The organism is Cupriavidus sp. UYPR2.512, assembly GCF_000379565.1.
Classification (GTDB): Bacteria; Pseudomonadota; Gammaproteobacteria; order Burkholderiales; family Burkholderiaceae; genus Cupriavidus.
On sequence record NZ_KB902931.1, the window covers coordinates 1 to 103,028 of the forward strand.

98 protein-coding genes, 1 tRNA gene and 3 pseudogenes are annotated in these 103,028 nt (G+C 66.5%); 37 read left to right on the top strand and 65 right to left on the bottom strand.

All coding sequences use genetic code 11. The features are described from left to right. Positions 1-158: DUF5372 family protein (locus A3A5_RS45630; protein WP_369797771.1), on the bottom strand; the 158-nt coding region annotated here is incomplete at its 3' end. A 38-nt stretch (positions 159-196) separates the two neighbouring features. Between A3A5_RS45630 and A3A5_RS0111625 the strand changes: the two genes are divergently transcribed. Next, positions 197-1,021: a reverse transcriptase domain-containing protein gene (locus tag A3A5_RS0111625; RefSeq protein ID WP_018310743.1), complete on the top strand. Its 825-nt coding sequence runs from the start codon at positions 197-199 to the stop codon at positions 1,019-1,021. Between the two features lie 116 nt (positions 1,022-1,137). Here A3A5_RS0111625 and A3A5_RS0111630 read toward each other — a convergent pair whose 3' ends face one another. The 3 genes from A3A5_RS0111630 to A3A5_RS0111640 all read right to left on the bottom strand — a co-directional run bounded on the left by A3A5_RS0111630 (position 1,138) and on the right by A3A5_RS0111640 (position 4,054). Further along, a complete protein-coding gene (locus A3A5_RS0111630) occupies positions 1,138-1,512 on the bottom strand; it encodes a 5-carboxymethyl-2-hydroxymuconate Delta-isomerase (RefSeq protein WP_018310744.1) in 375 nt (124 codons plus the stop codon). A 125-nt stretch (positions 1,513-1,637) separates the two neighbouring features. Continuing rightward, entirely contained in the window at positions 1,638-2,234 is a 597-nt protein-coding gene (locus A3A5_RS0111635; protein WP_026200680.1) for an HAD domain-containing protein, read from the bottom strand. 191 nt (positions 2,235-2,425) lie between these two features. Beyond that, positions 2,426-4,054 carry a methyl-accepting chemotaxis protein gene (locus tag A3A5_RS0111640; RefSeq protein ID WP_018310746.1) on the bottom strand — a complete coding sequence of 543 codons (1,629 nt, stop codon included), beginning with the start codon at positions 4,052-4,054 and terminating at the stop codon, positions 2,426-2,428. A 233-nt stretch (positions 4,055-4,287) separates the two neighbouring features. Here A3A5_RS0111640 and A3A5_RS0111645 point away from each other — a divergent pair, with 233 nt between their 5' ends. Then, on the top strand, positions 4,288-6,138 hold the full coding sequence (locus A3A5_RS0111645; RefSeq protein ID WP_018310747.1) for a phosphodiesterase: 1,851 nt from the start codon (positions 4,288-4,290) through the stop codon (positions 6,136-6,138). Here the strand turns inward: A3A5_RS0111645 and A3A5_RS0111650 are convergent. Then, a complete protein-coding gene (locus A3A5_RS0111650; protein WP_018310748.1) occupies positions 6,135-6,890 on the bottom strand; it encodes a response regulator transcription factor in 756 nt (251 codons plus the stop codon). The two genes, A3A5_RS0111645 and A3A5_RS0111650, sit on opposite strands and share 4 nt — an antisense overlap. 440 nt (positions 6,891-7,330) lie before the next feature. Here A3A5_RS0111650 and cls point away from each other — a divergent pair, with 440 nt between their 5' ends. The 4 genes from cls to A3A5_RS0111670 all read left to right on the top strand — a co-directional run bounded on the left by cls (position 7,331) and on the right by A3A5_RS0111670 (position 10,418). Further along, positions 7,331-8,770: a cardiolipin synthase gene (gene cls, locus A3A5_RS0111655; RefSeq protein ID WP_018310749.1), complete on the top strand. Its 1,440-nt coding sequence runs from the start codon at positions 7,331-7,333 to the stop codon at positions 8,768-8,770. A 128-nt stretch (positions 8,771-8,898) separates the two neighbouring features. Continuing rightward, positions 8,899-9,543, top strand: a complete 645-nt coding sequence (locus A3A5_RS0111660; RefSeq protein WP_018310750.1) for a TetR/AcrR family transcriptional regulator — start codon at positions 8,899-8,901, stop codon at positions 9,541-9,543. A gap of 168 nt (positions 9,544-9,711) precedes the next feature. After that, positions 9,712-10,158 (top strand): hypothetical protein, encoded by a 447-nt coding sequence (locus tag A3A5_RS41290; RefSeq protein WP_232431328.1) that lies wholly within the window; start codon positions 9,712-9,714, stop codon positions 10,156-10,158. 77 nt (positions 10,159-10,235) lie between these two features. After that, positions 10,236-10,418, top strand: a complete 183-nt coding sequence (locus A3A5_RS0111670; protein ID WP_018310752.1) for a hypothetical protein — start codon at positions 10,236-10,238, stop codon at positions 10,416-10,418. 51 nt (positions 10,419-10,469) lie between these two features. Here A3A5_RS0111670 and A3A5_RS0111675 read toward each other — a convergent pair whose 3' ends face one another. Beyond that, positions 10,470-10,895: a hypothetical protein gene (locus A3A5_RS0111675; protein WP_026200681.1), complete on the bottom strand. Its 426-nt coding sequence runs from the start codon at positions 10,893-10,895 to the stop codon at positions 10,470-10,472. A gap of 249 nt (positions 10,896-11,144) precedes the next feature. Beyond that, complete coding sequence (locus A3A5_RS0111680) at positions 11,145-12,272, bottom strand: site-specific integrase (RefSeq protein WP_026200682.1); 1,128 nt, start codon at positions 12,270-12,272, stop codon at positions 11,145-11,147. Between the two features lie 113 nt (positions 12,273-12,385). Between A3A5_RS0111680 and A3A5_RS0111685 the strand changes: the two genes are divergently transcribed. The 3 genes from A3A5_RS0111685 (at position 12,386) to A3A5_RS0111695 (ending at position 14,435) form a co-directional block, all read left to right on the top strand. Further along, positions 12,386-13,351: a DNA-binding protein gene (locus tag A3A5_RS0111685; RefSeq protein WP_018310755.1), complete on the top strand. Its 966-nt coding sequence runs from the start codon at positions 12,386-12,388 to the stop codon at positions 13,349-13,351. Between the two features lie 98 nt (positions 13,352-13,449). Then, positions 13,450-13,965 carry an antitoxin Xre-like helix-turn-helix domain-containing protein gene (locus A3A5_RS0111690; RefSeq protein WP_018310756.1) on the top strand — a complete coding sequence of 172 codons (516 nt, stop codon included), beginning with the start codon at positions 13,450-13,452 and terminating at the stop codon, positions 13,963-13,965. After that, a complete protein-coding gene (locus tag A3A5_RS0111695; RefSeq protein WP_018310757.1) occupies positions 13,962-14,435 on the top strand; it encodes an RES family NAD+ phosphorylase in 474 nt (157 codons plus the stop codon). Before A3A5_RS0111690 ends, A3A5_RS0111695 begins: the two co-directional genes overlap by 4 nt. Before the next feature lie 3 nt (positions 14,436-14,438). Here the strand turns inward: A3A5_RS0111695 and A3A5_RS45390 are convergent, their stop codons facing one another. Next, a complete protein-coding gene (locus A3A5_RS45390) occupies positions 14,439-14,570 on the bottom strand; it encodes a hypothetical protein (RefSeq protein WP_255343514.1) in 132 nt (43 codons plus the stop codon). Between the two features lie 103 nt (positions 14,571-14,673). Between A3A5_RS45390 and A3A5_RS0111705 the strand changes: the two genes are divergently transcribed. Both A3A5_RS0111705 and A3A5_RS0111710 read left to right on the top strand, forming a co-directional pair. After that, positions 14,674-16,983, top strand: coding sequence for an ATP-dependent DNA helicase (locus A3A5_RS0111705; RefSeq protein WP_051108516.1), 2,310 nt, complete (start codon positions 14,674-14,676; stop codon positions 16,981-16,983). A 123-nt stretch (positions 16,984-17,106) separates the two neighbouring features. Continuing rightward, entirely contained in the window at positions 17,107-17,430 is a 324-nt protein-coding gene (locus A3A5_RS0111710) for a thioredoxin family protein (protein ID WP_013952898.1), read from the top strand. Between the two features lie 17 nt (positions 17,431-17,447). Here the strand turns inward: A3A5_RS0111710 and A3A5_RS0111715 are convergent, their stop codons facing one another. Further along, positions 17,448-17,879: a VOC family protein gene (locus A3A5_RS0111715; protein WP_026200683.1), complete on the bottom strand. Its 432-nt coding sequence runs from the start codon at positions 17,877-17,879 to the stop codon at positions 17,448-17,450. 122 nt (positions 17,880-18,001) lie between these two features. Between A3A5_RS0111715 and A3A5_RS0111720 the strand changes: the two genes are divergently transcribed. Then, positions 18,002-18,886 carry a LysR family transcriptional regulator gene (locus tag A3A5_RS0111720; RefSeq protein WP_018310762.1) on the top strand — a complete coding sequence of 295 codons (885 nt, stop codon included), beginning with the start codon at positions 18,002-18,004 and terminating at the stop codon, positions 18,884-18,886. Positions 18,887-18,897: 11 nt separating this feature from the next. On the opposite strand, the gene A3A5_RS0111725 is transcribed toward A3A5_RS0111720, so the two are convergent. The 7 genes from A3A5_RS0111725 to A3A5_RS0111750 form a co-directional block, all read right to left on the bottom strand. Then, positions 18,898-19,233, bottom strand: coding sequence for a cupin domain-containing protein (locus tag A3A5_RS0111725; RefSeq protein ID WP_018310763.1), 336 nt, complete (start codon positions 19,231-19,233; stop codon positions 18,898-18,900). 101 nt (positions 19,234-19,334) lie between these two features. Continuing rightward, a complete protein-coding gene (locus A3A5_RS41295) occupies positions 19,335-19,541 on the bottom strand; it encodes a hypothetical protein (protein WP_081623878.1) in 207 nt (68 codons plus the stop codon). Between the two features lie 92 nt (positions 19,542-19,633). Next, positions 19,634-19,987 carry a hypothetical protein gene (locus A3A5_RS0111730; RefSeq protein ID WP_018310764.1) on the bottom strand — a complete coding sequence of 118 codons (354 nt, stop codon included), beginning with the start codon at positions 19,985-19,987 and terminating at the stop codon, positions 19,634-19,636. 181 nt (positions 19,988-20,168) lie between these two features. After that, on the bottom strand, positions 20,169-21,632 hold the full coding sequence (locus A3A5_RS0111735) for an efflux transporter outer membrane subunit (protein WP_026200684.1): 1,464 nt from the start codon (positions 21,630-21,632) through the stop codon (positions 20,169-20,171). Further along, the gene (locus A3A5_RS0111740) at positions 21,629-22,537 is read right to left on the bottom strand and encodes an HlyD family secretion protein (RefSeq protein WP_018310766.1); all 909 of its coding nucleotides are present in this window, start codon (positions 22,535-22,537) and stop codon (positions 21,629-21,631) included. The genes A3A5_RS0111735 and A3A5_RS0111740 overlap by 4 nt, the downstream gene beginning before the upstream one ends. Next, the gene (locus A3A5_RS0111745) at positions 22,534-22,752 is read right to left on the bottom strand and encodes a DUF1656 domain-containing protein (RefSeq protein ID WP_018310767.1); all 219 of its coding nucleotides are present in this window, start codon (positions 22,750-22,752) and stop codon (positions 22,534-22,536) included. Before A3A5_RS0111745 ends, A3A5_RS0111740 begins: the two co-directional genes overlap by 4 nt. Before the next feature lie 26 nt (positions 22,753-22,778). After that, entirely contained in the window at positions 22,779-24,779 is a 2,001-nt protein-coding gene (locus A3A5_RS0111750; RefSeq protein WP_018310768.1) for an FUSC family protein, read from the bottom strand. 212 nt (positions 24,780-24,991) lie between these two features. On the opposite strand from A3A5_RS0111750, the gene A3A5_RS0111755 reads away from it, so the two are divergent. Continuing rightward, the gene (locus tag A3A5_RS0111755; RefSeq protein ID WP_026200685.1) at positions 24,992-25,897 is read left to right on the top strand and encodes a LysR family transcriptional regulator; all 906 of its coding nucleotides are present in this window, start codon (positions 24,992-24,994) and stop codon (positions 25,895-25,897) included. A gap of 21 nt (positions 25,898-25,918) precedes the next feature. On the opposite strand, the gene A3A5_RS0111760 is transcribed toward A3A5_RS0111755, so the two are convergent. Then, positions 25,919-26,491, bottom strand: a complete 573-nt coding sequence (locus A3A5_RS0111760; protein WP_026200686.1) for a hypothetical protein — start codon at positions 26,489-26,491, stop codon at positions 25,919-25,921. A 183-nt stretch (positions 26,492-26,674) separates the two neighbouring features. On the opposite strand from A3A5_RS0111760, the gene A3A5_RS0111765 reads away from it, so the two are divergent. Continuing rightward, the gene (locus A3A5_RS0111765) at positions 26,675-27,181 is read left to right on the top strand and encodes a GNAT family N-acetyltransferase (RefSeq protein ID WP_018310771.1); all 507 of its coding nucleotides are present in this window, start codon (positions 26,675-26,677) and stop codon (positions 27,179-27,181) included. 11 nt (positions 27,182-27,192) lie between these two features. On the opposite strand, the gene A3A5_RS0111770 is transcribed toward A3A5_RS0111765, so the two are convergent. Next, positions 27,193-29,535, bottom strand: coding sequence for a cytochrome P450/oxidoreductase (locus tag A3A5_RS0111770; protein ID WP_018310772.1), 2,343 nt, complete (start codon positions 29,533-29,535; stop codon positions 27,193-27,195). A 71-nt stretch (positions 29,536-29,606) separates the two neighbouring features. Beyond that, the gene (locus A3A5_RS0111775; protein ID WP_018310773.1) at positions 29,607-30,593 is read right to left on the bottom strand and encodes a tripartite tricarboxylate transporter substrate binding protein; all 987 of its coding nucleotides are present in this window, start codon (positions 30,591-30,593) and stop codon (positions 29,607-29,609) included. Between the two features lie 182 nt (positions 30,594-30,775). Between A3A5_RS0111775 and A3A5_RS0111780 the strand changes: the two genes are divergently transcribed. Beyond that, entirely contained in the window at positions 30,776-31,612 is an 837-nt protein-coding gene (locus tag A3A5_RS0111780; RefSeq protein ID WP_018310774.1) for an IclR family transcriptional regulator, read from the top strand. A 36-nt stretch (positions 31,613-31,648) separates the two neighbouring features. On the opposite strand, the gene A3A5_RS0111785 is transcribed toward A3A5_RS0111780, so the two are convergent. The 7 genes from A3A5_RS0111785 to phnG are packed head-to-tail and all read right to left on the bottom strand — an operon-like array spanning position 31,649 to position 37,534. Beyond that, the gene (locus tag A3A5_RS0111785) at positions 31,649-32,866 is read right to left on the bottom strand and encodes an alpha-D-ribose 1-methylphosphonate 5-triphosphate diphosphatase (protein WP_018310775.1); all 1,218 of its coding nucleotides are present in this window, start codon (positions 32,864-32,866) and stop codon (positions 31,649-31,651) included. Positions 32,867-32,903: 37 nt separating this feature from the next. Next, a complete protein-coding gene (gene phnL / locus A3A5_RS0111790) occupies positions 32,904-33,629 on the bottom strand; it encodes a phosphonate C-P lyase system protein PhnL (RefSeq protein ID WP_018310776.1) in 726 nt (241 codons plus the stop codon). Between the two features lie 5 nt (positions 33,630-33,634). Next, positions 33,635-34,411: a phosphonate C-P lyase system protein PhnK gene (phnK, locus tag A3A5_RS0111795; protein ID WP_018310777.1), complete on the bottom strand. Its 777-nt coding sequence runs from the start codon at positions 34,409-34,411 to the stop codon at positions 33,635-33,637. Next, positions 34,408-35,310, bottom strand: coding sequence for an alpha-D-ribose 1-methylphosphonate 5-phosphate C-P-lyase PhnJ (locus A3A5_RS0111800; RefSeq protein ID WP_018310778.1), 903 nt, complete (start codon positions 35,308-35,310; stop codon positions 34,408-34,410). The genes phnK and A3A5_RS0111800 overlap by 4 nt, the downstream gene beginning before the upstream one ends. Continuing rightward, entirely contained in the window at positions 35,307-36,428 is a 1,122-nt protein-coding gene (locus tag A3A5_RS0111805) for a carbon-phosphorus lyase complex subunit PhnI (RefSeq protein ID WP_018310779.1), read from the bottom strand. Before A3A5_RS0111805 ends, A3A5_RS0111800 begins: the two co-directional genes overlap by 4 nt. 1 nt (position 36,429) lies before the next feature. Next, the gene (gene phnH / locus A3A5_RS0111810; RefSeq protein WP_018310780.1) at positions 36,430-37,047 is read right to left on the bottom strand and encodes a phosphonate C-P lyase system protein PhnH; all 618 of its coding nucleotides are present in this window, start codon (positions 37,045-37,047) and stop codon (positions 36,430-36,432) included. A gap of 1 nt (position 37,048) precedes the next feature. After that, complete coding sequence (gene phnG, locus A3A5_RS0111815; RefSeq protein WP_018310781.1) at positions 37,049-37,534, bottom strand: phosphonate C-P lyase system protein PhnG; 486 nt, start codon at positions 37,532-37,534, stop codon at positions 37,049-37,051. A gap of 178 nt (positions 37,535-37,712) precedes the next feature. Between phnG and phnF the strand changes: the two genes are divergently transcribed. From phnF to phnN, 3 genes are all read left to right on the top strand, one after another. After that, entirely contained in the window at positions 37,713-38,447 is a 735-nt protein-coding gene (gene phnF, locus A3A5_RS0111820; RefSeq protein ID WP_026200687.1) for a phosphonate metabolism transcriptional regulator PhnF, read from the top strand. A gap of 130 nt (positions 38,448-38,577) precedes the next feature. Continuing rightward, positions 38,578-39,303, top strand: a complete 726-nt coding sequence (locus A3A5_RS0111825; RefSeq protein ID WP_018310783.1) for a DUF1045 domain-containing protein — start codon at positions 38,578-38,580, stop codon at positions 39,301-39,303. Beyond that, a complete protein-coding gene (gene phnN, locus A3A5_RS0111830) occupies positions 39,300-39,890 on the top strand; it encodes a phosphonate metabolism protein/1,5-bisphosphokinase (PRPP-forming) PhnN (RefSeq protein WP_018310784.1) in 591 nt (196 codons plus the stop codon). Before A3A5_RS0111825 ends, phnN begins: the two co-directional genes overlap by 4 nt. A gap of 41 nt (positions 39,891-39,931) precedes the next feature. Here the strand turns inward: phnN and A3A5_RS0111835 are convergent, their stop codons facing one another. The 6 genes from A3A5_RS0111835 to A3A5_RS0111860 all read right to left on the bottom strand — a co-directional run bounded on the left by A3A5_RS0111835 (position 39,932) and on the right by A3A5_RS0111860 (position 44,623). Then, on the bottom strand, positions 39,932-40,396 hold the full coding sequence (locus tag A3A5_RS0111835) for a GNAT family N-acetyltransferase (protein WP_026200688.1): 465 nt from the start codon (positions 40,394-40,396) through the stop codon (positions 39,932-39,934). Further along, entirely contained in the window at positions 40,393-40,929 is a 537-nt protein-coding gene (locus tag A3A5_RS0111840) for a phosphonate degradation HD-domain oxygenase (RefSeq protein WP_018310786.1), read from the bottom strand. Before A3A5_RS0111840 ends, A3A5_RS0111835 begins: the two co-directional genes overlap by 4 nt. Before the next feature lie 4 nt (positions 40,930-40,933). Further along, positions 40,934-41,746, bottom strand: coding sequence for a phosphonate ABC transporter, permease protein PhnE (gene phnE, locus A3A5_RS0111845; protein WP_018310787.1), 813 nt, complete (start codon positions 41,744-41,746; stop codon positions 40,934-40,936). Positions 41,747-41,827: 81 nt separating this feature from the next. Next, on the bottom strand, positions 41,828-42,820 hold the full coding sequence (gene phnD, locus A3A5_RS0111850; protein ID WP_018310788.1) for a phosphonate ABC transporter substrate-binding protein: 993 nt from the start codon (positions 42,818-42,820) through the stop codon (positions 41,828-41,830). Between the two features lie 55 nt (positions 42,821-42,875). Continuing rightward, a complete protein-coding gene (gene phnC / locus A3A5_RS0111855) occupies positions 42,876-43,730 on the bottom strand; it encodes a phosphonate ABC transporter ATP-binding protein (RefSeq protein WP_010809359.1) in 855 nt (284 codons plus the stop codon). A gap of 128 nt (positions 43,731-43,858) precedes the next feature. After that, the gene (locus tag A3A5_RS0111860) at positions 43,859-44,623 is read right to left on the bottom strand and encodes an SDR family oxidoreductase (protein WP_018310789.1); all 765 of its coding nucleotides are present in this window, start codon (positions 44,621-44,623) and stop codon (positions 43,859-43,861) included. A gap of 166 nt (positions 44,624-44,789) precedes the next feature. On the opposite strand from A3A5_RS0111860, the gene A3A5_RS0111865 reads away from it, so the two are divergent. Beyond that, positions 44,790-45,722 (top strand): LysR family transcriptional regulator, encoded by a 933-nt coding sequence (locus A3A5_RS0111865; RefSeq protein ID WP_018310790.1) that lies wholly within the window; start codon positions 44,790-44,792, stop codon positions 45,720-45,722. A gap of 171 nt (positions 45,723-45,893) precedes the next feature. Here the strand turns inward: A3A5_RS0111865 and A3A5_RS0111870 are convergent, their stop codons facing one another. Continuing rightward, positions 45,894-46,823, bottom strand: coding sequence for a LysR family transcriptional regulator (locus A3A5_RS0111870; protein WP_018310791.1), 930 nt, complete (start codon positions 46,821-46,823; stop codon positions 45,894-45,896). Between the two features lie 108 nt (positions 46,824-46,931). Here A3A5_RS0111870 and A3A5_RS0111875 point away from each other — a divergent pair, with 108 nt between their 5' ends. The 5 genes from A3A5_RS0111875 (at position 46,932) to A3A5_RS0111900 (ending at position 51,931) form a co-directional block, all read left to right on the top strand. Continuing rightward, on the top strand, positions 46,932-47,687 hold the full coding sequence (locus A3A5_RS0111875; RefSeq protein ID WP_018310792.1) for an SDR family NAD(P)-dependent oxidoreductase: 756 nt from the start codon (positions 46,932-46,934) through the stop codon (positions 47,685-47,687). 29 nt (positions 47,688-47,716) lie between these two features. After that, positions 47,717-48,325 carry an NADPH-dependent F420 reductase gene (locus tag A3A5_RS0111880; RefSeq protein ID WP_018310793.1) on the top strand — a complete coding sequence of 203 codons (609 nt, stop codon included), beginning with the start codon at positions 47,717-47,719 and terminating at the stop codon, positions 48,323-48,325. Positions 48,326-48,720: 395 nt separating this feature from the next. After that, positions 48,721-49,911 carry a class C beta-lactamase gene (ampC, locus tag A3A5_RS0111890; protein WP_018310795.1) on the top strand — a complete coding sequence of 397 codons (1,191 nt, stop codon included), beginning with the start codon at positions 48,721-48,723 and terminating at the stop codon, positions 49,909-49,911. 157 nt (positions 49,912-50,068) lie between these two features. Continuing rightward, positions 50,069-50,515, top strand: a complete 447-nt coding sequence (locus A3A5_RS0111895; RefSeq protein WP_018310796.1) for a DUF305 domain-containing protein — start codon at positions 50,069-50,071, stop codon at positions 50,513-50,515. 36 nt (positions 50,516-50,551) lie between these two features. After that, positions 50,552-51,931 (top strand): YncE family protein, encoded by a 1,380-nt coding sequence (locus A3A5_RS0111900; protein ID WP_026200689.1) that lies wholly within the window; start codon positions 50,552-50,554, stop codon positions 51,929-51,931. Positions 51,932-51,965: 34 nt separating this feature from the next. Here A3A5_RS0111900 and chrA read toward each other — a convergent pair whose 3' ends face one another. The 14 genes and pseudogenes from chrA to A3A5_RS0111965 form a co-directional block, all read right to left on the bottom strand. After that, positions 51,966-53,195, bottom strand: coding sequence for a chromate efflux transporter (gene chrA / locus A3A5_RS0111905; RefSeq protein ID WP_018310798.1), 1,230 nt, complete (start codon positions 53,193-53,195; stop codon positions 51,966-51,968). 284 nt (positions 53,196-53,479) lie between these two features. Further along, positions 53,480-55,396 (bottom strand): potassium transporter Kup, encoded by a 1,917-nt coding sequence (locus A3A5_RS0111910; protein WP_018310799.1) that lies wholly within the window; start codon positions 55,394-55,396, stop codon positions 53,480-53,482. Between the two features lie 124 nt (positions 55,397-55,520). Next, positions 55,521-56,222: a response regulator gene (locus A3A5_RS0111915; protein WP_018310800.1), complete on the bottom strand. Its 702-nt coding sequence runs from the start codon at positions 56,220-56,222 to the stop codon at positions 55,521-55,523. Positions 56,223-56,252: 30 nt separating this feature from the next. Continuing rightward, positions 56,253-58,934: a DUF4118 domain-containing protein gene (locus tag A3A5_RS0111920; RefSeq protein ID WP_018310801.1), complete on the bottom strand. Its 2,682-nt coding sequence runs from the start codon at positions 58,932-58,934 to the stop codon at positions 56,253-56,255. Between the two features lie 75 nt (positions 58,935-59,009). Beyond that, positions 59,010-59,579 (bottom strand): potassium-transporting ATPase subunit KdpC, encoded by a 570-nt coding sequence (gene kdpC / locus A3A5_RS0111925; protein WP_018310802.1) that lies wholly within the window; start codon positions 59,577-59,579, stop codon positions 59,010-59,012. 50 nt (positions 59,580-59,629) lie between these two features. Then, positions 59,630-61,669, bottom strand: a complete 2,040-nt coding sequence (gene kdpB, locus A3A5_RS0111930) for a potassium-transporting ATPase subunit KdpB (protein ID WP_018310803.1) — start codon at positions 61,667-61,669, stop codon at positions 59,630-59,632. Positions 61,670-61,757: 88 nt separating this feature from the next. Further along, a complete protein-coding gene (gene kdpA, locus A3A5_RS0111935) occupies positions 61,758-63,545 on the bottom strand; it encodes a potassium-transporting ATPase subunit KdpA (protein ID WP_018310804.1) in 1,788 nt (595 codons plus the stop codon). Then, positions 63,542-63,643: a K(+)-transporting ATPase subunit F gene (gene kdpF / locus A3A5_RS40530; RefSeq protein ID WP_018310805.1), complete on the bottom strand. Its 102-nt coding sequence runs from the start codon at positions 63,641-63,643 to the stop codon at positions 63,542-63,544. The genes kdpA and kdpF overlap by 4 nt, the downstream gene beginning before the upstream one ends. A gap of 334 nt (positions 63,644-63,977) precedes the next feature. Continuing rightward, positions 63,978-64,166 (bottom strand): annotated as a pseudogene (locus A3A5_RS41300) (Tn3 family transposase); the annotation flags it as partial. 257 nt (positions 64,167-64,423) lie between these two features. Continuing rightward, a tRNA-Met gene (locus A3A5_RS0111950) sits at positions 64,424-64,499 on the bottom strand. A gap of 123 nt (positions 64,500-64,622) precedes the next feature. Next, a pseudogene (locus A3A5_RS45635) lies at positions 64,623-64,838 on the bottom strand (FAD-dependent monooxygenase); the annotation flags it as partial. Positions 64,839-64,974: 136 nt separating this feature from the next. Then, positions 64,975-66,687: a CocE/NonD family hydrolase gene (locus tag A3A5_RS0111955; protein ID WP_018310807.1), complete on the bottom strand. Its 1,713-nt coding sequence runs from the start codon at positions 66,685-66,687 to the stop codon at positions 64,975-64,977. Between the two features lie 193 nt (positions 66,688-66,880). After that, positions 66,881-68,194, bottom strand: coding sequence for a fumarylacetoacetase (fahA, locus tag A3A5_RS0111960; RefSeq protein ID WP_026200690.1), 1,314 nt, complete (start codon positions 68,192-68,194; stop codon positions 66,881-66,883). A 7-nt stretch (positions 68,195-68,201) separates the two neighbouring features. Beyond that, positions 68,202-69,005, bottom strand: a complete 804-nt coding sequence (locus A3A5_RS0111965; RefSeq protein ID WP_018310809.1) for a cyclase family protein — start codon at positions 69,003-69,005, stop codon at positions 68,202-68,204. A 364-nt stretch (positions 69,006-69,369) separates the two neighbouring features. Between A3A5_RS0111965 and A3A5_RS0111970 the strand changes: the two genes are divergently transcribed. From A3A5_RS0111970 to A3A5_RS0111990, 6 genes are all read left to right on the top strand, one after another. After that, positions 69,370-70,095, top strand: a complete 726-nt coding sequence (locus tag A3A5_RS0111970) for a TetR/AcrR family transcriptional regulator (RefSeq protein ID WP_035812387.1) — start codon at positions 69,370-69,372, stop codon at positions 70,093-70,095. A 630-nt stretch (positions 70,096-70,725) separates the two neighbouring features. Further along, a complete protein-coding gene (locus A3A5_RS0111975; protein ID WP_026200692.1) occupies positions 70,726-71,166 on the top strand; it encodes an Hsp20/alpha crystallin family protein in 441 nt (146 codons plus the stop codon). Between the two features lie 15 nt (positions 71,167-71,181). Then, the gene (locus tag A3A5_RS0111980; protein ID WP_018310812.1) at positions 71,182-71,589 is read left to right on the top strand and encodes an Hsp20/alpha crystallin family protein; all 408 of its coding nucleotides are present in this window, start codon (positions 71,182-71,184) and stop codon (positions 71,587-71,589) included. Positions 71,590-71,757: 168 nt separating this feature from the next. Continuing rightward, on the top strand, positions 71,758-71,904 hold the full coding sequence (locus tag A3A5_RS44675; RefSeq protein ID WP_018310813.1) for an Hsp20 family protein: 147 nt from the start codon (positions 71,758-71,760) through the stop codon (positions 71,902-71,904). Between the two features lie 46 nt (positions 71,905-71,950). After that, entirely contained in the window at positions 71,951-72,142 is a 192-nt protein-coding gene (locus tag A3A5_RS43225) for a hypothetical protein (protein ID WP_157637202.1), read from the top strand. After that, positions 72,132-72,512, top strand: a complete 381-nt coding sequence (locus A3A5_RS0111990) for a hypothetical protein (RefSeq protein WP_018310814.1) — start codon at positions 72,132-72,134, stop codon at positions 72,510-72,512. Before A3A5_RS43225 ends, A3A5_RS0111990 begins: the two co-directional genes overlap by 11 nt. Before the next feature lie 369 nt (positions 72,513-72,881). On the opposite strand, the gene A3A5_RS0111995 is transcribed toward A3A5_RS0111990, so the two are convergent. The 6 genes and pseudogenes from A3A5_RS0111995 to A3A5_RS41320 all read right to left on the bottom strand — a co-directional run. Then, complete coding sequence (locus A3A5_RS0111995; RefSeq protein ID WP_018310815.1) at positions 72,882-74,546, bottom strand: cation acetate symporter; 1,665 nt, start codon at positions 74,544-74,546, stop codon at positions 72,882-72,884. After that, on the bottom strand, positions 74,543-74,851 hold the full coding sequence (locus A3A5_RS0112000) for a DUF485 domain-containing protein (protein WP_018310816.1): 309 nt from the start codon (positions 74,849-74,851) through the stop codon (positions 74,543-74,545). The genes A3A5_RS0111995 and A3A5_RS0112000 overlap by 4 nt, the downstream gene beginning before the upstream one ends. A gap of 157 nt (positions 74,852-75,008) precedes the next feature. After that, positions 75,009-76,358 (bottom strand): phenylacetate--CoA ligase PaaK, encoded by a 1,350-nt coding sequence (gene paaK / locus A3A5_RS0112005; RefSeq protein WP_018310817.1) that lies wholly within the window; start codon positions 76,356-76,358, stop codon positions 75,009-75,011. A 136-nt stretch (positions 76,359-76,494) separates the two neighbouring features. Further along, on the bottom strand, positions 76,495-78,159 hold the full coding sequence (gene paaN / locus A3A5_RS0112010) for a phenylacetic acid degradation protein PaaN (protein WP_018310818.1): 1,665 nt from the start codon (positions 78,157-78,159) through the stop codon (positions 76,495-76,497). 71 nt (positions 78,160-78,230) lie between these two features. Continuing rightward, positions 78,231-79,307, bottom strand: a complete 1,077-nt coding sequence (gene paaE, locus A3A5_RS0112015) for a 1,2-phenylacetyl-CoA epoxidase subunit PaaE (protein ID WP_018310819.1) — start codon at positions 79,305-79,307, stop codon at positions 78,231-78,233. Positions 79,308-79,326: 19 nt separating this feature from the next. Next, positions 79,327-79,419: pseudogene (locus tag A3A5_RS41320) on the bottom strand (phenylacetate-CoA oxygenase subunit PaaJ); the annotation flags it as partial. A 44-nt stretch (positions 79,420-79,463) separates the two neighbouring features. Between A3A5_RS41320 and A3A5_RS38320 the strand changes: the two are divergent. After that, a complete protein-coding gene (locus tag A3A5_RS38320) occupies positions 79,464-80,051 on the top strand; it encodes a PaaX family transcriptional regulator C-terminal domain-containing protein (protein WP_018310821.1) in 588 nt (195 codons plus the stop codon). Positions 80,052-80,092: 41 nt separating this feature from the next. Here A3A5_RS38320 and A3A5_RS0112030 read toward each other — a convergent pair whose 3' ends face one another. Beyond that, entirely contained in the window at positions 80,093-81,109 is a 1,017-nt protein-coding gene (locus A3A5_RS0112030; RefSeq protein ID WP_018310822.1) for a 1-aminocyclopropane-1-carboxylate deaminase, read from the bottom strand. A gap of 192 nt (positions 81,110-81,301) precedes the next feature. Here A3A5_RS0112030 and A3A5_RS0112035 point away from each other — a divergent pair, with 192 nt between their 5' ends. Continuing rightward, entirely contained in the window at positions 81,302-81,817 is a 516-nt protein-coding gene (locus A3A5_RS0112035; protein WP_198293132.1) for an Lrp/AsnC family transcriptional regulator, read from the top strand. Between the two features lie 149 nt (positions 81,818-81,966). Here the strand turns inward: A3A5_RS0112035 and A3A5_RS0112040 are convergent, their stop codons facing one another. Further along, a complete protein-coding gene (locus tag A3A5_RS0112040) occupies positions 81,967-83,133 on the bottom strand; it encodes an acyl-CoA dehydrogenase family protein (protein WP_018310824.1) in 1,167 nt (388 codons plus the stop codon). Between the two features lie 299 nt (positions 83,134-83,432). Here A3A5_RS0112040 and A3A5_RS0112045 point away from each other — a divergent pair, with 299 nt between their 5' ends. From A3A5_RS0112045 to A3A5_RS0112060, 4 genes are all read left to right on the top strand, one after another. Continuing rightward, entirely contained in the window at positions 83,433-84,737 is a 1,305-nt protein-coding gene (locus tag A3A5_RS0112045) for an acetyl-CoA hydrolase/transferase family protein (RefSeq protein WP_018310825.1), read from the top strand. A gap of 41 nt (positions 84,738-84,778) precedes the next feature. After that, the gene (locus A3A5_RS0112050; protein WP_018310826.1) at positions 84,779-85,987 is read left to right on the top strand and encodes an acetyl-CoA C-acetyltransferase; all 1,209 of its coding nucleotides are present in this window, start codon (positions 84,779-84,781) and stop codon (positions 85,985-85,987) included. Between the two features lie 114 nt (positions 85,988-86,101). Further along, positions 86,102-87,400, top strand: a complete 1,299-nt coding sequence (locus A3A5_RS0112055; protein WP_026200693.1) for a CaiB/BaiF CoA-transferase family protein — start codon at positions 86,102-86,104, stop codon at positions 87,398-87,400. Positions 87,401-87,543: 143 nt separating this feature from the next. Beyond that, positions 87,544-89,076 (top strand): class I adenylate-forming enzyme family protein, encoded by a 1,533-nt coding sequence (locus tag A3A5_RS0112060; RefSeq protein WP_026200694.1) that lies wholly within the window; start codon positions 87,544-87,546, stop codon positions 89,074-89,076. 15 nt (positions 89,077-89,091) lie between these two features. On the opposite strand, the gene A3A5_RS0112065 is transcribed toward A3A5_RS0112060, so the two are convergent. The 5 genes from A3A5_RS0112065 to A3A5_RS0112085 all read right to left on the bottom strand — a co-directional run bounded on the left by A3A5_RS0112065 (position 89,092) and on the right by A3A5_RS0112085 (position 94,234). Then, positions 89,092-89,994 carry a LysR substrate-binding domain-containing protein gene (locus A3A5_RS0112065; RefSeq protein WP_018310829.1) on the bottom strand — a complete coding sequence of 301 codons (903 nt, stop codon included), beginning with the start codon at positions 89,992-89,994 and terminating at the stop codon, positions 89,092-89,094. Between the two features lie 94 nt (positions 89,995-90,088). Further along, on the bottom strand, positions 90,089-90,685 hold the full coding sequence (locus A3A5_RS0112070; RefSeq protein WP_026200695.1) for a hypothetical protein: 597 nt from the start codon (positions 90,683-90,685) through the stop codon (positions 90,089-90,091). Positions 90,686-90,824: 139 nt separating this feature from the next. Then, positions 90,825-92,999, bottom strand: coding sequence for a xanthine dehydrogenase family protein molybdopterin-binding subunit (locus tag A3A5_RS0112075; RefSeq protein WP_026200696.1), 2,175 nt, complete (start codon positions 92,997-92,999; stop codon positions 90,825-90,827). A gap of 9 nt (positions 93,000-93,008) precedes the next feature. Further along, positions 93,009-93,467 carry a (2Fe-2S)-binding protein gene (locus tag A3A5_RS0112080; RefSeq protein WP_018310832.1) on the bottom strand — a complete coding sequence of 153 codons (459 nt, stop codon included), beginning with the start codon at positions 93,465-93,467 and terminating at the stop codon, positions 93,009-93,011. Beyond that, positions 93,464-94,234, bottom strand: a complete 771-nt coding sequence (locus A3A5_RS0112085; protein WP_018310833.1) for a hypothetical protein — start codon at positions 94,232-94,234, stop codon at positions 93,464-93,466. Before A3A5_RS0112085 ends, A3A5_RS0112080 begins: the two co-directional genes overlap by 4 nt. A gap of 285 nt (positions 94,235-94,519) precedes the next feature. Between A3A5_RS0112085 and A3A5_RS0112090 the strand changes: the two genes are divergently transcribed. Continuing rightward, on the top strand, positions 94,520-95,425 hold the full coding sequence (locus tag A3A5_RS0112090) for an adenylate/guanylate cyclase domain-containing protein (protein ID WP_026200697.1): 906 nt from the start codon (positions 94,520-94,522) through the stop codon (positions 95,423-95,425). A gap of 60 nt (positions 95,426-95,485) precedes the next feature. Here A3A5_RS0112090 and A3A5_RS0112095 read toward each other — a convergent pair whose 3' ends face one another. The 5 genes from A3A5_RS0112095 to A3A5_RS0112115 form a co-directional block, all read right to left on the bottom strand. Continuing rightward, entirely contained in the window at positions 95,486-95,683 is a 198-nt protein-coding gene (locus A3A5_RS0112095; RefSeq protein ID WP_026200698.1) for a hypothetical protein, read from the bottom strand. Between the two features lie 44 nt (positions 95,684-95,727). Then, positions 95,728-98,502, bottom strand: a complete 2,775-nt coding sequence (locus A3A5_RS0112100) for an ATP-dependent Clp protease ATP-binding subunit (RefSeq protein ID WP_018310836.1) — start codon at positions 98,500-98,502, stop codon at positions 95,728-95,730. 130 nt (positions 98,503-98,632) lie between these two features. Continuing rightward, a complete protein-coding gene (locus tag A3A5_RS0112105; RefSeq protein ID WP_018310837.1) occupies positions 98,633-100,906 on the bottom strand; it encodes an FdhF/YdeP family oxidoreductase in 2,274 nt (757 codons plus the stop codon). 241 nt (positions 100,907-101,147) lie between these two features. Further along, complete coding sequence (fba, locus tag A3A5_RS0112110) at positions 101,148-102,185, bottom strand: class II fructose-bisphosphate aldolase (protein WP_018310838.1); 1,038 nt, start codon at positions 102,183-102,185, stop codon at positions 101,148-101,150. Between the two features lie 42 nt (positions 102,186-102,227). Then, a partial coding sequence (locus A3A5_RS0112115) for a phosphoglycerate kinase (protein WP_018310839.1) occupies positions 102,228-103,028 on the bottom strand: 801 nt, incomplete at its 5' end.

Here is a 103,028-nt window from a genome sequence, read left to right on the forward strand (position 1 = left end):
ACGCTGCCGGAGCCGGCGGCGAAATCGGTCCAGTCGGCGGGAATGAGTCCGCGTGATTGGTCGGGGAGTGTCAGCAGAAGGTGCAATCGGCCGGCCCGTTGCCGTCGGCTGATGACCTGGAGGCGCCGGCCCTCGAACGGGTGGCCGGATCGTGTGATGACAACAGATTCAGGAACGTGGTGGAGAGGGGTAGTCTGTGGTGGTTTCCTTTGACCGTGTCAACCACGACATCCTGATGAGTCGGGTGGCAGCGCGGGTGAGCGACAAGCGGGTCTTGAAGCTGATTCGCGCCTTCCTGACGGCAGGCGTACTGGAGCACGGACTGGTCGGTGCGACGGACGAGGGGGCGCCGCAAGGCGGTCCGCTTTCGCCGTTGCTCTCCAATCTGCTGCTTGACGACCTCGATCGGGAGTTGGAGCGGCGCGGCCTGCACTTTGTGCGATATGCTGATGACAGTAATGTCTACGTGCGCAGTGAGCGGGCCGGCCAGCGGGTGATGGCAGGCCTCAAGGCCTTCCTTACCGGCAAGCTTAAGCTAAAGGTCAACGAGGCGAAGAGCGCGGTCGCGCGGCCAGAGCAACGGAAATTCCTGGGCTTCACGTTCACTGGGACGAAGCAGACCAAGCGGCGTATCGCGCCGAAGGCTCTGTCTCGATTCAAAGAGCGAGTACGGGAGCTGACCCGACGCACGCGTGGGGTGAGTGCCGAGCAGATGGTCGCGGACTTGCGCCGCTATCTGACTGGCTGGCGCGGCTACTTTGGTTTCTGCGAAACGCCGAGCGTGCTGAAGCGCTTGGATGCCTGGGTGCGACGACGCCTGCGGTGCTTCCTCTGGAAGCAATGGAAGCGGGGTCGAACACGCTTCGCGGAACTCCGGGGGCGCGGCGTTGGGAAGGATCTGGCGGCACAAACGGCCGGCTCCCCCCATGGCCCGTGGCGCGTGAGCGGAAGTCCGGCACTTCACAAGGCCCTCGGCAACCATTACTTCCATTCTCTCGGACTACCATCAGTGGAGAGCTGATCGATCAACCGATCCGAACCGCCGTGTACGGACCCGTACGCACGGTGGTGTGGGAGGAGGCGGGCCGTGAGGCCTGCCCCTATCCCGATTTGGCGGCCACCATCCGTTCCGCTACCTCAGGCCACCACCTGCTTGGCATAGGTTGCCCGCGCCATCTCGCAGACCTCTACTGACACCTGCACCTGCACGTCCTGGCCGGTGCCGGAGCCGGCGCGCACCGCTTCGGCGATCACGTCGCAGACGGCCTGTGCCAGCGCCTGGCGCACGGCGCTGTCGCGGCCGTCCAGGATCGACAGGCGCGCGTGGACAAAGGCGCGCTCGACCGCGTCCACGCCCTGGCGGTAAGTCGACAGCGTGATGCAGCGCGACTTGATGTCCGCCTCCTGGAACTGTCCGGAAGCCAGCAGGGCGGCATTGGCTTCATCCAGCAACTCTTCCTGCGAGCAGTTCAGGCGGGTGTTTTCGGTGAGTTCGATGACGAGGTGAGGCATGGCAGCGTCCTGACTGTGTGTTCCGGTGAAACCGAGCATGATACGGGATCGCCGGCGCGTGGCGGGCCCACCAATGCAAACGGGGCGCCTTTGGGCGCCCCGCCGGGATGTGCTGCTGGTGCGGATCAGGCGTGGACGGGCGTGCGCTCGCGCGCCGGTGCCAGCGCGCTGCCGAAGCGGGCCGGATTTTCCCGTGCAAGCTGTTGCAGCTGGGCCAGCTTGGCCTTCAGGCCGGCATCCAGTTTCGGTGCGGGCATCACCGTGGACGGGCAGGCCACGCCCAGGATGCCGAGCGCCTGCTGGAAGTTCTCCAGGGTCAGCCCGGCAGCCGGGTCAACGGTAACGAGGTGCTCGCGCAAGGCCTCGGGCATCGATTCCGGGGCGGCGCAGGAAATGATCACGTAGTTGACCGGCTTGGCGCCCTGGGCGAAATAGGCTTCGATTTCCGCACCATGGCCGCCTGCGGCCGGTGGGGTCATGGCTTCGACCTGCAGGTCCAGCTGCTGCAGGATTGCCGCGGGCGTGCCGCGGCGCCAGGCGTCGGACACCACCACGCGGGCGCCGGCCACGCCGAACAACCTGCGTACGAACCCCAGCGCGACAGGATCAAAGAACCGGACATCGCGCAGTGTGCCCGAATCCGGAATGCCGCCGAGGCGGGTGCGGGAGCGGTCGGAATACAGGACGCCGGGTACGTCCAGCATGATGAGTCGTTCAGCCATGGTTTCCTGTGCGGGTGCCAGTTCAGTTGGTGTGAACCAAGATTACTCGCCACGGGCAGGCTGACACGTAACCGGCGCGGGTTCAGTTGAAACAGATCTGTAACTTTATCGGGGAAGACGTAAATGCCGGTTACGTCGCTATGACAAATGTTTCGCCCAGACACATATGGCCGTTACAAAGATGACATGCACTAGAAGCGGAAGCGGGCCACATCGTCGGCCAGTGCCGCTGCCTGCTGGTCCAGCCGGGCTGCCTGGCTGGCCAGGTCGTCGACCAGCGCGGCGTTCTGCTGGGCGGTCTGGCGCAGCTGCGATACGGATTGCCCCGCGGCCTGCACGCTGCCGGCCTGCTCGTCGGCCAGTGTGCGCAACGCCTCCGCCAGCGCATGGCTGTGCCCGACGGTAGCCGCGATGCGGTCCATTGCCGCCACCACGCTGGCGCTCAGGCGCGCGCCTTGCTCGATCTCATGCGTTGCCGTGCCGACGATGCCGCCGATCTCGCGCGCCGCATCGGCGCTGCGCTGGGCCAGCGCGCGTACCTCTTGCGCGACCACCGCAAAGCCGCGGCCGGCGGGGCCGGCGCGGGCCGCTTCCACGGCGGCGTTCAGCGCCAGGATATTGGTCTGGAAGGCGATGCCCTGGATCACGCCGACGATCTCGGCGATATGGCGCGAGTGGCCGTGCAGCGTATCCATCGCGCCGCGCATCTGCTGCACCACGGCAGCGCCGGCATCGGTGGCGGCGCGCGCCTGGCTGGCCATCTGGCTCGATTCGGTGGCCTGGGCGTGCGCGTCGGCCACGCGTGCGGCCAGTGCCTGCATGCTGCCGGTGGCGGCATCGAGCGCGCCGGCCTGTCGCTGGGTGCGCGCCGACAAGGCCTGGTTGTCGTCGGCGATCTGCTGGCCGGCCGCGGTGATCTCCTGTGCGCTGGCCTGGATGCGCGCCAGCACGCCGGCAAGCTGGTCGCGCATGCCGGCTACGTGATGCAGCATGCTGCTGTCGTCCGACGGGCGCAGGGCGATGGTGGCGGTCAGGTCGCCGGCGGCTATGCGGCGGGCGATCTCGGCGGCGTCGCGCGGCTCGCCGCCAAGTTCGGCACGCAGGCTGCGCGCCGCGATCCACGCCAGCGCGGCGGCCGCCAGCAGGCTGGCGCCGAGCAGGGCGACCATCCAGGCCTGCGCGCGCAGCTGGCTGGCCGCCACGCTGGCCACCGTGGCGGCAGCCTTTTGTTCCTGCTGCTGGCGCACGGCTTCCACCTGCCGGCTGAGGGTCTGCAGCTGTTCGGTGACGAAGTGGCCGTCGACCGAGACTGCGCTGTCGAATTGCAGCGAGTCCAGCGGCTGCTTGCGCAGCAGCGCCACGTAGGCCTGCACCAGCTCGCCGGCGCGCTGGCGTTCGCGCAGCAGCGGCGCGGCCTGTGCCGCGGCGGCCTGGCGAACGCCGGCCAGCGCAGCATCGAGCTGCGACAGGCCGCGCGCGACGTCGGCGGCGGCATCGTCGCGCTCGGTGCTGCTGGTGGCCATGGTCAGCGCCAGCTGGGCACGGCCAAGGGTGGCCAGTGCTGACTGCGCACGCTCGGCCGAGATGGCGCCGTGCATGTCGTGCTGGTACAGGGTGTCGGTGCGCGCCTTGATCGAGACCAGGTTGGCGATGCCGGTCAACCCGACGGCGGCGCCGAACAGGTACACCAGGGCGAAGGCGGCGCACAGGCGCGCCACCAGCGGCAGGCGGCCCAGTCGTGCGGAAAGCCGCGCGAACAGCCGCGCGGGGGCAGCTGCCCGGCTGCGGCCGGGCAGGCGTGTCTTGATGACTTGCAACACGGAGAAGACTCCAAACGGGCGCGCTGGATCCAGAAGGAGGCACAGGGCCCGGGCTTGACCCGAATTGCCGCGCGCGCTGTCCTCTGTCCGGGGCAGTCGCAAGCGGCGCACGGATGGTCGGTCATCAACGTGACGCCGGCGTGACATGGAATGAGATTCCTTGTCATCACGCTGTCATCTCCATGTCATGCAATGTCGTTCGCCCATCTTGCTCCACCCCCGGATTTCCCTCCATGACAGGCCTGCCTGCCGCCACGCCTTCGCACGACCGCGCACCTGTCGCAGCTTCTGGCGCCCCCGTCGCAGCAGCACTGGCGCATGCGCGGCTGCCGCCGCTGCACGCCGTATTCCAGCCGATCGTGCAGGCCGACAACGCCGAGATTCTCGGCTACGAGGCGCTGATCCGGGGCCCGGCGGGCTCGCCCTGGGCGAACCCCGACGCGTTGTTCCGGCTGGCGCAGGGCGTTGCCGCGACCATGGCGCTGGAGGTCCACGCGGCGCGCACCGCGCTGGCCGCCTGGCGCAGCCTGGACCTGCCCGGCAAGCTCTTCCTCAATTTCAGCCCCATGACATTGCGGCACCTGCTGGCCGAGCGCGGGCGGCTGATGGCGGCGCTGCTGGAAGCGGGCATTGCGCCGTCGCGCCTGGTGATCGAGGTCACCGAACAGACCCCGATCGGCGATGCGGCCAGCTTTGCCCAGGCGATGGCGGTGCTGCGCGAGCTCGGCATGCAGTACGCGCTGGATGATTTCGGCACCGGGCATGCCAACCTCGATCTGCTGGCGCACCTGTCGCCGCAGTTCGTCAAGATCGACAAATCGCTGGTGCGGGGCATTGCTTCCTGTTCGCGCCGGCTGGAGATCCTGCGCGCGCTGCTGCGCATGATGGGGGCCTTTGGCGGCCGCGTGATCGCCGAAGGCATCGAAGACGAAGACGAGCTCGCCGTGATCCGCGACCTGGGCGTGACCGGCGCCCAGGGCTATTACGTGGGCCGGCCCGTGGCGCGGCCGGCCGCGCAGGCGCCGCTGCACGTGCGCCAGGCGCTGGCATCGCGGCATATCGCGGTGTTTCCCCAGATGGTGCGCTCAGGCTGGTCGGGCATCACCGCCGGGCGCCTGCTGCGGCCCGCGCCGACCGTTTCGCCTGCCACCAGCAATGATGCGGTGCTGCGCGTGTTCCAGGACCAGCCCGACCTGCAGGCCGTGGCCGTCGTCAATGACGAAGGCCGGCCGCTGGCTATCATCAGCCGCCAGGCCTTTATCGACCGCTACGCGGCGCCGTTCCATCGCGAGCTGTATGGCAAGAAGGCCTGCATCGCCATGGCCAACCGCGAGCCGGCCTGCTTTGACCATCGCACCAGCCTGGAGGAGATGGCGCAGATCCTGTCCGGCGAGAACACGCGCTCGCTTGCCGATGGTTTCGTGATCACCGAGCAGGGCCGTTATATCGGCCTGGGCACCGGTGCTGACCTGATCCGGGCCATCACCGAAGTGCGCATGGAGGCGGCGCGCTATGCCAATCCGCTGACCTTCCTGCCCGGCAATATTCCGCTGAACCAGCATATCGAGCGCCTGATCGAAGCCGCCAGCGAGTTCCGCGCCTGCTATGTCGACCTGAACCACTTCAAGCCCTTCAACGACAAGTATGGCTACTGGAAGGGCGATGAGATGCTCAAGGGCGCGGCCGCCATCCTGGCCGAGGCCTGTGATCCCGCACGCGATTTTCTCGGCCATGTGGGCGGCGACGATTTCCTGGTGCTGTACCAGAGCAGCGACTGGGCCGCGCGCTTGCAAGCTGCGATCCGGCGCTTCAACGACGCGGCGCGCGCCATGTATTCGCCCGCCGATCGCAGCGCCGGCGGCATGCATGGCGAAGACCGGCACGGGCGGCCGGTATTCTTTGCGCCAGTGTCGATGGCGGTTGGGGTGGTGTGCGTGAGCGGCGAGGGCGTGGCGGGCCTGCAGCGGCTGGGCAGCCAGCATATCGGCGCCGCCGCGGCGGCGGCCAAGCGCGAGGCCAAGCGCTCGGCAACCGGCATGGCCGTGCTGGATTTCCTGTCGCTGGCCGCGACGCTGTCGGTCTAGCGGTCCGGCTGCCTGCGTCTGGTGTCCCGGCGGTCCGCTGCGGGCAGCCTGGGCGCGTCGCCCCCTTCCAGTACGTCGAGCCGGTAGCCGTGCGCGTATACGACGGCGATGGCGACGCCGTTGGCGATGCCGATGCGCAGGGTCTTGCGCAGGCGCGAGACCAGTCCCGCCAGTGCCCGCGACAGCGGCGGCAGTTCATGCCGCCACACCGCCTGCTGGATGCGGTCGCTGGACAGGACCCGGCCGACATTCGAAAACAACAGCATGGCCAGGTCGAATTCCTTCGGCGTCATTTCGATGCGCTCCCCGCCCAGCGTGGCAAAGCGGCCCACGCTGTTGAGCTGGTAGGGGCCGATGCGCACCACCAGGCCCTGGCGCAGGCGCTCGCCGGTCACCCGGCGGCGCAGCGCCGTGATGCGTGCCATCAGCACGCGCGCATTGAGCGGGCGGCACACGTAGTCATCAGCGCCGGCATCGAGCGCATCGACGAGGCCATCTTCACTGCTGTCGGACGCAAGCATGATGATGGGCACATCGCGTGAGCGCGCACAGCGTACGGCACGGATAACGTCGATGGCTGGCAGGTCCGGCAACTCGTCATCGATCAGCAGCAGGTCGAATGGTACCTGGCTGACACCGTGGATCAGGTCGCGGCCTGTTTCAAACACGTTGCAACGATAACCGGAACGTGCCAGCAGTTCCGGCACCGGCCGGAGTTGAGGCGACTTGCCCATGAGCAGCGCAATATTCATCGTTGGCGAAATACGAGAGCCGTGGCAGGGACGGCCGGACTGCGGCAGGGCAGGAGCCGGACCACGATGGAACGAAGGCAGGCACCAGGCGCGCACGCAAGCAGCACTACCGTTCGCAAGCAACAAGCGTACAAAAAGTGCGGTCAACAGGACAATCAGACATTGCTGAAATTTCTGTTGATTTTTTTTTGATCGCGCTCGCGTTGCTGGCGTGACGGAGCGCATGTCGGCGGGGCCGATGGCGATATGGAAAGTTGTCCACAGTTCCTGTGGACAAGCCAGGGGGCAGTGGCCGGACGACGGCCTGGCACCGTGATGCTGTCGGCGTGCCAAAAAAGAAGGCAGCCGCGTTGAAGTCTTGGGCGCCGTGCTGTCAACATCCGGGCGGGGTGTGCCAAAATAGCGCGCATCCCGTTCCGTCCGGGGACTCAAGCCCACCGATGCTGCAGAGCCCGAGTGTCATCGCCATCATCGTCTTGTGCTTTCACGTCGTCGGCGTGGTGGCCGCCCTGCATGCCGTCATGACGGTGCGCACCGCGCCCGGTGCGATCGCGTGGGCGGGGTCGCTGCTGATGATGCCCTACTTCACGCTGGTGCCTTACCTGATCTTCGGGCGCAGCACCTTCGCCGGCTACGTCGATGCACGGCGCTTCAATGACGACCACCTGCGCGAACTGCGCCACGGCATGACCCCGCGCGAACGCGAGGCGCGCAGCGCTTGCGTGGTCCATGCGCCGGCGCAGGCCTGCATGCGTGCGCTGCCCCGGCTGACCGGCATGCCGTGCCTGGCCAACAATGACGTGCGCTTGCTGGTCAACGGCGAGCAGACCTTCGAGGCGATCTTTGCCGCGATCGCGCGGGCCAGCCAGGTGCTGATCGTGCAGTTCTTCATCGTGCATGACGACGCGCTGGGCCAGCGCCTGCAGGCGCTGCTGTGTGAACGCGCGCGGGCCGGCGTCAAGGTGTACTTCCTGTTCGATCGCATCGGCTGCCACGCGCTGCCGCGCCGCTACGTGCGCACGCTGATCGAGGCCGGCGTCGATGCGCGGGCGTTTTCCACGCACCGCGGCTTTGTCAACCGGTTCCAGCTCAATTTTCGCAACCATCGCAAGCTGGTGGTCGTCGATGGCAGCGAGGCCTTTGTCGGTGGCCACAACGTCGGCGTCGAATACCTGGGCGATCGTCCGCCGCTGGCGCCGTGGCGCGACACCCATATCGCGCTGCGCGGCAGCGCCGTGCTGGACCTGCAGATGGCCTTTGCCGAAGACTGGTTCTGGGCCGCGCGCGAGGTGCCGCACCTGCTGATGCCGTCGCCGCCAGAGGTGGGCGGGCGCATGACCTGCCAGGTGGTGCCGTCAGGCCCTGCCGACGCGCAAGAGACCTGTTCGCTGTTCTTTGTCGAGGCTATCCAGTCGGCGCGCCACCGGCTGTGGATCACCTCGCCGTATTTCGTGCCGGACGAGGCGGTGTTTGCGGTGCTGCGGCTGGCCGTGCTGCGCGGCGTGGATGTGCGCATCCTGATTCCGGCGCGGCCCGATCACCTGGTGGTCTATGCCGCCTCCACCATCTATGCGTACCAGGCCGTGTCGGCCGGCATCAAGCTGTATCGCTACCAGCCAGGCTTCCTGCACCAGAAGGTCATCCTGATCGACGACGAAGCCGCGGCCGTCGGCACGGCCAACCTGGACAACCGCTCGTTCCGGCTCAACTTCGAGCTGATGGTGATGACCGCCGACAAGGGCTTTGCCGCGAGCGTGGCCACCATGCTCGAAGCCGACTTCGCCCAGGCCCGGCGCATCGGCGTGGATGAGTTCCTCGACGCGCCGGCGCCGCTGCGCGTGGCGATGCACGTCGCCAAGCTGTTTGCGCCAATCCTCTGAAGCCGCATTCCGCTCCGCTGGTCCCTGCAATCCTCAATGCAACAGACTGGTTGCGGTTTGATTGTGTACACTGTTCACTATAAGCGTTTGGACATCATGAACTATTATTCATCTTCAAGAGGGTCCGCATGACCCGGGCTGTCTCCGCGCCACCGGCGCGCGCCACCTACCGCCACGGCGACCTGCGCCGCGCGCTGCTGGACGCCGGCATCGACCTGGCGCGCGAGGGTGGCCCCGACGCCATCGTGCTGCGCGAGGCCACGCGCCGTGCCGGCGTGGTGCCCAATGCCGCGTACCGGCATTTTGCCAGCCGGCAGGACCTGCTGCAGGCGGTGCGGGCTTCGGCCTTGTCGTCGCTTGCCATTGCCATGGAAGGTGAAATCGGTGGGCTGCGCCCGGGCCGCGGTGCCGCTGCGCATGCGCGTGCCTGCCTGCGTGCGGTCGGCACCGGCTACCTGCGCTTTGCGCTGGCCGAGACCGGACTGTTCCGCACCGCGTTTTCGGTGCCGGATGAAGTGGATGACGATGCCGACCCGGCCAAGGCGGGCAACAGCGGGCTCAATCCGTTCCAGCTGCTGGGCGCGGCGCTCGACAAGCTGGTGGAAGCCGGTGTGCTGCCGCCAGAGCGCCGGCCGGGTGCTGAGTACCTCGCGTGGTCGGCCGTGCATGGCCTGGCCATCCTGCTGATCGACGGCCCGCTGCGCAGCCGCGCCAGGGAGCAGGCAGAGATCCTCGGGCAGCGCTTGCTCGACATGGTCGAGAAGGGCCTGTAGCACCTGGAGCAGGACCGCGGCAAAAAAATGCCACGATGGCGGGGACCATCGTGGCAGTGTAAGGAACCAGGAAGGGGGTCAACCTGGCTCAGTCGGGGCACCCGCGGGCCGGGTGCATGAGGACTGTATTCTGTTGTTTCTCATCTGAATATCGGACATTTCTTAAATATGGCGTTGAATTGTCCCGATATGTGCACGCGATTGCTGCGCGTGATCAGGGCGCGGCCGTATTTCGAGGAATTGCGCGGCATTCAGAGCGGTCTAACCTGGTGTCAGGCAGCCGAACGCCGGCGTCACGGTGAGGAGCGGATCATGCGATATGGATTGGGAGCGGCCCTCTGCACGGCAGTGCTGGCTGGCTGCGTCGCCTATCCCTATGCAGGCGACTCTTACTATCCGGCTTATCCGGCTTATCCGGTTTCCTCAGCCTACTACTACGGTAGCTACCCGGTTGCGCCGGCATACTACCCGTACTATGGTCCCTGGCCCGGCTACGGTGGTTTCTACGGCAGCTTTACCTATATCCATGGCGGCGGCGGTTACGGCGGGCATCACTGGCACGGCGGTGGTGGCCATGGGCAAGGCGGCTGGCATAGGGGTGGACGCGGCCGATGAGCCTGCGTCGCCGTGATGGCAATGCGGCCTGCGCGGGACTACCATCCGCTCATGGATGACAACGGAGCCCCATCATCATGACCAAGTCCGCAACACAGAAGCGCGAGCCGCCAGCCTCCAGTGAACAACAGCGCAAGGATGAACTGATCGAGCGCGAACTGGACGAAGCGCTGAAAGAGACGTTTCCGGCGAGCGACCCCGTGGCTGTCGATACCCATGCGCCGCGCAAACCCGTGCCGGAACCGAAACCGGCGAAGTAGGCGGGCAGGCTATGCCGAGGGGCGCGCAACGCGCCCGCGCAATCCGGCGTGCTATGGCAACTGGCGCAGCTGCCCGATCACCGACATCAGCCGTCCGTGCGCCACGATGACGCCGGATTCGTCCTGCAGGGCTTCCTGGTAACGCTTGCGGAAGGCCGGGTCAGAACCGTCGCTGAACAGTCTTTCCGCGGCGCGCCCGACTGCACGGCAGGTTTCGTCGTGGTGTTCCTGGGCTTCCAGCTCTTCGTCGATCTCGATGATCAGGCGCGACAGCGGGTCGAGCCAGCGGAAGTAGTTGTCTTCAGTCACCAGTTGCACAAACAGGCCTGCCGGAATCGGGCCGTTCAGGCGCTCATACTGGGTCCTGTCGTAGCCGATGACTTCCTTGTGAACCTGCAGCAAGGCAGCCCGCAGGGCTTTCAGCCCCGAGCGCCGGGTTTCCTGCGTGGCGAGGAATTGTTCGTTGGGCATCCCCATCTCCGCGTTTCTACTTGTTCGGGGCCAGGCAGGTGGTTCGCAATGGCGTCCCATGGGCGCCGCTGCACATCGTGCCAGTGGCGATTGCCTGCCGGATTCTCCAGGCGCGGCCGGCCAGTTATGCCTGGCACTGTGCGGCGCGCTGCCAGTATAGGCACCCCCCGCAGCCCGAGCCAGCGCTGCCGGCTAGCGAAATACCCGTATTTGCGCCGCCTGCGCGGCATGATTGGCGCGAGCTGCAAGCCGCCCTCAGTTGCCTTCGGCGGTTTGCGGCGCTTGCGCCAGCAGGTCGGCCGCACGCGAGCGCCGCGCGTCCGCGGCGCGGAAGTAACGCACCACCGTCGACACGCTCGCGTGGCCGGTCATGGCCATGGTCTCGGCCAGCGGCACCTGTTGCGCAGCAGCCTCCGTGACAAAGCCCGAGCGCAGTGAATGCGCCGAGTAGTCGCCGTCCAGTCCTGCCAGTGCGCAGCGCGCCTTGACGATGCGGCTGACCGCCGCATCGGACAACCCTTCTCCCACATGCCCGCCGCGGCGGATGCGGCGAAACAGCGGTCCGCTGCTGATGCCGGTGGCCGCAAGCCATGCCTCCAGCGCCTGGCCGGCGGCACCAGTGACGGGCTTGACGGTATCGGCGCGCTCGCTGCCTGACTGGTTGGTCTTGGACCAGCCCAGTGCATAGACGAAGTCACCGGGGCCCAGCCGGGTGAGGTGGTCGAGGGTAGCGCGCGCGACTTCAGAGCGGCGGCGCCCGCCGCTGGCCCAGGCAAACAGCAGCAGCGCGCGGTCGCGCAGGCCGCGCAGCGAGTCATCGCAGGTATCGAGCAGGCGCAGCAGCGGATCGCGGGTCAGCGCCGCCTTGCGCGCCTGCCGCTGTCCGCGCCGCGCATAGGCGCGCCGGATGCCGGCCATCAGTTCGCGCACCGCAGCTTCGGCACAGGGGTTGGGCAAGGCCTGCAGGCGGTGGGCCTTGGCCAGTACCGCCAGCCGGTGCGTCAGCGTGGACAGCGCGGGCGGGCCGGGTCGGGCCTTGTATCCGTCAGCGACCAGCGCCTGGTCGATGGCCGCAGGCATCTCGCAGACGGGACCTTGCGGCGTCTGGCGCGTGGCATGGTCGACGATGAACTGGATGACGACGGCAGGCGCGAGCGGGAGCCGCACAGGTTGCCGGTAGCGCAGGGCATACCAGGCAGACCAGTAGCGCAATGCGGACCGGTAACTCGCCACCGTGTTTTGGGATTCGCCTTCGCGGCGCAAGGCATTGGCCGCTTGCTCCGCAAGCGGGTCCAGTTCGGACGGGCGAAGCGGCGCCGGTAGTTCGACATCGGATGTAATCGGTGGAAAGTAGGCCTCGTGGGCTTCTCGGATTTTTATCATATTAAATATGATGTATGCTGTAATATAGCATACATAAACGGCAAATAACACCCGATAAGTGTCCATTATCGAACCTTATTTGTCTTCCTCACAGACTTTTGCCAAATCCCATCATGGAAACCCTCCGCAGCCGTGGCATTACCCGAGACGACGTCTGGCAGGCCGCCGACAGCCTGCTCAAGACCGGCCAGCGGCCCACCATCGAACGCATCCGCCTGCACCTGGGGCGGGGCTCGCCCAATACGGTCAGCCCGCACCTGGATGCCTGGTTTGCGGCGCTGGGTGGACGTATCCAGGATCCTCAGGGATTTGCGCCCGCACCCGGATGCCCTGAGCCGGTCACGGAGGCAGCGCGCTACCTGTGGGAGGCGGCTCTGCAGGTAGCCAAGGCTTCGGCCGAGGCCGCGCTGGTGCAGCGTGAGGCGGCACTGGCCGAGGCCCGGGCGGCACTGGAGCAGGAGCGGGAAGCGCTGGCGCAAGAACGCCAGGTCATGCAGGCCCGCCTGGATGGTGCCGAGACGGCCATGGCGGAACTGACACGGGCCCGCGACGACGCCACTGCGCGTGCTGCGCGCGCTGAAGCTGCGGCCTCCACCCTGCAGCAACAGGCGCAGACGATGCGCGCAGAGTCGGCCGCGGCGCTGTTGGCACACAACGCGATGCAGCAGGATTTCACCGCGCAGCGGGCGGCATGGGACCAGGAGCGGGAAACCGTGACCCAGCGCGCCGCCGCCAATGAGCGACGGATGGCGCTGGAACTGGATGCCGCGCGCATGGCGGCCAAGGAAGCCCAGAAGCTGCTGGAAGCTGAGCGCAAGGTGGCCGTCGAGCGGCTGACGCGTGCCGCCGAGGCCGCGTCGCGCCAGGGCAGCGAGATGACCCGTCTTGGCCAGGCGCTTGCCGTGCTGGAAGAGCGGGTGCGGCAGCGGGAAAGCCTGCTGGCCGAGTATCGCGACCAGGCGGCTGCCGCGACCATTGCCACCGCCGGCCCCGCCAGTCCGGCAGTCCGCCGCACCCGGCCGGCCCGCACTGCGCTGGGCACTGGCAAGGGCAGTCGGAGGCGCACGCGAGGCTTATAGCGCACCTGACCCAGCGGCAACACCGGGGAAGCACGGCGGGTGCTCGGGTGTTTTTTGTCAATTGAGCTATACTGAATGCTCATTTGATGAGGACTGCCATGCCGCTCACGCTCACTCCCGAAGGTCGCTATCCGCTGGCTCATGAACGCCCGGCACCGCCCGAGCTGAGCGTCAACAACTATGTCGGCGTCTATGAGGCCAGCCTGTCGACGCAAGGCGCCATGTCAGTCATCCGCGCGATTCGTGAAGGCGTGCCGGCTTCAGACCTGACCCGCCTGGCCGAATCCATGGGCACGACCAAGGAGCAACTGATCAAGACACTGGACTTGCCGCGCGCCACCGTGGACCGCAAGGCGCGGGCGCACCAGAACCTGTCGAGCGAGCAGAGCGAGCGTGTGCTGGGCATGGCGCGGCTGGTGGGGCAGGTCCAGGCGCTGGTGGAAAGCTCGGGCGATCCGCGCGGTTTCAGCGCGGCACAGTGGGTGGCGCAGTGGCTGGAGCAGCCGTTGCCGGCGCTGGGCGGGCGCCGGCCCGCTGAGCTGATGGATACGCTCGCCGGCCAGCGCATCGTTTCCGACCTGGTGGCCAGGATGCAGAGCGGGGCGTACGCGTGAGGCCAGCGTGGCGGATCGCGACCGACACCCCGGACTACACCGCGGACGATGCCAGCGGCGCCGGCGCCAAGGCCACCGGCGGGCGCTGGAACCGGCAGGGCACGCCCTTGATCTATGCGGCGTCCAGCATCGCGCTGGCTTGCCTGGAAACGCTGGTTCACCTGGGCTCGGGCGGGCTGCCGCTGAACCGCTACCTGGTCCGGATCGACATCCCTGACGAGCTATGGGCGGTGGCGCAGCAACTAAGCGCCGATACAGCCCCCGTTGGCTGGGATGCCATTCCCGCCGGCAAGACCAGTCTTGACGCCGGCGAAGCCTGGACCGCGGCGGGCACCAGCGCCTTGCTGCTGGTGCCTTCCATCGTCATCCCTGAAGAGCAAAACGTGCTGGTCAACCCGGCACACCCCGACGCCGCGCTGCTGGCCTGCGTCAAGCTGCGCCGCTGGCAGTACGACGCGCGCCTGGTCTGAGGCTCAGGCTGCGGCGCCTGCGCGCAGCATGTGCTTCTGGATCTTGCCGAGGTCACCGGTGCGGTACCAGCCGTTCGCGAGCGCGCGCGTGTTGTCTCGCAAGACAGACAACATAGAGCGGTGGATGGTGCACATGGAAATAGCGTTTTGCTATGTCCCTGTGCCGGAACGGGGGTCACCGGATAACGGTCTTCCCTGATACTGTATATTCATACAGTTATTGCCGCGCCCCGTTCCCGTGCCTGCCGTCCCGCCGTCCATTCCAGCCCCGCCTGCCACGCCAGCCGCTCCGGCCTACGTGGTGGCCGTGCGCGCGCTGTGCGAGTTCACCGCCAAGGCGGGCGACCTGGACCTGCGCTTCGTGCCCACGCCATCGGCGCAGGAGGGCATGGCCGGGCATGCCGTAGTGACCAGCCGGCGCGGCGAGGGCTACCAGGCCGAGGTGGCGCTTGCCGCCGATTTCGGCCCCTTGCATGTGCGCGGCCGCGCCGACGGCTACGATCCCGCCGCCAACCGGCTGGAAGAAATCAAGACCGTACGCGGCGATGCCGCCGTGCCGGACAACCACCGCCATCTGCACTGGGCCCAGGCCAGGATCTACGGCTGCCTGCTATGCCGCAAGCTGGGGCTGCCCGGGCTGGAGATCGCGGTGGTCTATTTCGACATCATCAGCCAGCGCGAGCACCCGGTCGCGGAGCACTTCACTGCGCAGGCACTTGAAGCCTTCTTCGTGCAGACCTGCGAGCAGTTCCTGCACTGGGCGCAGGCGGAACTGGCCCACCGGCAGGCACGCGATGGCGCGCTGGCGCAGCTGGCCTTTCCGCACCAGGGCTTCCGCCCGGGCCAGCGCGAACTGGCGCAGGCGGTCTACAACGCCAACCGCGCGGGCCGCCACCTGCTGGCGCAGGCGCCCACCGGCATCGGCAAGTCGGTCGGCACGCTGTTCCCGGTGCTCAAGGCCATGCCGGGGCAGGGCATCGACAAGGTGTACTTCCTGTCGGCCCGATCCACCGGGCGCGGGGTGGCATTGCACGCCGCCAATGCGCTGCGCGGCCACGGCGCGCGGCCGCTGCATGTGCTGGAACTGGTGGCCCGCGACAAGGCCTGCGAACATCCGGAGCTGGCCTGCCATGGCGAGTCCTGCCCGCTGGCGCGCGGCTTCTATGACCGCCTGCCGGCAGCACGCGAAGCGGCGCGCGGCGTGCCGGTGCGCGACCGCGCCGCGGTGCGCACGCTGGCGCTGGCACACGGGATCTGCCCTTACTACCTGTCGCAGGAGCTGGTGCGCTGGAGCGACGTGGTGGTGGCCGATTACAACTACTACTTCGACCGCAGCGCGTTGCTGTATGCCCTGACCGCGGCCAATGGCTGGCGCGCCAGCGTGCTGGTGGACGAGGCCCACAACCTGGTCGAGCGCGGCCGCGCCATGTACACCGCCGAACTCGACCCCCAATCGCTGCGCGAGGTGCGCCGCAGCGCGCCGGCCGTCGTGCGCAAGCCATTGATGCGGCTGGCCCGGCAATGGAGCGCGCTGGCGCGCCATAGTGACGAGGCGTATGAAGTCCTGCCCGAAGCGCCCGCCGCCTTCCGCCGCGCGCTGGACGAATGCTGCGCGGCGGCACTGTCGCATATGACCGAACATCCAGGCGCGCATGATCCGGCGCTGCAGCGCTTCTATTTCGATGCGCTGCATTTTGGCCGCCTCGCCGAGCAGCTCGACGCGCATTCGCTGTTCGATATCCAGCGCGTGCCGCGCACCGGCCGTGGCCACCATGCGCGGCTGTGCCTGCGCAATGTCATCCCGGCCCCGTTCCTGCGCCCGCGCTTTGCCGCCGCGCATTCAGTCACGCTGTTCTCCGCGACCCTCGATCCCGCTGCCTATTACCTCGATACGCTGGGTTTGCCGGCGGATTGCGCGCGGGTGCAAGTGCCATCGCCGTTCCGCGCCGAGCAACTGTCAGTGCGGATCGCCGCGCGCATCTCTACCCGCTATGCGCAGCGCGAACGGTCGCTGCCTGCCATCGTTGCGCTGATGGGAGGCCAGTTCCGCGCGCGGCGCGGCAATTACCTGGCCTTTTTCAGCAGCCACGAGTATCTGCAGCAGGCGGTGGCCCGCTTTGCGCAGGCCCATCCCGACATTCCCCATTGGGTGCAATCGCGCGGCATGGACGAGGCCGCGCAGGCTGCGTTCCTGGACAAGTTCGAGGCAGGCGGCGAGGGCATCGGCTTCGCGGTGCTCGGCGGCGCCTTTGCCGAAGGGGTGGACCTGCCCGGCGAGCGCCTGATCGGCGCCTTCGTTGCCACCCTGGGGCTGCCGCAGTTCAACGCGGTCAACGAGCAGTTCCGCGCACGCATGCAGCAGGCGTTCGGGCAGGGCTATGCCTATGCTTACCTGTATCCCGGGCTGCGCAAGGTGGTGCAGGCGGCGGGCCGGGTTATCCGCACGCAGCAGGACCAGGGCGTGGTCTACCTGATCGACGACCGCTTTGCCGCGGCCGAGGTGCGCGAACTGCTGCCGGCATGGTGGGAAATCGCCACGGCGGCGTAGAAATTGCACAGCGGGCCAGTCTGGGGCATCCTCTTTGCGCGGTGCCTGCCCGGAGCCGCCGCTGGAACGAATCTGGTAGGCATCCGGATGCCATCGGCCAGCCGCCACGAAAGGACCAGATCCATGCCCATGACTCAACAATACGCGGCCACCGAGCCGACCCGCACGGAAGTGGATGCGCTGCCGGGCGCCACCGTGCTGGAATTCGGCGCCCCGTGGTGCGGCTACTGCCAGCGAGCCCAGCCGGCGCTGGCCGAGGCCTTTGCCGTGCATCCGGCGTTGCGCCATCTCAAGATCGAGGACGGCAGCGGGCGCCGGCTTGGCCGGTCGTTTCACATCAAGCTGTGGCCGACGCTGGTGTTCCTGCGCGACGGGCAGGAAGTAGCGCGGCTGGTGCGCCCGACCGAGTCCGACCCGATCCGGGAGGCGATGCGCCGCATTGCTTAGGCCGGCCGCGCGCTGCCTTACTTGGCGAACACCTGGCTCAGGTCGCCAAAGGCCTTGAACTCCAGCGCATTGCCCGACGGGTCCAGGAAGAACATGGTGGCCTGCTCGCCAACCTGGCCCTTGAAGCGCACATGCGGCTCGATCACGAACTGCGTGCCCGCCGCGCGCAGCCGCTCGGCCAGGGCCTCCCATTCGCCCATCGGCAGGATTGCGCCGAAGTGCCGCACCGGCACGTCATCGCCATCGACTGCGCTGGTGGCGCGGTGGCCACACTCCTCGGGCGACAGGTGCGCCACCACCTGGTGGCCATAGAAATTGAAGTCCACCCAGGCCTCGGAACTGCGCCCTTCGGGGCAGCCAAGCAAGTCGCCATAAAAGCGCCTTGCCTCGGCCAGGTCGCGCACGGGGAAAGCCAGGTGGAACAGGGGGATAGAGGAAGTCGCACTCATGCGGGGGCCTTTGTCGGGGGTCGGTATGCGGGCAGGCGTTGACCTGCGCGTTTGATTGTAGCCAGCACAACCCGTAATATGAAGCGAATCATTTTTGCTCTGAGCATCAGACTTTTTGATAGATGATCCGCTACTTCCAGACCTTCCTGGTGGCCGCCGAAACCGGCTCGTTTTCCGCCGCCGCGGCGCGGCTGGCACTGACGCAGTCGGCCGTCAGCACGCAGATCCGGCGGCTGGAAGAGGACCTGGACTGCGTACTCTTCGATCGCACCGGCAAGTCGGTCGCGCTCAGCGAAGCCGGGCGCCGGCTGGTGCCGGAAGCGCGGCGCTTTGTCGAGCTCTATGCCGCGATGAAGGACCGCTCCGGCCCGCATACTGACGCCGCGCCGGTGGAGCTGGGCGCGGTGTCGACGGTCCAGGCCACCTTGCTGGCCGACGCAATGCGGCATTTCCGGGGGCGGTTTCCGGACTCGCACGTCAACGTGGTGCCGGGGATGTCCACGCAGCTGCTGACGCAGGTGGATGCGCGCGAGCTGGACATCGCCGTGCTGATCCGGCCGCGGCTGGGCTTTCCGCCGGACCTCAAGTGGGTGCCGCTGGTGCGCGAGGGCTTTGTCGCCATTGGTCCCGCCGGTGCGCCTGCAGACTTGCGCGCGCTGCTGGAGGCGCTTCCGTTCATCCGCTACAACCGCCACAGCACCGGCGGGCAACTGGTGGACGGCTACCTGAAGCGGCAGCGGCTATGGGTCAGGGAAGGGATGGAGCTGGATGAGCCGGCCGTGATCCTGCAGATGGTGGCAGCTGGCCTGGGTTGCGCCATCATCCCGTCTGAACTGGTGCCATTGCAGCAGTCCGCGGGGGTAGTGCAGGCGCCATTGCCCGGCGGGCCGCTCTATCGCGACGTAGGCGTGCTGGTGCGCGAAGCGGCACTGCGCCGCGAGCCGGTGGCGGCGCTGATCGATGCCTTTGTGGCCGCCAGCGCGCGCTGGCAGCCTGTCGTGCCGTAACGCCAGACTGCTCAGCGGCTGCCGGGCAGGACCAATGTGACCAGCACCGAGGCATCGGAGATGGCGGTCACGTCGTAGCGCACGCTCGGCGCAAGGTAGAGCAGGTCGCCCTGGTGCAGCTGGCGCTCGGCGCCGTCTACCCGCACGCGCACCTCGCCCTCCAGGCATTGCACGGTCATCGGGCCATCCACCGCATGGGGCGGCATATGCTTGCCCGCCTTCAGCACCAGCCGCATCACTTCCAGCGGGCCTTCCTTGAACAGAGCCTGGGTGGCGGTCTGGTCCAGCCGTGTGCCCAGTGGCAGCACGCTGGCGATCTGTCCGGATGCAAGATGGGGAAGGGACATGCGCGGCTCCTCGCTCTTCTGGTGGGGTGGCTTGTCACGGCCGGCGCCTGGCGGCGGCACGCCTTCTCAATCTAGCACCGGAGCGCGCGCGTCAGTAGCACTCAGCGTGACGTAACCGGCGAAGGCGCCGACGCGGCAACGTCCGCTTGTGCGCAAGGGGTGGCATTGGGGGCTTGTGCGGTGCGCTCGGCAGCGGTCCTGGCAGCGGCGCGGCCGCGCTCGATCACAGCCCAGTCAGGACCGGCGGCAGCGGGAAGAGACGCGGCCAGGGCGCCAAGGCCGAGCAGCGTGAACAGGATGGTTTTCATGACGGAGGTCTTCAGGAGGCACGGGAGAAGAGACGGGGCCTTGCGCCCCGTCGACACGCCACGGCGGCTGCCGTGGCGCGAGCAGGCACCGATCAGGCGGCAGCCGGAACGCGCGAACCGCCATGGGCCGGCGGCGCCGACACGCCGCTGCGGTCCATGCCCGCCACTTCGATGGCGGCGGCAGCGCGGTTGGCGCCGTCGGTGAACGGGTCGCGCCGGTCGTTGACGCGGGCGCCATCGGTGAACGGATCGCGCTTGCCATTGACGTGCGCACCTTCGGTGAACGGGTCGCGCTTGCCGTTGTGCAGGTTGTAGCCGTAGCGGTCGGCGGCGACGCCGCGGTCGTTCAGGCCTTGCGCCATGGCAGGGCTGGCCAGTGCGGCGGCACCGAGCGCTGCGATCGAGAGGGTCGTGGCAAGGAGGGCTTTGAGAGCGTTCTTATGCATGTCTGCTGTTTTTGGGTAGGTGGACGGCATGGCCCGCGAGGGGCCGCGCGGGGATGGCGGATCTGCCTCCCGCGCCGTCCGGATTCGCCTTTGGGGCGGTGCCATCGCGTGGGAAGCGTGCAGCACGGGACGAAGTTTAGTCAGGTGGATGCATTCCTGTGATGATTTAAAAGCTGAGAGATCAGTCGTTTTTTTCATCGCCAGTCGCATCGGCGGCAGCCACCTTGCGGCCGGCCTGCCACCCCCCGCCAAGCGCGAGGAACAGGTCGACCTGGCGCGCGGCCACATGGCCTTCGGACGCAGCCAGTGCGGCCTCTGCATCGGCCAGCGTGCGCTCGGCGTCCAGGTGCGCCAGGTACGGGATGCGCCCCGCCTGCCGCAGGCGGCCCTGCAGCCGCGCAGCTTCCGCGGCCTGTTCGCGCGCCGCGCGCAGGGCTTCGTGCCGTTCCAGTTCACGCGTGTAGGCCGACAATGCCGTTTCCGTTTCCTGCAGCGCGCGCAGCACCGCGCCGTCAAAGCGCGCCAGGGCGGCGTCGGCTGCGGCTTCATGCCCGTGGATGCGATGGCGCACGCCGTTGGTCGGCAGCGACCAGCTCAGCAGCGGCCCCACGCTCCAGCGCGCCGTCGGGCCGCTGCCAAGGTGGCTCAGCACGCCGGTCAGCCCGGCGCTGGCACCGATGCGGATCGATGGATACAGGTCCGCCGTGGCCACGCCGATGCGCGCGGTGGCCGCGGCCAGTTCGCGTTCCGCCTCGCGGACATCGGGCCGGCGCCTGAGCAGCGCGGCGCCGTCACCCACGGGCAGCGGGGCACGCAGCGTAGGTTCCGCATGGCAGCCCGCCTCGGCCTCTGTCAGTGCCGCAGGCGGTTTGCCCAGCAGCAGCGCCAGCCGGTGGCGTGCGGCGCTACGCGCGGCTTCCAGCGTTGGCAAGGCAGCGCGCAGCGCTTCGGTGCGGGCGCGCTCGCGCGCTACGTCGGCGGGTTCGCCGCGGCCGGCGGCGACCAGGCGGCCGGTGGCGTCCAGCGTGCGTTGCTGTACCGCGAGCTGCTGCGTGGCGGCGGCCAGGTCATGCGTGGCGGCGCAGCCCTGCACGTAGGCGCGCACGGTCTGCGCCGCCACGGTGACGCGCACCATGTCGAGCGTGGCCTCGCTGGCTTCGGCGCCGGCCAGCGCAGCCTCGTCGGCGCGGGCCAGCTTGCCGAAAAAGTCGATCAGGTAGGACACGCCGAAACCGAAGTCGCCCAGGTTGAAGACCGGTGGCCTGGTGGTCTGCAGGAAGCTCTCGGCCGACAGCTGCGCGCGCGATACGCTGGCGCTGGCGCCGCCCTGGGGCAGGTTCTCGGACTCCACCTCGTGCAGCAGCGCCAGCGCGCGGCGCAGGTTGGCGCTGGCGGCGCGGATGTCCGTGTTGGCGGCCAGCGCCTGTCCGACCAGCCGGTTGAGCCGCTCGTCGTCATAGAGCCGCCACCAGTCGTCGGGCACGGGCGCGATGGCCACGCCGTGCGCTTCGGCGCCCTGCAGCGGGCCGTTGGCCGCGGGCGCGCGCACCGCCGCATGATCGGGCACGCGATAGTCCGGGCCCACAGTCGTGCAGGCGCACAGGCAGGCCGCGGCGCACGCCAGCCAGGGGTGGCGCCGCCTCACGACCGGGACCCCGTGCGGCGGCCGGCGTCATCGTCGCGCCTGGCTTCGCGAACGGCCACGGTCGCGGTGCGGCCGGAGACCAGGCGCACATCCGCGGGCACGTCCTCCAGCACGATGCGCACCGGCACGCGCTGTGCCAGCCGCACCCAGTTGAAGGTCGGGTTGACGTTGGGCAGCAGGTTCGAGCCGGCGCTGCGGTCGCGGTCCTCGATGCCGGCGGCAATGCTCTGCACGTGCCCGCGCAGGTGCCGGGGCTCGCCCATGATATGCACGTCGACCGGGCTGCCGATGCGGATCCGATGCAGCTTGGTTTCCTCGAAATAGCCTTCCACGTGGAAGGAGCCGGCATCGACCATCGACAGCACCGGACGGCCGGTGGAGACATAGTCGCCCAGGCGCGGCAGCCGGTCGTTGAGGTAGCCCGCCACGGGGCTGCGCACGCTGGTGCGCTCCAGGTTCAGCCGGGCCAGCCGCACCGCGGCTTCGGCCTGCGCCAGCGCGGCTTCGCCTTGCTCTACGCGGGCACGCCCCTGTTCGGCGACTTCGGCGGCAACCAGGCCGTCCAGTTCGTGGTTGCGCGCAGCTTCGCGCCGCGCCTGCGCCAGCGCGGCGCGCTGCGTCGCTACCGTGGCCAGCGCCTGCTGCAGGGCCAGCGCGTAGCGGTCGCGGTCGATCTCGAACAGGACTTCGCCTTGCCGCACATGCTGGTTGTCGCGCGCCAGCACGCGCGTGACCAGCCCGGACACATCGGGCGCCACCTGGATGATGTCGGCACGCACATGGCCGTCGCGGGTCCATGGTGCGGCCGTGTAGTAGTCCCACAGGTAGCGCAGCACCAGCAGGGCGGCAATGGCGGCCAGCAGCGTTGGCAGCAAGGGAAGCAGGGGGCGGAGTCGGAAGGTCATGACGGCAGTCCCGGCATCGCGACCAAGACTGCGGCCACGGCGCCAAGGACGATCACATAGAGGGAAAGATTGAACAGCGAGCGGTGCCAGATATGCCGGTAGCAGCCCAGCGCGGCCAGCACCATGCGGATCGCGGTGGTGACGGCGAAGGCCAGCACCATCAGCACCAGCACGCCTGGCACGAAGACGCCATAGAGGTCGATTTCACTGAGCATTCGGTGGCAGCAGAGAATTAGGGAGATCAGCGGGACAGGGCTGCTGCCTGGCCAGGCAGCAGCGTGACCTGCAGCACCACCAGCGCGCCGAGCGTGCCGCGGTGGTCAGCGCGGCCACCTGCGGGCAGCGCGGCCACGCCGGCAATGGCATCTGCCACCCAGCCGGCCAGCCCCGCCGGCGCCGGCACGGCATGGCCCGCGCGCAGCCGTGCGCGGAAATGCCGGGCCACCGCGGCCAGCACGCGGCGCACCGGCTTGCGCGCCGCGGGCGGCAAGGCCGGCAGCGCCTTGTGCAGCGCCAGCGCGCAGTAGCCGACCTGCAGCGCATGGAAGCCGTCGGAGGACAAGGGATCGCCGGCAGCGCCCAGCCGCGGCACCAGTTGGCCAAGCCGGTCCAGCATGCGTGCGCCCAGCCGCGTATCGCCATCAGCCGCGCGCAGCGTGGCGGCCTGGGCCAGGTCCTGCCAGCTGGCGCGCACCAGCCGGTGCGCCGCCGCGCGCGCGCCGAACGGGCGCACCGCCATCGACCACAGCGGCGCGAACAGCATTGCCGCGGCGCTGGCCAGGCAGGTATTGAAGGTGCCGAGGAAATCCGCGTCGAACACGGCCTGCACGTTGGCGAACGAGGCCGTGTTGACCGACAGCAGCATCGCGATCAGCTGGAAGCCGGGCCGCGCAATCAGCAGGCCAATGCCGAGATAGGGCAGCGCCAGCATCGCGGCCAGCGCTTCAAAGGTGTGCGCGTGCGGCACCACCAGGAACAGGTAGCCGGACGACACCAGCAGGCAGATCGTGCTCCAGCGCAGGAAGGCGCCGGCCATGCGGCGCGGCTCGTCGATGGCCGCAAAGAAGCAGCAGGCGATCGATGCCACCGCGACCGCGCCGGCGCCGTCCGCCCAGCCCGAAAATATCCACAGCAGCCCCGCGCAGAAAACGGCCAGGCCGCTGGACACGGCGCCGAACAGCAGCATGCCGTGGTCATGGTGATGGCCGGCAGCCTCCGGGGCCGGGTCGCCGCGTAGCAGCGGCGCGCCGGCGCTGCGCTCGCCAATGCCTTGCTGCAGGGCCCGGCATTCCGCGTACAAGCTGCCCAGGCGCCGCAGCTGGTCCGCCGCCGTAGCAGCGAGGCCGGCTTGCCAGTCAACATCTTCCGCGCGGCCATCGGCGAGCCAGCCGCCCGTGATGACGGGAGGCGGCGTGGCAGTATCGGTCCCCAGCCAGGCGGTCGTCGCAGCCAGGGCCTCGCGCAGTGGCAGCGGCATGCCGTCCGGATGGCGGCGCAGCGCCTGCAGCACGCTTTCCAGCGACGACAGCAGCGGCATCAGCATGGTCATGCGCTGGCGCAGCGCGCGGGCATGGCGCAGCGTCTGGCTGCCCTCGCCGTCATAGGCCAGCTGGCTGGCCAGCTGGTCCAGCGCCAGGATGTCGGCGGCGAGCCGGTGGCGGCTGTCGTCGGCGCGCGGGCTGCCGGTGAGGATGTCCGATGCCCAGGCCGCCGCGTCGGCCAGCCAGCTGGCTGCGCGGGACCGCAGCGCGGGCGCCACCTTGGCCGGGAAGACGACTGAGCCCACCAGCCCGGCGCAGACGATGCCGATCACGATTTCCTCGATCCGGGCCACGGCAATATCGAAGATCTGCGCCGGCGCGCTGACGGCCGGCAGCGCGACGATGGGCAGGGTGTAGGCTGCCAGCAGGTACACATAGCTGCGCGGCGTGCGCTGCAGCAGCGACCGGTACACCAGCGCGGTGATCCACAGCGCGATCGCGCCCATCAGCACGATCGGCATGTTAACCAGTTGCGGCACCGTGGCCACCGCGGCGGTGGCGCCCAGCAACGTGCCGGCCACGCGGTAGGCCGCCTTGGAACGGGTGGCGCCAGTCAGGGGATGGGAAACAAAGTACACCGTCGCCATGGCCCAGTACGGCCGCGGCAGCCCCAGCGCCAGCGCGATATAGAGCGCGAGCATCGCGGCGGCGAATGCCTTCAGCGAGAACAGCCACTGTCGTGCATTCGGCCAGCTAGCCATGGAGCGGGGTCTTTAGGAGGAGTTGAGGGCATACCGCGGCCTGCCGCTCCACGCTTCATTGGCGGCGCAGTTGGGCGGGGGCGATGTGTGGAACCGAAGTGTAGCCAAACCTTTCGCATTCCATTCATGATTTAATATTGGACTCTCCATTCCCTTTGTTCATGGATGGCGCAAGCGGCCTGCAGGCAGCCCGCTCGCCGTCCCTCAGCACCATGCCCATCGATATCCGCGCGCTGCGCTATTTCGTCGAGACTGCCCGGCTGCGCAGCTTTACCCAAGCCGCGACCTCGCTGTTCGTCACCCAGTCGACCATCAGCAAGATGGTCAAGCAGCTGGAGGACGAGGTCGGCCAGCCGCTGCTGATCCGTGAAGGCAAGAGCGTGCGGCTGACCGACGTGGGCCGCGTGGTCTACGAGCGCGGGCAGGAGGCGCTGGGCGTGGTGCACCGGCTGACGCTGGAGGTGTCCGACCTGTCTTCGCTGGGGCGGGGGCAACTGACGGTGGGGATCCCGCCGATGGTCAACCTGTTCTTTTCACCGGCGGTCAGCGCCTTCCGGCAGCGCTATCCCAACCTGTTGCTGACGCTGGACGAACACGGCGGGCAGGTGGTGGAGCAACTGGTGGCCAGTGGCGAGCTGGAAGTCGGCGCCACGGTGCTGCCGGGCGACAGCGGCCTGGCGCTGGAAACGCGCCAGTTCGGGCGCTACCCGATCTGGGCCGTGGGGCCGCGCCAGGCCGCCTGGGCGCGCGGGCGCACGGTCACGCTGGCGGCGCTGCGCAATGAGCCGCTGGTGATGCTGACTGATGATTTCTCGCTGACGCGCAAGCTGCGGCAGGCGTTTCTGGAAGCACGCATCGAGCCGCGCGTGGTGGCGCGCAGCGGGCACTGGGATTTCCTGGCGTCGATGGCGGCGGCGGGGCTGGGCACTACCTTCCTGCCGCAGCCGCTGGCTGAGCGCCTGCAGGGCCAGGGCACGCTGGCCATGGCGCGGCTGGCCGAGCCGGTAATGGACTGGACCATGGCGCATATCTGGTCGCCGGGACGCTACCTGTCGCATGCGGCGCGGGCGTGGCTGGCGGTTTGCGATGAGGTGCTGGGGGGCGGAAAAAGGTCTTGAACCGGCGCGCGTGCGGCGGCCTCACTTCTTCAGGCAATGGTCCGGCGGGATATCCAGCAAGACCAGCGATTTCTGCCCGGCCACGTAGTGGTAGCGCAACCTGACCCCCAGCTTGCCGAGCACCGGCACATCCGGGTTGCGGCAGATGCCGCGCTCCAGGATCGGCTTGGCCGTCGCCATGAACTCGCGGGTATCGTCACGCGCGGCATCCACCCCCGAAACCTTCAACTGGAACTCGACAATCTTGCCCGGCCGCGTCACGCAGCCGTCGAAGCGGGTAGTGTCGTCCAGGTCAAGCGGGCCGGCGCGCATCAGTTCCTGGCAGGCCATGCGCAGTTCACGGTCGACATCGCCGGCGGTCAGGCGGGTCACGCCGTTCATGCCGGTGGGCTTGCCGCGCACCGTGCCCAGCAGCAGCGTGGCCAGCCCCGATAGTTGCGGGGACGGCGCAGGCGGGGCCGCCTGGGTGGCGGAAAGGGCAAGTGGCCCGGCCAGCAGGGACAGGCCCAGGCACACAGCGGCATTGCGCAAAGGACGGCGATCGGGGACTGCAGGGACAGCAAGGACAGCAGGGGCAGCAGGGGCAGGGCGCATGACGCAACGGGGACAGGATTGCCTTGGGGTTCGCGCTGCTACTTTAGCCTTGGCGCCTTGCCGCCGTTGTCAGGCGTTGTCCTACGGCGCAACGGGGGCTTGCCCTGGCGGCCGCGGCATGCCAGCGAACGGGGAGCGTAGAATCCGAGTCCCCAAGACCTGATCGAAGTCCGGAGTCCCGCCATGTCCGTGCAGATCCGCCCAGAATCGCCGTCCGACGCCGACGCCATCGCACAGCTGACCACCGCCGCTTTCCTGGCGGCGCCGCACGCCAGCCACACCGAGGCGTTCGTCGTCAATGCGCTGCGCCGCGCCGGCCAGCTGACAGTGTCGCTGGTCGCACAGGCCGGCGACAGGCTGGTGGGGCACGTGGCGATTTCGCCGGTCACGGTCTCATCCGGCGCGACCGGCTGGTACGGGCTGGGCCCGATCTCGGTGGCGCCGGACCGGCAAGGACAGGGCATCGGCTCACAGCTGATGCACGCGGCGCTGGCCGACCTGCGCCGCCTTGGCGCTGCGGGCTGCGTGGTGCTGGGCGATCCCGCCTACTACGGCCGCTTCGGCTTTGCCGCGCGGCCCGGGCTGGTGCTGGACGGCATGCCGCCCGAGTACTTCCAGGCACTGACGTTCGACGGCGGCTATCCGGCGGGCAGCGTGCAATACCATGACGCCTTCAACGCCACCGCCTGACGGGCGGGCGTTCAGAGCTCCAGCACCAGCCGGCCGCCACCACAGGCGCGCGAGCAGCACGCCATCATGCGCTGGTTGGCCTCGCGCTCGCTGCGCGTGAGTACCACGTCGCGATGGTCGACCTGGCCGGCCAGCACGCGCACCTCGCAGGATCCGCACAGGCCTTCCTCGCAATCGCTCTGCACGTCGATATTGGCGCTGCGCAGCGCGCTCAGCAGGGTCTGGCCGGCCGGGACTTCCATGACCAGGCCGGAGTCCTTGAGCTCGACGGTAAAGGGCTGCTCCTGCGAGGCATCCAGCGTGCCCAGCCTCGATACGAAGTGCTCCACGCGCAGCGCATCTTCCGGCCACGCCGCGCAGCACTCGGCCAGCGCATCCAGCATGCGCTGCGGGCCGCAGGCGTAGATCTGGGTGCGCGGGTCCGGCTGCGCCAGCAGCTTGCCGAAGTCGGCGCGCTGGCCTTCATCGCTGGCATGGACTTGCAGCCGTGCACCGTGCAGGGCCTGCAGTTCATCCGGCATCGCCATCGCCTTGCGCGAACGGCCGCAGTAGTGGAATTCGTAGTCGATGCCAAGCGCACGGGCGCGCCGCGCCATCGCGCTGACCGGCGTGATGCCGATGCCGCCGGCGATAAAGATGGCGCGCTTGCAGCTTTCATCGAAGCGGAAGTGGTTGCGCGGCCCGCGGATGCGCAGGCGGTCGCCGGCCCGGACGCTGCCATGCACCCAGGCCGAGCCGCCGCGGCTGTCGGGGTCGCGCAGTACGGCAATTTCCAGTGCCGCGGCATCGTCCGGATCGCCGCACAGCGAATACTGGCGCGACAGCCCGGTATCGCCGCATTCCACGTCGATATGCGAGCCCGGAGCCCAGCGCGGCAGCGGCTTGCCGTCAGGCGCCGCCAGCCGCAGCCGGACCACGCCGTCGGCGGCGGGCGTGACGCGCTCGATCACCACCGTGCGGGCGATGGTGTGCGCGGACGGCTCGCCGATGCGCACCGGCTGGCGCACGTCGAGCACGGCCGGGTCGCGGCGCTCAGGGTTCTGCGCGGGGTCCCATTCCACCAGCAAGTGCTCCGGGCCGCGGAACGAGGTGTTGGGCACGTAGGTGAAGGCCTGCCCTGCCAGGCGCATATGCGGCAGCCGGCGCGTCAGTTCTTCCAGGAAGACCTGCATCTCCATGCGCGCCAGGTTCTTGCCCATGCACTGGTGCGAGCCGTAGCCAAAGGTCAGCTGTTCGCTGGCGTTGTCACGGCGGATGTCGAACAGGTCGGCATCGGCAAAATGGCGCTCGTCATGGTTGGCCGAAGACGTGACGATCAGCAGCTTGCTGCCCGCGGGCAGGCGGATGCCGCCGACCTCGGCGTCGCGCGTCACCAGCCGCCGCCATGCGGCGACGGAGCCGTTGTGGCGCAGGCATTCTTCCACTGCATTGGGGATCAGCGATGGATCGTCGCAGATCTCGCGCCACGCATCCGGATGCTGCAGCAGCAGCTTGACGGCATTGGCCGAGGCATTGGCGGTGGTCTCGTGCGCGGCGACGATGCCGGCCATCATCATCGAATGCAGGTAGGAGTCGGTGACCACCTCGGGCAGGTCTTTCTGCTTGCGCAGGCCGTACTGCATCCAGCCCGGGCCGGACGGGTCTTCGCGCATCTTGTCGAGGATGCGGCCCGCCAGCTGCCAGAAGTTGCCCACGGCATGCGCCACCGCCACCTGTTCCTCCGGCTTTGGCCGGCCCCAGGTGTTGACGGTATGGGCGATGGAGTACTGGCGCAGCAGGTCCATGTCCTCTTCGGGCACGCCCAGGAAATGCAGGGCCACGGTCAGCGGCACCTCCCACAGCATCTGGTCGACCAGGTCGGCGCGGCCATCGTCGATAAAGCGGTCGACATACTCGCGCGCCAGGCGGCGCACCAGCGGCTCATGGTGCGCCAGTTCCGCGGGCGTGAAGGGCGCCATCAGCGCGCGCCGGCGCGGCATGTGGGCGGGCTCGTCCTCGTTGACCAGCGTGCGGTTCATGGCGTAGCCATAGGAGGCCAGCACGGCATTGGCCTCGTCGCCGGTGGGCGTGATCTTCTCCAGCGCGATCGACGGGCTGAAGGTCAGGTTATCGCGGAAGATCGCCTTGATGTCTTGGTAGCGCGTGACCACCCAGTAGCCCAGCCTGGGGCTGAAGAACACTGGCTCCTGCTCGCGCGACCAGCGCACGTATTCGGGCGGATCCTGCTGGTAGCCGTCGCCGAAGGGATCGAATTGCGCCGCGTTGTGGCTGACCGGGCAGCCGTTGGGCGCGGTCAAGGCGCTGTGGTCGATCGGGCAGCCGCTGCGCGCGGCGCTGGGGGAGGGGTTGGCCATGCTGCGTACTCCAGGCGAAAAACAGGGCCGTCCGATCAGGGCCGGACGGCCATTCGGTCTTGCGGCCGGACTCAGTTGTCCAGCGTGATCTTCAGGTCGCGGATCAGCCGGGTCCAGCGGGTGGACTCGCTGCGCAGCAGCTCGCTGAACTGCGCCGGCGAGTTGCCGACCGGCTCCACGCCGAAGTCCACCAGCCGCTTGTTGACAGCGGGCTCGCGGATTGCCGCGACCACGTCCTTGTTCAGGGTACTGACCACCTCCGGCGGCGTGCCGGCCGGCACCACCATGCCCACCAGCGCGGCGGCTTCCACGCGCGGGTAGCCCAGCTCGGCAAAGGTCGGCACGTCAGGCAACTGCGGCAGTCGGGTGGCATTGGCCACCGCCAGCGGCCGGACCTTGCCGCCCTTGATAAAGCCGGCGCCGGCGGCGTAGTCCACCATCATCGCCACCACCTGGCCGGCGGCCACGTCCGACAGCGCAGGCGCCGCGCCGCGGTATGGAGCATGCGTCATCGACAGGCCGGCTTCCACCTTCAGCAGCTCCATCGCCAGGTGGTGCGGGCTGCCCGCGCCTGCTGAGCCGTAGTTGATGCCGCCCTGGGTGGCCTTGGTCTGCGCGATGAATTCCCTGGCGCTCTTGACCGGGCTGGCCGCGCCTACCACCAGGATCATGGGGAAGCGGCCCAGCAGCGTCACCGGAGCCAGATCCTTGCCCGGGTTGTAGGAAAGCGCTTTGTACAGCACGGGGTTGAACACCAGCGTGCCGTTGTCGGCCGACAGCACGGTATAGCCGTCGGCGGCCGAGCGCGCCGTCTCGGCCGCGCCGATGGCGGTATTGCCGCCCGGCTTGTTGTCCACCACCACCGGCTGGCCGACCTTGGCCGACAGCCCCTGGCCGATGGTGCGCGCCAGGAAGTCCGAGCCGCCGCCGGCGGCATAGGGGACGATCCAGCGGATCGGCTTGGCAGGGTAGGCCTCGGCGGCTTGCGCGGGAATGGCGGCCAGCATCGGCAGGGCCAGTGCGCCAATGACCAGGCGCTGGAAGTGGGGGCGGGGCATGGGGCTTGTCTCCTTGTTGGTCAGCCCGGTGTAGGCACCGGTGTTTCTAGTTTGCGTAAATCATATACGCATTGCGTAATGATTGAATGCGGGTTAACCTTGAACCGCCCCTGTAGCGGCTGCATGGCTTAATCCGTTCCTCAAGTCATGCTCGCCACCCCTGTCTGCCGGATCTTCCCGCCATGCCCCGACCAAAAGCCACCCCACCCCCCATCAAGCCCGCCGACGCGCCGCGCACGCGCGAACGCCGCCAGCGCGTGCAATCGGCGGTCACCGGCATGGCGGTGCTCAAGGGGCTGGCCCGGCTGGGCGGGCGCGCCAGCCTGACCGCGCTGGCCGCGCACATCGACGAAAGCCCGGCCAAGGTGCACCGCTACCTGGTGAGCCTGGTGGAAGAGGGGCTGGTGGCGCAGGAGGCGGGCACGCAGCAATACCACCTGGGTTTCGAGGCGCTGCAGATCGGCATGGCGGCGATGCGGCAGTCCGACCCGATCCGGCTCGCCGAAGCCTCGCTGGTGCGCTTGCGCGAAGCGCTGGAAGTGACCTGCTTTGTCGCGGTGATGGGCAACAAGGGGCCGACCATCATGCGCTTTGAAGAACCGGGCTTGCCGGTAACGGTGAACGTGCGCGCGGGCTCGGTGATGCCGCTGCTGTGGTCGGCCACCGGGCGCGTGTTCCTGGGCCTGCTCGATGAAAAGCGCGTGCATGCACAGGCCGAAGAAGAACTGGCCACAGCCAGCCCGGCGCGGCTGGCGCAGCTCGATGCCAAGGACCCCATCGGCGCGCTGCGCGGCGCGGTGCAGGCCGACGACTGCGCCTGGGTGCGCGACACCAACCTGACCGGCATCAGCGCCGTGGCAGCGCCGGTGCGCGACTACACCGGGCGCGTCTGCGCGGTGCTGACGGCGCTGGGCGCCACCGGCGGCTTTGATCCCGCCATCGACGGGCCCATCGGCAGCGCCGTGCGGCGCGAGGCGCGCGCGGTTAGTGCGGCGCTGGGGTTCAATCCCGGGGCCTGATCGGATCCCTCAGCCGGTGAAGCCGCCATCGGCCAGTTATGCCACCTCGCGCAGCGCGGTTTCGCACGGCATGGCGGCATCGCCAGCGTGCCGCACCGACGGATACCCCGCCGCAAACACCAGGCGCCCGCCCGACCAGGTATGGGTGACCATCGGCTGGCCGGCCACGCCGGACACGGCGATCACATCCGCACGCAGCCCCGGCGCCAGGCGGCCGCGGTCATCCAGCAGGCAGGCGTCGGCGGGATTGGCGGTGACCAGCGCCAGCGCCTGGTTCAGCGGCAGGCCGGCCAGGCCCGCGGCGGCATACGCGGCGGCGATCAGCGTGGATGGCTGGTAGTCCGAGCACAGGATGGTGCCCACGCCCGCCTGGATCGCGTCGATGGCGCGCATCGACCCGCTCTGGCTTTTGCCGCGCAGCACGTTGGGCGCGCCCAGGATGGTCGGCAGCGCTTGGGCGCACGCGGCTTGCGCGGTTTCCAGGTTGATCGGGAACTCGCTCATGCGCACGCCCAGCGTGTGCATGGCGGCGATGCGCTGCGGCGAATCATCGTCATGGCTGGCGGTAGGGATGCCCAGCGCGTGCGCCTTGGCCACCAGCCGGTTGACGCGCTCATGCGCGCCTTCCAGCGCGGCGGCCTTCTTGTGGGCGGCATCGGCGGCTTGCTCGCGGCTCATGCCGTGGTTGCCGATCATGTAGGCCAGGTAGGCGTCCATGGTCTTGAACTGCCCCTGGCCCGGCGAGTGGTCCATCACGGACAGCAGGTCGACCACGCCCTCGGCCATCAGCGCTTCCAGCACCGGCACCGCGCCGGTATCGGTGACTTCGTAGCGGCAATGGATGCGGTTGTCGACCAGGCTGTGGCGGCGATACGCGGCCAGGGTACGCACCAGCGTGGCCGCGATGTCGACATTGCGCACGCCGAACTGGTTGCCGGCGAACGACAGCGCGTGGTACGGCGTGGTGATGCCGGCCGCGGCGTTGCGGCGGTCCACCTGGGCCACGGCAAAGTCCAGCGGGAACAGCACGCTGGCGCGGGGTTCGACTTCCTTCTCGATGGCGTCGCAATGCACATCGACCAGGCCTGGCATCACCGTGTGGCCATGCAGGTCGATCACGGCGGCGTGGGCGGGCACCGCCGCGGGGGCCGGTTCGATGGCGGCGATGCAGCCATCTTCGATCAGCAGTGCGCTGTCGTGCAGCACGCGGTCCGGCAGCACCAGGGTGGCGTGCGTCAGGTAGGTAGCAGACATGTCCGGCTCCGTTCTGGGATTCCGTTCTGGGATCAAATCAGGCAAGGGCAGTAGCGGGTTGCAGCGGCAGCAGGCGCGTGGCCACGGCATCGCGTACCGCTTCATCGTGGAAGATGCCGATCAGCGCGCGGCCTTCAGCCAGCGCCTCGCGGATCAGGTCGACCACCACGGCGCGGTTGTCGGCGTCCAGCGAGGCGGTGGGCTCGTCCAGCAGCAGGATCGGGTGGCCGCCGATCAGCCCGCGCGCGATGTTCACGCGCTGCTGCTCGCCACCGGAGAAAGTCGCCGGCGGCAGCTCCCACAGCCGGCGCGGCAGGTTCAGCCGTGCCAGCAGCTCTGCCGCGCGGGCGCGGGCCTCCTCATGGCTGGCGCCGCGCTGCTGCAGCGGATCGGCCACCACATCGAGCGCACCGACGCGGGGAATCGCGCGCAGGAACTGGCTGACATAACCGATCACGTCGCGGCGCAGCTTCAGCACGCGTTGCTCGGGGGCGTGGGTCAGCTCGACCCACGGCTCGCCCCCGGCGCTGGTATCGCGCAGGCGGATGCTGCCTTCGGTGGCCAGGTAATTGCCGTACAGGCAGCGCAGCAGCGTGCTCTTGCCAGTGCCGGACGGCCCGGACAGCACCAGGCATTCGCCGCGGGCGGCATCGAAATCCATCGCGCGCAGCACGGGCAGGCGGATGCCGCCCTGGTTGTGCAGCGTAAACATTTTGCCGAGGGCGCGGACCTCGACCAGCTTCTGTGGGTGTTCTGCGTGCATCGTCGTCAGCCCTGCAGGATGGAAGAGACCAGCAACTGCGTGTACGGGTGCTGCGGGTCGTCGAGGATCTGGTCGGTCAGGCCTTGCTCCACCACGCGGCCGCCTTGCATGACCAGCGTGCGGTGCGCGAGCAGGCGCGCCACGGCCAGGTCGTGCGTGACCAGCACGGCGGCGAGGCCCAGGTCCGCCACCAGGCGGCGCAGCAGGTCGAGCAGGCGGGCCTGCACCGACACGTCCAGCGACGCGGTGGGCTCATCCATGAACACCAGGCGCGGGTGCGTGACCAGGTTGCGCGCGATCTGCAGACGCTGCTGCATGCCGCCGGAGAAGGTGCCCGGCACGTCGTCCAGCCGGGCCAGGTCGATTTCCATCTTCTCCAGCCAGTTGCCGGCGACCTCGCGCAGGTTGCCGTAGTGGCGCTCGCCCACGGCCATCAGGCGCTCGGCGATATTGGCGCCGGCGCTGACCTGCATGCGCAGGCCGTCGCGCGCGTGCTGGCGCACGAAGCCCCAGTCGGTGCGGGCCAGCAGCCGCAAGCGCGCGCCGGACAGCGTGGCCAGGTCGGTCAGGCCTGACTCGCGCATGTCGTAGCTGACGCTGCCGCGCTGCGCGGGCGCCTGCATCGACAAGGCTTGCAGCAACGTGCTCTTGCCGGAGCCCGATTCGCCCACCACGCACAGCACCTCGCCCGGGTACAGATCGAAGCTGACGTCATGGCAGCCATGCAGGCCGTCCCAGGTGCGCGTCAGGTTGCGCACCGACAGCAGCGGGGTGGCGCTCATCGGGCACCTCCGGCGGCGGTCCTGACGGCCTGGGCCGCCTGGCGGTCGGCGCAGTATTCCGTATCAGAGCAAATGAACAGGCGCGTGCCGGCGTCGTCGGTGATGATCTCGTCGAGGTAGCTGTCGGTGGCGCCGCACTGGGCGCAGCAGCTGGACCACTTTTCCACCGTGAAGGGATGGTCGGCGAAGTCCAGGCTCTTGACCGCGGTGTACGGCGGCACGGCATAGACGCGCTTCTCGCGCCCGGCGCCGAACAGCATCAGCGCGGGGCTGCGGTCGAGCTTGGGATTGTCGAACTTGGGGATCGGCGACGGCCGCATCATGTAGCGCTGGTTGACGATCACGGGGTAGTCGTAGGTGGTGGCGATATGGCCGTGATGGGCGATGTCCTCATACAGCTTGACGTGCATCGCGCCGTACTCGGCCAGTGCGTGCATGGTGCGGGTCTCGCCCTCGCTCGGTTCCAGCCAGCGCAGCGGCTCGGGGATGGGCACCTGGAACACCATGGTCTGGCCCGCGTGCAACGGCGTTTCCGGTATCCGGTGACGGGTCTGGATGATGCTGGCTTCGGCGGTGCGCTCGGTGGTCTGCACGCCGGTGACGCGGCCGAAGAAACGGCGGATATTGATGGCGTTGGTGGTGTCGTCCGAGCCCTGGTCGATCACCTTGAGCACGTCATCCTTGCCGATGATGGCGGCCGTCACCTGGATGCCGCCCGTGCCCCAGCCGTAGGGCAGCGGCATCTCGCGGCTGCCGAAGGGAACCTGGTAGCCGGGAATCGCCACGGCCTTGAGCAGCGCGCGGCGCAGCATGCGCTTGGTCGACTCGTCCAGGTAGCCGAAGTTGTAGTGGTCGTCGCGGGCAATGCCTGCGGCCGGGGTAGCTTGAGCGGCGGTCATGCCAGGGTCTCCTCTTGCGGCTGAGGTTGCGATACGGCCTGCACCGGCGCACCGTCCTGTTCCGCGCGCAGCCGGCGCAGCAGTTCCAGGTTGGCCTGGAAGTCCACGTAGTGGGGCAGCTTCAGGTGCTGCACGAAGCCGGAGGCCTCGACGTTGTCGCTGTGGTACAGCATGAATTCGATATCATTGGCCGGGGCGTCGGCGGCTTCGCCCAGTTCTTCGGCGCGCATGGCGCGGTCGGCCAGCGCCATCGACATGGCCTTGCGCTCGTTGTAGCCGAACACCAGCCCGTAGCCGCGCGTGAAGCGCGGGGCTTCGTCGGCATTGCCGGCGAACTGGCTCACCATCTGGCATTCGGTCAGCTCGATTGCGCCGATGGTGACCGCGAAGCCAAGCTCTTCCACGAACAGTTCGACCTCGGCCGTGCCGTAGCGGATCTCGGCTGCGAACGGGTGCGAGTTGCCGTAGCCGCGCTGGGTGGAATAGCCCATCGACAGCAGGAAGCCTTCATCGGCGCGCGCCAGGTTCTGCAGGCGCGCGGCGCGGTTGGCGGGGAAGGCCAGCGGCTCGCGCGTCAGGTCGGGCGGGGTGGGGTCGCCGGGAGGAATCTCATCGGCTTCGACCAGTTCATCCGCTTCCAGCAGGCCGGTCACGCGCGGCATGCTGGCGGCGAGGGGTTCGGGCGAGGGCGGCAGCGGCTCGGGGTCGCGGCCTGCTTCGAGCGTGAAATCCAGCAGGCGCTGGGTGTAGTCGTAGGTCGGCCCCAGCACCTGTCCGCCCGGCACGTCCTTGAACGTGGACGAGATCCGGCGCTGCAGGCGCATCGCGCCCGTATCCACTGGCTGGGTATAGCCAAAGCGCGCCAGCGTGGTGCGATAGGCGCGCAGCAGGAAGATCGCCTCGATCTGGTCGCCGGCAGCCTGTTTCAGGGCCAGCGCGGCCAGGTGCGGGTCGTACAGCGAGCCTTCGGCCATGACGCGCGACACCGCCAGCGGCATCTGTTCGCGGATCTGCGCCAGCGTGAGTTCCGGCACCGCGGTATCGCCACGGCGGTAGGTATCGAGCATCCGATAGGAATTGAGGATGGCGCGCTCGCCACCTTTGACGGCTACGTACATGTCATTCCTCCACGAGCGTGGTGCGCGTCAGGGCGCAGAATCGGTCGCCGCTGGCCAGCAGCAGGTCCACGCCGAGCGGGAAGCCGGCATTGTTGGCGCGCCAGCCGGCCCGGAAGTCCGCGGGCAGGCCGGCCACGCGCAGCACCTGCGTGGTTTCGATACCGGGCCCGCGCAGCGTGAGGGTGTCGCCATCGGCAAGCGAGGCCACCTCCATCAGCAGCGTGGCGGAGCGGTCGGGGAAGGCCGGGTCGCCTTGCGCGCAGTCCGCCAGCGCCGGCATTGCATATCCGGCGGGCACGCACACGAAGGCCGCGGCGCCGACATCGTCGGTCAGCGGGCAGCCGCAATGGAAGCGCAGGAACGCGCGCGCCGCGGCCGGCACGCCGGCAGGCAGCCAGACCGGGGTATCGGGATCGGCCAGCGTCAGCAGCAGCACGGCCAGCGCGGGAGACAGGCCGTCGGGCAGGCCGCTGGTCACGGGCAGCGTTTGCAGCCGGCCCGGATGGGCAAATGCCTGCAGCGCGGCTCGGAAGACCCGCTGGGCGTCGTCGACCGGGTTGTTGAAACCCGGCAGCAGCGAGGCGGCCGGGATGGACAGGATCGGTTGGGTGGCAGTCATCTCAGTCCTCTCCCCGGACCATGGTGAAGAACTCGACGCGGGTCTGGGCGGCAGTGGCCGCTGCATGTGCGGCGCGCTCCGCCTGCGTGCTTGCCAACGGCGCCAGCACGAGGTCCTGCACGCGCTGGTGCCAGGCCGGGCGCTGCAGCAGCGCGTCCAGCACCGCGGCCTGTTCGGTGTGGCGGGCGCTGCGGCCCTGGATATAGGCCACGCCTGCCGCGGCCCCGGCAGCGCCGTCTTCCAGCACGACCGCGCAGCGCGTGACCGTGATTTCTCCCAGGTTGAACCGGGCACCGGTACCGCCTGCGCGGGCCCGGACCATCGCCATGCCGGACTCCGCCTTGCGCAGCAGCCGGTAGGCCGGCAGGGCTTGCGCCTGGCCAAGCCGCTGGTAAGCGCCGTCAAGCGCGTCGGTGGGCGCCGTCGCCAGGATCCGGAGCCAGGCGGCGCGGGCGGCATGGACCTGCGCAGTTTCGCTTTGCATCATCACCCCTATACGTCTATACGTTTAGATGTCACTGCTTGAACACGCAGCTACTAGACCACAGGCAAATGAACGTTTCATGACGGGGCGGGGCATTGCTCGGCCACCCCGCCATCGAGGCGCGGTTGAGGCACAATCGCATGGCAATGGTGAACGCTTGATGACAAGAGGGCAGCGCGAGATGTCTGATCGAGAAGTGGAACGGGGTTCCGGTGTGGCGGTATGGCGCCAGATTGGCGAGGCGCTGGCGGACGACATCCGCAAGAAGCTGTACCTGCCCGGCGAGCAGCTGCCCCCAGAGCCTGAACTGGCCACGCGCTTCGCGGTCAACCGCCACACCATCCGCCGCGCCATGGGCGAGCTGGAGCTGAGCGGGCTGGTGCGGATCGAGCAGGGCCGCGGCACCTTCGTGCAGGAACATGCGATCGACTACGCGATCGGGCGCCGCACGCGGTTCTCGCAAAACCTGGCCGCGCAGGGCATGCGCGGGCATACCGAGATCATCGACAGCCAGGTGGTGCGCGCGCCGGAAGTGGCAAGGCAACTGGGCCTGGCGCGCACGGCGGAGATCCTGCACGTGCAGATGATCGGCAAGGCCGAAGCGCGCACCATCGACGTTGCCGAGCATTACTTCGATCTCAAGCGCTTCCCGGGTATCGACGAGGTGCTGCGCGCCAGGCAATCCGTATCGCGCGCGCTGGCGCAATTCGGCATTGCCGACTACACGCGCAAGTGGTCGCGCATCACCGCGGCCATGCCCAGCGCCCCGGTGGCGCGGCTGCTGAACCAGCCGAAGACGCGCCCGGTGCTGCAGGTGGAGGCGCTGAACGTTGATATCGAAGGGGCGCCGGTGCAGTACAGCGTGGTGCGGTTCGCGGGGGACTGGGTGCAGCTGACGGTTTCCGACAGTGATTGAGGCGGGGCGCCGAGGCATTGGTCTAGACATCCGGCTGTCATCCGCCTGCGCTAACATGTCTGCGGTCCAGACCACAAAACCAGGGCAGTCGCCGCCGCCGGGCGATGGGCGCCGCTGGTAACCTTGCCGCATGACCTTGCCAGCGCACCGTTACGCCATCTACCTGGCGCCCTCCGATCCCTTCCGCACGTTTGGCAGCCAGTGGCTGGGCCGCGACGCCGAGACCGGCGCCGCGCTGCCCGCCCCGGCGGGCATGGCGCCGCCGCTCGCCGAATGGGTCAAGGCACCGGCGCACTACGGCCTGCATGCCACGCTGAAGCCGCCATTCCGGCTTGCGCAGGGCACCAACGGGCCGATGCTCGACGCCGCTGCGCGGGACTTCGTGCGTGGCTGCGATGCCTTCGATGCGCCGCTGGCGCTGCGTGCGCTGCGAGGTTTTGTGGCGTGGTGCCTGGCCGATGGCGGTTCGCCCCCGATGCAGGCGCTGGCCGATGCGTGCGTACTGGCATTCGAGCGCTTGCGCGCTCCGCCCACGGCCGAAGAGGCCGGCCGGCGCAAGCCGGACCAGTTGACCGATGAAGAGCGCCGCATGCTCGACGCATGGGGCTACCCGTATGTGTTCGGTACCTTCGTCTTCCATATCACGCTGACCGGCATGCTTGACACCGACGGCCAGCGCGCCGCCATCGAGCGCCTGGGGGCCGCGAGCGGCAAGCTGCTGCAGGCGCCGCTTCATGTGGACGGGATCAGCGTATTCGTGCAGCCGGCGCCCGGCGACGACTTTATCGTTGCACGCCACTATGGTTTCAACGGCAGCACCACCGACGGCGCCGGCGCGGCGTACCTGGACGCATGAACGCACATGGCCCGGCCGACGGACACGGCCTGTTCTACCTGATGGGGCCGTCCGGCAGCGGCAAGGATACGCTGCTGCGCGCGCTGCGCGAGCGTCTCGGGCCGGACGACCGCATCGTCATCGCGCATCGCTATATCACCCGCGAGGCCGATGCCAGCGAGGCCTGCGTTGCGCTGACCCCCGATGAATTCCGGCGCCGCCAGGCGCTCGGCTGCCTGGCGCTGGACTGGCACAGTCACGGGCTGCACTACGGCATCGGCATCGAGATCGAGCAGTGGCTGGCCAGGGGCCTGACCGTGATTGTCAACGGCTCGCGCGAGTACCTGCCGCAAGCCGTGGCGCGCTACCCGAAGCTGTGCGCCGTGCACGTGCGCGTCCGGCCGGAGGTGCTGGCCACGCGGCTGCGCCAGCGTGGCCGCGAGTCGGAAGCAGCGATTGCCCGGCGCCTGGCGCGCGCGGTGCAGGCATTCACCGTGCCGGCAGGGTGCCGCCTGGTCGAGTTCGACAATAGCGGCGCCCTGGAAACCGCGGCGGAGGCGTTCGCGCAGTTGGTTGGGGTTACAGCTGATAGCGCAACATTAAGCTGACAATCCAGTGCCCGAGGAAAGCCGCCGGCACGGCCTTGCCATCAGAGTTCAATGCTGAAACTGATGCCGTGCTCGGTGAAGCCGAGCCGGCGATAGAACTGATGGGCCTGCAGGCGCCGTGCGTTGGACGACAGCGCCAGCTTGGCCGCACCGGCTTCACGGGCGAGGCGCATTGCTTCCCGCATCATCGCCTTGCCGACGCCCATGCCGCGCGCGGACGGCGCCACCACCACTGCCTCGACAATCGCCTCGGGACGCCCGTCGTGGACCATCACGGGGAATACCAGCAGGCTGAAGGTGCCCAACGGCACCTCGTCCTCATCCACCATCATGTAGCAGCGGTAGTCCGGATAGCGGCGCATGGTTGCGTAGCGCTCTCGCATGGTGGCCAGCGGCAGCGGCGCTTCGTCGTCCATCGCGGCCAGCAGCGCTGACAGGTGCCGCAGTTCCGCGTCGGAACCGCGCACTTCACGCAGGGTAAGCACGGCTTGAGCGATGGTGTTCATGCGCCAGTCCGCGCGCAACGCGCGGCCATGTCCAGATAGTGCGCCAGCGGCGGCGTGGCCAGGTCGACCACCTTGGCCAGGTCGTCGTAGCGGCGCAGGCGGACCGCGGCAGTGGCGTGGCGGCTGGCGGCGAATGCATCAGCCTGCGCGGCGCTGTACGCGCCGCCTTGCAGCGCAAGGCTTTGCACTGACGCGGGTGACAGCGTGCCGAAATACGCGGGATCGACGGCACACAGGTAGCGCTTGGCCGCCACGTGCAGGCGCACGGGCTCGGTCACTTCGTCGCCGAACAGCCCGGCCAGCGCATCCGCGGCGGCCTCCTGGTGGCGCATGTCGGTGGTGGTGCTTTCGGCCAGCAGCAGGTGGCCAACGTCGTGGAGCAGGGCGGCGACGATCAGCGGCTGCGGCTCGCCGGCCTGCTCGGCCAGTTGCGCGCATTGCAGCGCGTGCGCGGTCTGGCTGATGGCTTCGCCGCCGTACCAGGCATTGCCATGGTCGGCAAACAGCGTTTCGATGCGGGACAGGTTCAGCATGATGTCAGACCAGTACCTTGCGGATTTGTGCGGAGATGATGTCGATCGCCGAGACGAACAGGATGATGATAATCATCACGGCACAGGTCTGCCCATACTGGAAGCTGCGGATGATCTCCCACAGCACGGTGCCGATGCCGCCGGCGCCGACGATGCCTACCACCGAGGCCGAGCGCACGTTGGACTCAAAGCGGTACAGCGCGAACGACAGCCACAGCGGCAGCACCTGCGGAATCACGCCGTAGACGATCTCCTCGATCGGGCCGGCGCCGGTGGCGCGCACGCCTTCCACCGGGCGCGGGTCGATGGCCTCCACGGCTTCGGCGAACAGCTTGGCCAGCACGCCGGTGGTGTGGATCCAGATCGCCAGCACGCCGGCAAACGGACCCAGGCCTACGGCCACGATGAACAGCATGGCAAACACCATCTCATTGATGGCGCGGCAGGCGTCCATGAGGCGGCGTGCGGGCTGGTAGGCCCACGCCGGCACGATATTGGCCGAACACAGCAGGCCCAGCGGCACCGCCATCACTACGGCCAGGGCGGTGCCCCACAGCGCGATCTGCACGGTGACGAGCATCTCGTCCAGGTAGTGCCGCCAGTCGCGGAAGTCGGGCGGGAAGAAATCGGCGGCAAATGTTGCCATGTTGTCCGAGTCGCGCAGCAAGTCCAGCGGGCGCATGTCGGCGCCTTGCCAGGACAGGGCGAGCATGGCCAGCAGGACTGCCCAGGTCAGCATCGCGGCAAGTGAAGCGCGCGGCGGGCGCACGTTGCTTTGGGGCTTGGGAGGCAGGCCGGGCCTGGCGGTGACAGTCATGGGGCAATCCGGAATCAAGCGGGGGAACGAAAGCGATGCGGGGCCGGCGGCGGGGTGCCACCGGCCTCGTCGGGATGGGGCTTATTGCGTGCTGGTGGCGTTGCCGGCGGCCTTGTCCAGCTCAGCCAGGCGGCGGGTCACGTCGGCCAGCCGCTTTTCCTTGTCGGCGGCGGCCAGGGTGGTGTCCGACTCGATCTTTGCCTTCTCGCGGGCCAGTTCGATCTGGCGGATCGGCACCAGTTGCGCATCGCTGGCGGTGCGGAAGCCCTGGTAGGTCAGGGTGGCCAGCACCTGCTTTTCACGCGCGGCGTCGGCGCCCTTGCCGTAGTTGACGAAGAAGGCCTGGATCTTCTTCTTCATCTCCGGCGGCAGGTCCTTGCGATAGACCATCGGATCGGCCGGGATCAGCGGCGACTTCCACAGCACCCGGACCTGGTCATAGGCATTCTTGCCGGTGTTGATGCGATAGCGCTCCATGTTCTCGGTGTTGTTCACTGCCACATCCACCTGCTTGTTCAGCACCGACAGCAGGTTGGTCTCGTGGTTGCCGATGCGCACGGCCTTGAACAGCGTCTTCGGCTCGACCTTGTTGGCAGTCCACAGGTAGAAGCCCGGCACGGCCGTGCCCGAGGTGGAATTGGGGTCGCCGGCGCCGTAGCTGAGGTCCTTGCCGCGCTTGATCACGTCTTCGACGCTCTTCAGGTCGCTGTCCTTGTTGACGATCAGCACCGACCAGTAGCCCGGGTTGCCGTCCTTGTCGATCACTGAGGCAAAGACCTCGCCGCTGGCGCGGTCCACGGCCTCCATGGCCGACTTGTTGCCGAACCAGGCGATCTGCACCTTGTTGAAGCGCATGCCTTCGATGATGCCGGCATAGTCGGACGCAAAGAACGGCTTGACGGGTACACCCAGCGTCTTGCTGAGATCGTCGATCAGCGGCTGCCAGGCGGACTTCAGGTTAGATGACGATTCAGTCGAGATAAAGCCGATGCTCAGGCTCTTGGCATCCTGCGCGAAGGCGGGCAGGGCGACCACGCCCGAGGCCACGACGGCGAGAAAGGTTCTGCGAAGCATGGACAACTCCGGTGGGAAGCGGTTTTGGGGGAAAGCGGTTTAGACAGGCGGCCGTTCAGGCGGCCGCCAGGTTCATCGTGACCATCGCCGGTGCCGGCATGGCCGCAGTGGATACGTCTTCGTCGGGCACGGAATCGAGCAGCAGCTCGTCGGCTTCGGTGCCGTAGAGATCGCGCAGCATGCCGGGCGTGAGCGCGGCAGAGGGGCCGTCATAGACCACCTTGCCGTGGCGCAGCGCCACCACGCGAGGGCAGTAGCGCATGGCCACATCCACCTGGTGCAGCGACACCAGCACCGCGACCTTGCGCGTGCGGTTGATCTGCCTGAGCAGGGACATCACCCGGCGCGAGGATTCCGGGTCGAGCGAGGCGATCGGCTCGTCGGCCAGGATCACGCTGGCGTTCTGTACCAGCGTGCGGGCGATGGCGGCGCGCTGCTGCTGGCCGCCCGACAGCGTCGAGGCCCGTTGAAACGCATAGTCGTCTATACCAACCTGGGCAAGCGCATCGAGCCCGCCCTGGACTTCATCGGCCTTGAAGATGCGCAGCAGGCTGCGCCACTTGGGCACGCGCGCCAGCATGCCGACCAGCACGTTGGTGATGACCGGAAGACGGCCCACCAGGTTGAACTGCTGGAACACAAAGCCGATCTCGCCACGCACCTTGCGCACGTTGCGGGCCAGGCGGCCGTTGCGCTGCACATGGCGGCCGTTGACAAGGATTTCGCCAGCGCCGGCATCGCCCGTGATGAATCCCGCCACGTGGCGCAACAGCGTGGACTTGCCCGATCCCGATGCCCCCAGCAGGGCGACCATCTCGCCTGGCGCGATATGCAGCGTGACATCGTCAAGCGCCTTGCGGTCCGCGCGGAACGATTTGGAAAGCCCGCGGACTTCAATTGCGTGCGTCATGTCGACTCCCTGACTTGAATGACCTGCGCATTCTGGCCGGGGCGGATGACAGAACGATGACGTGAGCGGAAGGGGGTTGAAACCAGTTGGCAGCGCCGGCAGCCGTGCTGGCCGCCGGCGCCGGTGCGTCAGGTGCGCGTGATCGAGACGCCGCCGTCCACCAGCGACGCGGTGCCGGTGACGAAAGCCGAATCGTCCGATGCCAGGTACAGCACCGAGCGCGCCAGTTCTTCCGGCGTGGCCACGCGCTTGAGCGCATGCAGGTTGGTGATGAACGCCTGCGATTCCGCGGTGTCGTTCATGGTGCGATACATGTCCGTGTCCACGGCGCCCGGCAGGATCGCATTGACGCGGATGCCCTGCGGCCCATACTCAGCCGCGAGCGCCTGCGTCAGGCCGATCAGGCCGGACTTGCTTGCCGCATACGCGGCCACGCCGGGGAAGGCGACGGTGTAGCCAACGAAGGTCGATGTGAAGATCACCGAGCCGCCGCCGTCCTTCAGCATCTGTGCGACCTGGTGCTTGGCACCGAGGAATGCGCCGGTGAGATTGATGGCAAGGGTGTCGTTCCAGCCGTCTGCCGAAACCCCGGTGCTGGGCCCGCCCTCGCCGAGCGTGCCGGCGTTGTTAAAGGCAATATCCAGGCGGCCATAGCGCTCGACCGCCAGCTTCGCCAGCGCACTGGCGTATTCCTCGCGCCGCACATCGCCGGCGAGCGCCACCGCGTCGCCGCCGGCGTCACGGATCTGCGCCACCAGGCTGTCCAGTTCGGACTGGCGGCGGGCGCCGACTACCACCCTGGCGCCCTCGGCGGCAAACAGCAGTGCAGTGGCGCGGCCAATGCCGGCACTGGCGCCGGTAATGATGGCAACTTTCCCAGACAAGCGTCCCATGATCAATCTCCGGTCAGGCGCGGGAGGCAGCTTGCTGGTCCACAGCGCCGGTTTTTGCGGGTGGGCAGCGGGAACTCCCCCGCTGCCTCGTGAAACCAGTATGGGCAACGCGCGCGGTTCGCACTAGACTGAAGATCGCGGAACAACTTTCCGGATATGCCGAACAATGTTCAAGCTAGAAGGTGTCGCCAGCTTTGTCGCCGTGGTGGAGGCAGGCTCCATCAGCGAGGCCGCAAGGCGGCTCAACTTGTCCAAGTCCGTTGTCAGCGAACGCCTGGCCGAGCTTGAAAAGGCGATGGGTGCCAACCTGCTGCGCCGAACCACGCGGCGGCTGTCGCTGAGCGAGGACGGCGCCGCCTTTCTGGAGCGGGCCACGCGTATCCTGCATGAAGTGGAAGCCGCGGCTACCGATGTTGCCGAGCGGCGCGGCACCCTGGCCGGGTCGTTGCGGATTTCCGCGCCGGTCACATTTGGGCGGATGCACCTGGGGCCTGCCATCTATCCGTTCCTGGCCCGGCATCCGGAACTGGAGCTGAGCCTGGACCTGGACGACCGCCGCGTGGACGCGGCCACCGACAGCTATGACGCCGTGGTGCGGCACGGCCCGCTGGAGAACTCGCGCCTGGTGGCATGGCAGCTTGCCCCCAGCCGCCGCCTCCTGGTCGCATCCCCGGATTACCTCGCGCAGATGGGTGCGCCGGCAACGCTGGCGGATCTGCAGCAGCACCGTGGCATCTTCTACGCCAACCGCGGCGCGGCTGACTGGCGCCTGCAAGGCCCCGACGGCACCGAAATCGCCCGTGCCGCCGTTGCGCTGCGCGTCAACAACGGCGACATGATGCGCGATGCCGCCATCGCGGGAGTCGGCATCGCGTTGTTGCCGACCTTTATTGCCGGCGATGCCATCCGGCAGGGTGCGCTGGCCGTGATCGAGGTCGGCCTGCGGGCCGAGCCGGAATCCATCTATATCGCCCATCCGGAAGGCCGGCGGGTGTCGGCGCGGCTGCGCGCGTTTGCGGAGTGCGTGCGCACGGCCATCGGGAGTCCGCCGTACTGGGACGCATGGGTGCAGGCTCGCGGAGAGGGCGCGAAAACCTGATGCCACCTGCTGGCCGGGTTCCATGATCGCCGTGTGGCGACCCGCAAGGCTGGAAGATTGCCGCCCGCGTCGGTCGACCATCTTGGCCAGGTCGTCGTAGCGGCGCAGGCGGACCGCGGCAGCGGCGTGGCGGATAACAGAACGATGACGTGGCGCGGAAGTTTTCGCTGCTCAGCCCAGACTGCCGGCAAACCGCTCGGCCAGCCGTTCGCGTCGGAAGGCTTCCACCACGTAGTCAATGAACACGCGCGTCTTGGCCGGCAGCAGCGTACGTGTGGGGTAGTAGAGCGAGATCGCGCCCGCATCGGCGTACCAGCGCGGCAGCACGCGCACCAGTTCACCTCGCTCCAGCCAGGGCAGCACGTCGGGCACGGCGAGCAAGGCCACGCCAAGGCCCAGTAGCGCGGCTTCACGCATTGCAGCCGGATCGTTGACGACAATGTGCTCGGGCAGAGCGGTGGCGGCTTCCGTACCCCCGGCATCGCGCATTACCCAGTGGCGTGACCGCCCGGTGCGGGTGGAACGCATGACGATGCCATCCAGTGACGCAAGGCCGGCGGGAGTGGCGGGCAGCGTGCGTCCATGCAGGTAGGCAGGGGATGCCACGGCGACGATATGCGCCGGCGCCAGCGTGCGTGAAACCAGGCCGGGCGCGACCTCGAAGCCGCCGCCGATGGCGGCGTCGTAGCCCTCGGCGATCAGGTCGGCCGCACGGTTCTCGAAATGCCATTCGGGCCGGATGGCGGGGTAGCGTCGCAGGAAGTCGGGCAGCAGCGGCATCACATGGGTCACGCCGAACGTGGGCGCCAGGCTGACCTTGAGCACGCCGGCGGGCTCGCCCTGATCGCTGGCGGCGCCGGCGATCGCCGCCTGAAGCGCATCGAGGTTGCCGCCGATCGACGCCAGAAAGCGCTCGCCCGCCTCGGTCAGCGTCAGCTTGCGCGTGGAGCGCTGAAACAGCCGCACGCCCAGGTTGCGCTCGAGCATGGCCACGTTGCGGCTGACCGCCGCCGGCGTCAGCGCCAGGCGCCGGCCAGCCGCCGAGAAACTGCCGGTCTCCGCGCTGCGGACGAAGGATTCAAGGTTGGCGAGGGTCTCCATGCGTCAAGCTTATACCATCGCTTGAAAATCATTATAGTCATTACCGACTAATCCTAATGGAATCTGCCGCCCATACTCCGTTCACACCTTCACATTACGGAGTTCGACATGACTGCAAACCAAACCCTTCCGCTGGCTGGCAAGACCGCCCTGGTCACCGGTGGCTCGCGTTCGATCGGTGCCGCGATTGCGCGCCGTCTGGCAGCCGACGGCGCTGCCGTTGCTGTGACCTATAGCGCATCGGCGGACAAGGCCAGCGCCGTGGTCCGCGGCATCGAGATGGCGGGCGGGCGCGCGATGGCCATCGAAGCCGACGCCGGCAGCCCCGCAGCGGTCCGCGCCGCTGTAGCGGCGACGGTCAAGGCATTCGGCAGCCTCGATATCCTTGTCAACAACGCCGGACTCGGACTGGGCGGCGCCATCGAGGACATTGACTTCGACACTTACGAGCGCATGATCGCGGTCAACGTTACCGGCGTATTCGTGGCCACGCAGGAGGCAGTACGTCATATGCAGGCGGGCGGCCGCGTGATCCATATCGGTTCTTCGATGACGCGCTACGCTGCGTTCCCGACGGCGTCGTTGTACACGCTGACCAAGGGCGCGATCACTGGCTTCAACCGCAGCCTGGTGCGGGACCTCGGCCCCAAGGGCATCACCGTCAACACCGTGCATCCCGGCCCGACCGACACGGAAATGAATCCGGATGGCGGCCCGGTCAGCAAGATCGTCGGCCCCGGCATCGCCATCGGCCGCTATGGCCAGCCCGATGACATCGCGAACGTGGTCGCCTTCCTTGCCGGCCCGCAAGCGTCCTTCGTAACCGGCGCCGATATCGTGGCCGACGGCGGCTTCACGGCCTGAACGCGCACTGACCATAGCGGAGATCCACCATGACCGACAAGACCATTGGCATCATCGGCGCCGGCGCTATCGGCACGGCCTTTGCGCACACCCTGGCGCGCCACGGCATTCCGGCCGTGATCGCCAACAGCCGCGGCCCAGCCTCGCTGCTGGCGCTGGTGCAGGAGACCGGCCCCACCATCCGCGCCGGCACGCGCGAAGAGGCCGCAGCGCAGGACATCGTGCTGGCAGCGGTGAACTGGTCCCGGCTACCGCAGGCGCTGGCCGGCCTGCGGGATTTCGGCGGACGCATCGTCATCGACGCGAACAACCCGATCGAAGCGCCACTGTTCCGGCCTGCCGAACTGAACGGGCGGCTTTCCAGCGAGATTGTCGCCAGCATGGTTCCCGGCGCGCGCGTGGTGAAGGCGTTCAACCACCTGCAGCCGGGATTGCTATCGGGCAATCCGCGGCAGGACGGGGGCCAGCGGGTTCTGTTCTACTCAGGCGATGACGACAGCGCAAAGAGCGATGTGGCGGCGCTGATCGCGCGACTCGGCTTTTTTGGCATTGATCTTGGGCCGCTGGCCGTGGGTGGACGGCTGGTCCAGTTTCCCGGCGGTCCCTTGCCGGGGTTGAATCTGGTGAAAATGGGGTAAGCCGGGCAGGGCGCCAGAGCCTGACGCCATCCGCAGCGCACCCTGCGCTGATGTAATCTGTTGCCCTGCCCAGCGCCTTGTTTGCGCCGCTTGTTTGAGCTCGATCGCGCCTATGTCTGCGTGGCGGCGTAGCGCGTTTGTGGCGCAGGGCACGGTGCCGGCGTCGGTGGTAGCCGAGGCGATTGCGCGCTACGGCATCGACACGGAAATGCCTGCGCCGTCCTCGCTCTGATATCGCCTGGTTCACCCCGCAGGTCCGGCGCGGCGATTCGGTGCGAGATTCCACCTGCTCCGGCTGCGGCTGTTAAGCTTTATCCCTTTGCAGCCGCTCCAGTTGCGCGCCCGTGCCGCCATGGACCGGCGCCGCCCTCCAGCATGATTGCAAAGCGTCGGATATGAAACGGATTCCTGTTGCCCGCATCGCCACCATCGCCATGGCTTGCTGCCTCTTCGCGGCCAATGCCGGTGCCGCCGACAGTGTCGGCCAGCGCCAGGTCGAACGCGCTGTGAACGATGCCATCCGCCCCCTGATGGCGGCGCATGGCGTCCCCGGCATGGCCGTGGCCGTCACGGCCGGCGGCAAGCGCTACGTCTTCAACTACGGCGTCGCGGCGAAGGAGGGCGGGCGCAAGGTCGACGGCGACACGCTCTTCGAGATCGGCTCGGTCAGCAAGACCTTCACCGCGACGCTCGCGTCCTATGGACAGGCCCGCGGCGCCCTGTCTCTGGCCGACCCCGCCGGGAAATACCTGCCGGCGCTTGCGGGAAGCAGCCTGGGCGCGACCAGCCTGCTCGATCTTGGCACCTATGCAGCCGGCGGCCTGCCGCTGCAGTTTCCGGATGCGGTCACCGATACGAAGACGATGGTCGACTATTTCCGGGGCTGGCGCCCCAGGTATGCCGCCGGCACCCATCGCCAGTATTCAAATCCGAGCATTGGCTTGTTCGGCTACCTGGCGGCCAGCAGCATGGGCCAGCCCTTCGACGACCTGATGGAGAAAACGCTGTTCCCGGCGCTTGGCCTGGCTCACACCTACATCAGGGTGCCGAAAGCGCGCATGGGCGACTACGCCTATGGCTATTCGAAAGACGGCAAGCCGGTCCGCGTGACGCCCGGCGTGCTGGATGCCGAAGCCTACGGCGTGAAAACCACGGCGGCCGACATGATCCGCTTTGTCGAAGCCAATATCGACAGCGCCGGCCTGGACGACAAGCTGCAGCGTGCCATTGCCGGGACGCACACCGGGTACTTCAAGGTCGGCGACATGGTTCAGGGGCTGGGCTGGGAAATGTACGCCTGGCCCACCCGGGTCGACAGCGTGCTGGCCGGCAGCGCACCGCAGGTTGTGCTCGAGGCGAACCAGGTGAGCCGGCTGGTGCCGCCGCTGGCAGCGCCCGCCAATGTGCTGGTCAACAAGACCGGCTCGACCAATGGCTTTGGCGCCTACGTGGTCTTTGTGCCGGCGAAGCGGATTGGCATCGTGATGCTGGCGAACAAGAACTTCCCGGTACCGGAGCGGGTAAAGGCAGCATTTCGGATACTGGCGGCCCTGGACGGGGCGCCGGGAGGGGTGGATACCCGATAAGGGGAGGGTGGGGCTGCATCCGCATTGCAGCCCTGTCCAGCGGCTGGTCCGTAAAAAAACCAGGTCGCCATGGAATAGTCCGCGCCCCCCATGTGTATACGCAGGTAATCCCTGGCCGCCGGCAAACGCCAGGCCCGGAAGAAAGGAGACCCCGCAAATGCAATGGAGAACCCCACGCAATGGCGTCGGCACTGCGGCACGCATCGTGCCGGCGCTGTTCCTATGGGCTGCAAGCTTTGCCGCGCCAGCCCAGGATGCCCACCGGCACCACCAAGCCACCCCGGGGCAGGCACCGCCGCCCTTTGTCGCCAGCACCGCAAAACCATTCTCCGGCCTGATGGGTGACGCCATGGCCGTGATGGATCACGGCATGGCGCAGGCAGCCATGAACGGCATCCCCGACCACGACTTTGTCACCATGATGATTCCGCACCACCAGGGCGCGATCGACATGGCCAAGGCGCTGTTGCTGTATGGAAAGGATCCAGAACTACGCAATCTTGCCCAGGCCATCATCACCGAGCAGCAAAACGAGATCCGCCTCATGCAAGCCTGGCTCCATCGCAGCCAGGCCAGGGCACCTGGCGCCGCCAATCCTCGCTAACCGGCGGACCTACACCGCCCGCATCCGGACCGAATCATGAAAAGACATGCCCTTATCCTTGCCGTGGCCGCGCCTCTCGCAGTCGCCGCGCCGCAGCCACAGGATCGTGTTTATACCGCTGACCAGAACAGCAACACCGTTTCAGTGATCAATCCGGCGAGCAACACATTGCTTGGGCAGATCCGCCTTGGCAACGCGCGGCCGGACGTGCTGTCGCCGCTTTACAAGGGCGAGCTCAATGTCCACGGCCTTGGCTTCTCGCCTGACCATCGGACCCTGATCGCGATCTCGAACGGCTCGAATTCCGTCGCGTTCATCGATACCGCAACCAACAAGGTCAAGGGCATTGCCTATATCGGCCGCTCACCGCATGAAGGCTTCTTTACCGCTGACGGCAAAGAGGCATGGGTGGTCGTGCGCGGCGAGGACTATATCTCCGTCATCGATCCGGTGAGGTTCCGGGAAACCCGCCGCATCCAGACCACGGCAGGGCCTGGCATGGTGCTGTTCCATCCCGCGGGCAAGCTCGCCTTCGTGGTATCCAGCTTCAACCCCGTGGTGGATGTCATCGATGTCAGGACACACAAGGTGGTCAAGCGGCTCAATGTCACCAGCCCGTTTTCACCATTCCTGCAATTCACGCCGGACTTCAGGGAAGTGTGGATGACGCACAAGGACGTGGGCAAGGTCACCCGCATCGACACCGAAAGGCTGGAAGTGAAGGGCGTCTTCGACGCCGGCTTCATCACCAATCACCTTGCCTTTGCCAGGACCGCGCGCGGCACGGTCGCCTATGTGACAGTGGGCGGGGAAAACGTGGTAAAGGTATTCACCACCGAGGCTGAACCGCGGCTGGCCGCGACCATTCCGGTCGGCGCGCTGCCGCACGGCATCTGGGCTGCCGACGACAGTTCACGCATTTATGTCGGCCTGGAAAACGGCGACGCTGTCGACGTGATCGACACCGCAACGAACCAGGTCATGACCCGCGTGCCGGTGGGCCAGGCGCCGCAGGCACTGGTCTATGTCTCCAACGCCGTGCCAGGCGGCGACGGGACCGCGAACCTTGTGCAGAGAGCGAACACCGATCCGGTCAACATTGCCCTTAAACCAGTCCGTGGCGATGCCAGGGGCTTTGTGGTTGCGCGCAATCTCGGTGTTGTCGACGCGTTGGAGGTATCCCTGTTCAAGCTGAAGCCGCAAACCACCTACAGCGTCTATGTCACAGGACAGGCCACACCCGTGGCAAGCTTCCGTACCAATGCGGCCGGCATGGCCAACGGCACCGCCATTGGCCCGCTGCGCGAAGTCGTGACGACGCTTTCGCCAAAGACCGCCACCCCGGCGAAGCTGATCGTCATGGAGGGCGATGCGGCGGCGGATCCGGCGACGGCGGTGTTGGTGAGCGTGCCGTGAGCTGAGCCTGGCGACCCCGGTGGCGGATGCCCGGCTAGAGCGCCAGGATCCATCCGCCCAGCGCCGCGCCGGCCACCACCAGCACAGGGGACACGCGGCCGTAGACGAGCAGGCCGAAGGCCGCCAGCGCCAGGCCGAAATCCGCCTTCGAGTGAATCGCGCTGGTCCATACGGGGTCGTACAGCGCGGCGGCCAATACGCCAACGACGGACGCATTGATGCCACCCATCGCGCTCTGCACCCCATCGCGCTGGCGCAGGCTTTCCCAAAACGGCAATGCGCCGGCCACCAACAGAAACGCCGGCGCAAAGATCGCGAGCAGCAGTACCAGCGCGCCCACCCATCCACCCAACGGCGCGGGCGACAGCGCCCCGAGGAACGCGGCAAAGGTGAACAGGGGACCCGGAACGGCTTGTGCTGCACCGTAGCCCGCCAGGAATGCATCATTGCCGACCCAGCCAGGCGGCACCACGCCAGCCTGCAGCAGCGGCAGTACGACATGCCCACCCCCGAAAACCAGCGCTCCGGCCTGGTAGAAGACAGACACGGCCGACACCGCCATGGAACCGGTCATTGCGGCAAGGGCCGGGAGCAGCACCAGCAGCACGCCGAACAACGCGAGAAGCAAAACGCCCGCCCGACGACTCACACCGTAGTTGAGATGCTGGGCAGGAGGCAGATGGTTCAGCTGCAACGTCCGGTGCGCAACCAGGCCACCCAGCACAATGGCAGCAACCTGGCCCGCCGCACCTGGCACCGCGAGGACCAGAAGCGCGGCCAGGACCGCGATGCCCGCGCGCAGCCGGTCCGGACACAGCGACCTGGCCATGCCCCATACCGCCTGTGCGACTACCGCCACGGCCGCCACCTTCAGGCCGTGAACTGCCCCGGAATCCGCAACGCCGGACCAGCGCGCAACGCCAAAAGCAAACAGGACGAGTACCATCGCAGAGGGCAGGGTAAAGCCCGCCCAGGCGGCCAGCGCCCCAAGCCAGCCTGCCCGCTGCAGCCCCAGCGCCATGCCAACCTGGCTGCTGGCAGGCCCCGGCAGGAACTGACATAGCGCGACCAGGTCCGAGTAGCTCTTGTCGTCCAGCCAGCGGCGGCGCTCCACGAATTCGGTGCGGAAGTAACCCAGGTGCGCGACCGGGCCGCCGAACGAAGTCAGGCCAAGTTTCAGGAACGCACGAAGAACTTCTGGAACTGTGCCGCGTGTTGCTGCGTCAGCGGCGCGGTTTGTGTCCTGGGCGGGGTTGGGGGGCATCGGCGGTTTTCTCGGGTAAGGTTTCATCGACCGCCATGCTAGCTTCAAAGGCACGCCCAGTGGCTGTATCGGCCATCGTTGTCGAACTCCAATACTGTATCTCGGCAAATTGCTGGAGAGAGCACATTCTGATCTGGCTGGAACCGGACATTACAACTTTGCCGCTACACTAACAGTTCGCATAATAAGTGTTATGTCAAATCACGGAGGTTCCGTCGCTGCTACAGCCGCGCGGGCCCGTGCCGGAGAGCTTGCCGCCGGACCGGCGTTTTGATATGGAAGATCTAAATTTGGATCTGTGTTCCAATCTCGATTACGCGATTTGGCGGTATGTTGAAGTACTCGCCCGCATTGCCGGCGTTCTTGCTCATTGTTGCAAACAGGCGCTCTCGCCAAAATGCCATCCCACTGGCGATCCCGGCTACCGGAATGATTGTCTCGCGGCTCAGGAAGAACGAAGTCTCCATCATGTTGAATCCGAGATCCGATACTCGCGGCAGCATGTTTAGCGCCTGCGAGACGTCCGGCCGGTTCATGAAGCCGAAGCTCAACGTGATCCGATAGCAATCGTGACCGAGCGGTTCGATGGCCAAACTCTCGCCCAATGGTACCCAGGGCACATCCTTCATTTTCGCGGTAAGGAACAGGATGCGCTCATGCAGGACTTTGTTGTGGTTAAGGTTATGCATCAATGCGTGCGGCACGACATCCGATGTCGGTGTGAGGAATACCGCTGTCCCGGATACGCGCGACGGAGGCGCACGGAACAGGGAGTCGAGGAAGGACTTGAGCGACAAGTCGGTACTCTGAAGTCGTCCGAGCAGGACCTGGCGGCCGCGTAGCCATGTCAGCATCACGACGAACATCCCGGTGCCGATAAGCAACGGGAACCAGCCTCCCTCAGCCACTTTCAACAGGCTCGAGGAGAGGAACGCTACGTCTACGACGACGAAGAAGCTGGTGGCGAAGATGCTTAGCAACAGGGTGTATCCCCAGCCATAGCGGATCACAAAAAAGGTAAGGATGGTCGTTGCCAACATGGTCCCAGTGACCGCCACCCCATACGCCGAGGCCAGTTTCGAAGACGAGCCGAAGCCGGCCACGGCAGCCAAGACCGCCACCAGCAGTATGGCGTTGAGACTTGGGATGTAAATCTGCCCCATGGCCTTTTCGGATGTTTGCACGACCTGCATGCGCGGCAGGTAACCCAGCTGGATTGCCTGCTTAGTCAGCGAGTAGGCGCCCGATATCGTCGCCTGCGAAGCGATCACGGTTGCCGCGGTGGCGAGTGCCACCATTGAATACAGTGCCCAGGAGGGATAAAGGAGATAGAAGGGATTTTCGACCGCTTTCGCATTGACGGCGAGCAGCGCGCCCTGTCCTAGGTAATTGAGCGCAAGCGCTGGAAACACCAACCCGAACCACGCCAGCCGTATCGGGCCACTGCCAAAATGCCCCATGTCGGCATAGAGCGCTTCGGCCCCCGTGAACGCAAGCAGCACGGCTCCCAGTACGGCGAACGAGGCGAAGCCGTGCTGCGTGACGAAGCCGAATGCATGCAGTGGATTGAGTGCGCCAAGGATGGCAGGATGCTGGACGATGCCGTGGATGCCTGCGGCGGCCAGGGCGAGGAACCACAACACCGTGATAGGGCCGAACAGCGCACCGATCTTGGCGGTACCATGCCGTTGGGCCAGGAATAGCACGATCAACACGCCCATTGATACCGGTAGGACGTAAGGCTTCAGCGCCGTTGTGCCCACCTCGAGTCCTTCGACGGCGGAGAGGACCGAGATGGCTGGCGTCAGCACGGCATCCCCGTAGAACAGCGCGGCGCCGAACAGGCCAATGAGCACGACCGGCACGGGGGAGCGCCCCACCTTTTTCACGGATGATAAGGCAAGAGCGAGCAGCGCCATGATGCCACCTTCGCCCCTGTTGTTGGCTCGCATGATGAGTATCACGTACTTGAGCGAGACGACGACCATCAGCGCCCAGAAGATCGCGGAGATACCGCCAAGTATGTTTTCGGGGGACAATGGGATCCCATGCGCGGGATTGAACGTTTCTTTGACCGCATATAGTGGGCTGGTACCAATATCACCGTAGACGACGCCCAGCGCAGCAAGCGTGAGCGCTGCGCGGGAATGCTCCAGGTGCGAGCCGCTCGGCGTTTCGGGATTGTTTGCATGGGCATCCACAATGGCTCCTCCTGACTATTGACACACTTCGCGTCTGAACAGGCCTTTCTCAGTCGCGAACGCGCTGCAGCGAATTCTTCCTGACCCACCGTCGACCGTGTCCTATTGGCTTGGATCCATGAGTTCAGTCCAGGCCAATCAGCCTGTAGCCCACCCCGAGTTCTGTAATGAAGTGGCGGGGTGTTGCGGGGTCGATTTCAAGTTTTTGGCGCAGGTTGCCCATATAGATTCGCAAATAGTGGCCACGCTCCAGGGCGTTCGGTCCCCACACCTCGACCAGCAAGTGACGATGCGTCAGTACGCGGCCGTGCCCCTTGATGAGGGCTGCCAGCAGGCGGTACTCGATGGGCGTCAGTCGTACCAGTTCACCCTGACGTCTCACCTCTCGCTTGGCCAGGTCCACCGTGACTTCACCAAAGCTCACCACTACGGTGTGATCGCCGCCGGTTCCCGCGGCACTGCGGCGCAACTGCGCCCTGACCCGAGCGAGTAACTCCGGCACGCCAAAGGGCTTCACCAGATAGTCGTCGGCGCCTGCGTCCAGCGCTGCCACTTTTTCCTCCTCGCGGTCACGGGCCGACAGCACAATGATGGGGGCGAGGGTCCAGCCGCGCAGCTCCGAGATTAGTTCGCGGCCATCGCGGTCAGGCAGGCCAAGATCCACGATAAACAACTCGGGTTGCCGGCTGGCCGCCTCGATCAGCGCGCGTGCCACGGTTTCCGCCTCGAATGCAACAAAGCCCTCGCCTTCCAGCGACGTGCAGACGAAACGGCGGATATCGGTATCGTCTTCAACGACCAAAATGCGGGCGGCGGTTTTCATCATGGCGCGCGTTGGCGAGGTGGACTTGCGTGTTTAAGGCTCAGTCTCGACTACAGTTGGTGGGGTGGCGCGTGGCAGCGTGAAGACGAAGCGGGCGCCGCCCTCCCTGCGTCGCTCGGCGTGCATGCTGCCACCGTGAGCCTCGACGATAGCGCGGCAAATGGCCAGGCCGAGACCAACGCCGGGTGTGGAAGATTCGTTTTCACCCCGCTCGAACTTGCCGAAGAGTTGTTCCTCGCGCCCCGCCGGCAAGCCAGGGCCGTTGTCCTCCACGGTCACTCGGAGAGTATCGTCACCGGCCATGGCCGAAACGACCACCTCGCTACCGGGCGGGGTGTACTTGGCGGCGTTCTCCAACAAATTCACCAGTACCCGTTCGATCAGCACGGGGTCGAACTCGCACAGCGGCAGATCCGGCGGGACGCGGCTACTGACACGGTGGCCGACCAGCACCGAATCCAGTTGGCGCCGCGCCGAGCCGAGCACCTCCTCCAGCGACTGCCAATCACTCTTGGGCTTGATTGCGCCGGACTGCAGCCGTGCCATATCGAGCAGCTTCCCCACGAGCTCAGCGGTAGCCTTGGCCTTGTCCCGCATAGCCACGGTCAATTCCCGCTTGGCCTCGGCGGTCAACCGGTTCCGTGTCAAGGTATCGGCCAGTCCCACCAGCGCTGTCAGCGGCGTGCGCAGGTCGTGCGAGACTGCCGCCAGCAGGCTATTGCGCAGGCGCTCGCGCTCCATATTGACCAATGCGTCCTGTGCCACCTCGACAAAGTGCACCCGTTCCAGGGCCAAGGCGATCTGGGCGGCGCAGGCGTCAAGCAAATGCATGTCTTCGGGCGTATCGAATAGGGCCACGTCGGCGGGCTGGATGACCAGCACGCCACGGGTGCGAATCGGCGCCTTCAGGGGCAGGTACCGCGCCGGCGTTGACGGCAGTGTGTTGGTGCCCTCGCCGGCCGATCGCTGATGATCGTAAACCCACTGCGCCACGCTATTGTCGGTGACAGCCAGCGAAGCCGCCTCGGGCGCGTCGTGCGGTTCGCGCACGCGCTCCTGGCTGTCGGGCAGCAGCACGGCCGATTTGGCTTGGAACACGGCGTCGATCCGGTCGATCGCGATGCCAACGATTTGCTCGGTGGTCAATGCTGCCGAAAGTTGCTGCGCCAGCCCGGCCAGTTCGCCGGCACGCCGTTCGCGTAGCCGTGCGATCTTGGCCTCGAAGCGCAACTGGGCAGCCAACTGGCCGATCACCAGTGCCACCACGAGCATCAAAGCAAAGGTGAAAAAGTATTGGGTGTCGTTGACGGTGAGGGTCAGCTTGGGCGGAACGAAGAAGAAGTCGAAGGCCAGCACCGACAACATGGCTGCCAGCGCGCCAGGACCACGTCCGTAGCGGATGGAAATCCCCACCACTGCAAGCAGGAACACCATCACCACATTGGCCAGATCAAACACCGACAAGAGACCGGCTGCCAGCACCGTGGTGACTGCCACGATGGCGGCGGCCGCGCCGTGTCCGCGCCAGTCCAGCCGACCAAGCGAAGCGCGCCGCTCATCCGGCGGCGGCGCCGTTTCATCGATGCCCACCAGATAAAGATCCAGCTCGGCCGCCCGTTCCGCAATCCGGTCGGCCAGGCCTGGCAGCAACTTGCGCCGCCAACCTGGCCTGAGCCGATGACCGATCACCAGTTTGCCGGCATTGCGGCTTTTGGCATAGGCCACTAGCGTGGTGGCGGCATCGCTGCCGGCCAGCGTGGCAGTCTCAGCGCCCATGTCCTCAGCAAGCTTGAGCAAGCTCAGTACGCGCTCGCGGCCTGCGGGTGGCAGTCGCTGCAGTGCCGGCGTCTCGACATACGCGGCGATCCAGTCGGCCTGCAGCTTGGCCGCGAGCCGGGCGGCGGCGCGCACGAGCTTTTCGCCGCTCTGGCCGGGGCCGACGCAGACCACCAGACGCTCCTTCGCCTGCCAGACGCTGGAGATGGCCCGGTCAGCGCGATAGGCCCGCATCTGCGCATCGACCCGGTCCGCAGTGCGACGCAGCGCCAACTCCCGCAGCGCGATCAGATTGCCCTTACGGAAGAAGTTCCGTGCCGCCCGTTCGGCCGTGTCAGCAAGATAGACCTTGCCGGCAGCAAGCCGAATAAGGAGTTCGTCAGGCGGCAGGTCGACCAGCGTCACCTCATCGGCGGAATCGAACACGCGGTCGGGTACCGTTTCTCGCACACGCACGCCGGTGATCGAGCCGACCACGTCGTTGAGGCTTTCGAGGTGCTGCACGTTGAGCGTGGTGTAGACGTCAATACCAGCCGACAGCAGCTCCTCCACGTCCTGCCAGCGCTTCTGGTGACGGCTTCCTTCGACGTTCGAGTGCGCCAACTCGTCGACCACGATCAGGGACGGTCTTAGTGCCAGCGCCGCGTCGAGGTCGAATTCAGGGAGCAGCCGGCCGCGGTAGGCGATCTTGCGCAACGGCAGTATGGACACCCCCTCGAGCAGCACGGCCGTCTCCTCGCGGCCGTGCGTTTCCACCGCACCAATCACCAGGTCAACCCCGTCAGCCTGTTTCTGCCGACTGGCCTGCAGCATGGCGTAGGTCTTGCCGACGCCCGCGCAGGCGCCGAAGAATATCTTCAGCTTGCCGCGTGCAGCGGCCTGCTCTTCCTCCTTGATCGCTTCCAGCAGGCGATCAGGATCGGGGCGTCCGGCGTTCATGGTCGATCTATCCCGTCCAGCAACGGCTCGCAAGGCCCGAAGACTCGCATTCCTCCGCCGACGGGAAGGCGCGGGTCATGACTCGTCGAGCGCTAGATTCAATTTGAGCACATTCACGGTGCTGTCGCCAAAAATTCCCCAACTTGGGCCCTCGCGATACTGCTCGACCAACTGCTTGACCTTGGCGGGTGGCATGCCGCGGGCCATGGCGACACGATCGACCTGATAGTAGGCTGCCGCCGGCGAGATGTGCGGGTCAAGCCCCGAGGCGGAGGCTGTCACCAGGTCAGCCGGCACCGGGCCGGCCTGGTCTGGATGAGCGGCACGGACCGCCTCCACGCGAGCCTTGACCGCATCGACCAGGGCCGGATTTGTCGGGCCAAAGTTCGAGCCGCCGGACGCTGCGGCATTGTTCGGCATCGGCGCCGTGGCCGACGGCCGGCTCCAGAAGTAGCCCTTGCCGCTGAAGGCCTGGCCGATCAACTCGCTGCCGACCACCGCGTTGCCGCGCTGAATCAGGCTGCCCGCCGCCTGATGCGGGAACAGTAGCCTCGCCACGCCAGTGACGGCAGCCGGATAGAGCAGACCGGTCAAGGCGCTCAACAGCAGGAACAGCGACACGGCCGGTCGTATCAGCGTTTTCATGATTGGAGGTCCTTGAATCCCGTTTCAACCTCTGGCGAGCCTGCCGCCATCTACGCGACGCCGATGAGTCCCAGTACCAGATCGATTAGCTTGATACCGACGAATGGCACAACCAGGCCGCCCAAGCCGTAGACCAGCAGGTTGCGCCGTAGCAATGCGCCCGCGCCCAACGCGCGGTACTTCACCCCTCTCAGCGCCAGCGGGATCAGGGCAATAATGACGACGGCGTTGAAGATGACTGCCGACAGGATGGCCGAAGCCGGGCTGTAGAGGTGCATCACGTCCAGCACCTCCAGTTGCGGGTACGTAACCGCAAACGCGGCGGGGATGATGGCGAAGTACTTGGCGACGTCATTGGCCACCGAGAATGTAGTCAGTGCGCCGCGCGTCATCAGCATCTGCTTGCCGGTCTCGACGATCTCGATCAGCTTGGTGGGGTTGCTGTCAAGGTCGACCATATTGCCGGCCTCCTTGGCGGCCTGTGTCCCGCTGTTCATCGCCACCGCCACGTCTGCCTGCGCCAGCGCGGGAGCGTCGTTGGTGCCGTCGCCGGTCATTGCCACCAGCCTGCCTTCGGTCTGATGGTTGCGAATCAGCATGAGCTTGTCTTCCGGCCTGGCCTCGGCAAGGAAGTCATCGACACCGGCCTCGGCGGCGATGGCGGCTGCGGTCAGGCGGTTATCGCCAGTGATCATCACCGTCTTGATGCCCATCACGCGCAGTTCGGCAAAGCGCTCCTTGATGCCGCCTTTGACGATGTCTTTTAGTTCGACCACGCCCATCACCCGCTGGCCATCGACTACCACCAGAGGGGTGCCTCCGCGGCGACCGACCTGGTCAACCAGGTCGGTCACGCCCTGCGGAAAGTGGCCGCCTATGGCTTCCACGTGGGCTTTGACGGCGTCGGCAGAACCCTTGCGGATCGGCCGTTCGCCGATATCGACGCCGGACATGCGGGTCTGGGCGGTGAAGTGGATAAAGTTGGCGTCGTGTAGCTCCCGCCCGCGCAGGGCGAATTTTTCCTTGGCCAGCACCACGATGGAGCGACCTTCCGGCGTTTCATCGGCAAGCGACGCCATCTGCGCGACATCGGCGAGCTCGCTTTCAGTGACGCCCGGTGCCGGCAGGAATGCGCTAGCCTGGCGGTTACCAAGGGTGATGGTGCCAGTCTTGTCCAACAACAGTACGTCAACGTCGCCGGCGGCCTCTACGGCGCGGCCAGATGTCGCGATCACATTGGCCTGCATCATGCGGCTCATGCCGGCCACGCCGATGGCGGAGAGCAGGCCACCGATGGTAGTCGGGATCAGGCAGACCAGCAGCGCTATCAGCACCGTGATGCTGACGGGGCTGCCGGTACCTGCCGCGTTCACGCTGTAGAGCGAAAACGGCAGCAGCGTAACGGTGGCCATCAGGAACACCAGTGTCAGGGCGACCAGCAGGATCGTGAGGGCGATCTCGTTGGGTGTCTTCTTGCGCTTGGCACCTTCCACCATGGCGATCATGCGGTCAAGGAAGGCTTCGCCCGGGTTGGCGCTGACGCGAGCGATCAGCCAGTCGCTCAGTACGCGGGTGCCGCCGGTGATGGCCGAGAAGTCTCCGCCGGATTCGCGGATAACCGGCGCCGATTCACCGGTGATGGCTGATTCGTCCACCGAGGCGACGCCTTCCAGCACCTCGGCGTCGGCCGGCACGAAGTCACCCGCCTCGATCAATACGAGGTCTCCCCGACGCAGGCTGGCCGAGTCCGTTACCGTGATCGTGGCTTCACGCTGGGGACGGTCGAGCTTCTTGACCATGAGGTTTCTGCGGCTATGGCGCAGCGTGGCAGCCTGCGCCTTGCCGCGGCCTTCGGCCAGCGCTTCGGCGAAATTGGCAAACAGCACAGTGAACCAAAGCCACGCCGAGATGGCAAGGATGAAGCCGGCCGGCGCCTCCCCTTGGCCCCTGACTGCCTGGATGCCGAGCAGAGTAGTCATCACGCTGCCGACCCAGACCACGAACATGACGGGGTTACGGAACTGAGCGCGCGGCGAGAGCTTACGAAACGATTCCGCAATGGCCGGCTTGACCAGTGCGGGGTCGAACAACGGCAGCGTCTGCGCGGTGTGGGCGCCAGCTCTTTGAATAGTCTGCGGGTGCAGCTCCGGTTTTGTCGTATCGTTCATGTCTGGTGTCCTAATGCGCGAACAATTGCAGGTGTTCGACCATGGGACCCAACGCCAGGGCTGGAATATAGGTGAGCGCGCCGACCATCATCACCGTGCCGACCAGCAAGAGAACAAATAGCGCCCCATGTGTTGGCATGGTGCCGCTCGATACGGCCAGCCGAGGTTTTCTGGCCAGGCTGCCGGCAATGGCAAGCACCGCCACGATAGGAACGAAGCGGCCGAACCACATTGCCAGCGCTAGCCAGAAATTGTAGTAAGGCGTGTTGACGCCCAATCCGGCAAACGCCGACCCATTGTTATTGGCAGCGGAGGAAAAGGCATATAGCACTTCGGAGAAGCCGTGTGCGCCCGGGTTCAGGATGCCCGCCAGGCCAGCCTTGGCCAGCACCGAAACCGCGGTTCCACCGAGCACCAATAGCGGGGTGATCAGGATCGCAGCCGACACCATCTTCATTTCATAGGCTTCGATCTTCTTGCCAAGGTATTCTGGCGTGCGTCCGATCATCAGGCCCGCGAGGAACACCGTCAGGATAGCGAAGATCAACATCCCGTACAGGCCCGAGCCGACCCCGCCGAATACGACTTCGCCGAGTTGCATTTGCAGCATCGGCGCGAGCCCTCCCAGTGGCATCAGGCTGTCATGCATCGTGTTCACCGCACCGCAGCTTGCCGCCGTTGTAATGGTGGCGAACAGGCTGGACGCGGTAATGCCGAAGCGAATCTCTTTGCCTTCAAGGTTACCGGCTGTGCCATCAACGCCGAGCCGGGTCAGCAGCGGGTTGGCTTGCATCTCGGACCACTGCACCATGGCGAACATGGCAACGAAGATCACGGTCATGGCGGCGACTATCGCCACTCCCTGGCGCATATCGCCGACCATAGCGCCGAACATGAAGCACAGTGCGGCCGGGACCAGGAAAATCGCCAGCATCTCCATGAAATTGGTGGCGCCGTTCGGATTCTCATAGGGATGAGCCGAGTTGGCGTTGAAGAAGCCGCCACCATTGGTACCCACCATCTTGATCGCTTCCTGCGAGGCCACTGGCCCCATGGCGATGGTCTGCTTGTCGGTCTTCAGATTCTCCATGACCGGCTTTCCAACGGCATCCACCATGGGCTGACCATTGGCGTCGAGCTTTTGCTGCGGGTAGGCGAGCGGCTGGATCAGCTTGACATCCCGGTAGCCATCCAGGTTTTGGATTACCCCCTGGCCGACCAGGAACAAAGCCAGCAGGAAAGAAAGCGGCAACAGCACGTAGCATGTGGCGCGACCGAGATCAAGCCAGGCATTACCGATGCCGGCGGTCGAACGGCGCGCGAAGCCCCGGACCAACGCCACCACCACCGCAATCGCCGTGGCAACTGAAAGGAAGTTCTGAACCGTCAGCGCCAACATCTGGGTCAAATAACTCATGGTGCTTTCGCCGCCATAGCCCTGCCAGTTGGTGTTCGTGGTGAAGGAGACGGCGGTGTTGAAGGCCGAGCCGGCTTCGACCCCCGTCATGCCGGCCGGATTGAGCGGCAGCCCGCCTTGCAAGCGTTGCAGCGCATAGACGGCGATCGTACCGAGCAGATTGAAGAGCACAATGGCCATGGCGTATCGGTACCACGGCATATCTTCGTCCGCGTTGGTGCCGATCAATCTGCAGATGCCCCGCTCGAAGGCCCCGAGCCAACCGTAACGGGCGCTCAGTTGACCATCCATGACCGAACTCAGGTAACGGCCCAACGGCCAAGCCAGCGTGAAGAGCGCAGCCAGGTAGAGGCCGACCTGGACGAAAGGAGACGCGTTCACGCCACCTCCTCCGCGTTGAACAGCGCGTAGAGCAGGTATACGAACAGGCCAAGGGACACGCCCCCTGCCAGCCAGTAAAGCAGCTCAGCGTTGCTCATCAGCGCGACGCTCCAGCCGGCGGCAGGCGGCAATCAGCGCCCATAGCGCCGCACCAAAGACCGCGATGGATAACGCAACCAGCATGTCCATGAAATGGCTCCGTGGCATGGGGGCGGATAAATGGAAGGTAGAAAAATTCATGTAAAGAACGTATCAAGACCATGGCCGGTGGCGTAAAAATTGTGTAAACAACAGGTGTCACCCACCAGAGTCTGATCCGCTTGCAGGGATTCGAGCGCAGCCGTACCTGCCCGAAGAAAAGTGCGCTAGGCTTATCTCCTCGATCGCCCCCATACAGCGTACCGGTTAGGCCGGTAGTGAGTACCTTCGACTCAACGCATTGGCGAGCAGGGTCAGGGACGACGACACAGCCGCAAGCGATGCGTCGTGTCGCGCCAGTTCGACTGGGATCTTGCGGTGATGGATGGCCCGTTGGACGACATGGACGGCCTCGCCGCGGTTCAATGCGTGCTGCATCTCACGGCGGAAGGCGGGAATGGTGAAATAGTCGATCAGGAAGAGTAGGCCGGGGCGGTCACTGACGCGCTTCGGTGCGGCGGCACGTGGGCAGCCCGTCTACGAAGCCGGCGTACATCTCGGCCGGCTGTTTCGCACGATGCTATCGCGATAGGACCAAAGACCCGCTGTATCCGGCGCCAAAACGCATGGAATACAAGGCTCAGCTCCCAGCCATAAGGCGGAAGGCTATACGCGCCTCCGCGGCTGGAACCAAAAGCAAAAGCCCCGCGCAGATGGCTCCGGCGGGGCTTGGACGAATGTGGTTGCGGGGGCAGGACTTGAACCTGCGACCTTCGGGTTATGAGCCCGACGAGCTGCCAACTGCTCCACCCCGCGGGGCGAACTATACGCTGGTTGGCGGCACCTGAATACCCCTTCCCCCAAAAAACTGTGCAGATTGCTGCGCGGGCCTGCTCGGGCCGTCCACATTCTGGCACTGGCTTCCGGAAGCTCGACGGCCACCGGCTTGCGCTCGTTACCATAGGTATCGAGCAGCCCTGGACCCGCCCTGCCCTTGATGACGCAGGCCAGCTTCCATGCCAGGTTGTGCGCGTCGGCAGCGCCTGTGTTCAGCCCGAGTCCGCCTGAGGGCGGAAAGCGATGCGCGGCATCGCCCACGAGGAAGGCCCCGTAAATCCGCGCGAAGGTGTCTGGCGGGGAGCCGGGAGGCCCCATGTCGACCAGTTTGATGGGATTGGCCGGCCATGCCGTTGTGCGTTGGCGGCGTGCCACGGCAGGAGGCCGGCGGCCGCAAATGCACCAGCGGTGCAGGCGAGAAACTTTCGACGCGTCGTGCTCATGGTGCCACCGGTCAGCGCATTGCGGGAATGACGGGCAGAAGCAGGAATGACGGATACTTCCCGCCCGTGTGAACGGTGGTCTGGCCGGCGAATCGTTCAGACCTGCGGTCCTCGGGGTGATCGTGCAGCAGCACCGACGAGCCGCGCATCGACTTGCCATAAATCTGTGGGTAGGGTCCAGGCAGGTCGTGCTCGAAGTCCGAGCTGCCGACAGTCAACACCAGCCGGTAGCCCTTCGGGAAGACGAAGCACATTGGCCAGATCTCGACCTGCAACTCGTAGATCTCGTTCGGTTCTAGAAGTTGGATCTCCTGATGCGTGTGCACGGGCTGATACGGCCTAGAGGCTTGAGCATCGAGCTTTCGGTGCGACGCTCTAAGCCAGCCTTGCCCGAGAGGTGCGTTGGATTCAACCGCCCCCAAGATCAGGTGCTCCTTGCCGTCGGGAGCGAAAGCCCGCAGCGTCAGGAACAGGTCCGCATCCCGGGCTGTCGTGGAGATCCAGAGCGTGGCAGCCAGCGGGCCGGTCACCTCGGTGTCGCGCTCGAACGGTGCAGTGCTGAAGCTCACCTTGCCTGCCATGCCGTCAAACGAGAGGCGCGAAACTGTCCCGGTTGGCTCCGATCGCAGGGTCTGTGCGCCAGCGTCCAGGTACATGGGCGTCCAGACGGTGCGCGCCAATGGCCATTCATACTCGTCGCGCTCCACGAAACGATCCACGTGGCGCACCTGCATCTTGATGGGCGGCTGCCGGTCCCAGCCGTTGTCCTCGCCCTTCAAGAAGTAATCGAAGAACCGCTTCTGTAGCGCCACGCCGTAGTCCGTATAGAACTCCGTCCAATGCTCGAGCCCGTGCAATTCGAGCCATTTCTGCTTCGAGCCGGCCCACAGGTAGCCTTGGACATTGCCGCGCAGGTGCAGGCCATGGCCACCCCAGTTGCCGCAGGAAAGCACCGGTACCTCGATCGCACCCAGGTCCGCACGGCGGCCGTCGAAGTAACTATCCGTGATGAGCTCCGCGCTCAACTGCGTCGCGTTGATATCGACGCGATTGGCGAGCAATTCCCCGTCGCTGAGCTCTGCCGGTCCGGAGATCGGCAACCCATTGTTGGGGTTCACACCCGCGCGCCGCCCCAGACCGTGCTGCACGGCTTCCACCTGCTTCGGATACCAGGCCACCATGAACGTGTTGAGGATGCCGCCGTGCCGGCAGGCGTCGCGATAGTAGTCGGAGAACCCCTCGAACGGGCAGATCGCGGCCAGATGCGGAGGACGTTTCGCCGCCACCAGCCATTGGGTGGCGCCGTAGTAGGAAACGCCGGCGAGGCCGACCTTGCCGTTGCTCCACGGTTGTTTCGCTGCCCATTCAATGCACTCGTAGAAGTCCTGCGCCTCGCGCGGCGAGAAGCAATCGATGACACCCGGCGAGCGGCCAGCGCCGCGCGAGTCCACGCGAATGCAGATGTAACCAAACGGCACCCATCTCTCCGGATCCGCGGTTTCCCAGTTCGCGTACTTGCCGCTGCTGCCCTTCAGAATTTCCGGGTGCTTAGTCGTGAGTGATTGCCATTGTGCGGGGAATCCCACCTGGAATGGCAGGCCCTTGGCGTACGGTCCGTAGGACATCAATATGGGGTAGTGTCCTTCCTCTTTCGGGCGAAAAACGTCGGCCCGAACTACCAAACCATCGTCCATGGGGATTTCAACGTCCCAATCGATTTGCATGTCTGTCTCCTGATCGGTTTATCTTGTAAGCGGCTAAAACTTGTGGCGCATGCCAAGCGCAAAGCTGGTGCCACTTCCCTTTCCGGGGACCTTGTCGAACATCGCCACAGCGTACGCGTCCGTGCGCTTTGACAGGACTAACCCACCCGCAAGTCCGGCGGAAATGGCGCGCGCCGGTATGGGTAAGAGACCGTCAGGCAGGCGCTGGGGCCGGCAGCACGGTCGCATAGTTGACGCCGAAGCCGATCCGAGCGTAGTGCTGGCGCTCACACCAGCCGCGGAATACGACGGTGTCGCCGTCCTCAAGGAAGCCGCGCTGTTCGCCGTTGCCGATATCTACCGGTTGCGTCCCGGATACTGTGAGTTCGATCAGCGCGCCGGCCTCGCCCGGCGAGGGACCGGAGATCGTGCCGCTGCCCAGTAGGTCGCCGCTCTGAAGATTGCAACCTCCCATGGCGTGGTGAGCAATCATCTGGCTCAGCGTCCAGTACTGGTGGCGAAAGTTGGTACGGGTCAGCGTGCGTGGTTGCCGGCCCTGTGCCAACTGACGCGCGCTGAGTATCGAAACCTCTAGTTGGATGTCAAACGCGCCGGCTGCGTCATTCTCCGCCGAACGAAGGTAGTCAAGCGGCTGTGGGCGCTCTGGGTCGCGTGTCCAGCTTGCGCGGTAAGGCAGCAGTGCTTCGAGCGTGACGATCCACGGCGATAGCGTGGTAGCGAAGTTCTTGGCTAGAAACGGCCCGAGCGGTTGCATTTCCCAGGTCTGGATGTCGCGCGCGGACCAATCGTTGAGCAGGCATAGGCCGAAGATGTGCTGCTGTGCCTTTGCCAGCGGAATAGGCGTGCCACGTTCATTGCCGATGCCAATCACCGCGCCAACTTCCAGTTCGTAGTCGAGACGCTGGCACGGTCCATACACAGGTACTCCGCCCGGATCAGGGCGGTACTGCCCCATCGGTCGGTAGACCTGCTGGCCATTGACGCCGATGGAAGACACGCGGCCGTGATACGCGATCGGCAGCCAGTCAAAGTTGGGGTTCACCTCCAGCCCGAACTGGCGACAGCAGTTCACGGCGTGGTCGAGCGAAGTATAGAAATCCGTGTAGTCGCCGATGCGTACCGGGACCGCAAACTCGGCCGCCGCCTGCGGCACCAGCGTTTCGCGTACTGGACGCTCATGCACACCTTCTGCCGCCAGCAGCGCAAAGATTCCGTGGCGCAATGCCCGCCAGGCGCCCGGACCCAAGTCCAGCAGTGCATTTAGCGTCGGCGCTGCGGCGGCCCGCGTGGCCTCGGCGGCCAGGTCTTGCAGGCAGCCTGTGCCATGCAATGCGGCCAGGTCGACGATCTGGTCGCCGATCGCTACGCCGCCACGCCAGGCCGCGCCGCTGCCAAGCCGACGGAATATGCAGAGCGGAAGATTCTGCAGCGGAAAATCGCAGCCTTCAGCATTGGCGGAGTCCAGCCAGCTATGCCGGGAGGCATCATGGGTGTGGTTCAGTTCCATGGTGGTATCAGGCGGCATTCAGCGCATCGTCGAAGATGGCAACGGCGCGGGTCCAGCCGGCCGAGGCCCCGCGAATCTTGTGCGGGAAGCAGGAGATGTAGAAGCCATGCGGCGGCAGCGCCTCCAGGTTGTGCAGCTTCTCCAGATGGCAGTAACCGATGTTGCGGCCCGCCTTGTGGCCTTCCCAGATCAGCGAGGCGTCCTGTGTCTGGGCATACTTGGTGGCCGTGTGCACAAACGGCGCGTCCCAACTCCACGCGTCGGTACCGGTCAGCCGCACACCACGTTCGAGCAGGTACATGGTGGCGTCGAACCCCATGCCGCAGCCGGACGAGACGTAGTCAGGCTGGCCGTAGCGCTTGCCCGCACGCGTGTTGACCACCACGATCTCCAGCGGCTTGAGCACGTGCCCGATTCGGGCGAGTTCGGCCTCGACATCGTCGGCGGTGACCACATAACCGTCGTCCAGCTCGGTGAAGTCGAGCTTCACGCCCGGCTGGAAGCACCACTCCAGCGGCACCTCGTCAATGGTGATGGCGCGCTCGCGCTGCCCCAATGACTCATTCATGGTGCTGTGGAAGTGATAGGGAGCATCCAGGTGGGTGCCATTGTGCGTATTGAGCTGGACGCGCTCGATCGCCCAGCCTTCGCTGTCCGGCAGGTCGGACGGCCTCAGTCCCGGGAAAAAAGCCGTGACCTGCTCGGCGGTGGAGCGGTGCGACAGGTATTCGATCCGAGGGCCATAACCGGGAGGGTCGGAGACGACATCGTTTTCCAGGTAGATCGAGAGATCGACGAAGCGTCGAGTCATGGTGGAAGGTCCTCTGTGGTGATGCGTAAAAAGGGGGAGTTGCGGACTCAGCCGGCATTCAGCGACGGTGCGGCGCGCGGCGCGTTGGTCGCGCCCGCACCGGCTTCAGGCCCGGCGGCAGCGTGGCATGGTCCGTGACGAGAGCGTAGACCGGCAGCAAGTTTGGGGGGCATGATGGGTCTCCTGATTTGGCGCCCCTGTCCGAAGCAGGTGACGCTCATGTTTTTCCCTGACTGCACGATCGTGCAGTAGTAAGACACGAGGACTGTACGCTCGTACAGTCAAACTCTACAGTCGGGTAAACGCGGGTGTGGATGTGGCGAAATTGAGGTTCGCTACAATGGCGCATCTATATGGAGGCAGCATGGAAGGCAGGGAAGCGCGAAAGTCAGCGGTCGGGGCACGGGGCATGGCGCGAGAAGAAGCGCAGGGGCTGCCGATCCCGGAAGCGAGCAAGCGCGAACGCGTGCTCGATGCAGCGGAGCGCCTCTTCGCCGAGGGCGGCTTCGACGGCGTGTCGATGCGTGATATCGCAGCAGCCGCGGAGGTTGGCTTGCCGCTGATCGTTTACCACTTCGAGACCAAGCGAAATCTGTACCGCGCGCTGTTCGACCGGCGCAAGACGCTGTTCGAGGCCCGGCTGGCGGCCCTGCGCCAACCACTCACCGCTGGCGAGGACTCGGTGGAGCACATCGTGCGTGCATTCGTGGAGCCGGTAATGCGGATTCAGGACACTGAGGCCGGCATTGCCTATGCCAAGCTCGTCGCACGCGAGGCCTCTGATCCAAGAGAAGCTGAGCGCGGTATTGTTGCCGACTATTTCGACCCGCTCGCCATGGAATTCGTCAAGGCAATCCGCAAGGCTCTGCCAGGCAACAGCGACAGATATGCCCATTGGGCCTATCTGTTTGCCGTGGGAGCGCTGGTGATGAGCGTGTTCGACAGCCGTATCGAGCGTATCTCCGGCGGCAAGTTCAAGGCCGGCGACGTGCGTCACAAGTCCGAGTACCTGGTAACTTTCATCGCAGCGGGCATTCGCGCCGGGGCCGACCGGACGTCATCTAGGCGTTCCAGAGAATCATCCTTATGATGCAATTCGCCTGGAGTACAGATGTGTTCGAGGCTGGAAAAAACGTAGCCTCGCCACGGTCTCCAGGCCTATCGCGGTGACTTGGCCAGCCATCTCCGGGAAGCGCTCGCCAGCAAGATCAGCACCACGGCACTGCAGGAACAGACGGTGCATGCGTCAGTCAATTGCGGGTTCGAGAATTCAACGCGATTGCTTGATTTCGAATGCTCAAGTGGTCAAAAACCGGCAAGCAGCCCTATCCCGGGTGGATTTCTCGCCACCTCCCCGATGTTTCCTTACTATCCTGCAGCCGGCATCCTCCTGACGCGCTCAGGCTGTTTGTCCGCGAGTGAGCGGGGCCACAGGTGGGCCTAACGTAGCCTTCTGTCGTCGTTGCGCGCAACCCCGCTGATGCAATACAAGCGAATCTGTCCAACCGTGACCGGGGGCAGCACTCGCCCCATGTCTCTTCGCGGAACAGCGCAGGCTGGCCCCCTTGAAATTTGGGTGGCCAATTACTATTTTATTTTTGCTCAGGCAGTCGCGACCATTGCGCGCTGCGTGTTTCTGTTTGTTTGCCAGCAGCTTGGCAGGTGGATGGGAGCGCGTATGCCCCTTCGCCTCCTTGCTGCGTCGAAGGAGGATACGACAATGAGCGATCTATTCTTTGGAACTGACCTCTTCAGCGAACTCGACCGCATGCAAAGGCAGATGGCGAGCTTGTTCGGCGGCTTCCCATCCAGCATCCGCTCCGGCCGCTTCGGGGCATTTCCCCCCGTCAATATCGGCGCCACGGACGATTCCATCGAGATCGTCGCGTTCGCACCGGGGCTCAAGCCAGACCAGTTCGAGGTGTCGATCGACAAGGGCTTGCTGACCATCAGCGGCGAGCGCGAAGCCGCGCAAGCGGAGCCTGATCCGGAGGTCAGACTGTACGCGCAAGAGCGATTCACTGGCACGTTCCGGCGTGTGGTCGAATTGCCGCAGAGCGCCGACCCGGACAAAGTTCAGGCGCGCTATGCCAACGGCTGCCTGTCTATCAGTGTCGGCAAGCGCGAAGCCTCGAAGCCCCGGGCGATCACGGTCCAATAACGCGAGGAGAACGCCATGAACGAGACTACCCAAGTGGCTGAACGCAACCAGAACGCGGTGACAAAAGGTCAGGAAGACAGGTCGACGCCGACGATGACGCTGCTTCCCGCGGTCGACATCGTCGAGGACAGCAATGGCGTCACCCTCTGGGCTGACCTTCCAGGTGTGACCAGGGACAAGCTCGAGGTGAATGTTCACGACGGCAACCTCCATATCGAGGCGGAAGCGGTCGTACCTACGCCCCAAGGGCTGCGGGTCCAACACGCGGAAATTCGCCAGCCGCACTTCGCACGCGCTTTCTCGTTGAGTGCGGACCTTGACGCGTCAAAGATCGAGGCGAACCTGCAGGACGGCGTGCTCAAGCTGACGATCCCGCGTCGTGACGAAGCGCGTCCACGCCGCATTGCAGTCAACGTGGCGTGAGATGCCGTCGGCGGGTACCAGTGGCGTCCGCAAGGGCGCCACCGGTACCCGCGGAAATTGGCTGGACATTCGGTGAGGACAAGATGAAAACAGATCTGGGCAAATGGAACCCCTTCAAGTTCCTACGCAAATCGACAGAGGACAGGCAACCGACGGGTGGGACGTCGAATGTTCCCGCGCCAAGGCACGGGACACCGGACTGATGGCGTCGACCTCGATCACATCGATGCGAAGTTCGACCGAGGTGTACTGACGCTGCGTCTACCTAAAACCGGTACGTCGCAGTCTGCGGTGAGGACGATCGAGGTGAAGTGAGCGGAAGATGGCGAAATGGCGAACTGCGTCAAGATCATTGGCTCGCTTGAGCCTGCTGCGCTTAGCCAGGATATTCATGCTGGCCATGCATGGCGCCGCCCATGCCCTTTCTGGCATAGGCGACGCTCGGAACGCGCGGTGCTGGCTTGCGGCCCAGCAGCGAGGTCTTGAAATCGCCGAACTGGCCTCTATTTTGGCGGCAAGCACTTTCCGAGATGGAGACTTCGATGGAATTTGATTCTGAGTGGGTGACGCTAGGCAGGCATCGGGTGCGGCTCAAGTGCACGCGCGGTTTTCCTACCGAACGGACGCGGCGCGTGGCGGAGTTGGTCACAGTCGCGATCGATAACAACCTCAGCGCGCGGGCCCGCCTGGTGGACGTTACCGCGCAAGGCGATGCTTATGTGATCAGCATCGGCACGACGTTCGAGAAGGACAGAGTGGCAGCTCCCCACCTGGAAGTGGCCCTGGCCACGATGTTCGGCTTGTCGCCCGAGCAGGTCACGATTGACGTTGTCGTCGTCAGTCAGTCAGAGGTGGACGTGCATTTTGGCGTATATGAGCGGATGCTGGCAGAGAAGCTCGGCACCGTGCCGGCCATTCAGTGAAGCACCAGGATCGGGCCGCCTGGCCAATAACGCTTGCGGCTTGAATCCAGGACACCGGCGTTGACACGTGAATGCCCTGAACGGCGACCCGGACACGACCCGCCCGGCCGGTCCGCCGGAACGCTGCTTGCCGAAGCTGCCCGCATTGCGACGGCGACTGCAAGACCGTCTGTTGAAATGGTGCCCGTGCCAAGGCCATTGCAGGAGTGGGCATATGGAGAAGAAGTTCATCTGTCGAATGGCGACAAGCAGAACCTTAACCACGGCGAGTTCACCGCCATTACCGGGGAAGAGCCGCGCCCGCCGGCGCGGCTGCCGCAGAAACCACTGGCCGAAGAGCGTTGCTGCCGCGCTGCCCTGCCCCCGGGATCAATGCTGACTTGCCCCGGCAGCGCCGATCCCGGTCATCGCACGCACGAACTGCGCACCATAGCGCTGGCGCTCGGTGCCGGCCTGGGCAGAGCGGTCCAGCACCGATGCCAGCCAGGCGCTGGCGAAGGCCAGCGTCATCGAGAACAGCGCCGGGTTGGCATACGGGAAGATCGCCTTGTCATGATGCAGGATGCCCACCCAGACCGTCGGGCCCAGCACCAGCAGCGCCACCGCTGACGCCAGGCCGGCCAGGCTGCCCGCCACGGCGCCGCGCGTGGTCAGGCCTTTCCAGAACATCGACAGGAACAGCACCGGGAAGTTGACGGAGGCCGCGATCGCCAGCACCAGGCCGGACAGGAAAGCGATGTTCTGCTTCTCGAACATCACGCCCAGCACCATGGCCAGCACGCCGATCACCAGGGTGGCCGCCTTGGACACCCGGATCTCGTCCTTCTCGTTGGCCTGCCCGCGGCGGAACACGTTGGCGTACAGGTCATGCGAGACCGCCGAAGCGCCCGACAGGGCCAGGCCCGCCACCACCGCGAGGATAGTCGCGAACGCCACCGCCGAGATAAAGCCCAGGAAGAGATCGCCGCCGATCGCATGCGACAGGTGCACCGCCACCATATTGCTGCCGCCGATGATCTTGCCGGCCGCGTCGCGGTAAGCCGGATCCGCACCCACCATCACGATCGCACCGAAGCCCACCACCAGGATCAGCACGTAGAAGTAGCCGATGAAGCCGGTGGCGTAGAGCACGGACTTGCGCGCCTCGCGGGCGTCGGCCACGGTGAAGAAGCGCATCAGGATGTGTGGCAGGCCCGCCGTGCCGAACATCATGCCCACCCCGAGCGAGATCGCATCGATGGGATTGGACACCAGCCCGCCCGGCGACAGGATCGCCAGCCCCTTGTCATGCACCTTCGCCGCACCGGCGAACATGGCTTCCGGGCTGAAGCCGAAGTACGCCAGCACCATCACGGCCATGAAGGTCACGCCGCCCAGCAGCAGCGCGGCCTTGATGATCTGCACCCAGGTGGTGGCGAGCATGCCGCCGAACATCACATACAGCACCATCAGCAGGCCGACGATCACCACGGCGGACTCATAGCTGGTGCCGAACAGCAGCTCGATCAGCTTGCCGGCGCCGACCATCTGCGCCACCAGGTACATGATCACCACCGTCAGCGTGCCGCAGGCGGCGGTGATCCGCACCGGCTTCTGCGCCAGCCGGTATGACACCACGTCGGCAAAGGTATAGCGGCCAAGGTTGCGCAGCCGTTCGGCGACGATGAACAGGATGATCGGCCAGCCGGCCACCACGCCCAGCGCGTAGATCAGCCCGTCATAGCCCTTGTCGAACATCATCGCGGAGATGCCGAGGAAAGAGGCCGCGGAAACCATGTCGCCGGCAATTGCCAGGCCGTTCTGGAAGCCGCTCAGCCCACCCCCGGCGGCATAGAAGTCGGATGCCGAGCGCGTGCGGCGCGCGGCCCAGCGGGTAATGCCGAGCGTGAACAGCACGAACAGCATGAACATCAGGATGGCGCTCCAGTTCAGCGGCCGCGGCGCGGCATCGCCCTGGATTGCGGGTGCCGCCGCGGCGGCCGTGCTGGCAAGCCCGGCCAGGGCCGCGCACAGGTAACGGTTGGCGGCCTTCATGCCTGGCACTCCTTGCGCACGCGTTCATTGAGCGGGTCCAGGTCGCGGTTGGCCCGGTACACGTAGATCCCGGTCAGCAGCACGGCCGAGACGATCACCGCCACGCCGACGGGAAGGCCCACGGTCATCACACCCGCGCCGAGCGGTGTGCCGAGCGTGGCCGGCGAGAACGCCAGCAGCAGGATAAAGCCGAAGTAGATCGCCAGCATGACCAGCGTCAGCGACCAGCCCAGGCGGGTTCGCCCGTTGGTCAGTTGGATGAAATCGGGGTGGTTCTGGATGGTTTCCAGTCGTCGCGCGTCCATGGTGGTCTCCTTTGGCGCAGGGGTGGGCGTGGCGCCTCTGGGTGGGCGCCATCGGTGGATGAATTGCTGCGGCGTTGAATCTGCCGGCGGTTTGCTCCCCTCTCCCGCAGGCGGGAGAGGGGAGCGTTTGCCGCGGGCGTTGGTAGAGAACAGTGCTTCAGATCGCTCCGACCGGCTGCTCGTGCGTGATCTTGGGCCGCATATCGAGCACCCGCCGCGCCTTGCCGACCGTGGTGCGCTCGATGCCGTCCGCATCCACCACCTGCACGCGCGTGGTCACGCCCACGTAGGTCTTGATCTGGTCCTTCAGCTCGCGCTCCAGCGTCGCGCGGTCGTCGGCGCAGAGGGGAACTGAAGGTCCGGGCCGCGCTTCGACCCGCACTTCCAGCTTGTCCAGATGGCCGTCGCGGGTCACCACCAGCTGGTATTGCGGCGCCAGGGCCGGCGTCTTCAGGATCAGCTCCTCGATCTGCGACGGGAACACATTTACCCCGCGGATGATCAGCATGTCGTCCGAGCGGCCGGTGATCTTGCCGATGCGGCGCATCGAACGCGACGTGGGCGGCAGCAGGCGCGTCAGGTCGCGGGTGCGGTAGCGGATCACCGGCAACGCTTCCTTGGTCAGCGACGTGAACACCAGTTCGCCCTCTTCGCCATCCGGCAGCACCTCGCCGGTCACCGGGTCGATGATCTCGGCGTAGAAGTGGTCTTCCCAGATCACCGGACCGTCCTTGCTTTCGATGCATTCGCATGCGACGCCCGGCCCCATGACTTCAGACAGTCCGTAGATGTCCACCGCGTCGATGCCGGCGCGGGCCTCGATCTCGGCGCGCATCGCATCCGTCCACGGCTCGGCGCCGAAGATGCCGACCTTGAGCGAGCTTTCCGACGGGTCCATGCCCTGGCGCTCCATCTCCTCGATCAGGTTCAGCATGTACGACGGCGTCACCATGATGATGCTGGGCTGGAACTCGCGGATCAGCTGTACCTGTTTCTCGGTCTGTCCGCCGGACATGGGGATCACCGTGCAGCCAGCCTTCTCGGCGCCGTAGTGGGCACCCAGGCCGCCCGTGAACAGGCCATAGCCATAGCTGACATGGACCAGGTCGCCGGCGCGGCCGCCGGCGGCGCGGATGGAGCGCGCCACCACGCTGGCCCAGGTATCGATATCCTTCGCGGTATAGCCGACCACGGTCGGCTTGCCCGTGGTGCCGCTCGACGCATGCACGCGCGCCACCTTCTCGCGCGGCACGGCGAACATGCCGAAGGGATAATTGTCGCGCAGGTCCTGCTTGGTCAGGAACGGAAACTTCGACAGGTCTGACAGCGATTGCAGCTGGTCCGGATGCACCCCGGCCGCATGGAAGGCCTTGCGGTAATGCGGCACGTTGTCGTAGGCATGGCGCACGCTCCATTTCAGCCGTTCCAGCTGCAGCGCCTGCAGTTCGTCGCGGCTGGCGCGCTCGATCGGCTCCAGCTCGTTGGGGTTGGGGATGCGTTGAACCATTGTCTGCTCCATCATCGTTATGATTGCGCCGCATGGGTATCGGGGCCGGCGCCGGGTACTACGACTGCTAGCTAGTCCACTGAATCATTGACATGGCAGGCACCGACCAATTTCAGGGATTCAGCGGACCAGTCCATCAGATATGGGAACGGCTCTGCACCACGCGGAAGCGGTTGGCGACGAAGGCCGCATCCGACAGCGAGGCATTGGCCGCCGGGTTGGCGCCGGTGGCATGGAAGTCGCTGAACGCGGCCGACTGGTTGACGAACACGCCACCGGTCAGGTTCAGCGACAGCGCCACGCCCGCGTCCTCGGCGGCATCGCGGATGGCCTCGGTCACGCCGGCATCGGTGGTGTAGGCCGACAACGTCAGTGCGCCATGTTCCTTGGCGCCGCGGTGTGCCAGCGCGATGCTGTGCGCGGTGTTGTCGGTGGCGACGATGAACGAGATCGGGCCAAACAGCTCCTGCATGATCTTGCCCTCGTCGCTGGCGTCCACCTTGAGCACCAGCGGCGTACGGATGCGCGCGCCGGGGAACTCCGGGTGCTCCAGCACGCGGCTGTCGGCGACGATCTCGCCCAGTGCGCGCGACGATTCGATGCGCTGCACCACCCCGTCGTTCTGGATCGCGCCCAGCAGTTCCACCGCCTTGGCCGCATCGCTGGTGAGCCTGGCCACGCCCTCCCCGATCGCCGCGGCCACCTGGTCGAAGCCGAGATGTCCTTCCGGCGTGTCGATGCCATCCTTCGGCACATAGATGTTCTGCGGTGCCGTGCACATCTGGCCAGAGTACAGCGCCAGCGAGAACGCGATATTGCGCACCATGCCCTTGAAGTCGCTGGTGGAGTCGATCACGATCTGGTTGACGCCGGCCTTCTCGGTATAGACCTGAGCCTGGTGCGCATTGCGCTCCAGCCAGTCGCCGTTGGCGCTGCTGCCGGTGAAGTCGATCAGGCGCACTTCCGGGCGCAGCGCCAGCCTGGACGCCATGTGCTCGGTCGGGTCGTTGGCCACCAGCGTGACCAGGTTGGGGTCGAAGCCGGCTTCCTGCAGCACCTCGCGCGCCACCTCGACGGTGATCGCCAGCGGCAGGATTGCGCCCGGGTGCGGCTTGACCACCACCGCGTTGCCGGTCGCCAGGCTGGCGAACAGGCCGGGATAGCCGTTCCAGGTCGGGAAGGTGCAGCAGCCGATCACCAGGCCGACGCCGCGCGGCACTACGCTGTAGCGTTTCTCCATGCGCAGCGGCTCGTTCTTGCCTTGCGGCTTCTCCCAGACAGCCTGCTTCGGGATGCGGCGCATCTCGTCCCAGGCGTAGGCCACCGCTTCCAGCCCGCGGTCCTGCGCGTGCGGGCCGCCGGCCTGGAAGGCCATCATGAAGGCCTGGCCGGTGGTGTGCATCACCGCGTAGGCGATCTCGAAGCTGCGGCGGTTCAGGCGCTGCAGGATTTCCAGCGAAACGCCGACCCAGGCCTGCGGCCCGGCCTTGCGCCAGGCCGGCATGCCTGCAGCCACGCCGGCAAAGAGCTGGTCGAGGTCGGGCTTCGGATAGGTGATGCCCAGCTCCGCGCCGTAGGGCGAGACTTCCTTGCCCGCCTGGCCGACGGTGCCCGGCTGCGACAGCGCGAACGGCTGGTTCAGGCGGGCGTCAAAGGCAGCCTTGCCGTCGGCGTTGGCGGTTTCGCCGTAGACCCTGGGGCTCGGCATTTCGGTGAACGGGCTCCAGTAGCCGCGCTCGGCAATGGCTTGGGTGGCTTGTTCCAGCAGCGCCTGGTGGCGTTCAAAAAACGGATGGGACACGGCTTGCTCCGGGGGCAGAATGGTTTGTGTAGGGTTCGGGGTGGCGGCAAGGGATGGCCGCGGGAAGCGCTTCAGGTTTCCTGGTCGAAGTCGATCACCAGCTTGTCGCTGACGGCGTAGCTCTGGCAGCTGAGGATGAAGCCGCGCGCCACTTCATAGTCCTCAAGCGCAAAGTTGACGTCCATGTCGACCTCGCCTTCGATGCGCTTGCAGCGGCAGGTCGAGCAGACGCCGCCCTTGCATGAGTAAGGCAGCTCGATGCCTTGCGCCAGCGCGGCATCCAGCACCGTCTCCTTGTTCTTCTCCAGCGTGAAGGAACGCGTGCGGCCGTCCTGGATCACCGTTACCTCGCACTGCTGCTGACCCACCTGCTGGTGCGCATGCGCGGCCGGGCGTGCCGAGGGGATGCTGGTGGCAAACAGCTCGCGCTTGATGCGGGCCTTGTCCACGCCGTTGTCGAGCAACGCCTGCGACACCTCTTCCATCATCGAATGCGGGCCGCAGATAAAGGCGACGTCGATGTCCTGCGGCTTGACCCAGTGCTTCAGCAAGGCATTGACCTTCTCGCCATCGATGCGGCCGTTGAAGAGATCGATGTCCAGCTGCTCGCGGCTAAGCACGAACACCAGGTTGAAGCGCTGCAGGCAGGTGTCCTTCAGGTCTTCCAGCTCTTCCTTGAACAGCACCGACGACGAGGCGCGGTTGCCGTAGAACAGCGTGAAGCGGCTTTCCGGCTCGGCTTGTAGCGTGGTCTTGATGATCGACAGCATCGGCGTGATGCCGCTGCCGGCGGCGAAGGCCACGTAGTGCCTCGCTTGCGCGGCAGACAGCGGCACGTGGAAGTGGCCGGACGGGGGCATCACTCCGAGCTTCATGCCGGGCTGCAGTTGTTCGTTGGCCCAGTTGGAGAACAGGCCGCCGTCGACGCGCTTGATCGCCACGCGCAGCTGCGCGTCCTGCACCGCCGAGCAGATCGAGTACGAGCGGCGCACGTCCTCACCGCCGATGCCGGTGCGCAGCGTCAGGTGCTGGCCCTGGATGTAGCGGTAGGTGTCGGCCAGCTCATCCGGCACGGCAAAGGTCACGGCCACGGCATCGCGGGTTTCGCGGGTGACCGAGGCCACGGTCAGTTCATGGAATTTGCTCATCTCACTACCTCGCTCAGGCTCAGTGCGCCTTGAAGTAATCGAACGGTTCCTTGCAGTCGCCGCAGCGGTACAGGGCCTTGCAGGCGGTCGAGCCGAACTGGCTGACCAGCCTATGCGGGTGAGGCATCCGAATGGGACGGCCGCTGGACCCTGGTGATGGTGCGCGGTGACGTACGCGCCACGGTCAGGCAGAAGCTGAAGCGGGAATTGCTGTGGGAGGGCTTCGGCGCTATCGCGCCAGGGGTGATGGCCCACCCTAATGCGGACCTCGGCTCGCTGCGTGAAATCGTCCAGGCCGCACGCGCGCAGGACGATGTGGCGGTGATGGAGGCAAGCAGCCTTGAGGCGTTTTCCATCCGGCCGCTGCAGGCGCTGATGCACCAGACCTTCAAGCTCGGCGACGTGGCCGCTGCCTGGCAGGCACTGCTGCGCCGCTTTACGCCGCTGGCCGGAGACGCCGCCGGGCTTGCTCCGGCCGATGCCTTCTTCGTGCGGACGCTGCTGGTGCACGAATACCGGCGCGTGCTGCTGCGCGACCCCAACCTGCCTGAAGCGATGCTGCCGCAAGACTGGCCCGGCCGCACCGCGCGCGGCTTGTGCCACACCCTGTATGGGGCGCTGCTCGGTGCAAGCGAAGACTACCTGCACCGCGTGGTGGAAGTGGCGGACGGTTCGCTGCAGGATGCCAACCGGAGCCTGCGCCTGCGTTTTGGGGCCAGCGCGCAGGCGGCCAACGGCAATTAGCCGGGCTACGGGGTATCCCGGATGCGAAACCGCGCACTGAATCAGCCGTCCTTGAAGAGGAAGCTGTAGGCGTTCAATGCCGGCACCCCGCCCAGATGGGCGAAGAGGACTTTCGATCCTTCCGGAAACTCGCCGCGACGGACCATGTCGATCATGCCCTGCATGGACTTGCCCTCATAGACCGGGTCGGTCATCATGCCTTCCAGCCTGGCGCTGAGGCGGATGGCTTCCAGGGTGCCCGCAGAAGGCAGGCCGTATTCGGGTCCGCCATAGCGGGTGTCCAGCACCACGTCCGCTTCAGTGATGTCACGGCCGAGGTCGACCAGCTCCGCGGTATGGCGTGCGATGCGCAGGATCTGCGCGCGCGTCGGCTCCGGCTTGGCCGATGCATCGATGCCGATGACCCGGTCCGCGCGGCCGTCGGCCGCGAATCCCACCACCATGCCCGCCTGCGTGCTGCCGGTGACCGAGCAGACGACGATGTAGTCGAAGCTGAAGCCGAGTCCGGCTTCCTGCTCCCGCACTTCCTCGGCGAACCCCACGTAGCCGAGACCGCCGAGCGGATGCTCCGAGCAGCCTGCCGGAATCGGGTAAGGTTTCCCGCCCGCCTTGCGCACGCTCTCCATGGCATCTTCCCAGCTTGGGCGAATGCCGATGTCGAACCCTTCGCTGACCAGGCGCACGTCGGCCCCCATGATGCGCGACATCTGGATGTTGCCCACGCGGTCATAGACCGCGTCTGAGTAGTTGACCCAGTTCTCCTGCACCAGCACGCACTTCAGCCCCAGGTGGGCCGCGATGGCGGCAACCTGGCGCGTGTGGTTCGACTGGATCCCGCCGATCGAGACCAGCGTATCGGCGCCCTGCGCCAGGACGTCCGGAATGACGTATTCGAGCTTGCGCGTCTTGTTGCCGCCAAAGGCAAGGCCGCTGTTGCAGTCCTCGCGCTTGGCATAGAGCTCGACCTTGCCACCCAGGCTTTCGCTCAGCCGCGATAGCGGATGGATCGGCGTCGGGCCGAAGGTCAGGGAATGACGCGGAAATTGCTTCAGGTTCATGACTGGCTCCAGGTTGTGGTTGACATGCGGGCGCTGGGCAGCCGCAAAGCCCGGTATTCGCACGGAAGCCGCGCGACGCCGCATCTGGAATCATCATAAGAAGGCTGAGACGAAAGGTGCTTGCAAAGATCCGCAACTTCTTGCACGATAAAAAGCCACGAAGCACCATGAAATTCTCTTTATTTCGTAGAAATGGCCACATCCAGAATAAAATTTCGTACGAAATCCGAGACCTCCCCGCAGCCCGCGCCGGTGCTGGATCGCACGGACAAAGCCATCCTCCGCGCCTTGCAGCGCGATGCGTCCCTCTCCAACCTGGCCCTGGCGGCCAAGGTCAGTCTCAGCCCGCCCGCATGCCTGCGCCGCGTAGAACGACTGAAAGCGGATGGCCTGATCCGCGGCGTCGTGGCGCTGCTGAACCCGGCTCCCCTGGACGCGGGGATGCTGGTCATCATCGGTGTCGTGCTGGACAGGTCCACGCCCGAGTCCTTCGCCGCCTTTGAGAAAGCGGCGCAGAAGGTATCAGGCTGCATGGAATGCCATGAAGTCACCGGCGAGTTCGACTACATCATGATGCTCAGGACGAAGGACAGCGAGAGCTTCAACCGCCTCCACGCGGAGCAGTTGCTCTACCTGCCGGGCGTGCGGCAGATTCGCTCGTTCATGGTGCTCAAGCAGGTGCTGTCGACGACGCAGTTTCCGATTTGAGGATCGGTCTGGATCCGGCTGCGCGGACGAAGAGAGGAGACAGGGAGGGAAATTCGGGGCCTGGGCGAAGCAGGAACCCCAGGGCCGTCGCTGCCGGGGTTCCACCCGGCCAGCCCCTTGAGCATTGGGGCTGGCGCGCAGTCCATCGCTCAGAATGAGCGCGGCAGGCCCAGGACGTGTTCGGCGACGAAAGAGTAGATCAGGTTGGTGGAGATCGGCGCCACCTGGTACAGCCGTGTTTCCCGGAACTTGCGCTCAACGTCGTATTCGCAGGCAAAGCCAAAGCCGCCGTGGAACTGCAGGCAGGCGTTGCCGGCCTCCCAGCTGGCCTTGGCCGCCAGGTACTTGGCCATGTTGGCCTGGGCCCCCATGGGCTCGTGCTTGTCAAACAGTTCGCAGGCTTTCCAGCGCATCAGGTTCGCCGCTTCCAGCTCGATGAAGGACTCGGCAATCGGGAACTGCACGCCCTGGTTCTGGCCGATGGGACGGCCGAAGACCTCGCGCTCCTTGACGTACTTGGTCACGCGGTCAATGAACCAATAGCCGTCGCCGATGCACTCGGCCGCGATCAGCGTGCGCTCGGCGTTCAGGCCATCGAGGATGTACTTGAAGCCCTTGCCCTCTTCACCGATCAGGTTTTCCTCGGGGATTTCCAGGTCCTCGAAGAACAGTTCATTGGTCTCGTGGTTGACCATATTGGGGATGGGGCGCACGGTCAGGCCCTTCTTCTGCGCCTCGTGCAGGTCCACCATGAAGATCGACATCCCCTCGCTCTTCTTCTTCACCTCGGCCAGCGGCGTGGTGCGCGCCAGCAGGATCATGAAGTCGCTGTGCTGGACGCGGCTGATCCAGACTTTCTGGCCGTTGATGACGTAGCGTCCGTCCTGCTTGACCGCCGACGTCTTGATCTTGGTCGTATCCGTGCCGGTGGTGGGCTCGGTCACGCCCATGGACTGCAGGCGCCATTCCCCCGAGGCGATCTTCGGCAGGTATTTGTCCTTCTGGGCCTTGGAGCCGTGCCGCAGCAGCGTGCCCATGTTGTACATCTGGCCGTGGCAGGCGCCGGAGTTGCCGCCGCAGCGGTTGATCTCTTCCATGATGACCGAGGCTTCGGTCAGGCCCAGGCCGGAACCACCGTACTCCTGCGGAATCAGCGCCGCCAGCCATCCCGCCGCGGTCAGCGCATTGACGAAGGCCTCGGGATAGGCGCGCTGCTCGTCCACCTTGCGGAAGTACTCATCGGGAAACTCGGCGCAAAGCGCGCGGATGGCGTCGCGGATTTCGTGGAAGTTGTTCGATTGGGTCTGTTCGATCATGGCGCTTGCCTTGCGTTCGGTCTGTGGCGTTCGGTCTCAGGCGGACGGCCGCCTCCTTGTGATAACCGCAATAGTCGCGGCGTTCGGCCCGGTGGACAATCAGCCTTTCCGAAAGCGCGCCTTCCACCGGGGTTAAGTCCCGGCGGGGCCTGCGGGGCCATGCACCGGCCGGGGCCTTTCGCTTTCGCCAAAGTCCACCATTGGCATTGTCAAATAGCGCGAACCCCGCTTTGGCGACATGCTCCGGGCTATCCGGCGCATGCGCCGCCTGACCGCCGACTGACCGCTGCCCCGTGGACATGCACCCCCTCGCCTCCCGCCTGCAAGCCCTGATCCGCCCCGCAGACCATATCTGGTGGGGGCAAGCCACCGCCGAGCCGCTGACGCTGACGCGCGCACTGGTGGAGCACCGCCACGCCATCGCCCAGGGCGGACGGCTCAGTGTCTTTGTCGGCATCGGGCAGTCAGACACCTTGCAGCCGGCCCAGGCCGACGTGCTCGACTTCTTCGGCTACGCCGCCAGTGGCCCGCACCGGCAACTGGCCAGGGCCGGCGTGCTGGACATCGTGCCCAGCCACTATTCGCACCTGCCCGGGCTGATCCGCCAGGGCACGCTGCGGGCAGACGTGGCGCTGGTTCAGGTCTCGCCCGCCGACGAGCAGGGGCGCCACAGCCTGGGGCTGGTGCATGAATACATCCCCGCGGCGCTCGACCGCGCCCGCGTCATCATCGCCGAGGTGAACCCGCAGGTGCCGTGGACCCACGGCAGCCGCTACCTGACCGCGGACGACATCGACCTGCAGGTCGAAGCGCTGCACCCGCCGATCAGCCTTGAGCGCAGCGCGCCCGGCCCGGCCGAACAGGCGATTGCACGCCACATCGCCGCTTGGGTGGAGGATGGCGCCACCCTGCAGATGGGCATCGGCAACCTGCCTGAGGCCGTGGTGGCGGCGCTGCATGGCCACCGCGACCTGGGCCTGCACAGTGGCGCGATCGGCGACGGCATTGCGGCGCTGGCCGAAGCCGGGGTGCTGACCAACGCACGCAAGAGCATCGATGCGGGCGTGGGCATCGCCGGCATCCTGATGGGCAGCGAACGGCTGCGGCGCTGGGCGCACCGCAATCCGCAGCTGCAGCTGCGCGAGACCGCCTATACCCATCACCCCGAGGTTCTGGCCAGCCTCGACAAGCTGACTGCCATCAACTCCGCCATCGAGGTCGACGTCACCGGGCAGGTGAACGCCGAAGTCGCCGCCGGCGTCTATGTCGGCGCCGTCGGCGGTGCCGTGGACTTCCTGCGCGGCGCCGCGCGCAGCCGCGGCGGCCTGCCCATCGTCGCGCTGCCGGCGACCGCCAAGGGCGCGAGCCGCATCGTGGCGCAGTTGTCCGGCCCGGTCAGCACGCCCCGCTCGGACGCGGGCCTGATCGTCACCGAGCACGGCGTGGCCGACCTGCGCGGCCAGACGCTGTCGCAGCGCGTGCGCCGCATGCTGGATATTGCCGCCCCCGAACACCGCGCGGACCTGGAGCGCCAGGCCCACGCCCTGCTGCGCCAGTGCGGCGCAGTCTTTGTGGCCCTTCCCGGGGACACGCTGACCGACTGACCTATTTGCTCACCCCAACACAGAGTTCCAAGGAGACTTCCATGCGCAGAGCTGCAATCGTCACTCCCCTCCGCACGCCCGTCGGCACCTTCGGCGGCAGCCTGCGCCCGGTGCCCGTGGAGGAACTGGCCGCCACCGCCGTGCGCGCCGTGGTGGAACGCAGCGGCATCGATCCCGCGCGTATCGATGACGTGGTCTTTGCCCAGTCCTACGCCAACAGCGAAGTGCCCTGCGTCGGCCGCTGGGCCGCGCTGCAGGCCGGCCTGCCGGTCGAGGTGCCGGGCATGCAGCTGGACCGCCGCTGCGGCGGCGGCCTGCAGGCCATCGTCACGGCCTCGATGATGGTGCAAAGCGGCGCCGCCGACGTGGTGATCGCGGGCGGCGTCGAGAGCATGAGCAATATCGAGTACTACACCACCGACATGCGCTGGGGCGCGCGCTCGGGCAATGTGCGCTTCTTCGACCGCCTCGACCGCGGCCGTGAACGCTCCCAGCCGGTCGAGCGCTTCGGCAAGATCTCCGGGATGATCGAGACGGCCGAGAACCTGGCGCGCGACTACGGCATCAGCCGCGAAGCGGCCGATGTCTTCGCCGCCCGTAGCCACGCACGCGCCGCGGCAGCCTGGGAGGCCGGCCGCTTCGATGCCGAGGTGGTGCCCGTGCAGGTGCCCCAGCGCAAGGGCGATCCGGTGCGGTTCACGCGCGACGAAGGCTTCCGCCCGGACACCACCCGCGAAAGCCTGGGCAAGCTGCGCACGCTGATGCCGAACGGTACCGTCACTGCCGGCAACGCCAGCCAGCAGAACGACGCGTCAGCCGCCTGCCTGATCGTGGCCGAAGACAAGCTGGCCGAACTGGGCCTTACCCCCATGGCCTCGCTGGTGGGCTGGGCGGCGGCTGGCTGCGAGCCCTCGCACATGGGCATCGGCCCGGTGCCCGCGGTGAAGAAGCTGCTGGCGCGCCTGAACCTGACGCTGGACCAGATGGACCTGGTCGAGCTGAACGAAGCTTTCGCCTGCCAGGTGCTCGCCGTGCTCAAGGGCTGGGAATGGCATGACCAGGACGCGATCGAGCAGAAGCTCAACGTGAACGGCTCGGGCATCTCGCTGGGCCATCCGATCGGCGCCACCGGCGTGCGCATCCTGGCCACGCTGCTGCACGAACTGCAGCGCCGCGGCGGCCGCTATGGCCTGGAAACCATGTGCATCGGCGGCGGCCAGGGCATTGCCGCGGTCTTTGAACGCTACTGAGCCTGAAGAAGACCTGACATGATCCGCGATAACGAAGACGCCTGACCCATGCCCACGCGCAAAGCTGCCCGCCCCAATGACGGGCAGCTTTGCCTTGAGACTGCCTGCCCTGACATGACAGATTCCACCGCTACGCCGGCCGCTGGCCTGCCTCCCCCCTCCCCCAGCACCGGCGCCCTGAGCCACCTGCGGGTGCTCGATCTCTCGCGCGTGCTGGCCGGGCCGTGGTCTACCCAGAACCTGGCGGACATGGGCGCCGACGTGATCAAGATCGAAAAGCCCGGCGAAGGCGACGATACGCGCCACTGGGGGCCCCCGTTCCTCGCTGACGAGGCCGGCACGCCGACCCGGCAAGCTTGCTATTTCACCGCCGCCAACCGCAACAAGCGCTCGGTCACGGTGGACATGGCCACGCCGGAGGGACAGGAACTGATCCGCGGACTGGCCCGGCAGAGCGATGTGGTGGTGGAGAATTTCAAGACCGGCGGCCTCAAGCGCTACGGGCTGGACTATGAAAGCCTGAGTGCGCTCAACCCGCGCCTGATCTACTGTTCGGTCACGGGGTTTGGCCACACCGGCCCCTACGCGGCGCGGCCCGGCTACGACCTGCTGATCCAGGCCATGAGCGGCCTGATGAGCATCACCGGCCACGCCGACGGCGAGCCCGGCGGCGGCCCGATGAAGGTAGGCGTGGCGGTGATCGACCTGTTCACCGGCATGTACGCCACCACCGCCATCCTGAGCGCGCTGGAAGCGCGCCACTTCACCGGCCGCGGACAGCATATCGACATCGCCCTGCTGGATGTGGCGATGGCGGTGCTGGCCAACCAGGGTGCGGGCTTCCTGAATGCCGGCGACGTCCCCCGACGCCAGGGGAATATCCATCCCAGCGTGGTGCCCTACCAGGACTTCCCGACGGCCGACGGCAATATGCTGCTGGCCATCGGCAACGACGGTCAGTTCGCGCGCTTCTGCGATGCCGCGGGCGTGGACTGGGCGCGCGACGAGCGCTATGCCACCAACACCGGCCGCGTCAACAACCGCAAGACGCTGATCGCGATGATGATGGCGCTCACGCGCACCCGGCCCACGGAGGATTGGGTCACGCTGCTGGAAGCCAGTTCCGTGCCTTGCGGCCCCATCAACAACATCGCCCAGGCCCACGCCGACCCCCATGTGCAGCACCGTGGCCTGCGCGTCGAGCAAGAGCGCTATCCGGGAGCACAGCCGCCCGCCGGCGAGTCTGTGAACCAGGTGGTCACCGCGGCCAGCCCGCTGCGCCTGTCGGAGACGCCCCCGACGCTGCGCTTTGCCCCGCCCGCGCTGGGCCAGCACACCGACGAGGTGCTGCGCGACTACCTGCAGCTCAGCCCGCAGCAACTGGAAGCACTGCGCGCCAGGCGCGTGGTGTAAGGGGCCAGGCGGCTTTCGGCGGACAAGAAATCCGTCTTTGCCGATTGCTGATTGCACCGTGCAACGGGCACACATACACTGGCGCCGTTCGGCTGGCACGCCGCCTTGCCGAACGGTTTTTCCAGCACAAGGATTCCCGCGAGATGCCACCGGACCGAGACACCCCACCACGGATCAGCGACATCCCACGCCACTGGGCCGCCCAGACACCCGGCCATGTGGCCGTGTTCGAGGAAGGCCGGACCACCACCTATGCGCAGCTGTGGGCGGGCATCGAGGATGCGCAGCGCTATCTGCAAGCGCAGGGCGTCGGCACCGGCGATCGGGTGCTGATCACGGCCGAGAACTGCCTGGCGGTGATCACGCTGGTGTTCGCCTTGTCGGAACTGGGCGCATGGCCGGTCGTCGTCAACGCCCGCCTGTCGGAGCGGGAAATCGAGGTGATCCGCGCCCACTGCCAGCCGCGCCTGATGCTGTTCACCCACGCTGTGTCGCCCGATGCCCTGCGCCACGGCGTGCGCTACCGGGCCAGGGAGATTGCCCCGGCCGGCCTCGGCCCGCTGATGGCAGGCGCGGTCGACGAGGCCGGCGAGCGCGAGCCTGAAGCGCTGGCGCGTGACGTCGCCGCGTTGATCTACACCTCAGGCACCACCGGACAGCCCAAGGGCGTGATGGTCACCCACCGGGGCTTGCTGCACTTTGCGCGCGTCACGGTGGCGTCGCGCCGTATGCAGGCAGACGACTGCGCCTATGCGGTCATGCCTATGTCGCATGTCTTCGGGCTGGGGACGCTGCTGGTTTCGACCCTGCAGGCCGGCGCCAGCCTGTACCTGAGTGCCCGCTTCCATGCCGCGGACGTCACCGCCGCGATCCGGCAGGGTGCGATCACGCTGCTGCAGGGCGTGCCAACGATGTTCAACCGCATCGTCGCCCATGTGCGGGCAACGGCCATGCCCCTGCAGCCTTCGCCGCGGCTGCGCTATCTCTACACCGGCGGCGGGCCGATCGATCCGACGCTCAAGCACGACGTCGAGGCGATGTTTGGCCAGCCGCTCCACCATGGCTACGGCATGACCGAATATGCGGGGTCGCTGTTCGTGACCCGCATGGACCGGCCGCGCACCGACTGCTCGGCGGGCGAGATCGTCGAAGGCGCAGAACTGCGGGTAGTCGGGCCGCAGGGCAAGCCGGTGCCGCAGGGGGAACCCGGCGAGCTATGGATCAGAGGGCCCGGTGTGATGCGCGGCTACTACCGCGCACCGGACCTGACCGCCGAGGCCCTGCGGCCCGACGGCTGGCTCAGCACCGGCGACATCGGCCGGCTGGATCCCGACGGCGCGCTGTTCATCGTCGGCCGCACCAAGGACCTGATCATCCGCTCGGGCTTCAATGTCTACCCGATCGAAGTCGAATCGGTCATCAACACGCATCCGTCCGTGCGCGTATCGGCCGTCATCGGGCAGCCCACCGCGGACGGCAACGAAGAAGTGATCGCCTTCGTCGAAATCAGGGATGGCGAGAAATTCGATGCGCCGGCGCTGCACGACTATCTGGTAGACCGCCTGTCGCCGTACAAGCGCCCGGCGCGGATCCTGCGCGTGGCCTCGATCCCCACCACGGCCAGCGGCAAGCTGCTGAAGCACCAGCTGCGGCAGATGCTGGCGGACAAGAACTAGGGCCGCCGGCCGCCCTCAGTCCTGGCGCCCGAGGCCGTCCTCGACCAGCAGGTCCACCAGCTTGCGCGCAAACAGCGGCAAGGCGTCGAGGTCGGCCACGCATACCTGCAGCTTGCGCTCGGCCCATTCATCGTTGAGCTGGACGATGCGCAGCGCCATCGTCTTCGCATGGCGGCTGGCGGTAGTCTCCGGCAACACGCCGACGCCGACATTGGCCTCGATCATCCGGCAGGCGGTCTCGAAGTTGCTGACCTGCACGCGCCAGCGCAGCGTGCGCTGCAGGTCGGTCGCGGCGCGCAACAGGAAATTGTGGATCGCGCTGGCCTCAGGCAAGCCGATGAAGTCGTAATCCAGCGTATCGATAAAATCCACGCTGCCGCGCTCGGCCAGCGGATGGCTCAGCGCGGTGGCCAGCACCAGGCGGTCGCGCCGGTATGGCATCACTTCCAGCCCTTCCGTGCGCACGTTGCCGGCAATGATGCCGATGTCCACCATGCCCTCCTGCACCGCGCGCACGATATCCGGGCTCAGGCGCTCGTGCATGTCGATGGTCACGTCCGGATGGCTGACGAGATAGCTGCGCAGCACCGCCGGCAGGAACTCGCTCATCGCGGTGGTGTTGGCGAAGACGCGCACATGGCCCTTCACGCCCGCCGCGTATTCCTGCAGATCGCCGCTCAGTTGCTCCAGCTGGCGCAGCACGCGGCGCGCGTGGGCGAGCAGGGTCTCCCCCGCCCCGGTCACCTTCACGCCCTGGCTGCTGCGGCTCAGCAGCTTGACGCCGACGTGCTCCTCGAGGTTCTTGATGCGCGTGCTGGCCGCGGCCAGCGACAGGTGTGAGCGTTGTGCACCGCCGGTCAGGCTCTGGGCCTCCGCAATATGCGTGAACAGTTTCAGGTCGACCAGATCAAAGCGCATGACATCATTCCGCAGCGTAGGGCCGGATTATCTCGCAAAGCGAGGCGCGCAGTACACCCGGCCGGCTTCATGAGCCGTTCTACCGCCCACCCTGTCAGGCGACCGAGCGCTGCCGCTGCGCTGCGCGCACCACCGCCAAGCGCCTGGCAGTCTCCATCGATAATCCGAAGCGGTCGTAGAAAGCGCAGTCCAGATCACTGTTGGCGGGCCATCCGACCATCCGCCGGGCCTCGCCAATGCCGGCGTCGCCGGCCATGACCTCGAACAGCAGCCGCATCAGCCGTTGCGTGCGGCACAGGTCGGTCAGCGCCGTGCCCTGCGAAAACAGCATGCGGCGCAGCTGCGCCGTGGACATGCCCAGCCGTTCCGCGATAAAGGCAGCATTCCAGGCGTAATGGGGTTGCAGGAAGACCCGCTTGCAGATGCGGTGGTGCAGGCATTCCTGTTGCGCCGCGGGGATCATGTGCCGGATCTCAAGGGTGCACGCGGCCGGCTGAGTGCTGCTGCCATCCAGGTGCAGCGCAAAGGCTTCAAACGGTTCGATGGTGAGTTGCTGGCCCGGCAGCAGCAGGCGCTCATAGCCGCGCCGCCTGAGCACCAGCCTGCCGTGGGCGGCCGAGACCGACAGCGGGAAGGCCAGCAACAACTGCTGCAGGCTGACGTGCATGTGGGACTGCAGATGGGCGTGCATGGTGGCTCGGGAAGCGGACAGGATCAGACTGCATGATCGCCGCTAATCGGATCAGCCGCCTCTGCCATTTCCGAATGCACCGTTCACCGCCGCCGCATGCGGGAGGGAGCGAACCCGCCGACTGCAGGACTAACGCAGATCACGCGGTGAACGGCAGGCTGCGATGCCGCTTGCCAGTAAGGGCCGCGACGGCATTCGCCAGTGCCGGCGCGATCGGCGGCACCGCGGTCTCGCCAATGCCGGTCGGCGGGTCGGCCGATGGCACGATATGCACCGCGATCTGCGGCGGCAGGTCCGCATGGGTGGCCAGCCGGTAGTCGTTCCAGTTGGCTTGCTGGACCACGCCATCCTTCAGCGTGATCTGCGCGCCGGGCAGGGTGGTGCCCAGCCCCATCATCAGGCCGCCCTGGACCTGCGCCTCGACCGTGCGCGGGTTGATCGGCATGTTGCAGTGGACGGCCGCGGTCACCCGGTGCACCACCGGCTGGTTGCCGCGCATCGAGGCCTCGACGATGTACGCGACCACGGTATCGAACGATTCATGCACCGCCACCCCCCAGGCACGCCCGGCCGCGAGGCGCCGCTTGCCATAGCCGGAGCGCTCGACCGCCAGGTCCAGTGCCGCCAGGTGACGCTTGTGCTCACGCAGCAGCATGCGGCGGTAGGCCACGGGATCGAGCCCGCCCGCGCGCGCCAGTTCATCGACCAGGGTCTCCATGACGTAAGCCGTGTGCGTGTGCCCCACCGAGCGCCACCACAGCACAGGCACGTTGACCTTGGGATGATGGATCTCGAGCGCGATCGGGAACGGATAGGCACTGTCGTTCACACCCTCGACCATGGTCGAGTCGACCCCGTTCTTCACGGTGAATGACTCGAACGGGGTACCGCCGGTAATGGACTGGCCGACGATGACGTGCTTCCAGGCCAGCACCCTGCCCTTGCCGTCGTGGCCGATCTCAACGCGGTGCAGGTGCATCGGGCGGTAATAACCGCCGCGCACGTCGTCTTCGCGCGTCCAGATCATCTTGACCGGCTCCCGGCGGCCGGCCGCATAGCGCGCCTTGGCCACCTGCGCGGCCTCGAACAGGTAGTCGGACGTGGGCACGGCACGCCGGCCGAAGCCGCCGCCGGCCATCATGGTGTTGAACGTCACCTGTTCCGGCTTCAGGCCGAGCACGGCCGCGACGTTGGCCTGGTCGACGGTCTGGAACTGCGAGCCGGCCCAGACCGTGCATTGGTTGCCGCGAAAGTCGATGGTGCAGTTGAGCGGCTCCATCGGCGTGTGCGCCAGGTACGGGAAGACATACTCGGCGGTGAGCTTGTGTGGCGCGGTGGCAAGCGCCGAAGTGTCTGCCGTCCTGGCCTGCACGCCGGGCCGGGCCGCCAGTTCGCGGTAGCGCGCCAGCAGTGCATCGCTATCCGGCTTCTCGACACCGCTGGTATCCCATTCCACCTGCAGCACCTCGCGCGCCGTACGCGCCGGCCAGAAGCCATTGGCCACGATCGCCAACCCGGCCGCGCCGCCGACCAGCGGCACCTGGTAGACCTCTTCCACGCCGGCGATGGCCTTGGCGCGCGCGGCGTCGAAGCGGGTGACCCTGGCGCCGAACACCGGCGGATGCACCATGACCACGGTGCGCGTGCCGGGCAGCGCCAGGTCGATGCCGAACTGCTGCCTGCCGGTGGATTTGTCGCGCGCATCGAGCCGGCCGGTGGGCTTGCCGATCAGCCTGAACTGCTGCGGCGACTTCAGCTGCACGCTCGCGGGCACCGGCTCGGCCAGGGCCGCGGCTGCCAGTTCGCCGTACGTGGCCCGGCGGCCGTCGGGCGCGGTCACCACGCCGGCCTCGGCCTTCAGTTGCCCGGCCGGCACCCCGAAGCGCCTGGCGGCCGCCCCGAGCAGCATTGCGCGCATGCGCGCGCCGACCTCGCGATACTGCGTCCACGAGTTCTTCATGCTGGTCGAGCCACCGACCATCTGGATATGGAACACCGGATCCTTATAGGCCTCGCCGGCCGGGGCCAGCTGGCAGCGCACCTTGCTCCAGTCCGCATCCAGTTCCTCGGCCACCAGCATCGGCAGCGCCGTCTGCACGCCCTGCCCGAATTCAAGCTTGCCGATCGTGACCATCACCGTGCCGTCGGCATCGATACTGACGAAGGCCGACGGCTGCACCGGCGCCTTGGGCTGCGCGGCCGCATCCGTCTGCGCGCCAAGCGGAACGGCACAAAGCGCGAAGCCTGAGCCGACGCTCAGTTTCAGGAAGGTCCGCCGGTCGATGCCGCCGCTTGCCTGCTGCATGAGTCTCATGGCATCTCCTCAGCCGATAGCCTTGGCTGCATCCTTGACCGCGGCATGGATACGCGCGTAGGTGCCGCAGCGGCACAGGTTGGCGCTCATGGCCTGGTCGATGTCGGCATCGGTCGGGCGCCGGTTGACCTTGAGCAGCGCCACCGCCGACATGACCTGGCCACTCTGGCAATAGCCGCACTGCGTGACGTCGTTGCGCACCCAGGCCTCTTCGACTGCCCGCCCCACCGGGTCTTCGCCGATGCCCTCGATCGTGGTGAGCTGCCGGCCGGCGATGGAGGACACCGGCGTCACGCACGCGCGGCGCTGCTGGCCGTCGACATGCACCGTGCACGCGCCGCATACGGCGATGCCGCAGCCGAACTTGGTGCCGGTCAGGCCCAGCGTGTCGCGCAATACCCACAGCACCGGCGTGTCGCCGGGCACGTCGACCTGCTGGGTCTTGCCGTTCAGTTGAAAGGAGATCATGGCTGGCTCCCGCTGCTCGTGTCCTTGGACGGGGTCAAGGCGCCCGATCCGGCGATGGCGCGCAGGTTCTGCAGGAATGCTTCATCGGCTGCGGCGCGCGTGGGCCCGGCAGCGGTGCGCAACGGCTCGCGCGTATCGCACGGCGCGCCGTTGCGTATCCACTGGCGCACCTGTTCGTCGAACGCAGGTTTGTCCAGCGGCGGCAATTCACGCCCTGGCCCTGGCTGCCAGCCCCATGCCACCAGATGGTCGGTCGCCATGTGTTCTTCGAGCATCGCCAGCGACCGGCCGCCGTTGCTCCTGGTGTCGCGCAAGACCTTGCACAGCGCCGGCCCGGACAGGCCCAGCCATGACATCTTCATCTTCGCCGGCGGCATGTGCCAGCCCGGCTGGCCGTCAGTATCGAGCCCGGGCGGCGCATGCGCGAGCGGACTGTTCTGGGTGGCATGGCAGGTGGCGCATTGCAGCGGCGGCACGCCCTTGCCGTCGACGCCACGCTGCACCGGTGGAAAGTGCACCCGTTTCGCATCGCCCTGCAGCGGGCCGTCCGGCACGTGGCAATTCAGGCAGCGGGCATGCAGCAGCACCCGTTCGATCTGCGCGAAGGCTTGCAGCCCGGCGTTGCGGTCCGGTGTGGCGGAAACCTGCGTTGGCTGGAAGGATCCGCCGGGCCCGGCAGCAAAAGCAAGCGCCGGAAGCGTCAGGACAGACCCCGCTAAAAACTGGCGCATGGCAGCGACGAGTGGGTTGCGGGCGTCATGCTTCATGGGGCCTCCTTCACCGTCGTCGACGTGCTTGATCGTTGTAGTGCCTGATGCGATCCTTGGCAAGACGAAACGGAATCGGCGCGGGCGCGCGTTCCCGCTCCGGCACGCTCAACTTGGGTACTCGCTCTCCCGCTCGCTGCAGAGGTTGTGGTGCCTGATCGGCAAACAGCACTTTTTCAAGGGGGTCGCCAGCGCTGCAATGTCGCAATGAAGTTCTATCATGCAGACGAAGCGCACTGCCGATCGAAGGCTTGGCGCGCTCCGACCAAACGGCCTGTGATGCATATGGACCAAGATTCGCGACAAGACGCGTCTGATGGATCGGTGATGTTCGCGGACGTCTGCGACAGCACCAGACTCTACGAGCAGGCCGGCGATGCGGTGGCTCTTGGCGCAATCCGCCAGTGCCTCGCGCTGATGAAGTCCCACTCCGCCGCCGCGCAAGGCCGGGTGGTCAAAACCATCGGTGACGAAATCATGGTGCTGTTTCCTGACGCGGAAAATGCGATGCGGGCGGCACTGGACATGCAGGAGGCCGTCGCCGGGCTGCCGCCGATCATCGGCGCTCCGCTGGCGATCCATATCGGCTTTCACCATGGTCCGATCCTGTCCGACGAATCCGGCGACCTGTTCGGCGACACCGTGAACCTTGCCGCCCGACTGGCCAGCCTGGCATCGAGAGGCCAGATCATCACCAGCAAGAACGCGGTGGAGCAACTGTCCGCAGGGCTGCGCCAGATGACACGTTACCTGTATCCCATACAGGTGCGCGGCAAGAACCAGATGATCGAGCTGTACGAAGCAATCTGGCAGCAGAGCATTGACCTGACCCTGGTGGCCCCGGTGGATCTTGCACTGGCCCGTTCGGCATTGCTCTCGCTACGGTATCGGGGAACCGTCTTCGAAATGAACACCGCCTCGCCGCCTGTCACCATCGGCCGGGACACGACCATGAGCATTGTTGTCACCGACCGGCAGGTGTCGAGATTCCAGGCCACGGTGGAGCCGCGCGGCGGCCGCTTTGTCCTGATCGACAGAAGCTCGAACGGCACCCACGTGAAGATCGATGGCGAAAACGCCCTCATCCTGCGCCGGGATGAAATCACGCTCAGGGGTCATGGCTGGATCACCTTTGCCCAGCCGAAAGAATGCATCGACGAGGGTATCGAGTTCTTTGTCGACGAGAAGTGATGCCGGCAGGAACCGTGCGGCCGCAACCAATCGGAACAGGTCGCGGCCGCGCGTGGCTGTTTACCCTCCCAGCTCCTGAAAGGCGTGCCCGTTGGCTTCCAGCCCCTTCAACATTCCGGGTGGCAACGCGTTCTCCGGGACCGTCCCTTCAAGTTGCCACTCCTTTGCGTCGGCGAGGTCCTGAAGTCCTGCCCCCTTGCGCACATAGAGTCCCAGCGTCGGTTTCAGCAGATTGATGTAAAAGTCGTACTCCTGCATTTGCGAATCTCCCACGAAAATCCTGATTTGCCTGGCTCGTGCGCTCAAGCGCCGGAGTCTCCTGCAGCGATGGTGCTATCCGCCTTTTTGGGTGCAGCGCCCGTGGCGGCAGCTTTGCCCGCCTTCGGCTTGCGCACTGCCTCCACTTTCCTGAAGATTACTTCTTCGCTTGCCTTGTCGTAGCCAAGCTCGACGCTGTCGCCGGATTTCAGCTTGTCGCCGAGGATCTCCTTGGCCAGCCCGGTCTCGACAGACTGGCGGATCTGGCGCCGCAGCTCCCGCGCACCGAACTCAGGCTGGTATCCCACCTCGACCAGGTGATCGACCAGGTCATCGTCGAGCCTGACCGTGATGTCCTGCGCGGCGGCGGTGCGCACCACGCGCTCCAGCTGGATCTGCACGATCGCGCGGATGTTCTCGCGCGACAGCGCATGGAACACGATGATGTCGTCGATGCGGTTCAGGAACTCGGGCCGGAAGTGTCCCTTCAGCACCTTCATCAGCGCCTCGCGCAAGTCCTTCTCGGACATGCGCTTGTCCTCGGGCTGCTCCAGGTTATCCATGATGATCGGCGCGCCCAGGTTGCTGGTGGCGATGATGACGGTGTTGCTGAAGTCCACCACGCGGCCCTTGCCGTCGGTCAAGCGGCCATCGTCGAAGACCTGTAGCAGAACGTTGTTCACGTCAGGGTGGGCCTTCTCGATCTCATCCAGCAGAATCACGCTATAGGGCTTGCGCCGCACGCGCTCGGTCAGCTGCCCGCCTTCGTCGTAGCCGACATAGCCCGGGGGCGCGCCGATCAGCCGGGCCACCGCATGGCGCTCCATGTACTCGGACATGTCGATGCGGATGATGGCCTGCTCGTCGCCGAACACAGTTTCCGCCAGGGCCTTGGCCAGCTCGGTCTTGCCGACCCCGGTCGGCCCGAGGAAGAGGAAGGTCGCGATCGGGCGGTTGGCCTGCCCCAGACCGGCACGCGACAAGCGCACCGCGTCGCTGACCGCGACCACCGCGTCGTGCTGCCCCACCACGCGCTCGCGCAGCCGCTCTTCCATCTTCAGCAGCTTCTGGCGCTCTTCCTGGGTCAGGTCGGTCACCGGGATGCCGGTCAGGCGCGACACCACTTCGGCAATGGCCGCAGCCGTCACCTCCAGGGTCTCCGACCCCGTCTTGCGCTGCCAGGCCTCGGTCAGCGCATCAAGCCGCTTCTGCTTGTCATTGATGCGGTCCTCGAAGCCCTTGGCCTCGTCAAAGCGCTTGCGCGACGACGCATAGTCCTGCTCGCGCTTGAGCTGGCCGATCTCGGCCTCCAGTTCCTGGATATCCGCGGGACGCGAGGTGGCGCCGATGCGCACGCGCGCGGCGGCCTGGTCGATCAGGTCGATGGCCTTGTCCGGCAGGAAGCGCGAGGCGATGTAGCGGTCCGACAGTTCCGCCGCGGCCACAAAGGCATCGTCGGCGAACGTGACCTGGTGGTGCGCCTCCAGCTTGTCGCGCAGGCCGCGCAGGATGACGATGGTCTGCTCGACGGTTGGCTCCGGCACCAGCACCGGCTGGAAGCGCCGCTCCAGCGCCGCGTCTTTCTCGATGTACTTCTGGTATTCGTTCAGCGTGGTGGCGCCGATCAGGCTCAGTTCCCCGCGCGCCAGCGCGGGCTTGAGCACGTTGGCGATATCGAGGCCGCCCTCGCCGCCGCCCTGCCCCGCGCCGACAATGGTGTGCAGTTCATCGATAAACAGGATCAGCTCGTCGTTCTTGGCGCTCACCTCGTCAATCAGCTGCTTGGCACGCTCCTCGAACTCGCCGCGGTACTTGGCCCCGGCGACCATCGAGTTGATATTCACCTCAACCAGGCGCTTGCCGCGCAGCACCTCCGGCACATCGCCATTGACGATGCGCTGCGCCAGGCCTTCCACGATGGCGGTCTTGCCCACGCCCGGCTCGCCGATCAGCACCGGGTTATTCTTCTTGCGCCGCGCCAGCACTTCGATCGTGCTCTCGATCTCCTGCGCACGGCCCAGCACCGGATCGAGCTTGCCCTGCCGCGCAATCGCGGTCAGGTCGCGCCCGAACTTGTCCAGCGTGGGCGTGCCGGTCGGCGTGTCGACGCGGCCATCCTCGGCGCCCTTGCCGACCACCTTCACCACCTTCTGGCGCAGCGCCTCGGGGGTGACGCCATACTTCTTGAGCAGCGTCCCGGCGATACTGTCCGGCACTGAGGCCAGGCCGATCAGCAGATGCTCGGGGCCAACATAGGAATGCCCCAGGTCGCGCGAGGCCTGGAAGGCATGCTGGAAGGCCTTCTTCAGCCGCGGCGAGATCGTCATCCGGTCGATGGCCGCGTCGGGCCCGGCGCTGCCGGTCTGCGCGTGCTCGTCGATATATCCCTTGATATCCTGCGGGGAGAGCTTGAGCTCCTTGAGCAGCGCCGTGCAGACATCGGTATCGGCGAGCACGTAGAGCAGATGCTCGGTGTCGAGTTCATTGCGCCGCAACTCGTGGGCCTTCTCCGCGGCGCGCTGCAGCAGCTCCATGGTCTGCTCGCTGAAGGCATCAGTGGGATCGACGGATTCGCGCGGCACTTCGGTGGAGAATCCGGGATGCTCGTCATCATCCATCCCGCCTCCCATTCCCCGGAAGAAGCGGGACAGGCCGCCGCCACCCAGCAGGGAATCGAACGGGTTGAGCATGTCCTGGTGGCGCAGCAGCTGCCGGTAGTCGTAGTCGCAGATCGACATCGTCTTGCGCTCGCCGTCCTGAACCACGGTCACCCGCGCCACAGCGGGACGTGCGTTGCAGATTTCGCATAGGGTCGGCATGATGGACTTTCCTCCACAGGTAGGTCGCATTGCTTCAACAGAGGGCCGTTGCGCGCGGGCAGGGCCGCGCCGCAGCGGCGCAGAAAAGCGGGCATGAGCCGCGCTTACGTGATGGTGGGCCGGCCTGCCATTACGTCACCTCCGAACGCACCACGCGCACGGGCACTGACTTGTAGGACGGGGTGCCGCTGTCCTCGTCGATATAGTCGAGCGGCACCAGCTTGTTGGCTTCCGGATAGTAGGCGGCGACCGAGCCGGGCGAGATCTCATATTCGATCGCAGTGAGCTTTTCGAAACGCAGCTGCCGGCCCGCTGCGATGGTCTCGATGTCGACCAGGTCGCCATGCTCCAGGCCGCGCGCGGCCAGGTCGGCCTCATTCATGAACAGTACGTCGCGCCGCCCGAACACGCCCCGGTAGCGATCGTCCATGGCATAGATGGTGGTGTTGTACTGGTCATGGCTGCGGATGGTCACCAGCCGCAGGACATCGTCGGCAAGGACTTCCTTGTCTTCGTGCAGCCCTTTGAACACGTAGAACTCGGCCTTGCCCGACGGCGTTTCCCATTTGCGCTCGGTCGGCGGCAAGGGCATGCGGAATCCGCCGGGAATCCGCACGCGCGTGTTGAAATCCTCAAAGCCGGGCACCGTCTTCTCGATCAGGTCGCGGATCCTGTCGTAGTCGGCAACCAGCTCCAGCCATGGCACCTTGCTGTCAGGCAGGGTCGCGGTGGCAATGCCCGCCACGATGGCCGGCTCGGAGCGCAGGAACCCGGACGCCGGCGCCAGCTTGCCGGCCGAGGCATGCACCATCGACATCGAATCCTCCACCGTCACCGATTGCGGCCCGGTCTCCTGCACATCCAGTTCGGTGCGGCCCAGGCAGGGCAGCACATAGGTCTCCCTGGCCACCAGCAGGTGGGTGCGATTGAGCTTGGTCCCGACATGCACGCTCAGGTCGAGCTTGCCCATGGCGGGGAAGCACTGGTCGGGATCAGGCAAGGCGACCGCGAAATTCCCGCCCAGGCAGAACAGCGCCCTGGACTTGCCATCGATCATCGCCTGCATCGCGTTGACGGCATCGTGCCCGTGTCCGGCGGGCGGGCTGAAGCCGAAGGTGTCCTCGATTCGCTGCAGGAAGCCGGCCGACGGCTTCTCGGTGATACCGACAGTCCGGTTCCCCTGAACATTGGAGTGGCCGCGCAAGGGGCAGATACCGGCGCCGGGCTTGCCGAAGTTGCCGCGCAGCATCAGCAGGTCGCACAGCAGGCGGACATTGGCCGTGCCTTCGTTGTGCTGGGTCACGCCCATGCCGTAGGTGACGATGGTGGCATTTGACTTCGCGTAGGCCGCCGCCACCCGCTCCAGGTCCGCGCGGGCCAGCCCGCAAGTCTTTTCGATATCCGCCCATTCGGTCGAGCGCAGATCGTCGGCCAGCGCCTCGAAGCCCTCGGTGTGGACCGCGATGAAGTCGTGGTCCAGCACATTGCCCTGGCTGGATTCCAGGTCCAGCAGCGCTTTCATCACCCCCTTGATGGCCGCGGCGTCGCCACCGGCGCGGACCAGAAAATAGGACGACGCAATCCGGGTGGAACCATAGGTGGCCATCTCGACCATGTTCTGCGGGTCAGCGAAGCGCTCCAGCGCCCGTTCGCGCAGCGGGTTGAACACCAGGATCGGCACCTTGCGGCGCGATGCCTCATGCAGCGTCCCCATCATCCGCGGGTGGTTGGTGCCCGGGTTGTGGCCGATCGAAATGATCAGCTCGCACGTGTCGAAGTCTTCCAGCGACACCGTGCCCTTGCCAATGCCGATCGAGCGCGGCAGGCCCACGCTGGTGGGCTCGTGGCACATGTTCGAGCAATCGGGGAAGTTGTTCGTGCCATATTCCCGCGCAAACAGCTGGTACAGGTAAGCGGCCTCGTTGGAAGCCCTGCCCGAGGTATAGAACTCGACCTGGTCGGGCGCCAGCCCGCGCAGGATCTCGCCGATGCGCGCGAACGCGGCCTCCCACTCGACCGCGCGGAAGGTGTCGGTGGCGCGGTCGTAGACCAGGGGATGCGTCAGCCGGCCAAAGTCTTCGAGCTCGTAGTCCGTGCGGTTCAACAGCGACGACACCGTGTTCGCCGCAAAGAACTCGGGGGGCACCCGCTTCGTCGTTGCTTCCCAGGTCACGGCCTTGGCGCCGTTCTCGCAGAACTGGAAGGTCGACCGGTGCTCCTTGTCGGGCCATGCGCAGCCGGGGCAATCGAAGCCGTCGGGCTGGTTGGTCCGCATCAGGGTGATCGGCGCCCTGACGGTATCCATCTGCGTCCGGATCGCGGTGGCGGTTGCCTTCAGCGCACCCCAGCCGCCGGCGGGACCGTCGTACTTCCTGATACCAGGCACTTCGCGTCGATTGGCCATGTTTGCTCCTTGTGCCGCGCCAGGTTGCTGGTGACGGCGTTGGGGTTAGTCACGCGAACAACTCCTGCTGCCGGTTTGCTCCCCGCGCCCGCTTGCGGGAGAGGAGCCGGGGGGGAGAGGGCTGGCGCTGGCATACCGACAGCCTTTACTTCGTGGATGCACCGGCCCTCTCCCCCACCCCTCTCCCGCAGGCGGGAGAGGGGTGCGTGTGCCTGGGCGCGTGGTACTGCAGATGTCCCCCTCAGGAATAGAGCTTCGCCACCCGCTCCAGCGGCACCGGCTTGATCCGCGAGGCCTGCCCGGCGCAGCCGAAGGCCTCGAAGCGCAGCTTGACCACGCTCCTCGCCCCCTTCTTGGCCGCCAGCAGCGCCTTGCGCGGATCGAACTCGCTGCGGTCGTCGGACAAGGACTTGCGGATCGCCCCGGTCATGGCCAGGCGGATATCCGTGTCGATATTCACCTTGCGCACCCCCATCCTGATGCCGCGCAGGATCTCCTCGACCGGCACGCCGTAGGTCTCCTTGATGTCGCCGCCGTACTGGCGGATGATCTCCAGCCATTCCTGCGGCACCGAGCTGGAGCCGTGCATCACCAGGTGGGTGTCAGGGATCTGCTCATGGATCTCGCGGATGCGGTCCATCGCCAGGATGTCGCCGGTGGGCTTGCGCGAGAACTTGTAGGCGCCGTGGCTGGTACCGATGGCAATGGCCAGCGCATCCACGCCGGTGCGGGCGACAAAGTCGCGCGCCTGGGCCGGGTCGGTCAGCATCATGTCGTGCGACAGCGTGCCCTGCGCGCCCACGCCGTCCTCTTCGCCAGCCTGGCCGGTTTCGAGCGAGCCCAGGCAGCCCAGTTCGCCCTCCACCGACACGCCGATCGCATGCGCCATCTCGCACACGCGCCGCGTGACCTCGACGTTGTAGTCGTAGTCGGACGGGGTCTTCATGTCTTCGCGCAGCGAGCCGTCCATCATCACGCTGGTGAAGCCGGAGCGGATCGAGGCCTGGCAGATCGCCGGGCTGGAGCCGTGGTCCTGGTGCAGCACGATGGGGATGTCCGGGTGGGTCTCGGCCGCGGCCAGCACCATATGGCGCAGGTAAGCCTCGCCGGCATACTTGCGCGCGCCGGCCGAGGCCTGCAGGATGACCGGGCTGTCGGTTTCCTCGGCCGCTTCCATGATGGCGTGGATCTGTTCCAGGTTGTTGACGTTGAAAGCCGGCACGCCGTAGCCGAACTCTCCCGCGTGGTCCAGCAACTGGCGCAAGGAAATGAGTGCCATGATGAAGCTCCTTTACTGATTGCAGAATCGGTGAGGTCGGGTTCAGGCGGCGGCACGCTGTGCCAGCACGGCCAGCGCGGGCAGCGTCTTGCCTTCCAGGAATTCCAGGAACGCGCCGCCGCCCGTGGAGATATAGCCCACGCGGTCGGCAATGCCGTACTTGGCAATGGCCGCCAGCGTGTCGCCGCCGCCGGCGATCGAGAACGCCTTCGATTCAGCGATGGCCTGGGCCAGCACCCTGGTGCCGTTGCCGAACTGGTCGAATTCGAACACGCCCACCGGGCCGTTCCAGACGATGGTGCCGGCGGCCTTGAGTTGCCCTGCCAGCATCGCGGCGGTCTTGGGGCCGATGTCCAGGATCATGTCGTCGTCGGCCACGTCCTTGACGTCCTTGACCGTGGCCGCGGCGGTGGCGCTGAATTCCTTGGCGCACACCACGTCGACCGGGATCGGCACCGAGGCGCCGCGGGCGGCCATGATGTCGATGATGGTCCTGGCGTCGCCGACCAGGTCGGCTTCGGCCAGCGACTTGCCGATCTTGAGGCCGGCGGCCAGCATGAAGGTATTGGCNATGCCGCCGCCGACCACCAGGTTGTCGACCTTGTCGGCCAGCGACTTCAGGATGGTCAGCTTGGTCGAGACCTTGGAGCCGGCCACGATGGCCACCAGCGGGCGCGCCGGCTGGCCCAGCGCCTTGCCCAGCGCGTCGATCTCGGCGGCCAGCAGCGGGCCGGCGCAGGCGATCGGGGCGTACTTCGCGATGCCATGCGTGGTGGCTTCGGCACGGTGGGCGGTGCCGAAGGCATCGTTGACGTAGACATCGCACAGCTTGGCCATCTTCTG

Excerpts from the sequence above, each read along its gene's own strand:
- A3A5_RS0111975 (WP_026200692.1), top strand. The coding sequence starts at position 70,726 with ATGAGCGATCTATTCTTTGGAACTGACCTCTTCAGCGAACTCGACCGC.
- A3A5_RS0111675 (WP_026200681.1), bottom strand. The coding sequence starts at position 10,895 with ATGGGGATGCCCAACGAACAATTCCTCGCCACGCAGGAAACCCGGCGC.
- A3A5_RS0111780 (WP_018310774.1), top strand. The coding sequence starts at position 30,776 with ATGCCCCGACCAAAAGCCACCCCACCCCCCATCAAGCCCGCCGACGCG.
- kdpF (WP_018310805.1), bottom strand. The coding sequence starts at position 63,643 with ATGAGCAACGCTGAGCTGCTTTACTGGCTGGCAGGGGGCGTGTCCCTT.
- A3A5_RS0112065 (WP_018310829.1), bottom strand. The coding sequence starts at position 89,994 with ATGCGCTTTGATCTGGTCGACCTGAAACTGTTCACGCATATTGCGGAG.
- A3A5_RS0111760 (WP_026200686.1), bottom strand. The coding sequence starts at position 26,491 with ATGCGCCCTGCCCCTGCTGCCCCTGCTGTCCTTGCTGTCCCTGCAGTC.
- A3A5_RS0111775 (WP_018310773.1), bottom strand. The coding sequence starts at position 30,593 with ATGCCCCGCCCCCACTTCCAGCGCCTGGTCATTGGCGCACTGGCCCTG.
- kdpC (WP_018310802.1), bottom strand. The coding sequence starts at position 59,579 with ATGAAAACGCTGATACGACCGGCCGTGTCGCTGTTCCTGCTGTTGAGC.
- A3A5_RS0111980 (WP_018310812.1), top strand. The coding sequence starts at position 71,182 with ATGAACGAGACTACCCAAGTGGCTGAACGCAACCAGAACGCGGTGACA.
- A3A5_RS0111995 (WP_018310815.1), bottom strand. The coding sequence starts at position 74,546 with ATGAAGGCCGCCAACCGTTACCTGTGCGCGGCCCTGGCCGGGCTTGCC.
- A3A5_RS0111860 (WP_018310789.1), bottom strand. The coding sequence starts at position 44,623 with ATGGGACGCTTGTCTGGGAAAGTTGCCATCATTACCGGCGCCAGTGCC.
- A3A5_RS38320 (WP_018310821.1), top strand. The coding sequence starts at position 79,464 with ATGGTGCGCGGTGACGTACGCGCCACGGTCAGGCAGAAGCTGAAGCGG.
- phnG (WP_018310781.1), bottom strand. The coding sequence starts at position 37,534 with ATGATGCAAAGCGAAACTGCGCAGGTCCATGCCGCCCGCGCCGCCTGG.
- A3A5_RS0112060 (WP_026200694.1), top strand. The coding sequence starts at position 87,544 with ATGCCACCGGACCGAGACACCCCACCACGGATCAGCGACATCCCACGC.
- A3A5_RS0111670 (WP_018310752.1), top strand. The coding sequence starts at position 10,236 with ATGACCAAGTCCGCAACACAGAAGCGCGAGCCGCCAGCCTCCAGTGAA.
- A3A5_RS0111740 (WP_018310766.1), bottom strand. The coding sequence starts at position 22,537 with ATGACCTTCCGACTCCGCCCCCTGCTTCCCTTGCTGCCAACGCTGCTG.
- A3A5_RS0112085 (WP_018310833.1), bottom strand. The coding sequence starts at position 94,234 with ATGAAGCATGACGCCCGCAACCCACTCGTCGCTGCCATGCGCCAGTTT.
- paaE (WP_018310819.1), bottom strand. The coding sequence starts at position 79,307 with ATGAGCAAATTCCATGAACTGACCGTGGCCTCGGTCACCCGCGAAACC.
- A3A5_RS0112075 (WP_026200696.1), bottom strand. The coding sequence starts at position 92,999 with ATGAGACTCATGCAGCAGGCAAGCGGCGGCATCGACCGGCGGACCTTC.
- A3A5_RS0111970 (WP_035812387.1), top strand. The coding sequence starts at position 69,370 with ATGGAAGGCAGGGAAGCGCGAAAGTCAGCGGTCGGGGCACGGGGCATG.
- A3A5_RS0111630 (WP_018310744.1), bottom strand. The coding sequence starts at position 1,512 with ATGCCTCACCTCGTCATCGAACTCACCGAAAACACCCGCCTGAACTGC.
- A3A5_RS44675 (WP_018310813.1), top strand. The coding sequence starts at position 71,758 with ATGTTCCCGCGCCAAGGCACGGGACACCGGACTGATGGCGTCGACCTC.
- A3A5_RS0111680 (WP_026200682.1), bottom strand. The coding sequence starts at position 12,272 with ATGATAAAAATCCGAGAAGCCCACGAGGCCTACTTTCCACCGATTACA.
- phnN (WP_018310784.1), top strand. The coding sequence starts at position 39,300 with ATGAACGCACATGGCCCGGCCGACGGACACGGCCTGTTCTACCTGATG.
- A3A5_RS0111920 (WP_018310801.1), bottom strand. The coding sequence starts at position 58,934 with ATGAACGCCGGACGCCCCGATCCTGATCGCCTGCTGGAAGCGATCAAG.
- A3A5_RS0111900 (WP_026200689.1), top strand. The coding sequence starts at position 50,552 with ATGAAAAGACATGCCCTTATCCTTGCCGTGGCCGCGCCTCTCGCAGTC.
- A3A5_RS0111745 (WP_018310767.1), bottom strand. The coding sequence starts at position 22,752 with ATGCTCAGTGAAATCGACCTCTATGGCGTCTTCGTGCCAGGCGTGCTG.
- A3A5_RS0112050 (WP_018310826.1), top strand. The coding sequence starts at position 84,779 with ATGCGCAGAGCTGCAATCGTCACTCCCCTCCGCACGCCCGTCGGCACC.
- A3A5_RS0112080 (WP_018310832.1), bottom strand. The coding sequence starts at position 93,467 with ATGATCTCCTTTCAACTGAACGGCAAGACCCAGCAGGTCGACGTGCCC.
- A3A5_RS0112030 (WP_018310822.1), bottom strand. The coding sequence starts at position 81,109 with ATGAACCTGAAGCAATTTCCGCGTCATTCCCTGACCTTCGGCCCGACG.
- A3A5_RS0111765 (WP_018310771.1), top strand. The coding sequence starts at position 26,675 with ATGTCCGTGCAGATCCGCCCAGAATCGCCGTCCGACGCCGACGCCATC.
- A3A5_RS0111875 (WP_018310792.1), top strand. The coding sequence starts at position 46,932 with ATGACTGCAAACCAAACCCTTCCGCTGGCTGGCAAGACCGCCCTGGTC.
- A3A5_RS0111710 (WP_013952898.1), top strand. The coding sequence starts at position 17,107 with ATGCCCATGACTCAACAATACGCGGCCACCGAGCCGACCCGCACGGAA.
- A3A5_RS0111650 (WP_018310748.1), bottom strand. The coding sequence starts at position 6,890 with ATGAATATTGCGCTGCTCATGGGCAAGTCGCCTCAACTCCGGCCGGTG.
- A3A5_RS0111715 (WP_026200683.1), bottom strand. The coding sequence starts at position 17,879 with ATGAGTGCGACTTCCTCTATCCCCCTGTTCCACCTGGCTTTCCCCGTG.
- A3A5_RS0111770 (WP_018310772.1), bottom strand. The coding sequence starts at position 29,535 with ATGGCCAACCCCTCCCCCAGCGCCGCGCGCAGCGGCTGCCCGATCGAC.
- phnC (WP_010809359.1), bottom strand. The coding sequence starts at position 43,730 with ATGACGCACGCAATTGAAGTCCGCGGGCTTTCCAAATCGTTCCGCGCG.
- A3A5_RS0111755 (WP_026200685.1), top strand. The coding sequence starts at position 24,992 with ATGCCCATCGATATCCGCGCGCTGCGCTATTTCGTCGAGACTGCCCGG.
- phnH (WP_018310780.1), bottom strand. The coding sequence starts at position 37,047 with ATGACTGCCACCCAACCGATCCTGTCCATCCCGGCCGCCTCGCTGCTG.
- A3A5_RS0112035 (WP_198293132.1), top strand. The coding sequence starts at position 81,302 with ATGGCCACATCCAGAATAAAATTTCGTACGAAATCCGAGACCTCCCCG.
- A3A5_RS0111895 (WP_018310796.1), top strand. The coding sequence starts at position 50,069 with ATGCAATGGAGAACCCCACGCAATGGCGTCGGCACTGCGGCACGCATC.
- ampC (WP_018310795.1), top strand. The coding sequence starts at position 48,721 with ATGAAACGGATTCCTGTTGCCCGCATCGCCACCATCGCCATGGCTTGC.
- phnL (WP_018310776.1), bottom strand. The coding sequence starts at position 33,629 with ATGCACGCAGAACACCCACAGAAGCTGGTCGAGGTCCGCGCCCTCGGC.
- A3A5_RS0112000 (WP_018310816.1), bottom strand. The coding sequence starts at position 74,851 with ATGGACGCGCGACGACTGGAAACCATCCAGAACCACCCCGATTTCATC.
- A3A5_RS0111865 (WP_018310790.1), top strand. The coding sequence starts at position 44,790 with ATGTTCAAGCTAGAAGGTGTCGCCAGCTTTGTCGCCGTGGTGGAGGCA.
- A3A5_RS0112105 (WP_018310837.1), bottom strand. The coding sequence starts at position 100,906 with ATGGCCAATCGACGCGAAGTGCCTGGTATCAGGAAGTACGACGGTCCC.
- A3A5_RS0111800 (WP_018310778.1), bottom strand. The coding sequence starts at position 35,310 with ATGACCGCCGCTCAAGCTACCCCGGCCGCAGGCATTGCCCGCGACGAC.
- A3A5_RS0111965 (WP_018310809.1), bottom strand. The coding sequence starts at position 69,005 with ATGACTCGACGCTTCGTCGATCTCTCGATCTACCTGGAAAACGATGTC.
- A3A5_RS0111825 (WP_018310783.1), top strand. The coding sequence starts at position 38,578 with ATGACCTTGCCAGCGCACCGTTACGCCATCTACCTGGCGCCCTCCGAT.
- A3A5_RS0111870 (WP_018310791.1), bottom strand. The coding sequence starts at position 46,823 with ATGGAGACCCTCGCCAACCTTGAATCCTTCGTCCGCAGCGCGGAGACC.
- phnE (WP_018310787.1), bottom strand. The coding sequence starts at position 41,746 with ATGACTGTCACCGCCAGGCCCGGCCTGCCTCCCAAGCCCCAAAGCAAC.
- A3A5_RS0111645 (WP_018310747.1), top strand. The coding sequence starts at position 4,288 with ATGACAGGCCTGCCTGCCGCCACGCCTTCGCACGACCGCGCACCTGTC.
- paaK (WP_018310817.1), bottom strand. The coding sequence starts at position 76,358 with ATGGTTCAACGCATCCCCAACCCCAACGAGCTGGAGCCGATCGAGCGC.
- A3A5_RS0111805 (WP_018310779.1), bottom strand. The coding sequence starts at position 36,428 with ATGTACGTAGCCGTCAAAGGTGGCGAGCGCGCCATCCTCAATTCCTAT.
- phnF (WP_026200687.1), top strand. The coding sequence starts at position 37,713 with ATGTCTGATCGAGAAGTGGAACGGGGTTCCGGTGTGGCGGTATGGCGC.
- A3A5_RS0112095 (WP_026200698.1), bottom strand. The coding sequence starts at position 95,683 with ATGCAGGAGTACGACTTTTACATCAATCTGCTGAAACCGACGCTGGGA.
- A3A5_RS0111990 (WP_018310814.1), top strand. The coding sequence starts at position 72,132 with ATGGAATTTGATTCTGAGTGGGTGACGCTAGGCAGGCATCGGGTGCGG.
- A3A5_RS0111730 (WP_018310764.1), bottom strand. The coding sequence starts at position 19,987 with ATGCATAAGAACGCTCTCAAAGCCCTCCTTGCCACGACCCTCTCGATC.
- A3A5_RS0112090 (WP_026200697.1), top strand. The coding sequence starts at position 94,520 with ATGGACCAAGATTCGCGACAAGACGCGTCTGATGGATCGGTGATGTTC.
- fba (WP_018310838.1), bottom strand. The coding sequence starts at position 102,185 with ATGGCACTCATTTCCTTGCGCCAGTTGCTGGACCACGCGGGAGAGTTC.
- A3A5_RS0111880 (WP_018310793.1), top strand. The coding sequence starts at position 47,717 with ATGACCGACAAGACCATTGGCATCATCGGCGCCGGCGCTATCGGCACG.
- chrA (WP_018310798.1), bottom strand. The coding sequence starts at position 53,195 with ATGCCCCCCAACCCCGCCCAGGACACAAACCGCGCCGCTGACGCAGCA.
- A3A5_RS0111635 (WP_026200680.1), bottom strand. The coding sequence starts at position 2,234 with ATGGCTGAACGACTCATCATGCTGGACGTACCCGGCGTCCTGTATTCC.
- A3A5_RS0112045 (WP_018310825.1), top strand. The coding sequence starts at position 83,433 with ATGCACCCCCTCGCCTCCCGCCTGCAAGCCCTGATCCGCCCCGCAGAC.
- A3A5_RS0111915 (WP_018310800.1), bottom strand. The coding sequence starts at position 56,222 with ATGATGAAAACCGCCGCCCGCATTTTGGTCGTTGAAGACGATACCGAT.
- A3A5_RS0112100 (WP_018310836.1), bottom strand. The coding sequence starts at position 98,502 with ATGCCGACCCTATGCGAAATCTGCAACGCACGTCCCGCTGTGGCGCGG.
- fahA (WP_026200690.1), bottom strand. The coding sequence starts at position 68,194 with ATGGAACTGAACCACACCCATGATGCCTCCCGGCATAGCTGGCTGGAC.
- A3A5_RS0111785 (WP_018310775.1), bottom strand. The coding sequence starts at position 32,866 with ATGTCTGCTACCTACCTGACGCACGCCACCCTGGTGCTGCCGGACCGC.
- cls (WP_018310749.1), top strand. The coding sequence starts at position 7,331 with ATGCTGCAGAGCCCGAGTGTCATCGCCATCATCGTCTTGTGCTTTCAC.
- A3A5_RS0111750 (WP_018310768.1), bottom strand. The coding sequence starts at position 24,779 with ATGGCTAGCTGGCCGAATGCACGACAGTGGCTGTTCTCGCTGAAGGCA.
- A3A5_RS0111685 (WP_018310755.1), top strand. The coding sequence starts at position 12,386 with ATGGAAACCCTCCGCAGCCGTGGCATTACCCGAGACGACGTCTGGCAG.
- A3A5_RS41290 (WP_232431328.1), top strand. The coding sequence starts at position 9,712 with ATGGCGTTGAATTGTCCCGATATGTGCACGCGATTGCTGCGCGTGATC.
- A3A5_RS0112055 (WP_026200693.1), top strand. The coding sequence starts at position 86,102 with ATGACAGATTCCACCGCTACGCCGGCCGCTGGCCTGCCTCCCCCCTCC.
- A3A5_RS0111840 (WP_018310786.1), bottom strand. The coding sequence starts at position 40,929 with ATGCTGAACCTGTCCCGCATCGAAACGCTGTTTGCCGACCATGGCAAT.
- phnK (WP_018310777.1), bottom strand. The coding sequence starts at position 34,411 with ATGAGCGCCACCCCGCTGCTGTCGGTGCGCAACCTGACGCGCACCTGG.
- A3A5_RS0111720 (WP_018310762.1), top strand. The coding sequence starts at position 18,002 with ATGATCCGCTACTTCCAGACCTTCCTGGTGGCCGCCGAAACCGGCTCG.
- A3A5_RS0112040 (WP_018310824.1), bottom strand. The coding sequence starts at position 83,133 with ATGATCGAACAGACCCAATCGAACAACTTCCACGAAATCCGCGACGCC.
- A3A5_RS0112070 (WP_026200695.1), bottom strand. The coding sequence starts at position 90,685 with ATGCACGCCCATCTGCAGTCCCACATGCACGTCAGCCTGCAGCAGTTG.
- A3A5_RS41295 (WP_081623878.1), bottom strand. The coding sequence starts at position 19,541 with ATGAAAACCATCCTGTTCACGCTGCTCGGCCTTGGCGCCCTGGCCGCG.
- A3A5_RS0111725 (WP_018310763.1), bottom strand. The coding sequence starts at position 19,233 with ATGTCCCTTCCCCATCTTGCATCCGGACAGATCGCCAGCGTGCTGCCA.
- A3A5_RS0111660 (WP_018310750.1), top strand. The coding sequence starts at position 8,899 with ATGACCCGGGCTGTCTCCGCGCCACCGGCGCGCGCCACCTACCGCCAC.
- phnD (WP_018310788.1), bottom strand. The coding sequence starts at position 42,820 with ATGCTTCGCAGAACCTTTCTCGCCGTCGTGGCCTCGGGCGTGGTCGCC.
- A3A5_RS45390 (WP_255343514.1), bottom strand. The coding sequence starts at position 14,570 with ATGTGCACCATCCACCGCTCTATGTTGTCTGTCTTGCGAGACAACACG.
- A3A5_RS0111690 (WP_018310756.1), top strand. The coding sequence starts at position 13,450 with ATGCCGCTCACGCTCACTCCCGAAGGTCGCTATCCGCTGGCTCATGAA.
- A3A5_RS0111835 (WP_026200688.1), bottom strand. The coding sequence starts at position 40,396 with ATGAACACCATCGCTCAAGCCGTGCTTACCCTGCGTGAAGTGCGCGGT.
- A3A5_RS0111955 (WP_018310807.1), bottom strand. The coding sequence starts at position 66,687 with ATGCAAATCGATTGGGACGTTGAAATCCCCATGGACGATGGTTTGGTA.